At 48.5% G+C, this 115,343-nt stretch carries 113 protein-coding genes, 1 riboswitch and 1 other annotated feature (2 of these 115 only partly in view); of the genes, 23 read left to right on the forward strand and 90 right to left on the reverse strand.

Annotated features, from left to right (window positions below):
• Window positions 1-779, reverse strand: partial view of a TolB family protein gene (locus EJE48_RS02445; RefSeq protein WP_118579738.1) — the beginning only. 1,207 nt of this gene lie to the left of the window's left edge; 779 of the gene's 1,986 nt are visible here — the first part of the coding sequence; it begins with the start codon at window positions 777-779; its stop codon lies beyond the left edge, outside the window.
• Window positions 780-809: 30 nt separating this feature from the next.
• A complete protein-coding gene (locus tag EJE48_RS02450; RefSeq protein ID WP_118579741.1) occupies window positions 810-1,070 on the reverse strand; it encodes a hypothetical protein in 261 nt (86 codons plus the stop codon).
• A 236-nt stretch (window positions 1,071-1,306) separates the two neighbouring features.
• Here EJE48_RS02450 and EJE48_RS02455 point away from each other — a divergent pair, with 236 nt between their 5' ends.
• The gene (locus tag EJE48_RS02455; protein WP_160117298.1) at window positions 1,307-2,350 is read left to right on the forward strand and encodes a M23 family metallopeptidase; all 1,044 of its coding nucleotides are present in this window, start codon (window positions 1,307-1,309) and stop codon (window positions 2,348-2,350) included.
• Window positions 2,351-2,397: 47 nt separating this feature from the next.
• Here EJE48_RS02455 and EJE48_RS02460 read toward each other — a convergent pair whose 3' ends face one another.
• The 8 genes from EJE48_RS02460 to lon all read right to left on the reverse strand — a co-directional run bounded on the left by EJE48_RS02460 (window position 2,398) and on the right by lon (window position 12,258).
• Window positions 2,398-3,066 carry a SanA/YdcF family protein gene (locus tag EJE48_RS02460; RefSeq protein WP_016406559.1) on the reverse strand — a complete coding sequence of 223 codons (669 nt, stop codon included), beginning with the start codon at window positions 3,064-3,066 and terminating at the stop codon, window positions 2,398-2,400.
• On the reverse strand, window positions 3,063-3,785 hold the full coding sequence (locus tag EJE48_RS02465) for a DUF2161 domain-containing phosphodiesterase (RefSeq protein ID WP_016406560.1): 723 nt from the start codon (window positions 3,783-3,785) through the stop codon (window positions 3,063-3,065). The genes EJE48_RS02460 and EJE48_RS02465 overlap by 4 nt, the downstream gene beginning before the upstream one ends.
• Before the next feature lie 3 nt (window positions 3,786-3,788).
• Window positions 3,789-5,033, reverse strand: a complete 1,245-nt coding sequence (locus EJE48_RS02470; protein WP_016406561.1) for an aminopeptidase P family protein — start codon at window positions 5,031-5,033, stop codon at window positions 3,789-3,791.
• 84 nt (window positions 5,034-5,117) lie between these two features.
• Window positions 5,118-6,284, reverse strand: coding sequence for an alanyl-tRNA editing protein (locus tag EJE48_RS02475; RefSeq protein ID WP_016406562.1), 1,167 nt, complete (start codon window positions 6,282-6,284; stop codon window positions 5,118-5,120).
• Window positions 6,285-6,391: 107 nt separating this feature from the next.
• The gene (locus tag EJE48_RS02480) at window positions 6,392-7,789 is read right to left on the reverse strand and encodes an alanine/glycine:cation symporter family protein (protein ID WP_016406563.1); all 1,398 of its coding nucleotides are present in this window, start codon (window positions 7,787-7,789) and stop codon (window positions 6,392-6,394) included.
• Between the two features lie 751 nt (window positions 7,790-8,540).
• The gene (locus tag EJE48_RS02485) at window positions 8,541-9,140 is read right to left on the reverse strand and encodes a hypothetical protein (RefSeq protein ID WP_118579747.1); all 600 of its coding nucleotides are present in this window, start codon (window positions 9,138-9,140) and stop codon (window positions 8,541-8,543) included.
• 158 nt (window positions 9,141-9,298) lie between these two features.
• Complete coding sequence (gene yihA, locus EJE48_RS02490; RefSeq protein ID WP_118579750.1) at window positions 9,299-9,925, reverse strand: ribosome biogenesis GTP-binding protein YihA/YsxC; 627 nt, start codon at window positions 9,923-9,925, stop codon at window positions 9,299-9,301.
• Window positions 9,922-12,258 (reverse strand): endopeptidase La, encoded by a 2,337-nt coding sequence (gene lon, locus EJE48_RS02495; protein ID WP_118579753.1) that lies wholly within the window; start codon window positions 12,256-12,258, stop codon window positions 9,922-9,924. Before lon ends, yihA begins: the two co-directional genes overlap by 4 nt.
• A 297-nt stretch (window positions 12,259-12,555) precedes the next feature.
• Between lon and EJE48_RS02500 the strand changes: the two genes are divergently transcribed.
• Window positions 12,556-13,008, forward strand: coding sequence for a DUF2798 domain-containing protein (locus tag EJE48_RS02500; protein ID WP_118579756.1), 453 nt, complete (start codon window positions 12,556-12,558; stop codon window positions 13,006-13,008).
• A gap of 60 nt (window positions 13,009-13,068) precedes the next feature.
• On the opposite strand, the gene EJE48_RS02505 is transcribed toward EJE48_RS02500, so the two are convergent.
• Entirely contained in the window at window positions 13,069-14,718 is a 1,650-nt protein-coding gene (locus EJE48_RS02505) for a S16 family serine protease (protein ID WP_243107945.1), read from the reverse strand.
• A 135-nt stretch (window positions 14,719-14,853) separates the two neighbouring features.
• The gene (mgtE, locus tag EJE48_RS02510; protein WP_243107946.1) at window positions 14,854-16,218 is read right to left on the reverse strand and encodes a magnesium transporter; all 1,365 of its coding nucleotides are present in this window, start codon (window positions 16,216-16,218) and stop codon (window positions 14,854-14,856) included.
• A 426-nt stretch (window positions 16,219-16,644) separates the two neighbouring features.
• Between mgtE and mscL the strand changes: the two genes are divergently transcribed.
• A complete protein-coding gene (mscL, locus tag EJE48_RS02515; protein ID WP_207667367.1) occupies window positions 16,645-17,097 on the forward strand; it encodes a large conductance mechanosensitive channel protein MscL in 453 nt (150 codons plus the stop codon).
• A gap of 78 nt (window positions 17,098-17,175) precedes the next feature.
• Here mscL and EJE48_RS02520 read toward each other — a convergent pair whose 3' ends face one another.
• From EJE48_RS02520 to EJE48_RS02540, 5 genes are all read right to left on the reverse strand, one after another.
• Window positions 17,176-18,504 carry a DUF2812 domain-containing protein gene (locus EJE48_RS02520; RefSeq protein ID WP_160117299.1) on the reverse strand — a complete coding sequence of 443 codons (1,329 nt, stop codon included), beginning with the start codon at window positions 18,502-18,504 and terminating at the stop codon, window positions 17,176-17,178.
• A 118-nt stretch (window positions 18,505-18,622) separates the two neighbouring features.
• Window positions 18,623-19,099: a pyridoxamine 5'-phosphate oxidase family protein gene (locus EJE48_RS02525; RefSeq protein ID WP_124984270.1), complete on the reverse strand. Its 477-nt coding sequence runs from the start codon at window positions 19,097-19,099 to the stop codon at window positions 18,623-18,625.
• 59 nt (window positions 19,100-19,158) lie between these two features.
• Complete coding sequence (gene dnaB / locus EJE48_RS02530; protein ID WP_016406573.1) at window positions 19,159-20,508, reverse strand: replicative DNA helicase; 1,350 nt, start codon at window positions 20,506-20,508, stop codon at window positions 19,159-19,161.
• 24 nt (window positions 20,509-20,532) lie between these two features.
• On the reverse strand, window positions 20,533-20,979 hold the full coding sequence (gene rplI, locus EJE48_RS02535) for a 50S ribosomal protein L9 (protein WP_016406574.1): 447 nt from the start codon (window positions 20,977-20,979) through the stop codon (window positions 20,533-20,535).
• Entirely contained in the window at window positions 20,976-22,985 is a 2,010-nt protein-coding gene (locus tag EJE48_RS02540) for a DHH family phosphoesterase (protein ID WP_160117300.1), read from the reverse strand. Before EJE48_RS02540 ends, rplI begins: the two co-directional genes overlap by 4 nt.
• 266 nt (window positions 22,986-23,251) lie before the next feature.
• Between EJE48_RS02540 and EJE48_RS02545 the strand changes: the two genes are divergently transcribed.
• Both EJE48_RS02545 and EJE48_RS02550 read left to right on the forward strand, forming a co-directional pair.
• Window positions 23,252-24,490: an AI-2E family transporter gene (locus tag EJE48_RS02545; protein ID WP_124984272.1), complete on the forward strand. Its 1,239-nt coding sequence runs from the start codon at window positions 23,252-23,254 to the stop codon at window positions 24,488-24,490.
• 82 nt (window positions 24,491-24,572) lie between these two features.
• The gene (locus EJE48_RS02550) at window positions 24,573-25,469 is read left to right on the forward strand and encodes a CPBP family intramembrane glutamic endopeptidase (protein ID WP_124984273.1); all 897 of its coding nucleotides are present in this window, start codon (window positions 24,573-24,575) and stop codon (window positions 25,467-25,469) included.
• Between the two features lie 237 nt (window positions 25,470-25,706).
• On the opposite strand, the gene spoVT is transcribed toward EJE48_RS02550, so the two are convergent.
• The 7 genes from spoVT to EJE48_RS02585 form a co-directional block, all read right to left on the reverse strand.
• Window positions 25,707-26,252 carry a stage V sporulation protein T gene (gene spoVT, locus EJE48_RS02555; RefSeq protein ID WP_016407482.1) on the reverse strand — a complete coding sequence of 182 codons (546 nt, stop codon included), beginning with the start codon at window positions 26,250-26,252 and terminating at the stop codon, window positions 25,707-25,709.
• 133 nt (window positions 26,253-26,385) lie between these two features.
• Window positions 26,386-27,273: a DegV family protein gene (locus EJE48_RS02560; protein WP_124984274.1), complete on the reverse strand. Its 888-nt coding sequence runs from the start codon at window positions 27,271-27,273 to the stop codon at window positions 26,386-26,388.
• 129 nt (window positions 27,274-27,402) lie between these two features.
• On the reverse strand, window positions 27,403-28,392 hold the full coding sequence (locus tag EJE48_RS02565; protein WP_016407484.1) for an NAD(P)H-dependent glycerol-3-phosphate dehydrogenase: 990 nt from the start codon (window positions 28,390-28,392) through the stop codon (window positions 27,403-27,405).
• A gap of 51 nt (window positions 28,393-28,443) precedes the next feature.
• Window positions 28,444-29,043: a glycerol-3-phosphate 1-O-acyltransferase PlsY gene (plsY, locus tag EJE48_RS02570; RefSeq protein ID WP_016407485.1), complete on the reverse strand. Its 600-nt coding sequence runs from the start codon at window positions 29,041-29,043 to the stop codon at window positions 28,444-28,446.
• A 1-nt stretch (window position 29,044) separates the two neighbouring features.
• Window positions 29,045-30,370 carry a ribosome biogenesis GTPase Der gene (gene der, locus EJE48_RS02575; RefSeq protein ID WP_118579783.1) on the reverse strand — a complete coding sequence of 442 codons (1,326 nt, stop codon included), beginning with the start codon at window positions 30,368-30,370 and terminating at the stop codon, window positions 29,045-29,047.
• A gap of 136 nt (window positions 30,371-30,506) precedes the next feature.
• On the reverse strand, window positions 30,507-31,313 hold the full coding sequence (gene pgeF, locus EJE48_RS02580; RefSeq protein ID WP_016407487.1) for a peptidoglycan editing factor PgeF: 807 nt from the start codon (window positions 31,311-31,313) through the stop codon (window positions 30,507-30,509).
• 22 nt (window positions 31,314-31,335) lie between these two features.
• Window positions 31,336-32,475: a ribonuclease HII gene (locus tag EJE48_RS02585; RefSeq protein WP_147365471.1), complete on the reverse strand. Its 1,140-nt coding sequence runs from the start codon at window positions 32,473-32,475 to the stop codon at window positions 31,336-31,338.
• 158 nt (window positions 32,476-32,633) lie between these two features.
• On the opposite strand from EJE48_RS02585, the gene EJE48_RS02590 reads away from it, so the two are divergent.
• Window positions 32,634-33,419: a PhzF family phenazine biosynthesis protein gene (locus EJE48_RS02590; RefSeq protein ID WP_124984276.1), complete on the forward strand. Its 786-nt coding sequence runs from the start codon at window positions 32,634-32,636 to the stop codon at window positions 33,417-33,419.
• Window positions 33,420-33,849: 430 nt separating this feature from the next.
• On the opposite strand, the gene thiD is transcribed toward EJE48_RS02590, so the two are convergent.
• The 6 genes from thiD to EJE48_RS02620 all read right to left on the reverse strand — a co-directional run bounded on the left by thiD (window position 33,850) and on the right by EJE48_RS02620 (window position 38,896).
• On the reverse strand, window positions 33,850-34,647 hold the full coding sequence (thiD, locus tag EJE48_RS02595; RefSeq protein ID WP_124984277.1) for a bifunctional hydroxymethylpyrimidine kinase/phosphomethylpyrimidine kinase: 798 nt from the start codon (window positions 34,645-34,647) through the stop codon (window positions 33,850-33,852).
• 41 nt (window positions 34,648-34,688) lie between these two features.
• A complete protein-coding gene (thiE, locus tag EJE48_RS02600) occupies window positions 34,689-35,330 on the reverse strand; it encodes a thiamine phosphate synthase (protein ID WP_016407491.1) in 642 nt (213 codons plus the stop codon).
• Between the two features lie 17 nt (window positions 35,331-35,347).
• Window positions 35,348-36,169: a hydroxyethylthiazole kinase gene (thiM, locus tag EJE48_RS02605; protein WP_124984278.1), complete on the reverse strand. Its 822-nt coding sequence runs from the start codon at window positions 36,167-36,169 to the stop codon at window positions 35,348-35,350.
• 13 nt (window positions 36,170-36,182) lie between these two features.
• Window positions 36,183-36,692 (reverse strand): energy coupling factor transporter S component ThiW, encoded by a 510-nt coding sequence (gene thiW / locus EJE48_RS02610; protein WP_124984279.1) that lies wholly within the window; start codon window positions 36,690-36,692, stop codon window positions 36,183-36,185.
• 294 nt (window positions 36,693-36,986) lie between these two features.
• Window positions 36,987-37,093, reverse strand: a riboswitch (TPP riboswitch).
• Between the two features lie 78 nt (window positions 37,094-37,171).
• Window positions 37,172-37,933 (reverse strand): esterase family protein, encoded by a 762-nt coding sequence (locus EJE48_RS02615; protein WP_016407494.1) that lies wholly within the window; start codon window positions 37,931-37,933, stop codon window positions 37,172-37,174.
• An 18-nt stretch (window positions 37,934-37,951) separates the two neighbouring features.
• Window positions 37,952-38,896: a calcium/sodium antiporter gene (locus tag EJE48_RS02620; protein WP_016407495.1), complete on the reverse strand. Its 945-nt coding sequence runs from the start codon at window positions 38,894-38,896 to the stop codon at window positions 37,952-37,954.
• 268 nt (window positions 38,897-39,164) lie between these two features.
• Here EJE48_RS02620 and EJE48_RS02625 point away from each other — a divergent pair, with 268 nt between their 5' ends.
• The gene (locus EJE48_RS02625; protein ID WP_118579792.1) at window positions 39,165-40,061 is read left to right on the forward strand and encodes a hypothetical protein; all 897 of its coding nucleotides are present in this window, start codon (window positions 39,165-39,167) and stop codon (window positions 40,059-40,061) included.
• Between the two features lie 123 nt (window positions 40,062-40,184).
• Here EJE48_RS02625 and EJE48_RS02630 read toward each other — a convergent pair whose 3' ends face one another.
• The 15 genes from EJE48_RS02630 to EJE48_RS02700 all read right to left on the reverse strand — a co-directional run bounded on the left by EJE48_RS02630 (window position 40,185) and on the right by EJE48_RS02700 (window position 50,833).
• Entirely contained in the window at window positions 40,185-42,269 is a 2,085-nt protein-coding gene (locus EJE48_RS02630; protein ID WP_118579795.1) for a heavy metal translocating P-type ATPase, read from the reverse strand.
• 57 nt (window positions 42,270-42,326) lie between these two features.
• Entirely contained in the window at window positions 42,327-42,641 is a 315-nt protein-coding gene (locus tag EJE48_RS02635) for a DUF6110 family protein (RefSeq protein WP_016407498.1), read from the reverse strand.
• Between the two features lie 195 nt (window positions 42,642-42,836).
• On the reverse strand, window positions 42,837-43,310 hold the full coding sequence (locus EJE48_RS02640) for a Fur family transcriptional regulator (RefSeq protein ID WP_016407499.1): 474 nt from the start codon (window positions 43,308-43,310) through the stop codon (window positions 42,837-42,839).
• Between the two features lie 197 nt (window positions 43,311-43,507).
• On the reverse strand, window positions 43,508-43,942 hold the full coding sequence (locus EJE48_RS02645; RefSeq protein ID WP_016407500.1) for a heavy-metal-associated domain-containing protein: 435 nt from the start codon (window positions 43,940-43,942) through the stop codon (window positions 43,508-43,510).
• 258 nt (window positions 43,943-44,200) lie between these two features.
• Entirely contained in the window at window positions 44,201-44,566 is a 366-nt protein-coding gene (rplL, locus tag EJE48_RS02650; RefSeq protein WP_174707771.1) for a 50S ribosomal protein L7/L12, read from the reverse strand.
• A 119-nt stretch (window positions 44,567-44,685) separates the two neighbouring features.
• Complete coding sequence (gene rplJ, locus EJE48_RS02655) at window positions 44,686-45,180, reverse strand: 50S ribosomal protein L10 (RefSeq protein WP_016407502.1); 495 nt, start codon at window positions 45,178-45,180, stop codon at window positions 44,686-44,688.
• A 37-nt stretch (window positions 45,181-45,217) separates the two neighbouring features.
• Window positions 45,218-45,341 (reverse strand) — a sequence feature (ribosomal protein L10 leader region).
• A 57-nt stretch (window positions 45,342-45,398) separates the two neighbouring features.
• Complete coding sequence (gene rplA, locus EJE48_RS02660) at window positions 45,399-46,094, reverse strand: 50S ribosomal protein L1 (RefSeq protein WP_016407503.1); 696 nt, start codon at window positions 46,092-46,094, stop codon at window positions 45,399-45,401.
• Between the two features lie 82 nt (window positions 46,095-46,176).
• The gene (gene rplK / locus EJE48_RS02665) at window positions 46,177-46,602 is read right to left on the reverse strand and encodes a 50S ribosomal protein L11 (RefSeq protein ID WP_016407504.1); all 426 of its coding nucleotides are present in this window, start codon (window positions 46,600-46,602) and stop codon (window positions 46,177-46,179) included.
• A gap of 104 nt (window positions 46,603-46,706) precedes the next feature.
• Window positions 46,707-47,228, reverse strand: coding sequence for a transcription termination/antitermination protein NusG (gene nusG / locus EJE48_RS02670; RefSeq protein ID WP_118580461.1), 522 nt, complete (start codon window positions 47,226-47,228; stop codon window positions 46,707-46,709).
• Window positions 47,229-47,333: 105 nt separating this feature from the next.
• Window positions 47,334-47,603 carry a preprotein translocase subunit SecE gene (gene secE, locus EJE48_RS02675; protein WP_016407506.1) on the reverse strand — a complete coding sequence of 90 codons (270 nt, stop codon included), beginning with the start codon at window positions 47,601-47,603 and terminating at the stop codon, window positions 47,334-47,336.
• 40 nt (window positions 47,604-47,643) lie between these two features.
• Complete coding sequence (rpmG, locus tag EJE48_RS02680) at window positions 47,644-47,793, reverse strand: 50S ribosomal protein L33 (RefSeq protein WP_118579801.1); 150 nt, start codon at window positions 47,791-47,793, stop codon at window positions 47,644-47,646.
• 207 nt (window positions 47,794-48,000) lie between these two features.
• On the reverse strand, window positions 48,001-48,252 hold the full coding sequence (locus EJE48_RS02685; protein WP_016407507.1) for a TIGR03905 family TSCPD domain-containing protein: 252 nt from the start codon (window positions 48,250-48,252) through the stop codon (window positions 48,001-48,003).
• A 63-nt stretch (window positions 48,253-48,315) separates the two neighbouring features.
• Window positions 48,316-49,134 carry a metal ABC transporter permease gene (locus EJE48_RS02690; protein ID WP_118579804.1) on the reverse strand — a complete coding sequence of 273 codons (819 nt, stop codon included), beginning with the start codon at window positions 49,132-49,134 and terminating at the stop codon, window positions 48,316-48,318.
• The gene (locus EJE48_RS02695; protein WP_016407509.1) at window positions 49,134-49,883 is read right to left on the reverse strand and encodes a metal ABC transporter ATP-binding protein; all 750 of its coding nucleotides are present in this window, start codon (window positions 49,881-49,883) and stop codon (window positions 49,134-49,136) included. Before EJE48_RS02695 ends, EJE48_RS02690 begins: the two co-directional genes overlap by 1 nt.
• Complete coding sequence (locus EJE48_RS02700) at window positions 49,880-50,833, reverse strand: metal ABC transporter substrate-binding protein (RefSeq protein WP_160117301.1); 954 nt, start codon at window positions 50,831-50,833, stop codon at window positions 49,880-49,882. The genes EJE48_RS02695 and EJE48_RS02700 overlap by 4 nt, the downstream gene beginning before the upstream one ends.
• 153 nt (window positions 50,834-50,986) lie before the next feature.
• Here EJE48_RS02700 and EJE48_RS02705 point away from each other — a divergent pair, with 153 nt between their 5' ends.
• A complete protein-coding gene (locus EJE48_RS02705) occupies window positions 50,987-51,517 on the forward strand; it encodes a gamma carbonic anhydrase family protein (RefSeq protein WP_118579810.1) in 531 nt (176 codons plus the stop codon).
• Between the two features lie 145 nt (window positions 51,518-51,662).
• A complete protein-coding gene (locus EJE48_RS02710) occupies window positions 51,663-51,833 on the forward strand; it encodes a DUF362 domain-containing protein (protein ID WP_016407512.1) in 171 nt (56 codons plus the stop codon).
• A gap of 111 nt (window positions 51,834-51,944) precedes the next feature.
• On the opposite strand, the gene addA is transcribed toward EJE48_RS02710, so the two are convergent.
• From addA to EJE48_RS12235, 7 genes are all read right to left on the reverse strand, one after another.
• Complete coding sequence (gene addA / locus EJE48_RS02715) at window positions 51,945-55,598, reverse strand: helicase-exonuclease AddAB subunit AddA (protein ID WP_118579813.1); 3,654 nt, start codon at window positions 55,596-55,598, stop codon at window positions 51,945-51,947.
• A gap of 30 nt (window positions 55,599-55,628) precedes the next feature.
• On the reverse strand, window positions 55,629-56,201 hold the full coding sequence (locus tag EJE48_RS02720; RefSeq protein WP_118579816.1) for a hypothetical protein: 573 nt from the start codon (window positions 56,199-56,201) through the stop codon (window positions 55,629-55,631).
• 155 nt (window positions 56,202-56,356) lie between these two features.
• Entirely contained in the window at window positions 56,357-56,539 is a 183-nt protein-coding gene (locus EJE48_RS02725; RefSeq protein WP_118579819.1) for a chorion class high-cysteine HCB protein 13, read from the reverse strand.
• A 104-nt stretch (window positions 56,540-56,643) separates the two neighbouring features.
• Complete coding sequence (locus EJE48_RS02730) at window positions 56,644-56,919, reverse strand: hypothetical protein (protein WP_016407516.1); 276 nt, start codon at window positions 56,917-56,919, stop codon at window positions 56,644-56,646.
• Window positions 56,920-56,923: 4 nt separating this feature from the next.
• Window positions 56,924-57,388 carry a transcriptional regulator NrdR gene (nrdR, locus tag EJE48_RS02735; protein ID WP_118579822.1) on the reverse strand — a complete coding sequence of 155 codons (465 nt, stop codon included), beginning with the start codon at window positions 57,386-57,388 and terminating at the stop codon, window positions 56,924-56,926.
• Between the two features lie 86 nt (window positions 57,389-57,474).
• Window positions 57,475-57,744, reverse strand: coding sequence for a YlmC/YmxH family sporulation protein (locus EJE48_RS02740; RefSeq protein ID WP_016407518.1), 270 nt, complete (start codon window positions 57,742-57,744; stop codon window positions 57,475-57,477).
• Entirely contained in the window at window positions 57,741-57,878 is a 138-nt protein-coding gene (locus EJE48_RS12235) for a hypothetical protein (RefSeq protein WP_160117302.1), read from the reverse strand. The genes EJE48_RS02740 and EJE48_RS12235 overlap by 4 nt, the downstream gene beginning before the upstream one ends.
• A gap of 115 nt (window positions 57,879-57,993) precedes the next feature.
• Between EJE48_RS12235 and EJE48_RS02745 the strand changes: the two genes are divergently transcribed.
• Entirely contained in the window at window positions 57,994-60,339 is a 2,346-nt protein-coding gene (locus EJE48_RS02745; RefSeq protein WP_118579825.1) for an anaerobic ribonucleoside triphosphate reductase, read from the forward strand.
• Between the two features lie 7 nt (window positions 60,340-60,346).
• Window positions 60,347-60,856, forward strand: a complete 510-nt coding sequence (gene nrdG, locus EJE48_RS02750) for an anaerobic ribonucleoside-triphosphate reductase activating protein (protein ID WP_118579828.1) — start codon at window positions 60,347-60,349, stop codon at window positions 60,854-60,856.
• A gap of 34 nt (window positions 60,857-60,890) precedes the next feature.
• Here nrdG and EJE48_RS02755 read toward each other — a convergent pair whose 3' ends face one another.
• Complete coding sequence (locus EJE48_RS02755) at window positions 60,891-61,070, reverse strand: hypothetical protein (protein ID WP_118579831.1); 180 nt, start codon at window positions 61,068-61,070, stop codon at window positions 60,891-60,893.
• Between the two features lie 234 nt (window positions 61,071-61,304).
• Between EJE48_RS02755 and EJE48_RS02760 the strand changes: the two genes are divergently transcribed.
• Window positions 61,305-62,003: a response regulator transcription factor gene (locus tag EJE48_RS02760; protein WP_016407522.1), complete on the forward strand. Its 699-nt coding sequence runs from the start codon at window positions 61,305-61,307 to the stop codon at window positions 62,001-62,003.
• Window positions 62,000-63,676: a sensor histidine kinase gene (locus EJE48_RS02765; protein ID WP_124984282.1), complete on the forward strand. Its 1,677-nt coding sequence runs from the start codon at window positions 62,000-62,002 to the stop codon at window positions 63,674-63,676. The genes EJE48_RS02760 and EJE48_RS02765 overlap by 4 nt, the downstream gene beginning before the upstream one ends.
• Window positions 63,677-63,715: 39 nt before the next feature.
• Here EJE48_RS02765 and trmL read toward each other — a convergent pair whose 3' ends face one another.
• The gene (gene trmL, locus EJE48_RS02770) at window positions 63,716-64,204 is read right to left on the reverse strand and encodes a tRNA (uridine(34)/cytosine(34)/5-carboxymethylaminomethyluridine(34)-2'-O)-methyltransferase TrmL (RefSeq protein ID WP_118579837.1); all 489 of its coding nucleotides are present in this window, start codon (window positions 64,202-64,204) and stop codon (window positions 63,716-63,718) included.
• Window positions 64,205-64,386: 182 nt separating this feature from the next.
• On the opposite strand from trmL, the gene EJE48_RS02775 reads away from it, so the two are divergent.
• The 3 genes from EJE48_RS02775 to EJE48_RS02785 all read left to right on the forward strand — a co-directional run bounded on the left by EJE48_RS02775 (window position 64,387) and on the right by EJE48_RS02785 (window position 67,376).
• Window positions 64,387-64,800, forward strand: a complete 414-nt coding sequence (locus EJE48_RS02775; RefSeq protein ID WP_118579840.1) for a Fur family transcriptional regulator — start codon at window positions 64,387-64,389, stop codon at window positions 64,798-64,800.
• Between the two features lie 152 nt (window positions 64,801-64,952).
• The gene (locus EJE48_RS02780; RefSeq protein ID WP_118579843.1) at window positions 64,953-66,119 is read left to right on the forward strand and encodes a DUF2812 domain-containing protein; all 1,167 of its coding nucleotides are present in this window, start codon (window positions 64,953-64,955) and stop codon (window positions 66,117-66,119) included.
• Window positions 66,120-66,146: 27 nt separating this feature from the next.
• The gene (locus EJE48_RS02785) at window positions 66,147-67,376 is read left to right on the forward strand and encodes a DUF2812 domain-containing protein (RefSeq protein WP_118579846.1); all 1,230 of its coding nucleotides are present in this window, start codon (window positions 66,147-66,149) and stop codon (window positions 67,374-67,376) included.
• Between the two features lie 47 nt (window positions 67,377-67,423).
• Here EJE48_RS02785 and yycI read toward each other — a convergent pair whose 3' ends face one another.
• The 5 genes from yycI to yycF all read right to left on the reverse strand — a co-directional run bounded on the left by yycI (window position 67,424) and on the right by yycF (window position 72,950).
• Window positions 67,424-68,284 carry a two-component system regulatory protein YycI gene (gene yycI / locus EJE48_RS02790; RefSeq protein ID WP_016407528.1) on the reverse strand — a complete coding sequence of 287 codons (861 nt, stop codon included), beginning with the start codon at window positions 68,282-68,284 and terminating at the stop codon, window positions 67,424-67,426.
• A 51-nt stretch (window positions 68,285-68,335) separates the two neighbouring features.
• On the reverse strand, window positions 68,336-69,748 hold the full coding sequence (locus EJE48_RS02795; RefSeq protein ID WP_118579849.1) for a hypothetical protein: 1,413 nt from the start codon (window positions 69,746-69,748) through the stop codon (window positions 68,336-68,338).
• A 45-nt stretch (window positions 69,749-69,793) separates the two neighbouring features.
• On the reverse strand, window positions 69,794-70,222 hold the full coding sequence (locus EJE48_RS02800) for a hypothetical protein (protein ID WP_016407530.1): 429 nt from the start codon (window positions 70,220-70,222) through the stop codon (window positions 69,794-69,796).
• A 215-nt stretch (window positions 70,223-70,437) separates the two neighbouring features.
• Window positions 70,438-72,228 (reverse strand): ATP-binding protein, encoded by a 1,791-nt coding sequence (locus EJE48_RS02805; protein ID WP_118579852.1) that lies wholly within the window; start codon window positions 72,226-72,228, stop codon window positions 70,438-70,440.
• A gap of 26 nt (window positions 72,229-72,254) precedes the next feature.
• Window positions 72,255-72,950 carry a response regulator YycF gene (gene yycF, locus EJE48_RS02810; protein ID WP_118579855.1) on the reverse strand — a complete coding sequence of 232 codons (696 nt, stop codon included), beginning with the start codon at window positions 72,948-72,950 and terminating at the stop codon, window positions 72,255-72,257.
• Between the two features lie 185 nt (window positions 72,951-73,135).
• On the opposite strand from yycF, the gene EJE48_RS02815 reads away from it, so the two are divergent.
• On the forward strand, window positions 73,136-73,396 hold the full coding sequence (locus tag EJE48_RS02815; RefSeq protein WP_118579858.1) for a hypothetical protein: 261 nt from the start codon (window positions 73,136-73,138) through the stop codon (window positions 73,394-73,396).
• 59 nt (window positions 73,397-73,455) lie between these two features.
• Here EJE48_RS02815 and EJE48_RS02820 read toward each other — a convergent pair whose 3' ends face one another.
• The 4 genes from EJE48_RS02820 to ispE all read right to left on the reverse strand — a co-directional run bounded on the left by EJE48_RS02820 (window position 73,456) and on the right by ispE (window position 77,755).
• The gene (locus tag EJE48_RS02820; protein ID WP_016407534.1) at window positions 73,456-74,784 is read right to left on the reverse strand and encodes a glucose-6-phosphate isomerase; all 1,329 of its coding nucleotides are present in this window, start codon (window positions 74,782-74,784) and stop codon (window positions 73,456-73,458) included.
• 113 nt (window positions 74,785-74,897) lie between these two features.
• Window positions 74,898-76,004 carry a G5 domain-containing protein gene (locus tag EJE48_RS02825; RefSeq protein WP_118579861.1) on the reverse strand — a complete coding sequence of 369 codons (1,107 nt, stop codon included), beginning with the start codon at window positions 76,002-76,004 and terminating at the stop codon, window positions 74,898-74,900.
• A gap of 181 nt (window positions 76,005-76,185) precedes the next feature.
• Window positions 76,186-76,860 carry a GntR family transcriptional regulator gene (locus EJE48_RS02830; RefSeq protein WP_016407536.1) on the reverse strand — a complete coding sequence of 225 codons (675 nt, stop codon included), beginning with the start codon at window positions 76,858-76,860 and terminating at the stop codon, window positions 76,186-76,188.
• Window positions 76,826-77,755, reverse strand: coding sequence for a 4-(cytidine 5'-diphospho)-2-C-methyl-D-erythritol kinase (gene ispE, locus EJE48_RS02835; RefSeq protein WP_118579864.1), 930 nt, complete (start codon window positions 77,753-77,755; stop codon window positions 76,826-76,828). Before ispE ends, EJE48_RS02830 begins: the two co-directional genes overlap by 35 nt.
• Window positions 77,756-77,976: 221 nt before the next feature.
• Here ispE and ytvI point away from each other — a divergent pair, with 221 nt between their 5' ends.
• The gene (gene ytvI / locus EJE48_RS02840) at window positions 77,977-79,044 is read left to right on the forward strand and encodes a sporulation integral membrane protein YtvI (protein WP_118579866.1); all 1,068 of its coding nucleotides are present in this window, start codon (window positions 77,977-77,979) and stop codon (window positions 79,042-79,044) included.
• Between the two features lie 71 nt (window positions 79,045-79,115).
• Here ytvI and EJE48_RS02845 read toward each other — a convergent pair whose 3' ends face one another.
• The 3 genes from EJE48_RS02845 to cysK all read right to left on the reverse strand — a co-directional run bounded on the left by EJE48_RS02845 (window position 79,116) and on the right by cysK (window position 81,402).
• Window positions 79,116-79,769 (reverse strand): hypothetical protein, encoded by a 654-nt coding sequence (locus tag EJE48_RS02845; RefSeq protein ID WP_016407539.1) that lies wholly within the window; start codon window positions 79,767-79,769, stop codon window positions 79,116-79,118.
• 71 nt (window positions 79,770-79,840) lie between these two features.
• Window positions 79,841-80,476 (reverse strand): TraX family protein, encoded by a 636-nt coding sequence (locus EJE48_RS02850; RefSeq protein ID WP_118579869.1) that lies wholly within the window; start codon window positions 80,474-80,476, stop codon window positions 79,841-79,843.
• Window positions 80,476-81,402: a cysteine synthase A gene (gene cysK, locus EJE48_RS02855; RefSeq protein WP_118579872.1), complete on the reverse strand. Its 927-nt coding sequence runs from the start codon at window positions 81,400-81,402 to the stop codon at window positions 80,476-80,478. The genes EJE48_RS02850 and cysK overlap by 1 nt, the downstream gene beginning before the upstream one ends.
• Before the next feature lie 271 nt (window positions 81,403-81,673).
• On the opposite strand from cysK, the gene EJE48_RS02860 reads away from it, so the two are divergent.
• Complete coding sequence (locus EJE48_RS02860; RefSeq protein ID WP_118579875.1) at window positions 81,674-82,543, forward strand: methionyl aminopeptidase; 870 nt, start codon at window positions 81,674-81,676, stop codon at window positions 82,541-82,543.
• 66 nt (window positions 82,544-82,609) lie between these two features.
• Here EJE48_RS02860 and EJE48_RS02865 read toward each other — a convergent pair whose 3' ends face one another.
• From EJE48_RS02865 to EJE48_RS02920, 11 genes are all read right to left on the reverse strand, one after another.
• Window positions 82,610-83,437, reverse strand: coding sequence for an alpha/beta hydrolase family protein (locus EJE48_RS02865; protein WP_118579878.1), 828 nt, complete (start codon window positions 83,435-83,437; stop codon window positions 82,610-82,612).
• 369 nt (window positions 83,438-83,806) lie between these two features.
• On the reverse strand, window positions 83,807-84,805 hold the full coding sequence (locus EJE48_RS02870; RefSeq protein WP_118579881.1) for an aldo/keto reductase: 999 nt from the start codon (window positions 84,803-84,805) through the stop codon (window positions 83,807-83,809).
• Window positions 84,806-84,873: 68 nt separating this feature from the next.
• Entirely contained in the window at window positions 84,874-85,758 is an 885-nt protein-coding gene (locus EJE48_RS02875; RefSeq protein WP_160117303.1) for a LysR family transcriptional regulator, read from the reverse strand.
• A gap of 919 nt (window positions 85,759-86,677) precedes the next feature.
• On the reverse strand, window positions 86,678-88,399 hold the full coding sequence (locus EJE48_RS02880) for a ribonuclease J (RefSeq protein WP_408608181.1): 1,722 nt from the start codon (window positions 88,397-88,399) through the stop codon (window positions 86,678-86,680).
• A 415-nt stretch (window positions 88,400-88,814) separates the two neighbouring features.
• Entirely contained in the window at window positions 88,815-89,120 is a 306-nt protein-coding gene (locus EJE48_RS02885) for a DUF1292 domain-containing protein (RefSeq protein ID WP_016407547.1), read from the reverse strand.
• Between the two features lie 17 nt (window positions 89,121-89,137).
• Window positions 89,138-89,566, reverse strand: coding sequence for a Holliday junction resolvase RuvX (gene ruvX, locus EJE48_RS02890; RefSeq protein ID WP_118579887.1), 429 nt, complete (start codon window positions 89,564-89,566; stop codon window positions 89,138-89,140).
• Window positions 89,567-89,593: 27 nt separating this feature from the next.
• The gene (locus EJE48_RS02895) at window positions 89,594-89,854 is read right to left on the reverse strand and encodes an IreB family regulatory phosphoprotein (RefSeq protein WP_016407549.1); all 261 of its coding nucleotides are present in this window, start codon (window positions 89,852-89,854) and stop codon (window positions 89,594-89,596) included.
• Between the two features lie 163 nt (window positions 89,855-90,017).
• The gene (mtaB, locus tag EJE48_RS02900; protein ID WP_118579890.1) at window positions 90,018-91,316 is read right to left on the reverse strand and encodes a tRNA (N(6)-L-threonylcarbamoyladenosine(37)-C(2))-methylthiotransferase MtaB; all 1,299 of its coding nucleotides are present in this window, start codon (window positions 91,314-91,316) and stop codon (window positions 90,018-90,020) included.
• A 60-nt stretch (window positions 91,317-91,376) separates the two neighbouring features.
• Entirely contained in the window at window positions 91,377-91,928 is a 552-nt protein-coding gene (locus tag EJE48_RS02905) for a hypothetical protein (protein WP_124984283.1), read from the reverse strand.
• Between the two features lie 601 nt (window positions 91,929-92,529).
• On the reverse strand, window positions 92,530-92,991 hold the full coding sequence (locus tag EJE48_RS02915) for a hypothetical protein (RefSeq protein ID WP_016407552.1): 462 nt from the start codon (window positions 92,989-92,991) through the stop codon (window positions 92,530-92,532).
• A 160-nt stretch (window positions 92,992-93,151) separates the two neighbouring features.
• A complete protein-coding gene (locus tag EJE48_RS02920; RefSeq protein ID WP_118579899.1) occupies window positions 93,152-93,853 on the reverse strand; it encodes a 5'-methylthioadenosine/adenosylhomocysteine nucleosidase in 702 nt (233 codons plus the stop codon).
• 199 nt (window positions 93,854-94,052) lie between these two features.
• Between EJE48_RS02920 and EJE48_RS02925 the strand changes: the two genes are divergently transcribed.
• From EJE48_RS02925 to EJE48_RS02935, 3 genes are read left to right on the forward strand one after another with little or no spacing between them, the layout of a single operon-like run.
• Window positions 94,053-94,757, forward strand: coding sequence for a gamma-glutamyl-gamma-aminobutyrate hydrolase family protein (locus tag EJE48_RS02925; protein WP_016407554.1), 705 nt, complete (start codon window positions 94,053-94,055; stop codon window positions 94,755-94,757).
• Between the two features lie 5 nt (window positions 94,758-94,762).
• On the forward strand, window positions 94,763-95,677 hold the full coding sequence (locus EJE48_RS02930; protein ID WP_124984284.1) for a mechanosensitive ion channel family protein: 915 nt from the start codon (window positions 94,763-94,765) through the stop codon (window positions 95,675-95,677).
• A gap of 3 nt (window positions 95,678-95,680) precedes the next feature.
• On the forward strand, window positions 95,681-95,866 hold the full coding sequence (locus tag EJE48_RS02935) for a DUF951 domain-containing protein (RefSeq protein WP_016407556.1): 186 nt from the start codon (window positions 95,681-95,683) through the stop codon (window positions 95,864-95,866).
• A gap of 62 nt (window positions 95,867-95,928) precedes the next feature.
• Here the strand turns inward: EJE48_RS02935 and EJE48_RS02940 are convergent, their stop codons facing one another.
• The 4 genes from EJE48_RS02940 to EJE48_RS02955 form a co-directional block, all read right to left on the reverse strand.
• On the reverse strand, window positions 95,929-98,088 hold the full coding sequence (locus EJE48_RS02940) for a heavy metal translocating P-type ATPase (protein ID WP_124984285.1): 2,160 nt from the start codon (window positions 98,086-98,088) through the stop codon (window positions 95,929-95,931).
• Window positions 98,089-98,217: 129 nt separating this feature from the next.
• Entirely contained in the window at window positions 98,218-98,562 is a 345-nt protein-coding gene (locus EJE48_RS02945) for an ArsR/SmtB family transcription factor (RefSeq protein WP_016407558.1), read from the reverse strand.
• A gap of 127 nt (window positions 98,563-98,689) precedes the next feature.
• The gene (locus EJE48_RS02950) at window positions 98,690-99,595 is read right to left on the reverse strand and encodes a LysR family transcriptional regulator (RefSeq protein WP_016407559.1); all 906 of its coding nucleotides are present in this window, start codon (window positions 99,593-99,595) and stop codon (window positions 98,690-98,692) included.
• A gap of 91 nt (window positions 99,596-99,686) precedes the next feature.
• Window positions 99,687-102,317, reverse strand: coding sequence for a cation-translocating P-type ATPase (locus EJE48_RS02955; protein WP_124984286.1), 2,631 nt, complete (start codon window positions 102,315-102,317; stop codon window positions 99,687-99,689).
• 108 nt (window positions 102,318-102,425) lie between these two features.
• Here EJE48_RS02955 and EJE48_RS02960 point away from each other — a divergent pair, with 108 nt between their 5' ends.
• On the forward strand, window positions 102,426-103,013 hold the full coding sequence (locus EJE48_RS02960) for an MntP/YtaF family protein (protein ID WP_124984287.1): 588 nt from the start codon (window positions 102,426-102,428) through the stop codon (window positions 103,011-103,013).
• A gap of 43 nt (window positions 103,014-103,056) precedes the next feature.
• On the opposite strand, the gene EJE48_RS02965 is transcribed toward EJE48_RS02960, so the two are convergent.
• The 9 genes from EJE48_RS02965 to EJE48_RS03005 all read right to left on the reverse strand — a co-directional run.
• Window positions 103,057-104,544 carry a DUF1846 domain-containing protein gene (locus EJE48_RS02965; protein ID WP_124984288.1) on the reverse strand — a complete coding sequence of 496 codons (1,488 nt, stop codon included), beginning with the start codon at window positions 104,542-104,544 and terminating at the stop codon, window positions 103,057-103,059.
• A 274-nt stretch (window positions 104,545-104,818) separates the two neighbouring features.
• Window positions 104,819-106,009, reverse strand: coding sequence for a YkvI family membrane protein (locus EJE48_RS02970; protein WP_016407564.1), 1,191 nt, complete (start codon window positions 106,007-106,009; stop codon window positions 104,819-104,821).
• Window positions 106,010-106,777: 768 nt separating this feature from the next.
• On the reverse strand, window positions 106,778-107,488 hold the full coding sequence (locus EJE48_RS02975) for a ComF family protein (RefSeq protein WP_118579917.1): 711 nt from the start codon (window positions 107,486-107,488) through the stop codon (window positions 106,778-106,780).
• Complete coding sequence (gene recD2 / locus EJE48_RS02980; protein ID WP_118579920.1) at window positions 107,485-109,734, reverse strand: SF1B family DNA helicase RecD2; 2,250 nt, start codon at window positions 109,732-109,734, stop codon at window positions 107,485-107,487. Before recD2 ends, EJE48_RS02975 begins: the two co-directional genes overlap by 4 nt.
• Before the next feature lie 104 nt (window positions 109,735-109,838).
• Window positions 109,839-111,734, reverse strand: a complete 1,896-nt coding sequence (locus tag EJE48_RS02985) for a CotH kinase family protein (protein WP_160117304.1) — start codon at window positions 111,732-111,734, stop codon at window positions 109,839-109,841.
• Window positions 111,735-111,751: 17 nt separating this feature from the next.
• Entirely contained in the window at window positions 111,752-112,426 is a 675-nt protein-coding gene (locus EJE48_RS02990) for a DUF4956 domain-containing protein (RefSeq protein ID WP_243107948.1), read from the reverse strand.
• Between the two features lie 21 nt (window positions 112,427-112,447).
• Window positions 112,448-113,131 (reverse strand): polyphosphate polymerase domain-containing protein, encoded by a 684-nt coding sequence (locus EJE48_RS02995; RefSeq protein WP_160117305.1) that lies wholly within the window; start codon window positions 113,129-113,131, stop codon window positions 112,448-112,450.
• Window positions 113,132-113,308: 177 nt separating this feature from the next.
• On the reverse strand, window positions 113,309-114,130 hold the full coding sequence (locus EJE48_RS03000; protein ID WP_118579932.1) for an EFR1 family ferrodoxin: 822 nt from the start codon (window positions 114,128-114,130) through the stop codon (window positions 113,309-113,311).
• A gap of 497 nt (window positions 114,131-114,627) precedes the next feature.
• Window positions 114,628-115,343: the 3' portion of a peptidylprolyl isomerase gene (locus EJE48_RS03005; protein ID WP_016407571.1), read on the reverse strand. It continues 259 nt past the right edge of the window; only the last 716 of its 975 coding nucleotides appear in the window; the start codon falls outside the window, past its right edge — the gene reads right to left on this strand; it ends in the stop codon at window positions 114,628-114,630.

A 115,343-nucleotide genomic window follows, 5' to 3' on the forward strand; every position in this document is an offset into this window, starting at 1 on the left:
ACATCATTTTCCAGATTTATGCCCGTCTTTACGGTCTGCGCCTCCTTGCCGTCATAGACGCAAAGCGCGTAGGTCTCGCCGCTCTTTTTCAGATAAGCAACCACCTTGCCGTCCTTGCTTGCCATGTAATCGTAAACATCCGTATCAATCTGCGCCGCCTTTGCATCCGCATTTTTCGCATCCCTGCGATACAGCACAAATGCACCGTTTTCATCCACATCATCGGAGAAATACAGATAGCTGCCATCCTCTGTCACGCTTGCGCCCCAAGCAGTGTAGAAGTAATGATAGGTGCCGCCGTTGCTCAGTCCCTCCTGCACCTGATACGGTTCATTTTTCAAATCGTAGTAATACAGATTATCATCCTTGGTATACAGGATACCCGTATCAACAGCTTTTCCCATTGGGTTCATCCACGCATACGCCACAATCGCAATCAACGCAATCAAGCCAATCACAATCCCCAGTACGCCGCCCTTTTCCGCTTTCTGTGCCGCAGGGGCTTCCACAGGCTGTTCCTCCTGCTTCGGTTCTTCCGTTTCCTCTATCTCAGGCTCTTCTGCTGTTTCTTCTACAGAAGCTTCTGCCGTTACGGGTTCTTCCGCCGTTTCTACAGCTTCTTCCGCCGCAGGCGCATCCGTCACAGATGCTTCCTCCTGTGTCGGCTCCTCTTTTGTCTCTACTGCTTCTTTTGTCTCTACTGCTTCTTTTGTCTCTACTGCTTCTTTCGGCTCCAATTCCTCATTTTTTTCTAATTCATTCTTTTCCATCTCGTCCATTTTGGCGTTCCTCCTAACCATTGATTTTTGTCAGAAATATTTTCTTCGCACCACCAAAGCCACACGCCCGATGCCCTTGATGCGCTGTAGTGCCTTCCGCCTGTCCTTCTTGCGGAGGGTCTTTGTATTTGCCTGCACCGCCTGCTTTTCCGCCTTCTGCATTGCCCTTCCGGCTGCTTTCCTTCTGCCGCCCGGCAGAAATTTCCGAAATGCCAAAGCCTTTCTTCCAAGCGATACCGCGCGCAAACCGTTTTGGACTGCGCTGATGCCCATTTTTATTTTTGGCTCCATAAAAAAGCCCCTTCCTTTTTTCTCATTGGGACACACCTAACGTATTTCTACCTATTATAGCATACGCATTACATACCGTTTCAGTATACCACACTGTCAACACTTCGTCTACTCTCCGAAATGTTACCGAATTGTTACAAAATTTAAACTTTTAATGAAGTTTTAGTTTACAAACCCAACTTCTTCCATTATAATATCCTATGGATATCATGAAAAGAAAGGTGAGATATTTCCGAATGAATGAAAATCAGAATGAAATTCAGAACGAAAATCAAGAGCAATCGCAGGAACCCCATAAGCATTTCCTGACACTTCATATTTCTCATAAGGGTCAGCAGAAAACGCTCCACTTCCGCATCCGTCATGCTGTGGCGGTCTGCGCAGCGACGGTTTTTCTGGTCGGCGGTTCTGTCTGCGCCGTTGGTGCATATCAGAAAACAAAAACAGATCTGCATACCTCTAAGGAGCAGCTTCTGGAAACCGAACGGGAACGCCGTAAGCTGGAACAGCGTGCAGAGCTTCTGGAAACCGAAAATACCGAATATACCGAAAATATCGATGCTCTCCAGAATAAAACAACAGAGCTGGAGCAGAAAATGAACGAAATCGAATCCGTAAAAGAGGATTTGTATCATCAGATTACCAATCTGGATGAATCCGATTCCTCTGCTTCTCTGGATTTAACCGCTATGACATCTGCATTGGCACCCACAGAGAGAACAGAGGCGGCAGCTCCGACCTTTACTACCCTCGTCAGCACATCCTATAATAAGGCATCTGCTCTTTCCACCCATCTGGATAAGATGAGCCTTCTGATGGATGAAACAAGCATTTCCTTTTCTGCTGTTGCAGATACCGTAACCTATCTGGCAGCACTGAGCAATGCACCGAGCGGTTGGCCTGTTGACAGCCGTACCGTTTCCACAGAATTCAATCCCTCTGCCGATCCCTCCATCAGCGACGGCAGAAAACATTATGGCATGGATATCTCCACACAGAGCAGAATCATCCCCATTTATGCAACCGCATCGGGGACTGTTGTTACCGCACAGTATCATAGCGAATTCGGCAACTATGTTGTGATTGACCATGGCAACGGCTTCACCACCTTATACGCACACTGCACGGATTTGAACGTAGCTGTCGGCGATAAGGTAAAGAAAGGCGATACCATTGCAACCACAGGCAGTACAGGGATGTCCACAGGTGTCCACTGTCATTATGAAATTCAGCTGAACGGGGTATATCAGAACCCCAGAGATTATCTCGGCGAAGAATAAGAAAAATTTAAGGCTGTCTGATTTTTCAGACAGCCTTTTTTATTTGCTTAATCGTTTGTACTATCTCCGTTTCCACTGACGGGAATGGCATCCCCCAGCAGTCTGGGCTTTCGTTTCAGTGCCGCATTGCAGAAATCCTTCGCTCTTGCAAGCATTTCTCGTGCTTCGCGGTAGCTTTGCCCTCTGTAGCTCACATCTGCCGCCGCAACGCCATAGGCATCCAGGCCTAATTTCTCCGCAACATATAATGCCCGTGGCAGGTGGTATTTCTGGCTGACGATAATCACCTTTTCCGCGCAGAAAATCTCCTTTGCACGATAGACGCTGTCATAGGTGGAAAAGCCTGCATGGTCCATGAAAATATCTGCGGAAGGCACGCCGCTTTCCTTCGCAATCCGCTTCATGGTATTTACTTCATCATAGTCCTCTGTGCCATGATCACCACTCATCAGAAGCTTTTCCGCCGCGCCTGCCCGATAAAGCGCAATGCCTGTTTCCAGTCGGTCGGTCAGCATCAGGCTCGGTGTCCCATCAGGACGCACACCGCATCCCAGCACCAGAATACAATCCGCATCCTGCTTTGCCGCTTCCTCCGCTGAAAGAATACGCGCCGCCGTTTCGCTTTTCACATAGGCACTCAGCCAGACCACCGCCAGACAGCCGGCAACCCCCATGCAGATTAGAAAAAGAAGAATTCGCTTTGTCCATATTTTCATATCGTTTCCTCATTTCTTCCAAGCTGTTCCTGCCTGTAATATGCAGCCACCTTCGCATAATCCGCCCGTTTCAATTCGGTTTTTCCTTTTTCCGAAAGGGCATAAACGCCCTTTTCCACGCGCACAAACCATTTCTCATAATTGCGGCTGAGAAGCGCAGCCAGCTCTTCTAAGCCCCTTGCGCGCAGCTCCGCCAGAGAAATTTCCCCTTCTCGCTCCAGAATACACGCCAGACGGATGACCCTTTCCCGATAGGCAGTGATAATTTTTCGTCTTGTCATGCCGCCGATATTTGCATCTAGCTGTCTGCCTTCCAGCTCCGCCTGCAGCCGCTCCTTTTTTCGCTTATTCTTACGAATCATGCTGTCCGCAGGTGTCAGTACCACGTCCACCGTTTTCAACGGGCTGTCCAGCGCAACAGTCAGCAGTCCCAATTCCAGACGCTTCAGCAGACGCAGCATGTCCTGCCACGCCTTTTCTCTTGCGCCCTTCTTCGGACGAGGGATTGCCACAAAAACCTCATCCGTCAGGCTTTGCCTCTCCAAGCCCTGATAAACTAGCTTCAGCCCAAAGGCCCTTTTCAGTTCCACCACAACCAGTCTGCCGTTCTTCTCGGCAGCAATATCGCAGTGCTTCACCTCTGCCTGCACCTGATAGCCTTCTTCCTCCAGAAATGCGCGAATCGGCTCATATAAATCTGTTTCCTTAAACTCCGTCATTTCTTATTCCTTCGCCATAAAGGCTTCGATCTCGTCCACTGTTTTCAGCATAGCGGCAGTCATCACCTCATTGCCCTCCGCAGTCACCAGAACATCATCCTCAATCCGAATCCCGATTTCCCATTCCTCGATATACAGTCCGGGCTCTACCGTCAGCACCATGCCCGGCTCCAGTACACGGTCGCCGTATCTGCCGATATCATGCGTTTCCGCACCAAGGTAATGGCTCACGCCATGGTAATAATATTTCGCTACATCCTCTCTGGTTTCCACCAAGCCGATTTCCTTTAATGCCGTAAAATAATATTCCTTCAGCAATTCATTCAGACTACTGAACTGCACACCGGGACGAATGGCATCAATGACTCTCCGCTGTCCCTCCAGAACGATATTGTAGACCAGCTTCTGCCGCTCCGTAAATTTGCCGTTGACGGGGAAGGTGCGGGAAATATCCCCGTTATACCACTGCCACTGCGCACCTGCGTCAATCAGAATCAGCTCGCCATCGGCAACGGTCTGATTATTTTCCACATAATGCAGAATCGTCCCGCGCTTGCCGCCTGCCGCAATGGTGCGGAACGCCTTTTCTCTTGCGCCATTCACCATCAGCGTATAATCATACGCCGCTTCAATTTCATATTCCTTCTGATTGGGCTTTGCCGTCCGCATCATGGCTTCAATCCCCAGACGGGTAATATCCATGGCTTTCCGCATCCGCTCCAGCTCCCATTCTTCCTTAATCAGACGCATATCGCTGAACAGAGGATACAAATCCCCAATGACCATCTGCGGTGCATGGCAGTGTACCTTCTCCGCAAACCGCAAAGCAGGGGTACGTTCCCCGTGCCATTCTCTGTTTTCCATATCAAGCCAGATTTTCTTAATGCCGCTTCTGAATAAATATGTGGCGAAATCCTCCTCAAAGGCATCAATCCAACCGATATTTTCAATACCGCTTACCGCGGTCGCCTCCTCTGCCGTCATGTTTGCGCCGACCCATTTTGCCATAACGCCGTTATCTCTGGGGATATACAAGGTTTCCTCCACGCCCGTTCTGGTTTTCGCCAGAAAAAGGATGCAGTCCTCCCGTTCAATGCCCGTTACATAATAAAAATTGCGATCGGGAGAAAAGGGGTAATTCTCGTCCCCTCTTTTGATGGGTGCTTTCCCTGCAAACAGCACTGCCGCCGAAAACATTTCCATCCGTGCAAGCAGCTTTTCTCTGTTCTTTTTCCAGATTTCGTTCATTTTTTCTCACCGTTCCCTTCTATCCGAAATCGTCTCTTTTTTCCGAAAAATCCTTACAGCATCTGAGGGGTTTTTCTAAATTTTTTATTCCGCAATCAAAAATTCCTTGTCTGCAAAAAAATTCTTCAACGCTTTTTTCTCTGCTGCAACCCTGCCCTGCACCGCATCAGGCTTGCCGCCGCCCTTACAGCCGAAGGGCTCCTTCATTTCATCGGTATAGGCGCGTGCGTCCTTCTCCGCACTCAAGAGAACAAAGACATAGCCCTCGTCTGCCTTGGAAAATACCGCCGCACGCTTTGCGCCCTTCTGCAAAAGCAAATCCGCAAAATGCGTCAAATCCTTACTGTTCAAGCCCTCGCCGAAAAACAGGATATTTTCCGTTCCTTCGGGCACCTGTTCCGCCTTGAGCGTGAAGTATTTCCATTTTAACTGATTCAGATTCTGCAACAGCTCATCCCGCTCCGCCAGAACATTTTTCACTGCGCTGTCTGCCTTAACCGCAGGCACAGAAAGCAACCTGCCAACCTCTGCGGAAACGTCGTTTTTCTTACGGAACTCCTGCAATGCACGCTTGCCGCAAAGCAGTTCCAAGCGTGTGCCGCCCTTATAATTCTGCGCGCCGATAATCTTAATCTGCCCGATTTCGCCTGCCAGCTTTACATGTGTTCCACAGCAGGCGCAGCAGTCATACTCGCCCACATTCACAATGCGCACCTGTCCTTCCAGTTCCTTTTTGCTGCGATATTCCAGCTTCGCCAGCTCCTCCTTTGAAGGATAGCGAATCCCGACGGGCACATTTTTCCAGATGGCCTCGTTTGCTTTTTCCTCTAAATAAGGCAAATCCTCCGCAGGAATTTTGGTATTCAAATCAATCGTAATGCTTTCCTTTCCCATGTGAAAGCCGACATTGTCACAGCCATATCTGCCGCAGATGACACCGCTGAGAATATGTTCCCCCGAATGGTTCTGCATCAAATCAAAGCGATGCTCCCAATCAATCTCACCTTCCACCTCTGCACCGACAGGCAGCGGCTTATCTGTTGTATGAACAATGTCCTCACCTCTTTCATGCACATCCAATACACGCACACCTCCCAGAACACCGATATCCGCAGGCTGTCCGCCTCCCTCAGGATAGAAAAGCGTTCTGTTCAGTATGACTGTCCAATGCTTCTTTTCTTCTGTACAGTCCAGTACTCTTGCGGTGAATTTTGTTGCATAGGCATCTCTATAATATAATTTCTCGGTCATGGTTTTTCCTCCGTTTTTCTGAAATCCTACAGATAAAGTATAGCATATTTCAGACAAAAGAAAAAGCGGTGTGTCTGCTGACACACCGCCTATCGTCAAATATGAAATTATTTGTCAACGGAAGGAGCAACATCGTCCATCCATTTCATCAGACCGCCCATTTCAGCGTCCTTATCCCAAACATATTTCTTCGTTTCGGAAGCGATTACGCCGCTCAGACCGAGCAGTGCAATCAGGTTCGGGAATGCCATACATGCGTTCAATGTATCGGCTACGTTCCAAACAACTTCCAGAGTCGCGGAGCAGCCAACCAGTACAACGATTGTCCATGCAACACGGAAAGGCTTAATTGCCTCTACGCCTACCAGATATACCCATGCACGTTCGCCGTAGTAAGCCCAACCAAGGATGGTGGACCATGCGAATGTAATCAGACCGAATGTCAGAACTGCAGGCCCGATAACAGGGATTGCATTGAAAGCACCTGCTGTCATCTGTGCGCCCTTCAAACCTTCCATACCTACGGGGTCTTTAATGATGGAGGATACCAGAACCAGACCTGTCATCAAGCAAACTACGATTGTATCCCAAAATACGCCAGACATGGAAATCAGCGCCTGTCTGGAGGTATTTCTTGTTGCTGCACATGCGTCTACGATAGGAGCAGAACCCAGACCAGATTCATTTGTGAACAGACCACGAGATACACCGGCACGGATACACGCTACTACCGTTGCACCAACAAAGCCGCCGCCGACTGCCTGAGGATTGAATGCGCCATGAATAATTGCGGAGAATGCTGCCGGAATATATGCGCCATTGATGACACAAATAACCAGACAACCTAAGATATACAGACCAGCCATCAGGGGAATCAGCTTTTCACATACTTTGGAGATGGACTTAACGCCGCCCAGAATTACCAGACCTGTAGCAATCATTAAAATAATACCTGTGATAACCTTTGGAACACCAAATGTACCGCTTACGGATTCTGCGATAGAGTTGCCCTGTGTCATATTACCAATGCCGAAGCAGGCAATACCTGTAAGGATTGCAAAGAGAACGCCCAGCCACTTCTGACCCATACCTCTTTCCAGAGCGTACATGGGACCACCGATGAAGGAACCGTCTTTTGCTTTTACACGATATTTTACCGCCAGTGTTGCTTCACCGAATTTTGTTGCCATACCAAACAGACCTGTAAGCCACATCCAGAATACAGCACCGGGGCCGCCTGCGCCGATTGCAGTTGCAACACCTACGATATTACCGGTACCGATGGTAGCCGCAAGTGCTGTTGCCAGCGCACCGAAGCCCGATACGTCACCGCTTGCCTCCGAATCCGGTGTAACGGAAAGCTTAATCGCTGTAATGGTTTTTCTCTGAATGATTCTTGTTCTGAATGTCAGATAAACGTGTGTACCTACCAACAGGATCAGCATGACAGGCCCCCACACAAAGCCATTGATTTTTGTTACAAAAGCGTTAAAAGTTTCTAACATACCTACTTCCCTCCTCTTTTCTTTTAAAAAAGATGATCTTCCTTTTTTTGCATCAGCATCGAAATCAGAGTTGCGCGCGTTTCTGTTTTTCAAAAATACTCATACATCATTCCATTCGGAACACACCTATATGATACATAAAAAATGACTATAACGCAAGATATTTTTTGATAATTTTCAATTTTTTTCCATTTTTAACATAACTTTTTATATGTTATATCTATTAAAACTGTTGATTTTATCTGTTTTTTATGCACTTCGACATCAACAAAAAGACATCTGTCCGTTAAGAAAACGTGAATTTATTTCGTTCAGCGGATAAACAGAAATCCATTTAAACATTGAGAAATCAACATTTTCCGATGTTTTTATAAAAGCAACGACAAAATTCACATTTTACCGATATTGTTATATTGCACAAAAATTTTTTACGTTTTCTTAACACTGTATGCAAAAAACAGAGCACTCCTATTCCCGCTATATACGCCTCTCTTTCGACCCAAGCTCCAATAATCCAATCAGGCTCCGGAACGCCATGCAAAGTCATTGATGGCGCACTTATGAAACGTCTCCATTTCCTTTCCCTCCTTTTTTGAAAATATCGGAATGCTGTCCGAAGTGTTTCTGCTTCGGTATACTTGGAATTTATTCGTTTTCCGCGAGAAATATGCCATCTGCGCCCGTTCAGATTGTATTAAAAAACGGAAGAAACCCTTTTTTGAGGTTTCCTCCGCTTTTATAGGTGCTATGCTTACAGCTCTTTGTTTTCTTCTTCCACAATGGCTTCTGCGATTTCCTGCTCATCCGCTTCTTCTGCTTCCTCATCTGTATCTGTATCTTCGGTTTCCTCATCCTTCGGCTCACGCATCAGGCGCAGTGCCACAACCAGAATTACAACGGCAACCACAATCTGCGGAATCGTATGGCTAAGTGCCCATGCGAAATCGGGGATATAGAAAAACCGCTCCATCAAGTACATTGCCTGCTTCCACAGCTCGGAAAGGGCAATCAGGAGCAATACAAAGCCGAACACGCGGCGGTGCTTGGGACTGCATTTCCAGTCTCTGTCCAAATTTACATAATCCGCAAAAATAAATCTGTCTTCAACTGTCGCAAATTCCTCTTCCGTCATGCGCCGCAGGTTATGCGTGTGAAAAAAGCTGTAGCACCATACAATCGGGCAGATAAAGAAGATCAATTCCTCAAAGCCCAGCCATGCCGCTAAGGCAATCGTACCAAAAAACAACCCCATCAGGCTGACTCCCTGCCGATACAGCCCCATGTACATCTCCCCTGCCCCCGGGCAGCAGGAAAATACCAGTGTGAAAAAACGATTCTTTTGATTGGTCATAAAAAACGCCTCCTATTGCTTGTTCTTTCTTCATCTGCATCTATCATAGCAGAGAAGTTTTAGACTTTCTTTCAGCAATGTTTAAGGTTTCTTAAAGAATCGCAGAATATTTTCGCAATAAAAAAAGAATCGCAAGCGACTCTTTTTCTATAACCACCTTATTCTTCTGCTTCCGCTTCAAATTCCGCTGCCTTTTCGCCGCCGGGGAGGAATTTCTCAATCTCCGCCCAAAGCTCCTCCACGCCCGTTTTCTTCTCGCCGGAGAAGGGAATCAGCACATCCTGCGGCTGTAATTTCAGCGTTTTCCGAATCACCGCAAGCTGCTTTGGAATCTGGCTGCGGTTCAGCTTATCGGATTTTGTTGCCGCAATGATGATATCAAAGCCGAAATGCTTCAGCCAGTCATACATCATAATATCGTTTTTCCCCGGCTCGTGGCGAATATCAATCAGCAAGATAATCGCGCGTAGCTCCTCTCTGCGTGTCAGATACTCCTCCATCATCTGTCCCCATTTTGCCACCTCGGATTTCGGCACCTTCGCATAGCCATAGCCCGGCAGGTCAACCACATACATCATATCATTCACACCGTAAAAATTGATGGTGCGTGTTTTTCCGGGCTGAGAGCTGGTTCTTGCCAGTGCCTTTCTGCCCAGAATCGCATTGATGAGAGTAGATTTTCCAACATTGGATTTTCCAGCGAAGGCAATCTCAGGCTTGCCATCCATAGGATAATGCGAAAAATTCGTCCCGATATATTTCAAATCACATTGCTTTACCTTCATGCGTCTTTTTCTCCCTTCACCAATGCCGTCTGCAATACATCCTCCATGGTTTCCGCCAGAACGAACTGCATCCCGTCCTTGATTTCGTCCATAATTTCATCTAAGTCCTTTTCATTTTCCTTGGGCAAAATCACGGTTTTAATACCGACCTTTTTCGCCGCAAGCACCTTTTCCTGTAAACCGCCAATGGGCAGCACTCTGCCACGAATCGTAATTTCCCCTGTCATGGCAACATCATTGCGCACCCTTCTTCCCGTCAGTGCGGAAATGATTGCCGTTGCCATCGTTACGCCTGCGGAGGGCCCATCCTTGGGCGTTGCCCCCTCAGGAATGTGGATATGTATGTCCTTCTTCTTGTAAAAATCAGGCTCCAGCTGAAAGCGTTCATTCTGAGAGCGAATGTAGCTGACAGCCGCTTCCGCAGATTCCGTCATCACCTTTCCCAGATTGCCCGTCACGCGGAATTTGCCTTCCCCTGGCATGCAGTTTACCTCAACGGAAAGCGTTGTGCCGCCGACTCTTGTCCATGCCAGACCACGCACAATGCCGACCTGCGGCTCTTTGTAAATCGTATCCGGCATGAATTTTCTTGTGCCTAAAATATCCTCCAGATTTTTCTTCGTAACCGTCAAGGATTTTCTTTCGCCCGAAAGAATCATCTTCACCGCCTTACGGCAAACCTCGCCAATGGTGCGTTCCAGCTGACGCACGCCCGCTTCTCTGGTATAGCCGTCGATGATTTCCTCCATGGCATCCGCTTTTATTTTCAGCTGCTTTGCGGTCAGTCCATGGCGTTTTCTCTGCTTTTCAAGCAAATGCTCCTCTGCGATGTGCAGCTTTTCCTGCGCGGTATAGCTGGAAAGCTCTATTATCTCCATTCTGTCGCACAGAGGCCCCGGAATGGTATCCAGACTATTTGCCGTACACATAAACAATACCTTCGATAAATCATACGGCAGCTCTACAAAATGGTCACGGAAGGTGCTGTTCTGCTCGCCATCCAGAACCTCAAGCAATGCCGCCGCAGGGTCGCCATTATAGGAAACACCAAGCTTGTCCACCTCGTCCAGAAGCATCAGCGGATTGATGGTGCCTGCCTGCTTCATGGCATTGATGATGCGTCCGGGCATTGCGCCGATATAGGTCTTTCTGTGTCCGCGGATTTCCGCTTCATCCTTCACGCCGCCCAAGGACATCCGCACATAGTTACGGTTGAGTGCCTTCGCAACGGAACGCGCGATTGAGGTTTTCCCGACCCCGGGAGGACCGACCAGACAAAGGATGGTTGCATGCTCCTCCGGTGCATTTTTGCGGACAGCAAGGTATTCCAGAATACGCTCCTTCACCTTTTTCATACCGTAATGATCCTCATCCAGAATTTTTTCTGCTTCCGCTAAATCAAAGGATTCCTCTGTCGTTTCTGTCCATGGCAGGGAAAGCAGGGTTTCGATATAGGTTCTGGAAACATTCGATTCGGGAGAGGTTACGGGAATCTTGAGCATGCGGTCGATTTCCTTTTCAATCGTATCCCGAACATGCGCAGGGGGATTTTTTTCATCCAGCTGTGTGCGGTATTTCGCCGCATCTGCGCCAACGCCGTCCTTGTCACCCAATTCCTCCTGAATTACCTTCATTTCCTCGCGGAGATAATATTCCCTCTGGTTCTTGTCGATTCTCTGCTTTGTTTTGTTTTCGATTTCGCGCTTGATTTGCAAAACCTGACACTCGTGCTGCATGGTAGTAATCACCATTTCCAGACGTTCATAGGGATTCAGCCGCTCCAGAAATTCCTGCTTTCTGTTGTAGGCGAGCTCCATCCCTGCGGCAATGACATCCGCAAGCGCACCGGGTCTTTTCGCCGCTACCACATTGCCCATCAGATCCAGTGCGGCAGTATTATTCGCCAGCTTCAGATAATTATCATATTCCTCCACCGCAATTTTCATAATTGCCTGCTCCTGCTCGCTGGGCTCTTCCTCAAAATCCTGCGCAATGGTCGTAATTTCGGCATAATCGCAGTTTTTCACATGGATATTCAAAAGTCTGCCGCGGTTTTTCCCCTCCACCACAACATGTGTCAGATTGCCGGGCAGCTTCAGCACCTGCTTCACCTCTGCCAGAACGCCGATGTCATATAAATCATTTCTGGAAGGATCAGGAATAACAGGGTCTTTCTGCGTTACCAGAAAAATTTCCTTTCCGTTTTCTTCTGCCGCCTGCAGCGCATCCAGAGATTTCTGTCTGCCTGCCGGAAAGCTGATTGCCATTCCTGGGAAAATGCTCATGCCTCGCAGTGCAATCATCGGCACAAGAATCGCTTGTTTCTTCTCCATTCTTTTCACCTCGTATATCAAAATCCTTATAAAAAGCTTTATTTTTTGTATTCATTCGGCGAAAATCCCCAAAAAAATCAAGGCTTCGCCTTAACTAAATAGTATACAATAAATCTCTCCTGCGGTCAAATCCCAGCTTTCTGTCGAAAAATAAAATCCCTGATTTTTCTTGTATTACTCATAAAAATATGATATACTATCAAAGATACTAATAAGATATGGTAATAAATTGGAAACGCACACTCCCTCCGGATGATAACGAACAACACATAAAGTTATGATTCAGGAGGATTTTTTATGCCAAAAAACAAATTTCAAGACGCTGTTTTCACCGCCATCATGGCAGCCGTAATGGTATACGGTATGATTGTGTACAATGTTGCATGGAATACAGACGGTGTTTCCACCATGACATTTCTTGCCGCACTGCATGAAATGCCAATCATGTTCCCGATTGCCTTTGTGCTGGAATTTTTTATCGTCGGCAAACTTGCAACGGCTCTTGCCTTTCAGGTAATGCGCCCCGATGACAGACCACAGCTGATTACCTTTGCAATCTCTATCTGCATCTGCTGTATCATGTGCCCTGTGATGAGTCTGATTGCCACAGTGCTTTTCAACAAACCTGATTTCTGCACATGGGTACAGACATGGGCACGCAACTTCCCCATGGCTATCTGCTATCAGCTGTTTTACTGCGGTCCCCTCGTGCGATTGATTTTCCGTACCATTTTCAGAGAAACCGAATAATTCGTTTCAAAAAAGCTCCACGCAGAACCTTCTCCCGCGCGGAGCTTTTGCATTTCATTTTTACCCGATTTCCTTTTCCTGCAAAAAATCAATTCCTTCCGAAAGTGCCGCGCCCTCAGAAAGAAACGCCGCACTGAGCAGCTCCTGCACTGTTGCAACAGAAATGACCTCTATTCCCAAATTGTGATAGCTTTCCTTCCAATTCTGTTTCGGAATCAAGACCTTCGTTGCACCTGCCTCCTTTGCCGCCGCAAGCTTCTGCTCCACGCCGCCAACAGGAAGCACCTGTCCATGCAGACCGATTTCCCCCGTCAGCGCAAGGGTATGGGCTACAGGTATTTCCGTAAAAGCGGAATAAATTGCAAGAAACATTGCTACCCCTGCGGAGGGCCCATCCACAGGAACCCCTCCGGGGAAATTCAGATGCACATGGAAATCCTGCGCAGAAAAGCCGAACTGTTCCAGCAGTGTAAGCACATTCTCCGCCGCAGAACGGGCATTGCTCTTGCGTTTCGCCGTTCCCTGCCCGTTTTTCAGCTCTTCCTCCTCTACGATGCCCGTCACCGTTAAGCCATTGCCGCCCTTCCGCACCACCGCTTCTACGGAAAGCAGCGTCCCTCGGCCATTGCCCTGCACTCCCAAGCCATTTACCACACCAACCTGTGGCTGCTTCGCGATTTTCTGCCGATACAGCGGCTGATATCTGCCCGCCTCTGCCGCCCATTCCAGTTCCCTTGCCGTAATCTTCTTTTTTCCCTCCATCCACGCCAGTGAGGTCAGCGACTGCACAAGATTCACCGCATCTCTGCCACCGCCTGCATACGCCGCAATCCTGCCGCAAAGCCCCTCCTCATAGGAAACGCCCGCACGCCGCAGGCTGTTTTCTGCAATTTTTTCCACCGCGGTTCTGTCCAACGGCTCAAAAAAGATTTCCGTACACCGGGAACGCAATGCTTCGGGAATTTCCTGCGGACTGCGTGTGGTCGCTCCAATCAGCCGAAAATCCGCAGGCATCCCCTTCCGAAAAATCTGATGGATATAGGGCGGAATGCTTTTGTTGCTGCTGCTGTAATAGCTGCTCTGAAAGTGTGCCACCCTGTCCTCCAGTACCTTCAAAAGCTTATTCATCTGCACCGGATGCAGTTCCCCGATTTCATCAATAAACAGCACGCCGCCGTGCGCTTCGCAGACTGCCCCCGGGCGCGGTCTGGGAATCCCCGCATTGCCAAATGCCCCTGCGCCCTGATAAATCGGATCATGCACAGAGCCAAGCAAGGGGTCTGCAATGTTGCGTTCATCAAACTGCAATGTGGTTGCATCAATCTCCACAAACCTTGCACCTGCGCCGAAGGGGGAACCTTCCCTTTTCTTCGCTTCCTCCAGAATCAGCCTTGCTGCCGCCGTTTTCCCCACGCCGGGAGGGCCGTAAATCAGAATATGCTGCGGATTGGGGCCGCAGAGTGCTGCGCGCAATGCCTTGATGCCGTTTTCCTGCCCGATGATTTCTTCCAGCGTCCGCGGTCTGGTCTGCTCCGCTAATGGTTCTGTCAGCTTTGTTTCCTCCATTGCCATCAGCTTATCCATCTCTACAATATTATCCTCGCACCGCAAGCCCTCTCCTGCACCTTTTCTGCGGCTGCTCCTCCAAAAGTACCATGCGCCCAGCCCGAAAAACAAAAGCTGCGCCCCTGCCAAAAGATTCCATTCCAAGCTCCCATCTCCTTTTTCCATTCTTGGAAATAGTATCTCTCAATGAGGGAGAATTATCCGCATAAAAAACGGCATCACATAACAAGCTTGTGACACCGTTTTTTGTTTTTATCCTTTTTATCTTCTTTCTTCTCCTTACAGCACCAACACCGTTGCAATGCTGAAATAAACCACCAGTGCAATCGCATCCACAACCGTAGAAATCAAGGGGCCCGCCATCATCGCAGGGTCAAGCTTGACTGCCTTTGCCAGAATAGGCAGGATACAACCCAGTGTTTTCGCCAGAACAACCGCAACACCCATACTGAGGGAAACCGTCAGGTCAATATTAAACGGGGTCGAATGGTCGAAAAAGGTCATACGAATCATATTGACCATCGCCAGAATCAGACCACAGAGGATACCAACGCGCAGCTCCTTGAATACAACCTTAAACGTATCACGCATCTGAATATCACCCAGCGCCAGACCACGAATAACCATGGCAGAGGCCTGCGAACCGGCGTTACCGCCCGTACCGGTGATGATTGTCATAAAGCTAGAAAGCATAACAACCGAATCCAGAAGGCTTTGATACATCCCGATAACAAAGGCACTCAGCGTACCGGAAATCATCAGCACGCAAAGCCACGGAATACGATTCTTCACCAGTGCGAATACGCTCATTTTTAGGTATTCGTCATCCGAAGGCAGGACAGCATTCATCAGTTCCATATCTTCTGTGGTTTCCTGCTCGATAACGTCCACGATATCATCGACCGTGATGATGCCGACCAGTCTGCCCTCCGTATCCGTTACGGGCAGTGCCATCCAGTTATATTTCTTGAAGATATTTGCAACCTCCTCCTGGTCATCCAATGTGTGTACGGAAATAACGTCATCCTCCATCAGATCCCCAACCAGACTGTCATCCTCCGCACAAATCAGGGTTCTCAGAGGAATAACCCCCAACAGCTTTCGCTGTGCATCCGTCACATAGCAGGTATAGATGGTTTCCTTATCCATCCCAACGCGCTTGATTTCGCTCAGCGCCTTTGTAACAGTCATATTGGCACGCAGGCGCACAAATTCGATTGTCATCAGGCTGCCTGCGGAATTTTCGGGATAATTCAGAAAACGGTTGATTAGCTGTCTTGTGCCGGCATCGGTATTCCGCAGCACCTTTTTGACCAGATTGGCAGGGGCTTCCTCCAGAAAGTCCACCGTATCATCCAGAAACATTTCGTCCACGATATTGCGCACCTCTCGGTCGGTAATGGACTGCACAATATGCTCCTGTGTATCATTATCCATATAGGAGAACACCTCTGCCGCAACATCCTTCGAGAGCAGACGGAAGATAAAAAGCTGCTTTTCCGCCGTCAGTTCCTCAAAATATTCCGCAATATTGGCAGGCTGTTCCTCATTTAATTCCTGCTTTAGCTGCAAATACTGTCCACCGTCCATCAAGGCCGTATAATTATCAAACAGAATCTGCATTTCTTCATTCATGTCACTCATTTTTTCACCCCAAATTCAAATAAAAAGCACCGTATGCCTTTCAAAAAAAGTTTCTCCGCATACCGTGCATTCATTCAAAAAAGGGCATAAAAAACCACAGTCAACTCTGTTGTATCCAAAAAAGCTGACCGAAATACACGGTAAAATTTTTCTCAGATCGTCGATAGCCCTCAGGCTCTAAAGGAATGGTATCTTTACTATGACTGCCGTCCATTTCGTTCACCTCGCTTTGACTGTACGATTTTTCACTCACTATATCCAGTATATGCCTTGATAATTTTTGCGTCAACACTCTTTACAAAAATTTATCAAAAGTTTTTGAATTGTGTTGGATGAAATTGATTTTTTTGTTATACTATGGTTGAAAAAAAGCAAATTTTGCAAAAAATACAGGAAAAACCCCAAAAAAGCATAGGAGGAATTTTTATGGCTTTGAAGGAAACCATTCAGGAATTTAAGGAATTTGCCATAAAGGGCAATGTGGTAGATATGGCTGTCGGCGTAATCATCGGCGGCGCATTCGGCAAAATCGTTACTTCTTTTGTCAATGATTTGATTATGCCCATCATCGGCAAGCTAACAGGCGGCGCAGATTTCAGCCAACTTTATCTGCCTCTGGACGGCAATCATTATGCCACCCTTGCAGATGCACAAGCGGCAACCGCAACCATCGCATACGGCTCCTTTCTCACACAGGTGCTTGATTTTCTGATTGTGGCAATCGTCATCTTTGCGGCGCTGAAGGTGCTGGTGAAGCTGAAACGTCCTGCCGCTCCCGTGGAAGAAGCACCTACAACGAAGGTCTGTCCCTTCTGCAAATCCGAAATTGCGATTGAGGCAACCAGATGTCCTCACTGCACCTCTCAGCTGGAGGGTTGATTTCCAAAAAACAAAAGCGAAGTCCTCATTTTTACAAGGATTTCGCTTTTTTATTTTATCTTTTTCTGTTTTTTTGCTTCAGCCTTCCTGCGCGGCAAAGACCTTTTCTACCTCTGCCAGAAGCTGTTCGGGGTCAGTCTCCCGTCCTATATAATCCAGCTCCATCAACTTTTCGCCGTCGCTGCAAAGCACATGATAGGAAACCGATTCGCTCCACTCCGTGCGGCAGACATGCAGCCGGGAAAACGCAGGATATTCCGCGGAAATTTCCTCGGAGGCAGGAAACTCATGCCCCCTCTCCTGCCATCTTTCTTCGGTCAGCCTTTCATTCTCGATATTCTTATCATATTGCTTTTCGGCATCCCGTTCTCGGCGGAAGCAGGTATAGCGCGTATTCAGATGCCATTCTGCTCCTTCTGCGTTCCGCATATACTGCTTGGTTTGCAAATCCCGTTTTGTCCGCAGCTCAAAGCGATGCTCCACGCCATAGTTATAAAGTCCCCCCATCCGCTTTATCGTCTGATACATCATCCCATCAAACTGATTGGCACTCATGTGAAGTCCCTCCTGCGCAGGGTCAACGCTTTCGCCGCATCGGGTCAGGGGTTCATCTATCAGGCTTTCCAGACGCACCGCAGGCAGATTGGCGTATGTGCTTTTCTTCGGCAGGTCAAAGGTTTTATCGTTAAAGTTGCCGCCGTAATAGATTCCGCCGACAACAAGAGCAACGCCCATCAGAGCCAGAAACGCTTTTATCACGCGATCCTTTCGCCAGTTTGTATATTCATCGGGGATATCACCATCCTCGACCCGTTCCTTTTTCCGCCGCAGCTTGCGTATCTCCCAATAGCCGCCTGCAAAAGCAATCAGAGCAGTTGGTCCAAAGAATCTCAGTGCAATCAGAAGCGTATCTCCGCTCAGTGCCGCCCTTCCCATGCTGAAGACGCACACAGCCAAAATAACCAGAGCAATCAAAAGCCCAATCTTTGTTTCGCGGATACTCCCTTTCTCCTTCTCTATTTTTTTATCTAAATCCCGCAGCACCGCTTCCTGCGACACCTCCGGCTCATCCGCACTGCATTCCTTTGCAAAAACATAATCCAACTCATAATGGCAGACCTCCTGCCAGCCATCCTTCGCATATTCCGCCCGTTCCTCGTCCGTCGGCACATGCTCCAGCTCCTCGATACGGTAGCGCAGGTGCTGCGGCTCGTCCTCACGAAAGATGTATTTCAGATGTGTCATGTCCTCCAAAAGCAAGCCCTGCTCTGCCATCTCCTTCAGATAAAGCTCGCCCAATGTTCCTGCGGATCTCCATTTTTTAATGCGCCTATCATCCCTGCTCATGCATCTGTCCCCCCTTACGATTTCCGTCCCTTCCTTCTTTGTCGGAATCTTCTGTTTCATATATACCATACTTTTGTCCAACAAGGAAGTCCTTTCCCTGAATCGTAAGAAAATTGTAAGAAATGGCAGAAAAAAGAGAAAATTTTTCATTCTCCCTTTTTTCCCTGCTCCCTATTCCTTATTTTTCGTGTATGCGCTTACCCGTCATGTGTTCAATCGTAATCTCGTAAAGCTGCACCGCATGGATACCCTTTACGATTTCCGCTTCAGCCTCCTCTTTTGTGGGGTAATATTTCAGTGCCAGCTCTCGCACTCTATCCTCCGTCTGCCCCGCGTCTGCAACCAGCTTACATCTGCCGAACACAATCACGCTGTGCAGATAGGGTGCCCAATCCCCTTCTTCAAAGGCTTCGTTGCCATAAACGGTAAAGCAGACCTTATCGTCCCTTTTCAGCGCATCCACCTTATGCCCTGCCTTGCCGCCATGGATAAAAATTTTTCCCTGCGCGTCGTCATAATAATAATTGACAGGAATCGCAAAGGGGTAGCCCTCATCCCCATTCACCGCAAGAATTCCCCTTTTTTCTGTGGAAAGCAGTGCCTTCGTTTCCTGCGCGGAAAGCGCCTGCTTACTTCTTCTCATTGGTCTGAACATCTTCTTCTCCTCCTTTATATACTTAAAAAGCCCGAAGGAATCCCCTCGGGCGGCTTTGCTTAATATTTTTTCAGAAAATTGCCAAATTTCGTATACTGTCCCATCCATGTCAAATCGACCGTACCCGTCGGGCCGTTTCTCTGCTTCGCAATAATCAGCTCTGCCTGATTTTTCTTTTCCGTATCGGGGAAATAATATTCATCACGATAAAGAAAGGCAACTACGTCCGCATCCTGCTCAATCGCGCCGGACTCACGCAGGTCGGAAAGCATCGGGCGGTGATCCGCACGCTGTTCACAGGCACGGCTCAGCTGACTCAGCGCAATCACAGGCGCTTCCATCTCTCTTGCAATCGCCTTAAGGGAACGGGAAATTTCGGAGATTTCCTGCTGACGGGAATCGTTTCTGCTATTGCCGCTCATCAGCTGCAAATAGTCAATCACGATAAGCCCCAACCCTTTTTCCACCTTCAAACGGCGGCATTTGGAGCGCACCTCCATCGGGGTCACCCCGGGGGTATCGTCAATATAAATCGGGGCTTCAGAAAGGGGACCCATGGCGTTAATCAACTCCGCCCAGTCGTTTTCCTCCAATTCCCCGGTACGCAGCTTCTGTGCATCAATCATGGCCTCGGAACAGAGCATACGGTTGACCAGCTGCTCCCGGCTCATTTCCAGAGAGAACACCGCCGTCGGCACATTGGCACGAATCGCCGCATTCTGGATGATATTCAGCGCAAATGCCGTTTTCCCCATGGAAGGACGCGCCGCAAGCAGAATCAAATCTGATTTTTGCAGACCTGCCGTTTTGGCATCAAAATCCAGAAAGCCCGTCGGCACACCTGTCAGCTTGCCCTTGGAACGGTAGATATCCTCGATTTTTTCAATCGAGCTGACCGCGATATCTCTGATATGATGGAACTGCTCGGAATGGCGCTTCTGCATGATGTCAAAAATGCTTTTTTCCGCCGTATCCATAATGGCATTGACATCCTCTTTGCCCTCATAGCTCAGCTGAGAAATATCCCCGGCAGTGCGAATCAGACGGCGCAGAACGGATTTTTCCTCCACGATTGCCGCATAATGGCGCACATTGACGGAGCTGCCGACCGCAGAAGAAAGATTTGCCAGAAAAGGCAGACCGCCTATCTGCTCAAACTGCCCTTTTTCCTCCAGCTTATTCTTGACTGTAATCACATCAATGGGAGAGCCGGAACGATATAATTCCTCTGCCGCTTCAAAAACCATGCGATGGTCGGGGCGATAAAAATCCTCCCCACGCAGTACCTCAAGCGCAACAGATGCCGCTTCTCTGTCCAGAAACATGGAACACAGGACAGCCTGCTCCGCCGTTTCATCATGGGGCGGCACACCGCGCATATATTCTGTTTGCTTTTCCTGTTCTTCCATGTTTTCCGCCTCCTGTACGGGGACTTACGCTTCTACGATTTTCACCTTTACCTCTGCCGTTACCTTAGGATGCAGCTTAATGACTGCGGTTCTTTCGCCCAACATCTTGATGGGGTCACCGATAGAAACCTTCTTCTTATCAATATCCAGCTTGGTCTGCTTTACGATTTCCTCCGCAACCTCTTTATTCGTCACAGAGCCGAACAGCTTGCCGTTGCCGCCTGTTTTCACCTTGATGGTAACAACCTTATCCTCCAGCTCCTTTGCAGTTGCCTGCGCCTTTTCCAGCTCCTCCTGCTTACGCTTTGCCTCCGCCTTCTGCTTCAGCTCATAATCATTCAGATTGCTTTTTGTTGCTTCTACAGCCAGCTTTCTGGGCAGCAGGAAATTCTTTGCATAGCCCTCGCTGGCATTGATTAAGTCGCCCTTTTTGCCGACGCTTTTTACGTCCTGTAATAAAATCATCTTCATGTCGTTTCCTCCTTCAAATATTCATCAATGGCACTGCGTACCCTCTCCTTCGCTTCTTCCGCGCTGCAATCCTTAAGCTGCGCCCCGGAAACGGTGAAATGGCCGCCGCCGCCCAGTTTTTCCATAATTCTCTGCACATTCACATCCCCAAAGCTGCGTGCGCTGACATAAACCACATCATCCACCTTGCAGCAGACAAAGGATGCCTTAACCCCTGTTACATTCATTAAATCATCCGCCGCCTGCGCCGCCGTCAATGTGGAATTCTCCCGATTGGCAGGGCATACGGAAAGCGCCATGGAGCCAAGATACAGCTCCGCATCACGCACAGCGGTTGCTTTTGCCTTATAGGAATCAATATCATTCTGGAACAGCATACGCACACGGATACTGTCTGCCCCGTTGCGGCGCAGAAATCCTGCGGATTCAAAGGTAATCGCACCCGTTTTGACTGCGAAATTCTTGGTATCCACGGTAATGCCTGCCAGAAGCGCATCTGCCTCGATGGAGCGCAGCTTAATCCTCTTGCCGATATGCTGAATCATTTCCGTAATCAATTCAGACGTAGAGGATGCGTAGGGCTCATGATACAGCAGAACCGCCTGCTCAATGAAATCCTGCGCGCTCTTTCTATGGTGGTCAAACACAACGATTTTCTTTGCCGCCTCCAGAACGGAAGGACCTTCTACCATACTGGTGCGGTGCGTATCCACAACAATCACCAGTGTTTTATCATCCATTTCCTTCAGTGCATCTTTTTCCTTCATAAAAGCAGTCTGATAATATTCATCCTGCGCCATCTGCTCGGAAATACACTTAATCCCTGTGCTGACCTCATTCATCACAATGCGGCATTTTTTGCCCATAGCTCTTGCAATGGCACAAATCCCCATGCTGGAGCCAAGGCTGTCCAAATCCCCATTGCGGTGTCCCATAACCATAATAGACGAGGATGCGCCCATCAGCTCCCACAGAGCATCTGCCTTTACGCGCGCTCGGATACGCCCGTTTCTGCCAACCTCGCCTGCCTTTGCGCCGTAGAACAGGTATTTTTCGCCTTCCTTAATCAGCACCTGATCCCCGCCGCGTCCCAATGCAAGGTCAAGCGCCGCCTTCGCACTCTGCATGGCATCCTCCAGAGAGCCGCCGCCAATGCCGACCCCCATACTCATCGTTACAGGAATATGCTCGCCAACATTGATTTCGCGAATGGTATTCATAATATCAAATTTCTTTTCCTTTAATGTCTCCAAATCCCCCTTGGAAAGCAGGAGGATATATCTGTCCATCTGCAGCTTTCGCATCACGCCGTTGGCATCCGCGGCAAACTGTGTCAGCTTTCTGTCCACGATTGCGGAAAGCAGGGGCTGTCTGTCCTCCGCAAGGGAATCCATAACATCCTCATAATTATCCAGAAACAGCATCCCGATAACCGTTTCGTTGCGGTCAAGTCTTTCCTCCAGCTCATACTGCTTGGAAATATCCACCAGCGTCATATTCAACACATTGCCGACTGCGCCGTTTTCCTCGACCACCTCGCACTGGTTCAGCATGGCATCGTAATGCTTTTCCTCCACTACAACCACAGCATGCTTGCCAATCCCCGCCTTTTTCAGCTGTTCTACCACAGGCAGAATCAATTCCATATTCGGAAATTCCTTTGCGAATTTCTCATTATACATTAAAATGTGCCCCCGAATATCCAGCACCGCATAGGGAATGGGCATATTCTGGGGAAGCGGGAAGTTGTGCTGCAAAACTGTCGTATCCAGAAAGGCTACTCTGTCGTCTGCATTTTCTTCCTTCCGTGTGCCGTTATCCTTTAAAAGTGACCATGCGAAAAAGCCTGCCGCCGCGCCAATCAGCGCACCGAAGCCGACTCTGGCATCAATCAGAAAACAGATGCAAAGCAGCAGAATCACTGCCGCCACCCCGATGGGGTTGCTTTCCCTTCCTGTTTTTTCCTGATATTGCTCACTCTTAGCGTTTTCGCTCATATCGTCCATCATCAGACCTCCATAAACGCAAAAAATCTTACCTTTTGTTTTTCCTCGAAAACTCTCTTTGCTAATGAGATATTATAGCATAAAAGCAGGTGTGACTCAATAAAAAAATGCCCTGCGGCAGGCTCTGCCATGGCGAAGCAGAAAAAATTTCGTCGAAAAACCAAAAATTTCACATCATCCTTATAGCTTTTCGGGAAAATTCATAGTATCATAGGATAAGATACTCCGGAAAACGGGTATCCTATTTATTGATTCGAGGTGTCAGTATGAGACGGTTTGATAATTTCAGGCGCAGCAGAAACGAGCAGGATAAGCTGCTCGCAAAAATCTGTATCTATGCGTTTATTCTGCTTGCCGCATTGATCCTGTTTGAAAAGGTCATCGGCAATCTGCCAAATATCGGCAGCAGCATCACCAAGGCAACCAACTATCTGAATACGCTGACCGCACCCTTTCTGATGGGCTTCGCGATTGCTTATGTCATGAATCCTTTCCTGAATTTTTTTGAAAAAATCTTCAAAAAAAGCGGTGCCTTTTTTCAGAACCATGTGAAAATCACCCGTATTCTTTCTATTTTAATCAACTACGTCATCATCATCGGCGGTACGGTCTGGATTGTGATTTATCTTGTGCCTGAGGTACGAGATTCCATCATTACTTTCGCGACAAACGTCACAGCCTATTCCGATGCCATGAATGTGCGTATCCAGAATTTCTTCGACCGGATTGTGTATATCAACAGTGCGGATGTGAATAACGTCATCAACCGCCTGCTTGCCCCTGTGAAAGATATTTCGCAGAATGCGCCGGAGCTTCTGGAAACGATTGCCGTAAATGTATATGGCTTCGGGCGTATCACTATTCAGTTCATCATGGCAATCTTCATTGCCTTTTATATGCTGCTGGATAAGGAACGGTTCAGCCTGAAGGCAAAAAAAGGGATTTACACCTTCTTTCCCGAGGAAAAGGCAGATGTTATCCTGCGCTCCGCTATTCGCACGCATCATATCTTCCAGAACTTCATTGTCGGCAAGGCAGTTGATTCGCTGATTATCGGAATTCTGGCGTTTATCGGGCTGAATCTGATGAAGGCCCCCTATCCGCTGATTCTCAGCCTGATTATCGGCGTAACGAATATGATTCCGTATTTCGGGCCGTTTATCGGCGCAATCCCTGCCATCCTGATTACGCTGCTCATCGATCCCCCTCTGGCGATTGCAGTCGGCATCTTTGTTCTGATTTTGCAGCAGTTTGACGGGAACTACCTCGGGCCGAAAATTCTGGGCAATTCCGTTGACCTCAATCCCCTTTGGATTATTCTTGCAGTGTTGATTGGCGGTGCCTTCATGGGGCCTGTCGGGATGTTTGTGGGCGTGCCCGTTTTCGCGACTATCAAAACCTTTGCATCGGAATATGTCAACCGAAAATATACTGAAAAATATCCGACAGGTGACCCCCTGTCCATCCAAACGGATGCGCAGGAACAACCCGGAAAAATCAAATGAGATTGTACCATAAAAAAGGAATCTCAAGTCAGAAGCGGCTTGAGATTTTCTCTTTTTATCAGATTACGAACGGAGGTCTTTTATGACAGAAACAAGAAGAACCAGCTTTTTTGCGCTGCTATTTTTTATTTATTTCATTGGGGTATCCTTTCTGATGGCATATCTCCCTTTGGCATCCCGCCTTTCGGATAGTGCCTATATGCTCCTGTCGCAGCTTATCTGCTTTGTGCCGCCGCTGCTGGCATATTTTAAATGGTCGAAAAAAAATGTGAAGGAAACTCTGCGGCTAAACCCTTTGGGGTGGAAAAATCTACTGCTTCTGCTCTCCTTCGGCATTTCCATTCAACCACTGATGAGTCTGCTTTCCTATCTGACGGCACTCTTCTTCCCCAACCCTGTGGAGCAGTCCGTCGGCGGCATCCAGTCCTCCGGCTTTCTGGTTTCATTTGTGGCGGTTGCAGTTTTACCCGCGGTGTTTGAGGAATGCTTTTCGCGCGGCATCCTGCTCTCCGGATATCATTTTCTGGGGAAATATAAGGCACAGTTTGCCTGCGCACTGCTTTTCGGTCTGCTGCATCTGAATCCGCAGCAGTTTCCGTATGCGTTTATTGTCGGATTTATTTTCGCCTTTCTGGTGGAGCGGACAAATTCCATCTTTGCTTCCATCCTGCCGCACATGATCATCAACGGCACAACGATTTTCAGCATCTTTGCCACAAGCAGTGAAACCGTGACAACCGCGGCGGCAGAGCTTCCGCAGGGCAGTACGCTTGCTTCTCTGCTTGTTGTTTCCCTGCTTTCCCTCCCTTGGCTTGCCGTGCTGCTCTATCTGTTTCTGAAGGCAAACCCTCCCGGAGAAGAGCTTCTGCTGCTGGATGAAACCGGCAGCCCCTATCGGGAACGATTCCTTTCCCCTGCGATTATCACTATTTTCGCAATCTTTATTGTGTTCGGACTTTTGCCCTATGTCATGGCATGAAAAAAGGAGCCTTTGGCTCCTTTCAGACTGTAGACAAAGTAATTTTGAGGCAGCGGAAGGGTTTGGGAAACAAATCCGTTTCCCAAATGGAATCCGCAGTCGGAATTCACTTCCGACGAGGAAAACAGCGAGTTTCAAGGCTTTTAAGCTGATGGAACTCGTCTGTTTATTCCTCTGTCTTAGCAAGTCGAAATCCCGATTTCGACTTAGGGTGTCAAAACCCCCTGCCTTGACCTCTTACTGCTCCATCTGCTTCCCCAGAAAGCCTGCCGCCGTCTGCGCCAGCTTGCCTTCCACCTCGCCCATCTTCTGATCCTTGGAAAGGAAAATAATTGCGCCCATAGCGTCCCCCTCCGCAATAATGGGTACAATCAGCTGATGATTATACGCGCTTTCGGAATCATCCTCCAGAACAGGGACGAAGTTCGCATCATTTCTCTCCGCAATCAGCGAGGTGCGCTTGTTGATGCAATTTTCCATTTCGGAGCTGATATGCTTTTCAAAAAACTCCTTTTTCCCGCCGCCCGAAACGGCGATAATCTGATCCTTATCCACAATACAGGTGATATGCCCCACAGTCTGCGCTAAGGATTCCGCGTATTCCTTCGCGAATGTGCCCAATTCCCCGATGGGAGAATATTTTTTCAAAATAATTTCGCCCTCGCGATCGGTAAAAATCTCAAGGGGATCACCCTCGCGGATACGGAGCGTTCTTCTGATTTCTTTGGGTATAACCACACGCCCAAGGTCGTCTATTCTTCTGACAATGCCTGTTGCCTTCATTGTATCTTCCTCCTGCCAAATTTATTGTAAATGTAGTATTTGCAGGAAAAATTGAAATATGCGCTTCTCCCTCTCTGTGAAAATCTGGCAAGAAAAAAGTCTTGCATGTATCTACATCCAAGACTGTCTGTTTTTATGATTTTCTCTCCTCTCCCCAGAAGAACAGTGCCACTGTTCCCGGGCCGGTGTGACTGCCGATGGTCGTGCCGATGCTATTGATCAGCACCTTGCCATTGAGGTGTGGGAACCGGCTTTCAATCAGCTTCGCCACCGCCTCTGCATCCTTCTCGCAGGCAGAATGAGAAATATAGCACTTCTCATGATACTCCAGACCATCCTCCGCCAATTCCTCCATCTTTTTTTCAATGGCTTCAATGACCTTCTTCTTTGTCCGTACCTTCTGCATTGGAATCAGCTTTCCTTCATCATTCACATGCAGCAGCGGACAAATACTCAGCATTGTGCCGACAAAACCTGCCGTTTTCGTTACTCTGCCGCCCTTGATGTAAAACGTCAAATCTGTAGAGAAAAACCAATGCTGCACCTTGCGCTTGTTTTCCTCCGCCCATTGGCGCAGCTCGTCAATCCCCATACCTGCATCCCGTAAATCCGCAAGCTTATCCATCAGAAGCCCGTAGCCGGAGGATGCCGAAAGGGAATCCACAATATAGATTTTCCGTTCGGGGTATTTTTCCGCAAGAATATCCTTTGCGATATTCGCAGAATTCATCACACCCGTAATGCCGGAGGAAAGGCAAAGGTGCAGAATATCCTTTCCTTCCTTCAGAAAGGACTCAAAATATGCTTCAAATTCCGCCACATTGACCTGAAAGGTTTTTGTTTCCGCCCCCCTTGTCATTGCTTCATAAAACACATCAAAGGGCATAGACTGCCCCAGATCATCGGGGTATACCGTTCCATTCAGCTCATAATGAAAGCAAATATAATGGATATTTCTATTTTGAAAGTGTTCCAACGATAAATCCGCCGTGGAACAACAGCTGAGAACAAAGTTTTCCATGCGTACCTCCTTTTTCCGATTCTGCACAGGGCAAAATTATCACTCCCATAGTATAGAACCACAGTAGGAATTTGTAAACAAAATGCTATGTAAATTTCGTGTAAAGAAGTCAACAGAAGCCGCGGATGCTTATTCTGCCTTGTTGTCCCTTGTCATCAGCTCCAGAACGGCATCCTCCACATTTTTCCCCGCAAAGAGAACCGCATAAATGCTCTGTGTAATGGGCATGGAAACGTGATATTTTTCCGCAAGCTGACAAGCCGCCTGCACTGTATTCACACCTTCCACAACCATCTTCACCTCATCGAGTGTTTCCTGCAGGCTTTTGCCCTGCCCCAGAAGGATACCCGCTCTGCGGTTTCTGGAGTGCATACTCGTACAGGTTACAATCAGGTCGCCAATACCGGAAAGTCCCGCAAAGGTTTCCGCCTTACCACCCATTGCCATGCCAAGACGCTTCATTTCTGCCATGCCTCTTGTCATGAGCGCCGCCTTGGTGTTGTCCCCAAAGCCAAGCCCATCAGACATCCCTGCCGCCAGTGCCATAACATTTTTCAGTGCTGCGCCGATTTCCACGCCAATCAAATCCGTATTGGTATACAGACGGAAACGGGGGTTTGCAAATTCCTCCTGCACCAGCTTTGCCACTGCCTCGTTTTCGCAGGCAATCAGACAAGCGGTCGGCACCTTTCGCGCAACCTCCTCTGCATGGCTCGGTCCGGAAAGCACACAGACCTCACATTGGGGCGCTTCTCTTTTGATGACATCCGAAAGCAGGAACAGTGTTTCCGGCTCCAGGCCCTTTGCCACATTCACCAGAATCTGCCATGTTTTCAGATAGGGTGCAAAATCTCGCACGGTTTGTGCAACGGCTCTGGAAGGAACCGCCAGAATCACGATATCCGCGCCGTCCACAGCCTCCTTGCGGTCGGTGGTTGCCTGAATGGAATCGGGAATCACCACGCCGGGGAGATATTTCTTATTTGTTCTTTCTTTCAACAGCTCATCCACTGCGTCCTGTCTTCTGGACCAGATGAAAACCTCATGTCCGTTTTCCGCCAGCATCACTGCAAGGGCTGTCCCCCAGCTGCCGGAACCAATGACCGTTACCTTTTTCATAAGCTGTGACCTCCAGTCTTATTTCTTCAAATCACAATTTCCAAAACGCATTTATTTTTTAGAACCGAATTTATTTTCCGTACCGTTTAAAAGCTTTTTGATATTCCCTCTGTGCCGCCAGAATGCCATCGCACTGACAAAAATCGTCAGATAGAGCATTTCACGAGGGAAGCCCAAAAGATAGGCACTGATGGGCAGCGTCAGCGCAAACAGCAGCGAGCCAACGGAAACATATCTTGTTGCGAATGCCATGCCAAAGCCAATCAGTGCATTGGGAATGGCTAAGCGGATATCCATACTGAACGCCATTGCCGCTGTCATACCAATCATAACGGCAATCCCTTTTCCGCCCTTAAACTTCAGGTAAAAGGGGTAATTGTGCCCCAGAACCGCCCCGACAGAGCCATATACCCCTGCCAGGTTGCTCCCAAAAATCGCACGACAGATGACAAAAGCAATCACGGATTTCATAATATCCCCGATGAATACCAGCGCGCCTGCCTTTTTCCCCAGCACACGCAGAGCATTTGTAGTACCAAGGTTGCCGCTGCCATGCTGACGCAAATCCACCTGCCATATTCTACCGACCACATAGGCTGTTTCGATACAGCCGATGCAATAGCCGATACATAAACAAATCAAACGAAACATATCAATCCTTTTCCCCTTTTTCTCTTACAATGAAATGAATCGGTGTGCCGACAAAGCCAAATGCTTCTCTTAGCTGATTTTCGATATAACGGCGGTAAGAGAAATGGAACAGCCCACGCTCGTTTACAAAAATAACAAAGGTAGGGGGTTTTACGGATACCTGTGTCATATAATACAATCTCAGCTGGCGGCCCTTATCCGCAGGGGGCTGCTGCATTGCGGTTGCCTCGATCAGCACCTCATTCAAAACACCTGTGCTGATACGCAGGGCATGGTTCTGATATACCGTCTGAATCAATTCCAGCATACGGTTAATTCTTTGCCCTGTCATGGCAGAAATAAACACCTTCGGCGCATATTCCATATATTTCAATTCCATGGAAATATCCTTGAGATATTTATTCATGGTCTTTTCGTCCTTTTCAACGGAATCCCATTTATTGACGGCAATGATTGCCGCCTTCCCTCTTTCGTGGGCAATGCCTGCAATCTTGGTATCCTGATCTGTAACGCCTTCGTTGGCATCAATCAGAAGAATCGCAACATCACAGCGCTCCACTGCCGCAACCGCGCGGATGATGCTGAAGCGTTCGATTTCCTCCTTGATTTTGCTCTTGCGGCGCATCCCTGCCGTATCAATGAAGATATACTTCTGTCCGTCAATTTCAATCGGCGTATCGACTGCATCTCTCGTTGTGCCTGCAATATTGCTGACAATCAATCTGTCCTCGCCGAGAATCTTGTTAATCAGGGAGGACTTCCCCACATTGGGCTTCCCGATGATAGCAACCTTGATGGCATCGTCCTCCTCCTCATAGATGTCCTTTTCAGGGAAATTCGCAATAATCTGGTCGAGCATATCGCCCAAGCCCAATGCCTGCCCTGCGGAAACGGGCAAGGGATCGCCGATGCCCAATTCGTAAAATTCATAAATCGCCAGCGTATCACGCTTTACGCTGTCCACCTTATTCACCGCCAGGACAACAGGCTTTTTCGTGCGGCGCAGCAGATTTGCAACCTTCACATCATCCTCTGTTACACCTGTTTTTACGTCTGTGACAAACAAAATTACATCCGCGGTTTCAATCGCAATCTGCGCCTGCTGTACAATCTGCTTCTGAATCACTTCTTCGGAGCCGATTTCCATACCGCCGGTGTCAATTAAAGTAAATTTGCGGTCAAGCCATTCCACATCGGCATAGATACGGTCACGGGTCACCCCGGGGGTATCCTGCACGATGGAGATACGCTCGCCTGCAAGTCTGTTAAACAGGGTGGATTTGCCGACATTGGGACGACCCACCACTGCTACGATTGGTCTGCTCATATACTACCTCCTGCTTTGCAGTTTTTTTCATTTTTCTGATAAATGGGCAAGAATACCCAATTTTCCATTCTGTTTAGTATACCACAAAAAGAAGGGAAGTACCACGATTTTTTGTACTTCCCTTCTTATGCTCTCCTTAAATCAGCTCTATTACTCCCGCCATCACGCCTCTTTTTTCGCCCATGCCTCTATGGGAATAAAAACGCTTCTGGTCGCATTTGGTGCAAAGACCCGAAATTTCGATATCCTGCACCCCCATCTCTGCCAACAGGCGGCGGTTACATTCCCATAAATCCATTTTATATTTTCCCTCTGCCGCAGGGTCTTTTTCCACAATCTCCTCCGTCCAGGGGATGTTTTTGCGGAACAGCGCAAGCACAGGTTCATCCATCTGGAAGCAGCATTTCCCGATGGAAGGACCGATTGCCGCCGTCACATCCGCAGGGTCTGTTCCAAAGGTGCGCATCATCTCCTGTAAAATTTTTTCCGCCATGCGGTTGCCTGTGCCAACCCAGCCGCAGTGCGCCACGCCGATGGCATGGTTCTTTTTATCCAAAAGGAACACAGGCACACAGTCTGCCCCGAAAATCACCAAGGGAATATGCTTCTCGTTGGTAATCAGCCCATCCACATCCGTATAGCCGCGCTCCGTCCAGACACCCTTGCCTGCATCTGCCGCCGTCACTCTGCGGACATTTGTGGTGTGTGTCTGCTGAGAGGTTACATAATTTTCCGCCGTAAAGCCGACCGCCTCCGCCAGAATTTTATAATTCTGCAAAACAGGCTCCCGTTTCTCGCCGCGCGCAAAGCCCATGTTCATGCTTGCCCAGTAATCTGTGCTGACACCGCCGTGCCGCGTCGTAAAGCAGTGCTTCACCAATCCTGTCTGCTCCAGATTATCAAATGTAATATATTCCAAGTCATTCTTTCTGTTAATCTTCATCTTTCTCCCTCGTTTTCTTCTATCATTCAGAAAGCCGAAACGCATCCTCCGTATAGCGGAAATAAGTTTTCCCCTCGCTGTTCAGCACCTCTGCCACATCAAAGCGGAAATCATATCCCATTTCCATCAGACACTCCTGCGCAATATATGCCTTTGCCGCACGAATGATGTTCTGCTGCTTGCGGCTGTCCACCGCTTCGGCAGGTGTTCCCATGGTTTCATTTTTTCTGTATTTCACTTCCGTAAACACGATTGTGTTCTCTTTCTTCGCAATAATATCAATCTCGCCCCGGAGCGCATGAAAATTCCGCTCCAGAATCTCATAGCCCATTTTCTGCATCTGCTTCGCCGCAAGCGTTTCTCCTCTGCCGCCCTTATCGGTTGTGGTGTCCCCCTCCTGCGGGCGGAGATTTTTCACAAAGCTTCTGCGGTGAATCGGGGTCAGCCCCAGCCTTTGAATTGCCGCAATATGCTCCGCAGAGCCATAGCCCTTATTCGCCGCAAAGCCATAGCCGGGGTAAACTGCATCGTATGTTTCCATCAAGCGGTCACGATAAACCTTGGCAACAATGCTTGCCGCCCCGATGGACATACTCTTTGCGTCCCCCTTAATAATGCCCCTCTGCGGCGTGGAAATGCGCGGAATCGTTACCGCATCCGCAAGGATATACTCCGCATGAGGGCTTAGCTGTGAAAGCGCCTCGCGCATGGCTTCATAGGTTGCCTGTAGGATATTGATTTCGTCAATCCGCTCATTGGAAACAATCCCGATACCGTAGGCAACGGCTTTTTCCAGAATCACATCATATAATTCCTCTCGTTTTTTTGCGGAAAGCTTCTTGGAATCATTCACGCCTTCAATTTTACATTCCTGCGGCAGAATTACCGCCGCCGCAACCACAGGCCCCGCCAAAGGCCCTCTGCCAACCTCGTCAATCCCTGCAACAAGCGCATAGCCTGCCGCCCAACAGCCCCGTTCATAGGTCAGAATTTCCTCTAAGCGTGCCTGCTCCTGCAAATGCCTTTCGTATTTTTTCCGAAAAGAGGTCAACACATTCTGCACACCCTTGCGGCTGTCCCCTTCCCATTGCTTTAGCTGCGCAGGCAGGGCATCTATCGAACAACGGCTCAAAATCTCTTTTATCTCATTGATTGACTGCATATTCTCCCTCTTTTCTTTTTTCATCCCTCGTATCATACACTATTTTCTCCGTTCTTGCAACGAAAGCGTATGCCATACAATTTTTGAATTGTGTGATATTCTCTCCTGTGCTATGCTGAGTACAGAAAAAATATATTCACCTAAGGAGGTCTTGTATTATGAAATGTTATCACGTTGACGCATTTGCAGAAAAGGTGTTCGAGGGCAACCCTGCCGCAGTCTGTGTACTGGACAAATACCCCTCCGATGCACTGATGCAGAAAATCGCAGGCGAAAACAACCTGTCCGAAACCGCCTTTGCCGTAAAGGAGGGCGCAGGCTATCACCTCAGATGGTTTACCCCCGGCGGTGAAATTGACCTTTGCGGTCATGCCACTTTGGGCACTGCCTATGTGCTGTTCCGTTTCTTTGAAAAGGACGCATCCTCCATTACCTTTCAAACAATGAGCGGCGCACTGACCGTTCTGAAAAAGGGCAACCTGCTGGAAATGGATTTCCCTGCATATGAACTGAAGCAAATCCCCGTTACACCCGCCATGGAGGATGCCTTCGGTGTGGCAATCACAGAGGCATGGCTGGGGCGTGACCTGCTCTGTGTGACAGAAAATGCAGAGGCAATCCCCACACTCACCCCCAACCAAGCAAAGCTGATGGAACTGGATGGTCTGCTGCAACATATCACCGCAAAGGGCAAGGAATATGATTCCGTATCCCGCACCTTTGCGCCAAAGCTTGCAGTCGCCGAGGACCCCGTTTGCGGCAGCGGTCATTGCCATATTGTTCCGCTTTGGGCAAAAAAGCTGGGGAAGGAAAGGCTGGTGGCGCGGCAGGCATCCCAACGTGGCGGCACGCTGTACTGCGAAATGCAAGGGGATAGACTGAGCCTTGCAGGCACAGCTGTTCTGTATTCCATCGCAGATTTGTATGTAGAAGAAGAACATTAAGTTAAACAAAAAGGGCAGACATTCGATAGATTCAAATATCCGCCCTTTTTATACTTCTGTGGTCCTATGCTACTGTTGATAAAATCGGGAGTATTTTCATTCAAGTAAGCACTTTTCCTTCCCGATTTTTTACTCGCCTCATTCTCCTATCAACCGAAGTTTAATGTCTGAACAAGCCGATAAGCCATCTTGTGCGTCCTCCTATATGAAACAAACGAAATCCCAAAAGCCGTAAGGGTGAAACTTTTTTAGGAAACAAGATTCTTCTTATTTTTTCAGCCCTCATCATGAGTCCTCCTCCGTATCGCAGTTATCTTCCTTTGTCATCGTCCATCTTCTTGCCCTTCGGACAAGAAGCGTCCCTCTCTTTCCGCTCGGTCAATTCAAGTTTGTCTAAGCGGTACCATTCACATTTCGCTGCGCTTCATGTTCACTTCGTATATTCTTCCTTCAAATCAAACGCATGATTCATCGGGCCGCTGCCTGCGCCCAAATCCAGCATTGCCGCCAACGCACCGGAGATATATTCCTTCGCACGCTCCACTGCGGTTTCCAAATCATTTCCCTTTGCCAGATTTGCCGCAATCGCGCTGGAAAGCGTACAGCCTGTGCCATGGGTATTGGGGTTATCAATGCGCTTTCCGCGGAACCAATGTGCTCCCTTTTCATCATAAAGCAGGTCATTCGCATCATTCATGCTGTGTCCGCCCTTGCAAAGCACCGCACAATGGTATGCCTTACTGATGATTTCCGCCGCCGTCACCATATCCGCAGGGCTTGTAATTTTCATATCGGCAAGCACCTCCGCTTCAGGAATGTTCGGCGTAACAACCGTCGCAAGGGGCAGAAGCTTTTCCTTCAGCGCAGAAACCGCATCCTCGCTAATCAGCTTTGCACCGCTGGTCGCAACCATCACCGGGTCAACCACGATATTTTCCGCATGATATGCCGTCAGCTTTTCCGCAATCACGGAAATCAGGTTTACAGAAGAAACCATCCCGATTTTCACCGCATCGGGGCGGATATCCGTAAATACGCTGTCAATCTGCATCCCCAGAAATTCCGGTGTCACCTCAAAAATCCCCTGTACGCCGGTGGTATTCTGCGCCGTCAATGCCGTAATCGCGCTCATGGCAAATACACCGTTCATCGTCATGGTTTTCAAATCCGCCTGAATCCCTGCGCCGCCGCTGGTATCGCTGCCTGCAATGCTCAATGCTGTTTTCATGCTGTCTTCCTCCAAACTTTTTTCTTGCTCTCGCAAATTTTTTACGCCTGCACCATTTCCGCGGAAAGGGCCTTCAATGTCTTACATTCTTCCTCGATATTTTCTGCGCCGAAAATCGCGGAAACCAGAGCCACACCGTCCACGCCGGTACCCTTCAGCTCCAGAATATTCTTCTTATTGATGCCGCCAATGGCAACCACAGGGATATCCACCGCCGCTGTGATTTCCTGCGCCGCTTCGCGAGAAACCTCCTCCGCATCCAGCTTTGTCCCCGTATGGAACATTGCGCCAACGCCCAGATAATCTGCACCTGCCTTCTGCGCCGCCAATGCCTGCTCCACATTTTTTGTGGAAACGCCGATGATCATATCCTCACCGACCAGCGCACGCACATTGCCGGCCTCCATGTCGCTCTGCCCTACATGAATCCCGTCTGCCTTGCATTTGATGGCAATTTCCACGTTATCATTCACGATAAAGGGCACGCCGTATTTCGCACACAGCGCTTTCATTTCAATGGCTTCCTTCAGAAAATTTTCCTCATCCAGTTCCTTTTCTCTCAGCTGTACGCAGGTCGCGCCGCCCTTCAGTGCATCCTCTACCTGCTCCATTAACGTCTGCTTGCCTGTCCACATACGGTCTGTTACGGCATACAGCAGCATGGTTTCCTTTTCACATTTCATTGCTTTTCCTCCCGTTCTCAAAGGATTTCATATTTCGCACATTTTTCCAGTTCTTCGCCGGTCAGATTGCAGATGGCATCAATAATATAATTGCGGTAGCTGGAATTACCGTCCTGCTCTGTCAGCCTTGCATGTGCCTTTTCGCCGCAAATGCCCATGGCGCAGACTGCCGCCGCCGTCGCCTCCAAGGGAGCTTCGGGGTTTGCCGTCACATAAGCCGCCGTCATCGCAGAAAGCTGACAGCCTGTTCCTGTAATGCTGCTCATCATGGGATGTCCGTTGTAAATGCAGAATGCCCTTTCGCTGTCCGCAACAATATCAATCGCGCCCGTAATGGCAATCACCGCACCCGTTTCCTGCGCGAATTTCTTTGCAAATGCAACCGTCTGCGGCAGATTTTCCTTCGTCACCTTGTCCGCGATATCCGCATCTACGCCCTTTGCGCCGCCTGTCCCCAGAGCCAGTGTCTTGATTTCGGAGATATTCCCACGCAGAACCGTAAAATGGATATCCTCCAGCAGTGCCTTGGCGGTATTTGTCCGCAGCTTGGATGCACCTGCCCCAACAGGGTCTAATACAACAGGGTGTCCCAGTTTGTTTGCCTTTTTGCCTGCTAAATGCATCGCAGGAATGGTGCGCTGATTCAGCGTCCCGATATTGATATTCAAGCCGCCGCAGATTGCTGTAATCTCCTCCGCCTCCTCGGCATCGTCCGCCATGATAGGAGAACCGCCGCACGCAAGCAGAATATTCGCACAATCGTTTACGGTTACATAGTTTGTAATATTATGAATGAGCGGGCATTTTTCCCGCACATGATCCAGCATTTCCTTTAACATTCTCCTTACCTCCTTATCTGACTGCCGCCGTTTTCAGAATCCCTGTTTTCCGCAATGCCCCCAGCAGAATACCGGACAAAATCGCACCGCCTGCCGTGGAAATCAGAAACGGAATGACATAGGCATAAAACGCAATCTGCCCCGCCTGCATCCCCATAAACAGAATCGCAACGGGATATGCACACAGACCGCCCAAAACCGCTGTGCCAAACACCTCTGCAATCAAGGTCAGAGGGATACTTTTTGTTTTCCAGAAGGCAAGCCCGCAAAGCAACGCCCCAAACATACTGCCGGGGAACGCCATCAAACTGCCGATACCCAGAAGATTTCGGATTAAGCTTGCGCAAAATGCAACACCCACGCCGTAAAACGGCCCTAGAAGCACCGCACACAGAATATTTACCATGTGCTGCACCGGCACACATTTGCTCCCGAATACAGGGATATAGAAAAAGCTGCCAACCACTGCCACCGCGCATAAAATACCTGCATAACATAATTTTCTTGTTCCGAATTGCTTCATTTTGATAGACTCCTTTCTCAACAAGGAAGAACAGACAGCGTTCTTCCTGAAATACATAGACTTCCCCCTTGAAAAGGGCTTTCAGAAAAATCGGTCGAAACTCACTGGCTTCCTCTCACGCCGGAACACGGCTTCCCATCGCTGCTGTTCTTTCTGCAGGATATAGGGCGCTCCCCCTCTATCCTCCCGATGCTCCATCGGGTCAGCTTCCTTGCTTCGGAATCCGTCAGAAAGTTTTTATACTATTTTGCAATCAAAAAGGGAAACCTCTCCTTTGGAAGTTTCCCAACGCTTTTACGTCTTTTTCAAGCGTCCCTACGTTGGCATTATCCAAATCAGGTTATGGGTCGAAGGCTTTTCCTTCCTCTCAGCCTGCAAGACAAGCTCCCCTTTGTGTTCACTTGTAAATTTAATTATATACCTCTCTTCCAAAAATGGCAAGACCTTCAAATGGTAAGACCCTCACTCTGCCAATCCTTCTAGCCCTCCAGAAGCTTCCCCACGAAATACGGAAACTGCTTCTCCCACCAGGGCCAATCGTGGTTCACATCCTCGCCCCAGAAATCAATCCATGCCGGCACAGCAAGCCGTTCAAACTGCTCCTTCAGAATCCATGCGTCCTTTTTCGCTTCATCCTCCCATGCGCCCTGTCCGCAGCAAATAATAATCCTTCCGCGGCGGAACTGCTCCACCAACGGATGATCCTGCGGCATCTGCGGCAAGTAATCCACAGGCGAATTATAATAAATATCCACATCATCATAATTCGGGAAGAAATATCCTGCATGGAACAGACCGCTCAACGAAAGGCATCCGCCGAAAAGGTCAGGTCTTCTCAGATAGAGATTCACGCAATGATAGCCGCCCATGCTCATCCCTGCAAGCATCACTCTGCCTTCATAGGAAACGCCGTCCGTTTCGCTGTGAATCTGATGCAGGCACGGCAGAAATTCCTCACAGAGATAACGAAACCACTGCTCATGCCAGAGAATTCTGCCATGCTGGTCACCCCATGCCGCGCTCCACGTTTCCTCATCCACACAGCCTACACAGAACAGCTGCAGCTGTCCGTTTTCCAGCCTGTCCGCAACGGTATTCACCATGCCTCTATCCTCAAAATCGTAGAAATTCCCATCCTGACACGGAAAAACAATCATCGGCAGCCCTGCATGCCCATATACCTTAAACTCCATGTCTCTCTGCAAATGCTGTGAATATTCTTTGTAATATCGAACGTGCATAAAATCCCTTCTTTCTCCTTACGCCAGCAGAAGGTACGCAAAATAGCCGCCATAGCAGGCAAGCATCAGCAGTCCGTGCCGGCGTTTCAAAACCCTTCCGCGGTAAACACATACCAGAAGAAGCACCGCTGCCGCAACCGCCACAATGCTGTCCACCCGGAATGTAGGCTGATACACAACCGGCACAATCACCGCCGTAATCCCGACCACAAACATGATATTAAACAGGTTGCTGCCAACAATATTACCGACTGCAATATCCGAATTGCCCCTTCTTGCCGCCGCCACGCTTGTCACCAGCTCCGGCAGAGAAGTGCCGAAGGCAACGATTGTCAGTCCGATAAAACGCTCACTTATGCCGAAAATACGCGCAATGGCAGATGCCGCCTCCACAGCCACATGACTCCCGAAAATAATTGCTGCCACACCAACCACAACAAGCAGAATCAGCCTGCCGAAGGATACCTGCTTCGCGTATGCGTCCATCTCCTCATTCTCCACAACGCCTCTTTTTGCCAGCCGCAGAAGATACAGCATATACACCACCATGCATGCCAGAAGGATGACACCCTCTGCTCTGCTGATGATATTGTTCTGCAGCCCCATAACTGCCAATAAAATCGTCACACCAATCACCATCGGAATTTCATAATGAATCGTTGTTTTCTGCACCGCAATCTGACACACCACCGCCGTCAAGCCCAGAATCACCAGAATATTCATGATATTGCTGCCTACTACATTCCCTATCGTAATTTCCGCACTGCCGCGCAGTGCCGCCGAAATACTGACCGCCGCCTCAGGCATGCTCGTCCCCATGGCTACAATCGTCAGCCCGATGACAATCTGCGGAATTCCGAATTTATTTGCAATGCCTGCGGAGCCCTCTACGAACCAATCCGCTCCCTTTACCAACAGCACAAAGCCAACCACCAAAGCCACAAGGGCAAATACTATCTGCATCACGCACGCTCTCCTCTTTTTTCTGACGTAAAATATATTGTCTCATTATACCCCTATGATACAGAAAAATCTACTGTCCTCCCTGATTTTCGAGCAAAAAAATCTCCCTCACGCATTGCCATTTTTTCGGAAAGCAATTTTCATAAGCTGACGCAGCAAAATGTTCTGCAGAAAGTTTACAGATAGCTGTAGAAACTGTATGATAAAGATATCTGATAAAACGAGCAAAACAAAAAACAAACCGTATAGAAAAGGGGATGCTCATAGAATGACAGATAAGGATATCTATTTGTGGAGAACCACCGTAAAAACAGGCAGTCAGGATGGGAAGGCATTTGAATTCTGCCTGCAAAACAATATTCTGGGCGTAGGCTGGTGCTTACGCAATACAGATGGCATCCCCTATATCCCGACTTCTATCGAAGAATGTGAGAAAAAAGGGCGCATGCAGTATGATTCCTGTCGCGGCTTTGTTGTATCCATTCACGCCTTAAAGGAAATGGCTGTGGATGATCTGATTTGGACACGCCATAATGGCGTTTACTATTTATGTCGTGTACTGAGCACATGGAAATATAGCTGTGATGCCGCACATATCTATGAGGATGTCATCAACTATGTGGATGTTGAATTCCATGAAATCGGCACTGTTGAGATGGTGCCCGGAAGGGTTGTAAACAGCTTTCGGGCAAGCGCAGCATTGCAACGAATAAAGGGGGATGTTCCGTTGAAATACTCGGAGCACCTGTATAATACGATTACCGGAACACAATTCTATCCTGACTGCGCTGTGAAAAAAGAAGAAATTCTGGATTTCCTACAGCCGGAGGATGTGGAGGAGGTCGTCAGCTTGTATTTACAGTTAGAAAAAGGCTATCTCCTCTACTCCAGTACAAATAAGCTGGGTACGCAGACCTATGAATTTGTTGCCGTAGCAAGAGACGGCAGCCACAAGGCATATCCGCAGGTCAAGACAGGAAAAACGCCTCTTGACGGCAATCATTATAAGGAATTAACAGCCAACGGAGATAAGGTTTTCCTGTTTACCGTTGAGGGAGAATATAAAAACACAGCCGGAATGGATATCATTGACCGAAAAGCGCTGATTGACTTTATATATGGGCATAAACGCATTATGCCCGGCAGAATCAGGCAGTGGCTGTAATAGTTTGCCCCATAACTCATAAAAGACCGGCATTGCAGGCGAAAACAGCTTTGCAGTACCGGTCTTTTATCATATTATTTTTATTTTAGGAAGTCCTCGGAAATTTCCGAAGGAGATATTTTTTTATTCTGCATCATCCAGCAGATTCCGCATATCCTGCAAGCTGATAACCAACGTAGAAATATTATGCAGCAATGCAGATGTTGCAGGCATAAATACGCCGGCTACGCCAAACGCGATTAGCCCTGCATTGATGCCGACGATTGCACGATAATTTCTGTGAATTCTCTTCATCAGCAGGTTACTGAGCCGTTTCAGCTTTACCAGCTCATGCAAATCGTCCGCCGCAATCGTGATATCTGCGATTTCGCGGGCAATCTCTGCACCATCGCTGATAGCAATGCCGACATTTGCCGCAGACAACGCAGGAGAATCGTTAATGCCGTCGCCAATCATAATAACCTTGTTGCCCTTTTCTGTTTCCTTGCGTACAAATTCCGCCTTATCCTCCGGCAGAACCTCGGAAAAGTATTCCTCAATGCCGACCTTTTTTGCGATTGCTGCCGCGGTGTGCTCGTTATCCCCCGTCATCATTACGATTCTTTTCAGACCAAGCGCCCTCAGATTGCTGATAACCTCTGCCGCCTCTGCACGCAGGGGGTCTTCAATGCAGATAACCGCCGCCAGCCTGCCGTCAATTGCCAGATACAGGTGAGAATACTCCTTCGGCAGTGCATCGAATTTTTCCTGCTCCGCAGGGTCAATCGTGCATGCCTCATCTTCAAATACAAAATGGTAGCTGCCAATCACAACCTTCTGCCCTTCTACGGAAGATGCAATGCCGTGTGCAACGATATATTCCACCTTGGAATGGGTTTCTTCGTGCTCCAGACCTTTTTCTGCCGCCGCAGAAACAACCGCCTTTGCCATAGAATGAGGGAAATGCTCCTCCAGACAGGCCGCCAGACACAGCAGCTCGTCTTCCTCCTTGTCGCAGAAGGTGTAAACCCTGCGAACCGCAGGCTTTGCCTTTGTCAGTGTGCCTGTTTTATCGAATACGATGGTATTTGCTTCCGCAACTGCTTCCAGATATTTGCCGCCCTTTACGGTGATATGATAAGAACCGGCTTCGCGGATTGCAGAAAGCACGGAGATAGGCATGGAAAGCTTCAATGCGCAGGAGAAATCAACCATCAGTACAGCCAGTGCCTTCGTCACATTTCTTGTCAGCGCATAAATCAATCCTGTCCCCAGAAGGGTATACGGAACCAGTCTGTCCGCCAGATGCTCTGCTCTGCTTTCCACTGTGGATTTCAGCTTTTCGGAATCCTCAATCATGGTTACGATTTTTTCAAACCGTGTGGAGCCGCTCATTTCTCTGACCTGTAAAACGATTTCGCCTTCCTCCACAACCGTACCTGCGTATACGTATGTACCGACTTCCTTTCTGACGGGCAGGGATTCACCCGTCATGGATGCCTGATTGACCATTGCTTCGCCCTGACGAATAACCCCGTCGAAGGGAATGACATTGCCCATGCGAACAACAACGCTGTCACCAAGCGCAACCTCCTTCGCAGAAACCAGAATTTCCTGTCCGTCCTGCAACAGCCATACCTTGCTGACATTTAGAGACATGCTCCTTGCCAGATCGTCAACGGACTTCTTATGTGTCCATTCCTCCAATGTTTCGCCGATCCCTAACAAATACATAACAGATGCTGCTGTGTTCATTTCGCCGCGGAATACGGAAACGCCGATAGCAACCGCATCCAGTACGCTGACCTCAATTTTGCGCTGCAGCAGGCAATGCGCCCCTTGATACAGATATTTTACGGATTTCACAGCCGTAATTGCCGCGCGAACGGGATAAGGCAGGAACAGCTTTTTCCCGAAATGTATCAATGTCTGTCCAACCAGCCTGCTCTGATATTCCGCATTCATCTCTCTGGAAGAATGTCCGGAAATTGCCGTAGGCAGCTCCACCCTGTCATAGCAGAACTGCTTCAATGCAGTAATGATGTCTGCACGCTCCGCAGTGTATGTAACAACGGCATCACAGGTCTTTTCATATACCTTAGCGTGTGCCACGCCGGGCAGCCCCTCCAGATAGTATTGCAGGGTATCCGCCTCAGCAAAGGTCATTCTGTTCTGCATCATGTGCACACGAAGTCTGCCCTCTATTTCATGCTTAATTTGAAATCTCATGTTTACACCTCCAAAGAAAAACGGAGCCATAGGCCCCGTTATCAGAACTCTCGTTCCTTATGCTTCTGTTGCTTCTGTTGTTTCTTCAGCTTCTTCTGCTTCCTCTACGGAGTTCTCCTTTTCGTAGCGTTTCTCGTTGATCTGCTTTGCTTCAGCCAAAATATCCTCTGCGTTTTCCTGTACAACATTTGTTGTTTTCATCACGCAATCCTTTGCACGCAGCACTGCAGCAGTACCCTGTGTGTAAACCTTCTTCGCATCCTTGCTGCCCAGAACCTTCAGCCCTGCTGTACCGAACAGCACACCACCTGCAAAAACAGCAACCTTATCCAACTTAATATTTTTTACACAATCCAGACATTTTTTAAGCATATTAAAAACCTCCTTTAAATTTTATCATTTTCTCTTGTAACCGGTGAGCATGGTCATGAAGAAACAAAACACGCAAAGCCATGCCCATGTTTTATGATTTTTCATACAAAACCTCCTCATCTGTTGTTTTCTGTCTAATAATAGCACTTTTTTGTAAAATTAGCCAAGCATAACATCCTTTATTGATATTTTTTTTCAAATTGCATCTGTTTTGTAGACATTTTTTACAGAAAGCACCCTTTCGTCTTTCAGGTAACCACAGTCTCGCAGACCCGTCTGCAACACCCTGTTCCACTCTGCCGCATCCAAATGCAGCTTTCCACCATCCTCCAGCATCACAGTTATGACTCTGCCCTCCGCAGGCTCTGTCATTTCCGAAAATTTATAGAGATTTCTGCGGTTGATGGCACCGATTTCCTCCAGCATATTCAGCGTGCGGTATACCGTTGCCGTGCCGATTTTCTTGTTGATTTTCGAGGTTTTATATAAGATTTCCTTGCAGCTGCCGCAATCATTTTCCAGAATAATATCAATCACCGCAATACGCTGCTTTGTGATGCGGTAGCCGCCTTCCTTCAGCTTTCGTAAAATCATCTCTCTCTGCATGTGAATACGAAAATTTTCAAAATCTATTGGCGCTTCCTTTTCGATTTTTGTAAACTGTCTCACCCCTGCGCCTCCAATCCTTTTTATATCTGATAAAAACTGATTTTGTGATTAGTATAGACTAACATTAGTTAGTTGTCAATAACTGCATGGTATATCCGTTCGAAAAATCCCGTTTTTATAAATTAAAAATGTGACAGAAAAAGCTCCCCATCACATTTTTATATTTTTTCCTATATTTATGTAGAAAAAGAAATGCCCTATTTATTCTTGTTTCTGTCTCTTACGCCCACCAATGTATACCCCGTTGGGCGCAAAATCATTTTAAACTGATCATCGGTATATTCCTTTTTCATCCGCACAAAAGCGGAATTTCTTTTCAAATCTGCCACGGCCCAAATGTCTCCCTGCTCATTCAGTGCATTTTCCACATACCGCACGCAGTTTTCGCAGGTCATCCCCTTGATATCCAGAACGGCAGTATAGGGGTAATCCTCCGGATTCTTGTCCGCTACCTCAACCCTTCTGCCCTCTCCGCTGTCCGCAGAGCCACAGCAGCCGTATTTCATACTCATTTTATATTTTTTCACCGTAAAAATCGCAATCACAATAATCACAACTGCCACGATACTGTTAAGCAGCATAAAAATCCCTCTCTTTCTCTCCTGCTTTTCCACATACAAAAAGATGGACAAAATATCCATCCTTCGTATGTAAAAAGATTTTTTTGATGTATTTTCCGATTGGCTCGATCGGATGAGTGATAATTTTTACTGTTAGCTTTGACTAACTTATGGATTTATTGTAGCACTGTTTTTCCTACCTGTCAACTGGTTTTTTCATTCCTTTTTGATTTATTTCTATCAATAATTTATTTCTACACAATAGCTGCACAAAAAAACATCCGCAGGAAAATTCCTGCGGATGTTAAGGATTCTTAGGATTTCAGAAGATTACTTCAGTGTTACTTTAGCGCCAACTTCTTCCAGTTTAGCCTTGATTGCTTCTGCATCTTCTTTGGAAGCCTGTTCTTTCAGAACCTTGGGAGCGTTGTCTACAGCTTCCTTAGCTTCTTTCAGACCCAGACCTGTTACTTCACGAACAACCTTGATTACTTTAATCTTTTCGGAACCAACTTCTGTCAGTTCAACGTCAAATTCTGTCTTTTCAGCTGCTGCATCGCCTGCTGCGGGGCCAGCTACTACTGCTACGCCTGCTGCTGCGGATACGCCGAATTCTTCTTCTGCTGCTTTTACCAGATCATTCAGTTCCAGTACTGTCAGTTCTTTTACTGCTGCGATGATTTCTTCGATTGTCAGTTTTGCCATTGTAAAGCACCTCCGATAATATTTATGGTTTATTTTTTCAAGTTTTCTTTGTTTTGCAAATCGCTGTGCCTATGCACATCTTCTTTGCTTATGCGGTTTTCTTTCTAAGATTATTCCGCTGCTGCGTCTTTCTTTGCGATCTGATCGATAACGCGTGCGAAAGAGGACAGGGGGGATTTGAAGCTGCCCAGCAGTTTGGAGAGCAGAACCTCTCTGGAAGGGATATCTGCAATCTTCTTCATGCCTTCTGCGTCATAAACAACGCCTTCAACCACACCTGCTTTGAATTCCAGCTCTTTTACATCCTTTGCTACCTTGTTCAGGATGCTTGCGCCTGCTGTTGCATCTTCATAAGAGAATGCGAATGCGCTGGGACCTGCCAGATATTCATCCAGGCCTTCAAATTCTGTGCCCTGGATTGCAAAATGCATCATTGTATTTTTGTAAACTTTATAATCAACACCTGCATCTCTGAGCTGTTTTCTCAGTGCTGTGTCCTGTTCTACAGTCAAGCCTCTTGCATCAACCATAACTACGGATGCTGCCTTTTCCAGCTTTTCTTTGATTTCGTTTACAACTACCTGTTTCTGTTCAACTTTTGCCATTGTTTCCTTACACCTCCTCGGAATCCTACTTTTGTTTCCTGTCATTGAAAAAGCCTCTTTGCACATAGACAAAGAGGCTGAAACGCTCATAGCAATTTTTCCTCGGCAGGATTTACGCGGCAAACCGCACCTGCTGTCTACGGCAATGATTCAGTTTTTTCATTCAACTTGTTCATTTTACCCTATAAACAAGCGCCTGTCAAGGAATTTTCCAAAGATTATTCGGAAATTTTTGCAGGGTTTACTTTTACGCCGGGGCCCATTGTGGTTGTCAGTACAACGCTCTTCATGTACTGACCCTTTGCAGCCTGGGGTTTTGCTTTTATAATTGCACTCATCAGAGTCTGGAAGTTTTCTGCCAGTTTTTCGGAACCGAAAGATACCTTGCCTACAGGCACATGAATGATGTTTGTCTTATCCAGACGGTATTCGATCTTACCTGCTTTGATGTCATTGATTGCTTTTGTAACATCCATGGTTACTGTGCCTGCCTTGGGGTTGGGCATCAGGCCTTTAGGACCCAGCACACGACCCAGACGGCCAACAACGCCCATCATATCGGGAGTTGCTACTGCAACGTCGAAACCGAACCAGTTTTCATTCTGAATCTTAGGAATCAGATCCTCTGCGCCTACGAAATCCGCACCTGCTGCAAGTGCTTCTTCAGCCTTTGCACCCTTTGCGAATACCAATACACGAACTGTTTTACCTGTACCGTGAGGAAGAACTACGGCACCACGAACCTGCTGATCAGCATGTCTGCTGTCAACACCCAAACGAATATGTGCTTCTACTGTAGCGTCAAATTTTGTAGTAGATGTTTTCTGTACCAGATCGATTGCATCTGCTGCATCATACAGCATTGTGCTATCTACGAGCTTAGCTGCCTCGCTATATTTTTTACCTCTTTTCACTTTCGTGACCTCCTTATGTGGTAGTATCGGGAGAATTCCCTCCCACTCTATACGCCGTAATTTATCTGTTTAAAAATTCGGCTTATTCTTCAACAACGATACCCATGCTTCTAGCTGTGCCACAGATCATGCTGTAAGCTGCTTCAACGTTAGCTGCGTTCAGGTCGGGCATTTTCATTTCAGCGATTTCCATTACTTTTGCCTTGGGCAGTTTTGCAACCTTTGTTTTGTTAGGTGTGCCGGAAGCTGCTTCAATGCCGGCTGCCTTTTTCAGCAGAACTGCTGCGGGGGGTGTTTTTGTAACGAAAGAATAGCTTCTGTCCTGATATACTGTAATAACTACAGGGATGATCAGACCAGCCTGAGATGCTGTTTTTTCATTGAATTCCTTGCAGAAGCCCATGATGTTCACACCATGCTGACCCAGTGCGGGACCAACAGGAGGAGCGGGTGTTGCCTTCGCTGCGGGGATCTGTAATTTAATATAACCTGTTACTTTCTTTGCCATGATGGCACCTCCTATAAATGTGGTAATTAGCGGGGATTTTCCCTCCCACTTGGCAGAATTTTCTGCCGTTTAACAAACAATTAACTAAAAAATGTGTAAGCTTTTTACAGCTTATCAATCTGAGCGAAATCAAGCTCTACCGGTGTCTCTCTGCCAAAGATGGAAAGACTTACGACCAATGTCTTCTTATTGGCATTGATCTCCTGGATCTGGCCAACAGATTCCGCAAAAGGACCTGTAGCAACGCGAACAGTGTCGCCAACTTCTACATCCAGATTTTCCACCTCGCCGCCGATGCCCATTGCACGCACTTCCGCGTCTGTCAGGGGCACGGGTTTGGAGCCCGGACCAACGAAGCTTGTTACGCCTCTTGTGTTACGAACGACATACCATGTCTCGTCATTCATGATCATATTCAGCAGTACATAACCGGGGAAAACTTTACGCTGTACGGTTTTCTTACGGCCATCCTTCATCTCAACAACGTCCTGCAGGGGTACGCTGACCTCGAAAATCTGATCCTGCATCCCTCTGTTTTCCACTGTCTTTTCGATGTTGGCCTTAACCTTGTTTTCGTAGCCGCTGTAGGTATGCACAACATACCATCTTGCCTCATCGGAAATCATTCTGGTTTCTTCTGCTGCAAGGCTTTCTTCTTCGACTTTTGTTTCCTCTGCTTTATTGATTTCTTCAGACATTCTAAACCATCCTTTTTCTATTTGTTTTCCTTATTAACCTAAAAGACCGATGATTGCACTGTAGCCGGCTGTAAACACCGTGTCCATGCAGAAAATAATAACGCCAATGATAAAGGATGTGACAATAACAGTTGCTGTTTTCTTCACAACTTCAATGCGTGTAGGCCACACGATCTTTTTGAACTCTGCTTTGTAATCCGCAAAAGTATCTTTGTCATTGTCTTTCTTTTTTGCTTTTGCCTGAGGAGCTGGCTTTGTTTGCTTCACTTCGTTCGTTTGGTTTGTGATGTTTTTTTCTTCCAATACGTTCACTCCTTAACTACGGAATGTCTCCACACCTCAATTATTTTGTTTCTTTGTGCAGTGTGTGAGATTTGCAGAATTTACAATACTTTTTGATTTCCATTCTGTCAGGCATAACTTTTTTGTCCTTTGTTGTGCTGTAGTTTCTCTGTTTGCACTCTGTGCAAGCCAAGGTAATTCTTGTTCTCAAGGTTTTCACCTCCGTCTCTGATGATGTGTTGTTTGCTTAAAATTCTGTCTGCCGAAAATTTTCTCAGCACACAAAAAAAAGACCTGCGTCTTCTCATAAAGAATAGCACAAGGTCCTCCTCTTGTCAACCGAAAATCCGGAAAAGCCCGTTATTTTCAGGCTTTTTACTGTTTTTTCCGGTCTGATTTATCGTTTTTCGGGAATTTTTTACTGATTTTTCATAAAATCCTCCAGTGCCAGCGCCAGCTGGTCGGGGCAGCTTGTGGTTCTTCTGCCGCAGGTAATGCCCTTCAGCTTCTTTGCCACCTCCTCAGGCTTCTGTCCCTCTACAAGTGCCGCAATGCCCTTGTGGTTGCCATCACAGCCGCCTAAAAATGCAACGTTTTTCACTACGCCGTCCTCCACATCAAATTCAATGCGAACCGCGCAGGTGCCCTTTGTGTTATATTTTACATGCATCCCTTTCTTCCTCCTTCTCTCTTATCCAAAAGAAAATACCACATTTCCCGCCTGATTTCAACTTTATTTTCGGCTTTTCCCAATCAGATAGGTAAGAAAGAACAGTACCGCCGCAGTCAGCACCATCGTTGCCCCCGCAGAGGTGCCGCAGGAATAGGAAACCCATAAGCCCACAACGGAAGAAAGCAAGCCAAACACAGTCGCAGTCCAATGATAGCTTCCGGCAGAGGAAGTAATATTTCTTGCTGCCGCCGCCGGCAGAATCAGAAGCGAGTTAATCATCAGTATCCCCACCCAGCGGATGGAAACCATAACCGCAACCGCAACCATTATCACAAATATATTTTCCACCAGCATCACGCGCACACCGCGGCTTGCCGCCAGAGAGCGGTTCACACTCAGCAGCAGCAGCTGATTATACAGCAATGCCCACAGCACATACGCCGCAACAAGCACAATCCCTATCGTCCATAAATCCTTCCGCCCGACCGTCAGAATATCCCCAATCAAATAGGAGGAATATTTTGCGAAGCCGCCTCTGGCGGAAAGAATCACAATCCCCAACGCCATTGCCGCTGAGGAAAATACACTGATGACCGTATCCGAGGAAACCATATTTGCGGATTTCACCTTTGTAATCACCAGACCAAGGAAAATCCCGAAGGCAAGCATCGCAAGCAGAGGCTCCTGCATCCCCAGCAAAACCCCAAGCCCTATGCCCGTAAAGGCACTATGCCCCAGTGCATCCGAGAAAAACGCCATTTTGTTGTTAACCGCCATCGTCCCAAGCAGAGCAAACAGCGGCGCAATCAAGACCGCCGCCAGAAAGGCGTGCCTCATAAAGTCATATTGAAGCATCGGAAATATCGTCAAAAGCTGCATCACTTCGCCACCTCCTCAAAGGAAAACCCAAACGCCTCCCGAAATGCGTCTGTTGCAAAAACCTTGTTCGCATCGCCCTGTGCCACAACGGTTTTATCCAGCAGCACCACACGGTCGGCATATTTGCGAATCAATCCCAAGTCATGCGAAACCAGAAGGATTGCCATGTGCTGCTTATCCCTCAGCTCTGTCACTCTTTTGTAAAACAGGTCAAGCCCTGCCATATCCACACCGGAAACAGGCTCGTCCAAAACCAGTAAATCAGGAACCGGATCGGTTGCCAGTGCCAGAAGCACCCGCTGCAGTTCACCGCCGCTCAGTGCCCCCAGTCTGCGCTCCGCCAAATACCCACATTCCATGTCCTCCAGAATCTCTCGGATATGCGCCTGCATTTTTTTCTGCTTGCCAAACCAGACAGGACTGCCGCCCTTCGCCGCTGCAATAAAATCCGAAACGGAAATGGGCATACTCTTGTCAAAATCCAAATGCTGCGGCACATAGCCAATCCGCGGCATCGGCAGCACAACACCATGGTGGTCTGTAAAGGAAATGCTCCCTTTATAGTGCCGTTCTCCCAAAAGGGTACGCAGCAGCGTGGTTTTCCCTGCGCCGTTTTTCCCGATTAGGGCTGTCAGCTCACCACAGTGAAACGTCAGATTGATGTTGTCAAGCAATATATCCTCGCCGCTCGTCACGCTGATATTTTTCATTTCAATGCTGCAAAGTCCGCAGCTGTTATGGTTGCTCATGTCGCCGCCTCCTTCCAATGCTGTGCAACAGCCTGTATATTTCTTCTCATTCGCTCAGTATAAGAGGGGTTTCCTTCTGCCGCCGTTGTCAGTGGGTCTAAGAGCGTAATCGTTTCGCCCGTTTCCTGCGCCAGTGTTTCGGCATAAATCCTGCCGTCATCTGCCGCCGTCAGAAAGAATTGTATCTTATGTTCCCTCGCCTCGTCCGCCGCTTCGGTCAGCTCCTTCGCAGAAGGCACTTGATATTCGTCCACAAAAATACCGCTTGCAATTTCCATCCCAAACAGCTCCGCAAAGTATGCAAAGCCCTCATGGAATACCTCTGCTTCCGTGCCTTCCGGCAAATTCAGCTGCGCCGCCTCCTGCAAAAGCGCATCCGTTTCCGCCTTGAACCTCGCCGCATTTTCCGCAAAAACAGCCGCGTCCGCCTGATCCATCTCGCTTAATGCCGCCGCAATGTTTTCTGCCTGCTGCGCCGCCCTTGCAGGGGAAAGCCAAATGTGGGAATTGCCCTCATGTTCATGCTCCTGCTCGTGTTCATGCGCTTCCGCTTCTTCCTCCTCATCATGGTGATGATGTTCTTCTTCCTCTAACAAAGCAATCCCCTCGGAGGTATCTACCACCGTCAGTTCGGGATATCGTTCCAGCGCCTGCTCCAGAAAGCTTTCCATGCCGCCGCCGTTGATGATGAATATATCCGCCGTTTCCAACAGCTTCATATCCGAAATGGATAATTCATAATCATGCAGACAGCCCGTCTGCGGCTGTGCCATGTTTTCCAATCTGATTCCCTCTGCTCCCTGCACAATCTCCTGCGCCAGCAAATAAACAGGGTAAAAGCTAGTCACGACCGTCAATTTATCTGTTTCTTCGGTTTTATTTTTTTCCGTGCCGCATGCCGTAAAAAGCAAGGCTGACAGCAAAAACAGCACAATTCCCTTTTTTTTCATATTCTCTCCGCCATTTCGCCTGAATTTCTTATTGCAAATCATTTGCAATTAGATATGATAGCATTGTATACAATCATCTTTCTCTTGTCAAGCGTCCGCTTTCCCGATATGATGAGAATAGCATTTAATTTTTCTTTTGAAAGGAGCTCACCCATGATTCGTAAATATAAAAACCTGATTCCCAAAGTCCCCGCAAGCTGTTTCATTTTCCCTACCGCAGAAATCATCGGCAGTGTGGAGCTGGGCGAGGATGTCATTGTCTATCCCGGTACGGTTGTGCGTGCAGGCTATGGAAAAATCACCATTGGCAACAAAACAAATTTACAGGAAAACGTCACCTTCCATGTAGAAACGGGTTACGATATCCATATCGGCGCAGGTGTCACCATCGGGCATAACGCCATTATCCATGGCTGCACCATTCATGATAACGTCCTCGTCGGCATGGGCGCAATCATTCAAGAGGGCGCAGTCATCGAGGAGAACTGCTTCATCGGCGCAGGCGCAATCGTCAAACGCGGTATGCGCATCCCCAAGGGGCACATGGCGTATGGCATCCCCTGTCGCATCGTCCGCCCCATCACGCAGGCGGAATATGATGAAATCCGCATTTCCACGCAGGAATATCAGGAATATAAGGCAGAATACGAAAGACAGGAGCAGGAAAATGACAGCCTTCTGTAAGAAGAAACCCTCCTTTTCTTTTTCAAAAAACCCATGACTTTCTGCCTTTTAATAGCTTTTTCTCATAAAAACATGAAATACACCTTGCAAATTACATTGTTCTGCGATAAAATAGGCATGTAAAAAGATGAAGGAGGTGTTTCCAATGGCTCATAAAATCGGTCCCGAATGCATCGGTTGTGGCGCTTGCGCAGGCGGCTGCCCTACAGGTTGCATCCATGAAGACGGCGGTGTTTACGTTATCAACGCTGCTGAATGCATCGACTGCGGTACTTGTGCAGGCAACTGTCCCACAGGCGCAATCAAAGCTGAATAATTTTTACTTAAAGCGAAAAAGTGAGCCGTCAGGCTCACTTTTTTTGTCTTTTTTTGTCTGAATAAGTCAAAAATCTGTTTTTGTCTTAATTGAGTATGCTTCCTTTTCCTCTTATGTCAAAAGAATTGCCTTCCCCATCGCAAAGGAATAAAGATAGGTCTCCCGAATGGAAATCCCCATTGCTCTCTCCAGCGCCGTCCGGTACAACTCCAGCTGGATGCGGTATCGCGCCTTCAGATCTTCTTCATCGTAAATGCGGTCACTCTTATAGTCAATCAGAATCCCGACATCTTTTTCCGTAAAGTAGCAGTCAATAATCCCGTTTACCAGAATTTCGTCCGTCACCTCTCGATATTCCTCCCCGAAGAATACTTCCTTCGGCTGCATCAGCACAGAAAACGGGCGTTCCTTCTCTATCCTCTCAGCCCCACGCAGCCGTTCCGCCAGTTCGGACTCGAAAAATTGCAGAAGCTCCCTTCTCCGAAGATATTTTCCTTCTTCCTCCGTCAGTCTGCCTCTCTGCACCAGCTCCGCCGTCAAGCTGTCAATTTCCTCCCTCGTATATTTCTTCCGAAAATCCGCTTCTTCCATAAAGGTGTGCATCGCCGTACCCATCTCGGCACTGCTCAGCTTCCGCTTTTCCGCAAAATCGGGCAGTCTGATTTCCTGATGTGCAGGCATAATGATTTCGCCTGTCATTTCCTCCTGATATTTCCGCTTGATTTCCGAAATGGAAAGCTTCGCAGGCAGCCTTGTTTCCTTCCCATGGGGATATTGCCAGCTTAAAATGCGGAAAACCGCCTGCCGCTCCTCCGTCATTTCCGCAGGGCTTTCCCATGCCGCAAAAAAATCCCGCTGTTCCTCGGCAGTCTTCTGCTCCTGCGCCGTTTCCTGCAAGGCCTCGTCCTTTGTCATGCAGGAAAGCCTCCATGCCGATTCCTCCGCAGAAAAAACACACTGCTTCGGCAATCCGTCCTCCCATTCTGCCGTAAGCCGCTCTCTCGCAGGGTGCCGCAGATAGGCAGGCATCACCCAGTCCAGATAGCTTTTCGCGCGCCGCAGACGGGATGCAGGCAGAATCTCCGTATCGCAGTCCGCCGTACTGCCCCATTTCAGAAACGCCTTTTCAAAATCCTTCATCGTTCCCGTCAGAATCAGCTTTTCCTTTGCACGCGTCAGCGCCACATAAAGCACGCGCAGCTCCTCTGCAAGGTTTTCCTCTCTGATTGCCTCTGCCAGCGCACGCTTTGCCAGTGTGCGGTAGGAAACCCGTTTTTCGATATCCGTATAATCCATACCGCAGCCCCATTTCTGGTGCAGCAGCACCGCACTGCGGATATCCAGCTCATTAAAGCTTTTCCCCATATCCGCCACAAAAACCACAGGAAATTCCAGACCCTTGCTCTTGTGAATCGTCATCACCTGCATCCGATCCTCGCCCTCGGTCGGCAGCTTTGCGGAAGATGTTTCCGCCTCCGCCGTTTTCATATCCTCCACATAGCGGATGAAATAAAACAGTCCCCTATGGCTGCCCTTCTCGTATTGCTCCGCCTTTTCCAGCAAAAGCCGCAGATTCGCCTGCCTGAGCGTACCCCCTGCCGTCACACTCAGATAATCATAATACCCCGTTTCCCGGTACAGCAGCCGCAGCAGCTCATGCAGAGAAAAATTCCGCACCTCGTTCCGCCAATGTGTTAAATCTGCAAGAAAAGCAGAAATCCGCGCGCGCAGTGCCGCATCCTCGCCCTCCTGCAAATAACGCCACAGGCAGTCATAATACAATCCCTTGCCGCCCTGCAACCGAATCTGCATCAACGCATCCGCAGAAAAATCATAAATGGGCGAGTGTAAAATCGAAAGCAGGGGAATATCCTGTCTGGGGTTATCCAACAGCCGCAGCAAATGCAGCATGGTTTCTACCTCCGGCACCTCAAAATAGCCCTCCGCCGTTTCCGCATAATAGGGCATCCCTGCCTTGCCGAATACATCATCCAGCACACTGCTCCAATTCTTCATGGAGCGCAGCAGAATCGCAATATCCCCATACCGCAGGGGGCGATATGCGCCTGTTTTCTTATCCACAACCTGATAGCTGCTTTCCATCAGAGCGCGAATCCTTGCGGCAATCGCGGTCGCCTCCACCTGCCGTCTGTCCAGCTCTTTCAGTTCCTCCGAAAGCTCGGAATCCTCTGCCTCCGCTGTCGCAATCAGAAGAATCTCATTCTCGCCGCCGTGCGGCTCTGCGCAGTCGGGGAACGTCATTCCTGCATATAATGCCGCCGCATCATCGTATGCAATGTCCCCGAATTCCTTCTGCATGATCTGGCGAAAAATAAAATTCACGCCATCCAATATATTTTTACGGCTGCGGAAGTTCTTGGAAAGCACGATTTTCCGTTCCTTCCGTCCCTCCTCCGCAGGATACCGCTGATATTTCTCATTGAATAATTCGGGCATCGCCTGACGGAAGCGATAAATGCTCTGCTTCACATCGCCCACCATAAACCGATTATTCTCGCCGATGCTTTCGCCCGAAACTGCCGCCAGAATCGTTTCCTGCACTAAGTTACTGTCCTGATATTCGTCAATCATGATTTCATCATACCGCTGCCGCAGCTCTGCCGCCGCTTCTGTCGGCGTACCATCCTCGTTCACCAGAATCTCCAGTGCAAAATGCTCATAATCATGGAAATCTATCATATTCTTTTCCCGCTTTGCCGCCGCAAAGGCATCCAGAAACAGCTTCGTCAGCCGCGCAAGCCCCTGCGCAACGGGATACATCCGCCGCACCAGGTCTGCCTGCATTTCGGGGCTATAAGCAAAAATCGTCTCCTGCAATTTTTTAATTGTATCCTTCGCTTCGTTTCGCAATGCCTTAATGCGCTCCGCCGTTTCCTTTTCCTCGCCGCGGTAGGCAGGCAGGCGCGCAAAATCAATCGCAAGATACGCCAGCCGCCAGTCGGCATACTTTTTCTGCAATGCCGCCGCAAAATTCTCCACCATCGCGACCTCGTTCGTCAAAAGCTTATGATAGCCGCCAAATTCGCCCTCATCTGCCATCTGCCATGCCTTTTTCAGCTGATAGCGCGCATAGTCCAGAGCAGTCTCCACGCTCTGCCGAATCAGCAAAAACCAGCCGCAGGCATCTACCGTTTCCCCCTCCGCAAGGAAAAGGCTCTCCGCCAGCTGCTCTAACTGCCGTTTCGGGTTCGGGCTGCCCTCCGCAAAGGTATACAGCTGCAAAACCAAATCCTGCAAGGGCGTATCCTTCGTGGAGGAGGAAAAGGTTTCCAACAAATCAAAAAACCACTGGCTGTCCTCTGCCGCATAAAGCGTCTCGAATAGTTCCTCCAGCACCTCCTTCTGCAGCAGCTTGATTTCCGCAGGGTCGGCAGTGCGCACCTTCGGGTCAAGCTCCAACAAATGATAATATTCCCGAATCACCTGCAAGCAGAAGGCATGGATAGTCTTGATATCTGCCCTTGGCAAAAACGCCATCTGGTTTTGCAAATGGATATCTTCGGGCGTTTCCTCCAGCTGCTTCGCAATCGCCACGCCAATCCTCTGCCGCATTTCGGATGCCGCCGCATTCGTAAACGTCACCACAAGCAGTCTGTCTATTTCCTGCCCCTCCCGCAAAAGCTTCGTAATAATGCGCTCCACGAGAACCGCCGTTTTGCCGCTGCCTGCCGCCGCCGCAATCAGCAAATCACTGCCCCTCGCATCAATCGCCTGTTTCTGCTCTTTTGTCCATCTGTTTGCCATCGCCGTTCCTCCCCACACTGCCCCCTCGGCTTACTGCGCCCGTTTCAAGCGGATGTGAAAGGGAACATAGCCCGTAAAGGAGCTCATAAAACTACTATAGGAATTATACCAGAAATTCCCGATGAATGCGAAGGAAAAACCACTCAGGGCTCTGTCACCGAATAAATACCGCGCCGTTGTTTTATGAAATAGCTCCTGAAAGCCGCTCTGATACAGCTCCGCACAGCAGTGTAGGAGCTCTGTCAGCTTCCTCTCCTGTCCACTCAGCGAAAAAACCGCTGTTAACCCTGTCCACATGCGTGTCCAGTCCAGTCCACTTTTCCTACGGCGGACCGTGCGAATCGTATGATAAATTGCTGCCAGCTTAAAAAAACGGTCAAGCGTTTTTTCATCCATTCGCCCCAGATTTTCCCGAAAATAGTTATACGCAAGCGGCGTTTCCAGAAAAACCTCATACGCATCTGCCGCCGTGCTTTCCACGCACTGCGCGAAAAATGCCCGCAAAAACGCATCCTCCAGCGCATACGCCCGCGCCGAAAGCCGCTCCCGTTCCGCCTCAATCCAAAGCGCCAGCTGCTCTTCCTTCTTTCTTTTTTTCCACATAAAAAATCACCTCCCCTTTATTGTAAAAGGAAAGGTGTGGCAGCTCCTGTTTTTTCTCCGCAAAATCAGACAGGCTCCCGCAAAATACGGGAGCCGCAGAATATTAGGTCGAAAACAGGGTTTCGACTTGTTGAAACAGCCTTTCTGTCGGGTTATCAGCACCCGCAGGCATTGCCGATGCTGTTGCTCTTGTTGTTGCCGCAGCAGCACAGCAAAATCAGAATCCACAGCCAGGAGCTGCTGTCGCCCCAGCTGCCGCAGCCATCATTATTGCCGCAGCAGCACAACAGAAGCAAGATCCAGATGATGTTTTCGTTCCCACAACCAAATCCACACATAATAAAATACCTCCTTAAGATAAAAGCATTCTTGTTACACTCCTATCCTATGAGGTATTTTGGAATTTCTTGCCTGTCTTGCTTTCGTTTTCCTGCGAAAAAAATTACTTCGGCAGAATCAAATCATTGATGCTGATGTCCACCGTAAAGCCGCCCATTTCATCCGCAATGCTGACCAGCCTGATGCTTTCTTCATCCACAAAATGCAGTACATGTGTCATTTTATTTATTTCCCCCAGAGAAACCAGATCTGCTTCCTCCGCAATGCCGTAGAAAAATGCCTGCATTCCGTTTCTGCGATAAAGCTCCATGATGGATAATGCAGCATCATAGCCTGCCTCTGTGCAGGTGAAAAGCGCCTTTGTCTGCACCTCTGCCATAAAATCATCCCTTCTTCTTTTCCACAAGCAGCTTTTCCAGCTCGTCAATAAAGGTATTGATATCCTTGAACTGACGATAAACCGATGCAAAGCGCACATACGCCACCTCGTCTACCTCTTTCAGACGATCCATCACCATATTGCCAATCTGCTTGCTTTCTACCTCTCTCTCACCCAGACCCATCAGCGTATTTTCAATATCATCCGCCAGCTCCTGAATTTGCTGTGCCGTAACGGGACGCTTGTTGCAGGATTTCATTACACCGTTGATAATCTTGGTTTTGTCGAAAATTTCTCTTGTACCATCATTTTTAATCACCGTAATCGGAATCATATCAATCCGCTCATATGTAGTGAAACGCTTGCCGCAGCTTTCGCAAAGGCGGCGGCGACGAATGACTGAGTTATCCTCCTGTCCGCGGGAATCGATTACCTTTGTATCATTATAATTGCAAAAAGGGCATTTCAAAGCCATTTCCTCCTTTAAATAGCATATAAACAGCATAAAAATCTATTCTTCAGTATAAAGGAGATTCTGCCGCAGGTCAACACCCGTCAGTCCCCATCTGTTCTTAGGATTTCCTCTCCATCCACCTCCACAAGAATGATATCGTCACCGATGCGGCGAATACACCGCCAAGGCACGAAAAATGCCCGTTCCTTTCCGAAGAAATTCCACTTACTGCCACATTCCGGAATGATCAATGTGCAGATTTTTCCGGAAATCGCATCCATCTCCAAATCGCAGACGCACCCCAACCGCCTTCCGTCGCAGATATTGATGACTTCCTTCTCCTGTAAGCAGGAAAACCGTTCCCATTTCATTTTTCTCTCCCCCATTTTTGGTAATCTTTTTTAATTTTATGCGAAAAAAGTCCGTCCGAAGGCTCACTTTCGGCAATCTGTTTAAATTCATATTTTTCACACTGTTCCTCTTGACGAGTTTCTTTGAATGCCATACAATATATATGCTTACCGTTTTAAACAAGACCTACATCTTGTGGTTTATTTGAGATAAAAATTCATTTGGATGGAAATAGAAAAAACAGGGAAAATCGGAAAGAGGGAATGATTATGATTACAACCATCACCAAAAGAGACGGGCGCACTGTGCATTTTGATATCAACAAAATCGCCAGTGCCATCGAAAAAGCCTTTGCAGCAACCATCGGCAAAAAGGATTACGCAATCTGCCTTGCACTTGCACAGGAGGTTTCCGATATTTTTGAAGAAAAACAAATTGACTCCCCTACGGTAGAGCAGATTCAGGATACCGTAGAGCGCGTACTGATTAACCACGGGCATGTACGCACCGCAAAGGCGTATATCCTCTATCGTGCAGAACGTACCAGAGTCAGAAACATGAACGACAGACTGATGAAAACCTTCGAGGACATCACCTACAAGGATGCAACCGACAGCGATATCAAGCGCGAAAACGCAAATATCGACGGCAACACCGCCATGGGCTCTATGCTGAAATACGGCTCCGAGGGCGCAAAGCATTTCTATGAAAGCTATGTGCTGAACCCCGCCCATTCCGAGGCGCACAGAAACGGGGATATTCATATTCATGATTTGGACTTCTATACACTGACAACCACCTGCTGCCAGATTGATTTAATCAAGCTGTTCCATGATGGCTTTTCCACAGGGCATGGTGTACTGAGAGAGCCAAACGATATCGCAAGCTATGCTTCTCTGGCTTGTATTGCTATCCAGTCCAACCAGAATGACCAGCACGGCGGTCAGTCTATCGCAAACTTTGATTATGGTCTGGCTCCCGGCGTTGCAAAAACCTACAAAAAACGCTATCGTTCCAACCTGACCTCCTTAATTGAGGTGATGGACTGCGCCGCGCATGCGAAAAAAACAAAGGAAATCTTCCAAACACTGACCGCAGAAAACCTGATTCCTACACTGGATGGCTCTCAGGCATATACCGACAGGGAAAGGGCACTGCTCATCGAGGCAGGCGTACCCGAAGAAATTCTGGACAAGATTCAGTCCTTCTCCGCGAAAAAAGCAACCGAGGAAACCGATAAGGCAACCTATCAGGCAATGGAGGCACTGCTGCATAACCTCAACACCATGCACAGCCGTGCAGGCGCGCAGACTCCCTTCTCCTCCATCAACTACGGCATGGATACCTCCACAGAAGGGCGCATGGTTATGAAAAATATGCTTCTGGTGACAGAGGCAGGGCTAGGCAACGGCGAAACCGCTATCTTCCCCATCCAGATTTTCCGTGTGAAGGATGGCGTAAACTTCAACCCCGGCGAACCCAACTATGACCTGTTCAAGCTTTCCTGCCGCGTGAGTGCAAAGCGTCTGTTCCCGAATTTCTCCTTTCAGGATGCGCCCTTTAACCTGCAGTATTATAAGGAAGGCCACCCCGAAACGGAAATCGCATACATGGGCTGCCGTACCCGCGTTATCGGCAATGTGAACGATCCCGAACGGGAAATCACCTACGGCAGAGGGAATTTAAGCTTCACCTCCATCAACCTGCCCCGTATCGCAATTCTGGCAAACAAAAACATCGACTGGTTCTTCTCCGAACTGGACAGAAAGATTGACTTGGTCGTAGAACAGCTGCTGGAGCGCTTTGAAATTCAGGCAAAGAAAAAGGTACACAACTACCCCTTCCTGATGGGCGAGGGTGTCTGGATTGACAGTGAAAAGCTGAATTATGATGACGAGGTAAGAGAGGTGCTCAAGCACGGCACACTTTCCGTTGGGTTTATCGGTCTGGCAGAGGCGCTGAAGGCACTGCTTGGCGTACACCACGGCGAAAGCGAAATCGCACAGAACCTTGGTCTGGATATCATCGGGCACATGAGAAAACGCATGGATGACCTGTCCGCAGAAACACATCTGAACTTTAGCCTGCTGGCAACGCCTGCAGAAGGGCTGTCCGGCCGTTTTGTCCGCATGGACAGAGAACGCTTCGGCTCCATCGAGGGTGTCACAGACAGAGAATATTACACAAACAGCTTCCATATTCCTGTATATTACCCCATCAGCGCGTATAAGAAGATTCAGCTGGAAGCACCTTATCACGAGCTGACAAATGCAGGACATATCACCTATATCGAACTGGACGGCGACCCCAGCACAAATCTGGATGCCTTTGAAAAGGTCATCCGCTACATGAAGGCGCAGGGCATCGGCTACGGCTCCATCAACCATCCCGTTGACCGCGACCCCGTCTGCGGCTATAACGGCATCATCGGGGACACCTGCCCGAAATGCGGCAGAAGCGAAACCGACGGAGAATACGGCTTCCAGCGCATCCGCAGAATCACAGGCTATCTGGTAGGTACGCTTGACCGCTTCAACAACGCAAAGCGTGCAGAGGTACGCGACAGAGTGAAACATTCTATTGTAACGGAAGTAAAATTAGAAGCAAAGGATTGATAGAGGCATGAGAATCAGTCTGAGCGGCGTAACCGGGGATTCCATTGTGGATGGCCCCGGGCTGCGCCTGACCATATTTACGCAGGGCTGCCTGCACCATTGCCCCGGCTGCCACAACCCACAGACGCACGACCCCGAAGGCGGCTCCTGGGCGGATACAGAGGATATCCTTGCGGCGGCGGCAGAAAATCCCCTACTGGACGGGATTACCCTTTCGGGCGGCGACCCCTTTTTACAGCCTGTCCCCTGCCTTGCCTTGGCGGAGGGTGCGCATAAAATCGGCTTGAATGTATGGACATATACGGGCTATACATGGGAGGCACTCTTGGAGGAAAACGATGCCGAAAAGCTGGCACTTTTAAAGGAAACGGATGTGCTTGTAGACGGGCCTTTTCTTCTGGCAGAACGCTCCTTGGAGCTGCGGTTCTGCGGCAGCCGCAACCAGCGGTTGATTGATGTAAAAAAATCCCTTGCAGAGGACAAGGTGGTTCTCTGGGAGGAACCGAGCTATTTTTAAGATAAAAAATAAGGGAGTCTGCCGACTCCCATTTTTATTTTGATGTAAAATATTTTATTGCGATAATCACTGCCGATATCACGAGATACGGGATGACTCTGCTCATATCTATTTCTTCAATCGAAGGATCAACTTTTTCCAGAAATTTCTGCACCAGAAAAATCATGCCATAAAGCACAAATACAAAAATCGGAATTGCAATCGAATATTCCATAATGTGCCCCCCCTTTTCTTTTCAGCATAGCAGAAAACCCGAGGTCTGACAACAATCCCCGAAAATATTTAAGAAAATCTTACGATTTCTACTTCTTCTCCCCAAAAGGCGCGAAATATGTTACACTTTCCTTAAAGAATCCGCAAGGATTAAGGAAAACTTAAATATTTCCCTGCGATTTTCTTAAAATCGTTTCGGTAAGATAGAATCACAGCATGACGGAGGTGCAGCACCATGTATAACATTTTGATTTGCGATGACGAAAAGGATATCGTATCCGCTTTGTCGATTTATTTATCCACGGAAAACTACAACATTTTCACCGCCTACACCGGACAGGAGGCTCTGGATATCGTTGCCAAGCATGACATTCATCTGATTCTGATGGATATCATGATGCCCCAGATGGACGGGATTGCCGCAACGGTGAAGCTGAGAGAAACCTCGAACATCCCCATTATTCTGCTGACCGCAAAGAGTGAGGACAGCGACAAGATTCTGGGGCTGAATATCGGGGCGGATGATTACATCACAAAGCCCTTCAACCCGATTGAGGTGCTGGCAAGGGTGCGTTCGCAGCTGCGCCGCTATACCTCTCTGGGCGGCATGGCGAAGAAGGCTTCTCATCTGACAAACGGCGGCATTGAAATGGATGATGAATCGAAAATCGTCACGGTGGACGGCGAGGTTGTCAGCTTAACGCCAAGCGAATACAACATTCTCAAGCTGCTGATGGAAAACCCCGGCAGAGTTTTTTCCTCCACGCAAATCTATGAACGCATCTGGAATGAGGATGCCTGCGGCTCCGGCAGCGTGGTTGCTGTGCATATCCGTCATCTGCGCGAAAAAATTGAGATTGACCCCTCGAACCCCCGTTATCTCAAGGTAGTCTGGGGTCTGGGGTACAAAATCGAGAAGGAGGCGAAACAATGACAAAGCTTTCCTATACCCTCGGCATGAAGGTGGTTGCCTGCTTTATTGCAGTGCTTTCGGGCATCACCGCCTTTTTCGACGGTATCGGTATCTTTCTGGCAAACGGCTATGACTTTTACAGCAGCAGCCTTGCAGAGCTGAAGCTAGCCCATCCTTATCTTGATACAGGGATGCTGACGAAGCTTTACGGGATGCGCGGCTCACTTCTGCCGATTCTGGTGATCAGCTTGCTTCTGTTTGCCATTTCGGTGATTTATCTTCTGTGCGCGGCAGGGCATCGGCCGGATACGGATGAAATCGTTCCAAATTTGCAGGATAAAATCCCTTTGGATCTGTATTTTGCCATCGTCTGCCCGATTTCGCTGGCAATTCTGTTCCTTATTCTGGAGGGCCGCAATCCCCTTGCCGATACGGGGGCGCTTTCCTTTGTAGTAATTGGTTCAATCATTCTCGCCATTCTGGGACTGGCGACGCTTCTGACCTGCGTGACCCGTCTGAAGCTGGGAAGATATTTTTATCAGCACACGATTGCCTATCAGGTCATTCGCTTCTGCTGGAAGATGCTTGCGGCTGTTTTTTCAACCGTCTGCGATGCCATCAAATCCATTTCCGCTACATGGAAGATTGCAGTGGCATGGCTTGTGATTTCCGCATTTTATACCATGGGCGGCTTTGGGGCGATTGTACTCAGCTTTGCACTGCTGCTGGTATTCTGCTCCATGGCATCACAGATGCAGGAGCTGAAAAACGGCGGCGAGGAGTTGGCAAAGGGCAACCTGAACTACAAAATCAACACACAGCGGATGTTCCCCCTCTTTCGCGCGCATGGGAAAAACCTGAACAGCATTTCCAAGGGCTTTTCCATCGCATTAGAGCAGAAAATGAAAAGCGAGCATCTGAAAACGGAGCTCATCACAAATGTTTCCCATGATATCAAAACACCGCTGACCTCTATCATCAACTATGTGGATTTGCTGAAAAAGGAAAATCTGGATGGACAGGCGGCGGAATATATTGAGGTTCTGGACAGACAATCCCGCAGGCTGAAAAAGCTGACCGAGGACTTGGTTGAGGCCTCCAAGGCTTCGACAGGCAACCTCAAGGTACAGCTTGCCCCGACGGATATGGGCGAGCTGGCGGCGCAGGCAGTTGCAGAATATGAGGAAAAGCTGGAAAACGCCCATCTGGAGGCGGTCATCAACGGCGGAGATACCCCTCTGTTTGCCATGGTGGACGGCAACCTGACGTGGCGCGTGCTGAGCAACCTTCTGAGCAACGCCTGCAAATATTCGCAGCCGCACACGAGAGTGTATATCGACATCAAAAAAGAGAAGGATACCGTGATTCTTTCCATGAAGAATATCAGCAGAGATGCGCTCAATATTCCTGCGGAGGAATTGATGGAGCGGTTTGTGCGCGGAGACAGTTCCCGTCACACAGAGGGAAGCGGCTTGGGGCTGAATATCGCACAATCTCTTGTCGGCTTGCAGAAAGGAACCTTCTCTCTGGAAATCGAAGGCGATTTGTTCAAGGCATTTGTCACCTTCCCTGCAACCGAACCCCCTGCGCCCCCCGCAGAGGAAATGCCGGAGGAGGAAATGCCAACGGATGCAATGCCGATGGAGGATATGCCGATAGAAGAAATGCAAGAAGAAACAGAAAAAGGCGAATAAAAAAAAGCGACTCGAAAAAAATTTCGGGTCGTTTTTTTCTTACCATTTATGGTGGTGCAGCTGCCCTTCCATCAGCATGCCGGGGAAGCCCTGCTGCCGCATGGCTTCATAAATAATAATGGCAACGGAATTGGAAAGATTCAGGCTTCTTGCCGCTTCGAGCATAGGGATGCGGATGGTATTTGCTTCATGTGCCATAAGGATTTCTTCGGGGATGCCGGCGCTTTCCTTCCCGAACATGATATAATCATTTTCGCCGTAGGTCACATCGGTATAGATATGGCGCGCCTTTGTGGATGCCATCCAGATTTTCGCATTGGGGTTCTTTTCGCAGAAGTCCTCGAAATTTTCATAATAGCGGATATCCAGAAGCTTCCAGTAATCCAGACCTGCACGCTTGAGATATTTATCCTCAACGGAAAAGCCCAGAGGCTTAATCAGATGCAGGACGGAATTTGTCACTGCGCAGGTACGCGCGATATTGCCTGCGTTCTGGGGAATTTCCGGCTCCAACAAAACAATGTGCATAAAAAATCATTCCTTTCTTCTGCAAATTAGCATAGCATACCCGTTTGCAAAAAACAACTCCCCCTTTCCGGAGGAAATTTGCAGAACTCCTTGTATTTTGGTATATTTTCTATTGACATAAATAAGAACCCGTATTATTATTAAATAACAATAGTTATCATTTATAAAAGGGGTGTATTTGTATGAAGGAAACTGCGCAGCTTTTGCGAGAAAAAGGGCTGAAGGTCACCCCACAGCGTATTGCCGTTTATAATATGCTTTTGGGTACCACCGCGCATCCGAATGCGGAAATGATTTATAAAACACTGGAATCGACCAACCCCACCATGAGCCTTGCTACGGTCTATAAAACGCTTGATTTTTTCAAGCAGCTTGGTCTGGTGCAGGAATTGAACGTGGGCGAGTCAAGCTCCCGCTATGATGCTGTGGTGCGGTGTCATCCGCATACGGTTTGCCGTATCTGCGGCAGAGTGGATGATTTGCACATAGACGCATTGACAGAGGTTGCAAGAAAGCTTGTGCCGGATTTGGATTTTGATGTGGAATGTGAACAGCTCATTCTTTATGGCATCTGCAAGGAGTGCCAAGAAAAATAACCGCCGAAAAGAGTATCTTTCGCTGAGAGGATACTCTTTTTTCTTTGCAATTCTTAAGACTTTCTTACAATATTCGTGTCTTGTTGACATCCATTTTTCGCCTTTGCTATACTGGAAAAAAGGACATTTTTCGGTAAAAAGGGGGCGCACTCATGAAATATAAACGAAAGCTGACACCTGCGACAACCTTCGATTTTGCGGCAATGGAAACATGGCTGTCTGACATGGCGGAGGACGGATGGATTCCCGTTGACTTTCGGGGCGAAAAGGTAAAATTTCAGCAGGCAGAACCGCAAAAAAGAAGCTACCGCATTGCCATTCCGCGCTATTTCGATACCCAACCTACCGCAAAGCAGCTGGAGGAATATCATCAGCTTGGTTGGGAATTTATCTGTACCTACCGCTCCAAGGGCTATCTTCTGGCGAATATCACGGAGCATCCCCAAGAGCCTTACACAGACCCTGCCGTACAGAAGAAAAACATTGAGGAGCTTTATCAAGAGGAACGCTATCTTTATCTTGCAGGCATGGTTCTCGGCACTCTGTTTTTCGTCGGCTTAGGGCTACTTACATGGCATTATTTAGGTCGAAATATCATAGACCCGAATTGGGTTTTGGAGTTTTATGGACCAATCCTCTTCCTCCTTCTCGCTGTTTTCAATTTCTATGAGCTGCGTCTGCTCAAAAGGCTGAAAACAAGCTTGGAGCAAGGACTTCCCATCTCGCATGAGAAGGATTACACCAAAAAGCTGCAGCTCAAAAGAATCAGCAATCTCATTTACGCGATTCTGGGTATCACACTTCTCCTGCCCCCCCTCTCGGACATCTATTCTGCTTTTAGACCGGACGAAACACAGGAGAAGGCTGCCGTTTCGGTTTCTCCTCTGCCTTATGTGCCGATGGAAGAAATCACAAAAAGTGCCTCCGATACCGAAATCAGCCTCTATTCCGAGCCAACACTCTTTGCACCCCTGCTTTTCCAAACGTTCGAGATGGGCGATTCCAACTCAATGGATACCATGCTCTTAGAGGTGCGCCCCTCCTTCCTGACGGAGCAGGCGTTTCTGACCTTAGGGGCAAACGGCACATTTCCCGATGCCTTCCTTCCCTCAACGGCAGAGCAGGCATTGGTGCTTTCCTCTGATTCCTTTGACGAGGGATATTTTTATCAGGAAACAAGCGAGATGCAACGCCAGATGCTGACGCTTCGCAAGGGCAACCGCCTTCTGATTGTGCGCTACCGCGGCGAGAACAGATTGGTCGATTCTCTGAGTGCCTTTCTGCCCCTGCTGGAGCAGGACTACACCATACAGGAATAACCGAAAACATCAAGAGGAGGACATTCCATGACGAAATGCAAAAGAAAGCTGCTCCCCGCAGAGCCATACGAAATTGATGCACTGGAAAGTTGGTTTTCCGACCTTTCCGCAGAGGGACTGCATGTGCAGAAGGCAAATGCCCTCTTTGCGACCTTCATAGAGGGCGAGAAAAAGCGTCTGCTTTTCCGCATGGAGCCGAAGCAGGATGCTATTTTCCCTGCTTTGGACGAAAGCCAGGCAGAGGAACGGAATGCACAGCATAGGGAAAAGGGTTGGAGCTTTGTCTGTGGGTTGAACCGTTTTTATGTCTATGCCGCAGAGGAAGGCACAGCGGATTACTTTGCCACACCGGAGGAGGAAGGTGCATATTATCCCGACAATTTGAAGGGAAACAAATTCTTCAACAGCATCTATGCAGAACTACTGGTTATTGTTGTGCTGATTGCGGCTTATATTTTCGTTCTGCACAGACAGACCACCTATGACTGGGTAGAGGGTTTCGCCAACCCCTTCTGTAATCCTCTTATTTTAGTTTTTGCCATATTTGCCGGACAGCGCAACCGCGGTGCCATCAAGCTGCAAAGCTCTCTTGCGGCAGGCGAGCCGCACCATCAGCCGACCGATTGGCAGGCACCCCACCTGCGGCGGAAGCATCGGCTGTATCAGGTCTGGATGCTCGGGATAATTGCATTCATCTTCCTGCCGTTTCTGCCCAATGTATTCTCTTTTTCCGACCGACCGATTGCAGAGGTAAAGCAGCCCCTGCCGATGATTTCTCTGGCGGAACTGGAAAACGATCCTGATTTTTACGCTGTGGACAGCTATTATCAGCGGGACGGCAATGCCAAGGAGGACTGGTGGGAGCGGGAAGCAAATCTGGTCAACTCCTATCCGACCTTCGGCTCTCCTGTTGACCTTGCCTATAATCAAGCAGGGCGGATTTCGGACAAAACAGATGCTACAGGCAGACCGTATGAATCGGTGCTTTGGGTGGAATATCGCAGGCTTGCGCCCTTCCTTTCCCCGAAGGAATATATTAAAGAATATCTGGGTCGTGCTTATGAAACCTATGAAACTACGGCTTTGGAGGATACACCGTTTGATTACGCCCTTCTGGCAAAGGGTAAAAATCATACAAGGCTATATCTGGTTTCGGGGCAGACGCTTCTGGAACTGGACTATTACTATGGCGATGCAGATTTGACAAAGCATTATGACCTGTATGAAAAGGCACTGAAGGAAATGCAGAAAAAATAAGATAAGGCAGTGAACGTCCCGTTTGGGTTGGTTCACTGCCTTTCGTTTTACTGATTTAAAATCTGACAGGTATACGCATTGATGAGATACGGCTTTTCCTCATCCATCAGATAAATGCGGTAGCATGGCTCCAGATTGATCGAGGCAACGCCATCCGCCGCAGTATTGCTTTCCATCCGTGCATAGCCAAGCTCCATGCGGTCAATGGTTGCTTCCTCCGCATGCTCGCCCTTTTTCCATTCGCGCATGAAGGCAAGCAGGGCTTCATCCGCATAGCTTAAATCCTGCTTTTCGCCCGTATAGCCGCGCACAGGGTAATAATTGAAGGTGATTTTCTGAATTCCATCGGCGGTGACGAAAAAGGAGAAATAATTCGCAAAAACCTTCTCCCGTTTATACTGCCCGAAGAAATTCACCCGAAAGCCCTCGCTCTCCTCCGCAATAATAGCATCGCCATAGCTGCCGAAGAAATGCTCCGTATTATCAATGAATTTCTGCGCTTCTCTGAGGGCTTCCGTCTTGGTCATCTCGCCCTTGCCGCTTTTCACGGCTTTCGTTTCCCAGACACCGCGCGCACCGCTCATGGTCAGGCTGCTCTGTTTCCCCTGATAGACCGTTTCGCCGCCCTTTGTAGAAGCGGTTGTGCGCGCACTGCCGAAAAACAGCCGCTCCAGCGTTTCCTTATTATAGGAGGGCAGCTCCACCGCCAGACGGGACATGGGCGGATGCTCCGTCAGAAGGTCGGTATACATGGTGATGCCGTTTCGCGAAAGCACCTCAAAGATGGAACGCTCCTGTGCCGCCGTCATGGTGTTTTCCCGATTTTGTTTATAATTCAGCCCTGCCAGAAGTACATTCAGCAGTACCAGCAAAACAATCACAAACTTTTTTGCATTGCTCCATTCCATGCCCTTCCTCCTTTCTTCTGCATAGTTTTTTCTGCATATTTCCTTTATCGCTTATTCTCCTGCCGTTACGCCCGTTAAATCCTTTTCCTGCTCCGTATCCACCACGAAGGTATACTCATAGAGGGTAACGAACCATTTCAGGCGGATATCACCCGTCAAATCCACATGATAGCCCAATGCAATATTCTTAACATCGGTGATATCCTTATCCTCGACAACGGACTTATAGGTCTTATTTGCATCATCCAGTGCATCGATGAACTGGACGTTAATCTTCTGATTTTTCTCTGCGGCTTCGCTGAAATTGACCGCATAGCGACGGTATTCCTTGACCGCCTGATTTCGCAGCGTTACCTTAATGGCATGAGATGCACCGATACGATCCTTCACATTCTGCGAAAGATTCACCGGCAGGTTATCCACTGCATAATCAAAATAATACACAACCTCATTATTGATGGTACGCTCGATATCCGCCAGATAAATATCCGTTTGCAGGGAATCATCATTTTTCAGGAAATTACAGCAAATCTGATAACCCTCAAGCAGGCCTGTTCTGTCATTGCCGGCGTAGTTTTCATAGCTGTAATACTCCAGAATCCGCACATCCGGATAGTATTTGACAACCGTTTCGCTGTCACTGAAAGTATAGGTCCCGTCCTCGTCACGCTCGCTCCAGTCCACAGAGAAATTGCGGAAGAAATTTTTCACCGTATTTTCCAATGCGGCACGGCTCGGCTCGCCATCCTTTTCAAAGGCAAACTCCTGCTCCAGAGCAGCATATTCATAGGGCAGATATGCCCACTGGGGCAAAAACATATTGCGCCACAGCACCGATGCACTGGTGCGCTGCCCTGTGGAGATATAGCGCATATCGCCGTCATCCGCCATCAGAGAATCATAGAGCGCGACAGACGCGCCGCCGCCCTCGCAATGAAACGCGACACATTCATTCGTATCGGAATTGACGAAATAGGCGTAGCTTTCCTCGCCGCTCCTTCTGGCAGGCACAATCGTGATATAATCGAACTGCTCCAGCTTCTGGTCTGTTTTCAGATCCTTATAATTTTCCAGATATTCCTCCGAAGCAATCATAAAATCATACTGCATGACAATGCAGCGCGCCGCCAAAATTTTTTTCCAATCAGCGGTTGTTTTCTGAGGGAATGCGCCACTTTGGGACAGAATCTCCCCCAGAGCCTTATTCGCCGTTTCCAGAAGCGTACTATTCCCCACATTATCTGGATAATAGACCGAAAAGGTACCTTCGCCCTCCCCAACCGCATAACGGGTAGCAAGAAGGACATCCCCATCCGCCTCCTCCTTGCCGAAGCTCAGCTGCTTCGCCAGGGCATAAAAAAAGTTATGGCCGCTTGTTCCTTCCAGCCATAACTCTCCTGTCTGATAAATCGCAGTTATGACCAAAGCAACAATGATAAAATTTGTAATCCTGTATACTTTCATTTGATCTCACCGCTTTTTCTATTCAATTTATTTTCATCTGATTTTTTATTTTTTCGCACCCATGCCGGGCAGCGCAATCATCCGTTGCAGCTGACTTTTTACCTGTTGGGGCACCTGCTTGATGACCGTTGTGGTCTTAGCTTCTCCCTCTGCTGCAAAGGAAATATAGTTATTCCCTCTGCTCAGGGGCAGGGTTTCGCTGAACAGCCCCATAGAGCCGACAGTTACGGTTTCTCTGTGGGTTTCGACCATATTGCCGAAACGATCCATTTTGGATACCGTAAAAGTAATATCCGTGCCGGGCTTCGCTTCCCCATAGAGGATTCGGCTACTGTCAAAGGTACATTCCACCTCATCGCCGCCGATTTGCAGCCCACTTGTAATATTCACCGAGGAAGCAAATACACTGACAGGAGAAAAAGAAAACACTGCCGCCAAAGCCAGACCAATGAGTTTTTTTCTATATGCTTTCATTCCTGTCACCTCCTCTGCAATCTCGTCATATTCGGAAAAGCCTTTCCATTCTATTGTATGGAAATTTCTGCTTTCTGTCTACTATGATTATATCGCACGAAGATTACAATTATGTTACAACGCCCTTACAGTTCTATAACAATCTGCTCAGACAAGCGCGCCGCGGTTAAGCCATTTGTCTGAGGTGCTGTTTTCTCCTGTATTTCGGCGTAATATTATGCCTTCTGTTCCTCCCTTTCATATTCCAGAATCGGGCGTTCCTTCGGGAACCACATAATCATCGTTGTTCCCTTGCCATATTCGCTTTCTGCCGTCAGCTTACCGCCGTGGCTTTCCATAATTTCCTTCGCAATGGCAAGCCCCAGACCTGTGCCGCCCATGGCACGGCTGCGCGCCTTATCCACACGATAAAAGCGCTCAAAAATACGGGGTAAATCCTCTCTTGTGATGCCCATGCCCGTATCCTTCACATGAATCTTATAGAACTGCTCCTCCTCCGTAATGAAGATGCGGATGCTCGCCTGCTCTAAGCTGTACTTGATGGCATTGGTCACAATATTATTCACCACCTGCCCCACGCGGTCTCTGTCACCGAAAACAACAACCTCATGCTCATACGGCTCAAAGGTCAGCGTCTGATGCTTGGCTTCCGCATGGATTTTGTTCTGGCGGACAGTCATGCTGAGAAATTCATTCATTTCGATTTTCGTAATATCCAAACGCACCTGCTTATTATCAAAACGCGTCAGCTGCAGCAAATCACGCACCAGAAATGCCATACGGTCTGCCTCGCTGTTAATGATGCCAAGGAACTCCTGCGCAATCTCCGCATCCTCCATAGCACCGTCCAGAAGGGTTTCCGTATAGCTTTTTACGGTTGTCAGCGGTGTTCGCAGCTCATGCGACACATTCGCCACAAATTCCTTTCGCATATCGTCCAGCTTTTTCTGCTCTGTGATATCCTGCAAAACAACAACCACACCTTCGACCTCGCCCCTTTTATCGTAATAAGGAGAGAAATTCGCATTGATAAACTGCTTGCCGACAGGGAAAATCACCTTCTTAGAGGGCTCATTTCCCATATCCAGATAGACAGAGGAGCTGATATCATACGCACGGATAAATTCCGTAAAATTCATTTCTATTTTTTCCAGACCAAGCATCCCCTCTGCCGCCGCATTGGCAAGCATCAGCTCGCCGTCCTTACTGAAGGAAATCACGCCGTCACTCATATTATGCAGGAGAATTTCCAGACGATTTTTCTCTCTTGAAATTTCCGACATATTCTTGGAAAGCTCCGCCGCCATGTTGTTAAAGCTGCTGGTCAGCTGGCCGATTTCATCATTGCTGCGCACCGTTAGGCTCTGATCCATATTCCCTTCTGCCAGATTTTTCGCGCCCGTTGTCAGCGCAAGAATCGGGCCCGTCAGTGTCTGTGCAAAAACATAGCCCATCACTGCCGCCAGAAACAGCGCAATCATAACCGCCGCAACAATCGTCTGCGTGGTTTTATCCAGACTGGTCTGCATATCGCTTGCGTCCAATCTGGTATAGATGATATAGGAGGGGGTTGTCCCGCTCGTCTGCACAGGTGTGGCATAGCTCATCCATTCACGCAGAAGCCCGAAGGAATCGGTGCTTTTTTTCTGTGTGGAAAAGGAGGTCATGCCGTTCATTGCCGCAATAATCGCCTGATCCGTATAAACCGGATAGGGTGCCTCCGTTACAGTGGTGGAGGCAATCGTCTCCCCATCCGTATTGAGAATATTGCCCTGTATGCCGACGGCATTTGATACGGTTTTTAAGAGCTTCTCCTGAAATTCCTCATCCTTGCCGCCCTCAATCACCTGTTCATTGATTCTCTCCGCATAGGTTGCCAGCTCCTGTCTGGATTTATCAATCTCGATATTTCGCAGGCTGAGCAGGATATAGGTGCCGCTGACAATCATCACAATCAGCACCAGCCCCAGATACATGATAATTAACTTCCATTTAATACTTCGCATTCGCAAAAGCTAATCCCTCGCTTTTCTCAGCAGTCAAAATAATACCCTACGCCTCTTTTTGTGAGGATATAAACCGGCTTGCCGGGGTCATCCTCGATTTTTTCACGCAAACGGCGAATGGTGACATCCACTGTCCGCACATCGCCGAAATATTCATAGCCCCAGACCTTCTCCAGAAGCGTTTCTCTGGAAAAAACCTGCCCCTTCTGCGCGGAAAGGTATTTCAGAAGCTCAAATTCTCTGACGGTCAGATCAATAATCCGCCCATCCTTCCGCACCTCATACCGATCGGGGTTGATATCCAGCTTGCCAAAATTCCCCTTACCGGCAGGTGCCTGTTCGGGAGTCTCCTCGCGCACAACGGATTTTCTGAGGTTCGCCTTCACCCTTGCCATCAGCTCTCTGACACCAAAGGGCTTGGTCACATAATCATCCGCTCCCAGCTCCAGCCCCAGCACCTTATCCAGCTCCTCGGCTCTTGCCGTCAGCATGATAATCGGGGTATTTTTCTTTTCTCTGATTTTTTTGCAGACTTCGTAGCCATCCATCTTCGGCATCATAATATCCAGCAGAATCAGATCCGGATTTTCCTCCATGGCTTTCTGTACGCCTTCCTCCCCATCTGCCGCCGTGATGACGGTATAGCCCTCCTTTTTCAGGTTAAACGCAATGATATCGACGATGTTTTTCTCATCATCGACAATCAGAATTTTTCTGTCCATAGTGTCCTCTCCCCCTCGGAAAGTCTTATTCTTCATTCTATTCTTCTTCGATTATACTAGAAAGTGCCGCAAAAGTAAACAAAACCGCTTGGCATCCAATATTTGACGAAGCTTTTGCTTGCCAAGTTTCACCAAAAATGCTATTTTGTAAGAAAAAAGCGAAAAAAAATCAAGGAGGGTGTTTCATGGGTATCCTAGACGCAAAAAATAAGGTTATCGCAGGCGACTATATCGGCGGCAAAATTATGCATTCCGGCGGCAAGGTGGTTTTATCCATCAACCTCGGCAATATGATTATTCTCAATAAAAAAATGGTTGCCGCCCACAAAATCGAAAGCGAGGTCAAGGGCAATCATAAAATTTCCGTTTCCTTCGCGGACGGAAGGAAAAGTCTGCTCGAATTGGATGATGCACTTTGCACCGCTTTATTGGCACAGCTGTTTTAACCATTTTCGGCAATCAAAAAGAACTTCTCATTTTTATTTTGAGAAGTTCTTTTTTTGTCTTAAAGTCTTGCTTCCAGTTCGGCTTTTCTGTCCTCGTAGCCCGGTTTTCCCAGAAGCGCAAACATATTTTTCTTATACGCCTCAACCCCCGGCTGGTCAAAGGGATTTACATCCAGAAGATAGCCGCTGATGCCGACTGCCTTTTCAAAGAAATAAACCAACGCCCCAAAATGATAAGCGTCCATCTTATCCAGCTCAATCACCAGATTGGGTACGCCGCCGTCCATGTGGGCGAGCATTGTGCCTGCAAATGCCTTGCTGTTGACGAAATGAATTTCCTTTTCCGCAAGGAAATTCAGCCCATCCTCATCCTGTGCATCAAATGGCACCACTGCGGCAGATTTCGGCGTTTTCACCCAAAGCACCGTTTCAAAGAAGCACCTGAGGCCATCCTGAATATACTGCCCGATGGAGTGCAAATCCGTTGAGAAATTCGCCGCCACAGGGAAAATGCCCTTATGCTCCTTCCCCTCGCTTTCGGCGAAAAGCTGCTTGAACCATTCCCCGAAGGAGGTCAGATGCGGCTCATAATTTGCCAGAATTTCAACCGTTTTGCCCTGCTGATAGAACAAATGGCGCAGTGCGGCATACTGATAGCAGTCATTTTCCTTTAAATCGGGGTTACTGTATTTTTCTCTTGCATCCGCCGCACCCTGCATCACAGCATCAAGCTCCACACCGGCAGCTGCCATCGGTAAAAGCCCGACAGGGGTCAGTACGGAAAAGCGTCCGCCGACATCATCGGGGATGACAAAGGTTTCGTAGCCCTCTCTGTCGCACATGCCCTTCAGCGCGCCCTTTGCGCGGTCGGTTGTGGCAAAAATACGTTTTGCGGCTTCTGCCTTTCCGTATTTTTTCTCCAGAAGCTGCTTGAAAATGCGGAAGGCAATCGCAGGCTCCGTAGTCGTGCCGGATTTGGAAATGACGTTGACGGAAAAGTCCCTGTCTCCCAGAATTGCCAGAACATCATTCAGATAGGCAGAGCTGATGTTGTTCCCTACGAAATAAATATCGGGGGTGTCTTTTTTTCGTTCATTATAAAACGGGGTCTTGATGAAATCGAGCGCCGTTCTCGCCCCCAGATAGGAGCCGCCGATACCAATGACAATCAGCACCTCGCTGTTTGCCTGTATGCGTGCCGCCGCCTTTTTGATGCGGTCAAATTCTTCCTTATCGTAATTTACGGGCAAATCCACCCAGCCTAAAAAATCATTGCCCTTGCCTGTTTTTTCATGAAGCGCATAATGACAACGCTCCACCTCCTTTTGCAGTGCAAAAACCTCGTCCTTTTTGATAAAATCTCCTTTCAGAGAAAAAGAAATACCCATAGGAATCCCCCTCCTTTTTTTCATATGTACTGTTTCGATATCAATATATTACCACAAAAAAGCCGTTCCGCAGCAGAAATCTGCGGAACGACCCTCTTTTTTTCGCTATTTTTTTATTGTGTTCCCTTGACGATGATTTCGGGCACAGCCTCCTGGATAATTTCCTTATCCACTTCCTTTTCCTCCGTCACCTCACCGTTGATACGCGTAATGCGGATGGTGCTTTTCTTCTGCCCTGCCTTGCCCTGCTGGATGACCTTCTGATAACTCGAAGGCTTGGTATCATCATACTGGGTTTGGTAGGTCTTTGGCTCCACTGCCGTCAGCACCTGTGTTTCCACTGTTTTTACGGAAATCTTCGGCTTCTGTACCGGCACATTGATAACCTGCCCTACACGAATCCCGCCGGTAAGATTTGCGCCTTCATTCAGCTGATTCAGCTTTTCCACCGTTGTTTTAAATTCATTTGCAATCAGATACGGCGCATCGCCGGACTGAACGGTATAACTCTGGGTTGCCTCTGTAGTGGATTCCAATACCTTCACGGCATCCTCCTGCTCCAGAATCTGCGTGGAATCCACAAATTCCTTCACAACCTCAACATCCTCCTGCCAGCTGATTTCCGCATCCTCCGCAACGCCCTCCTTGGGCATAAGGTCGGTCTGCACCTGCTTGAGCACAGCATTCGCCGCTTTTTCATTTGCAAGGATGGCAACCTTTTCACTATCCACTGTAATAATCGCCGCTTCCACCTTATACGTTACCTTGCTGCGCATTTTCGGCAGCAAATGCTCCATCGTGCAGACATCCTTTTTCTCCTTGAAGCCGATATGGATGCCCTCTACCTTGATTTTCTCATTAATCTGCACCTTCGAGCCGACAATACCCTCCAGCTGACTTTCCAGTGTGGCAGTCAGCTCCTTCGCCGTTACCTTTCTGGTTTCCAGAATCCCGACCTGCTCATCCGCGATATAAACCGCAGAGCCGTTTTTGCGCACAAAGAGAAACACGATGAATAAAATCACTATAATCCCAATCAGATAAAGTGCATTGCGGTTCAGCTTTTTGCCGTCCTTTTTGCCGCGCTTTTTTTCTGTGGGCTTATTGCGGTTCGTTCTGCCTGTTTTTTTGCCCTTTATATTTTTTCTGTCCCGTTTGGCAGGTGTTCCGCTGCCATAGGGCACACGCTCCTCCCGTTTCGGGAACAATGTATCCGCCATGGGTTTTCCCCCTTATTTCTTCAAATTCTGACAACTGATGCTTTTATTTTATGATATCCACAGGAAGATTGCAAGCAAAAGGCAAAATTTCCGTTTTTCTGTAACGAAACTGTAAGATAAGCCCTTCCGCAGAAACTCGTTTGCATCAAAAAAAGCCTCCGCAGGGGAGGCTTATATTGTCTTATTTATTTTTGATAAAACGCAGAATGGATTCTGTCTGGTATTTGATATGTCCCTGTGCCACTGCTGCGCCTTCCTCGCTGTCATGATTTTCCAGCGCACGCAGAATACTTCTGTGGTGTGCCACGATGGTGGACATGGAATTATCGTTCTTCGCCTGTGCCATTCTGTAACGATACAGCTGGATTCTCAGGTTTCGGAACATCTGAATCAGCTTATCGTTTTCTGTTGCCTGAAAGATCACATCATGGAAATCTTCGTCAATATCCACAAAACGCTCTACATCATTTTCCGCAACCGCGCGTTCAAAATCCACTTCCATATTTTTCAGCTGCTGCAAACATTCCTTTGTCATCTTCTTACAAGCCAGAGAGGTTGCAAGCCCTTCCAGCGCGCTTCTGATTTCCAGAATATTTACGATATCCTTTTCTGTCATATCCAGCACCTGCGCGCCCTTTCTGGGCACCAACTCTACCAGATTTTCCAGTTCCAGCATACGCAGTGCCTCTCTGACAGGAGTACGGCTTACGCCAAGCTTTTCCGCCAGCTGATTTTCCATCAGTCTTTCTCCGGGAACCAGCTTGCCTGTCAGAATCGCATCCCTCAGTGTGTTAAATACGACATCTCGCAACGGTAAATACTCATTTGTATTGATGTTGAATTTTGTTTCGGTCATTATTATGTTCTCCTCTCAGCTCTCTTCGTACCCGATAGGTTCTTGTTGCCAAGCAATCCTTCAGGGCAAACTCCCGTTTCACCAGAGCCGCCGCCTTTCTTGCCTTTGCTCTGTCCGTAAACAGGGCAAACACCGTTGGACCGCTGCCGCTCATGAGGGCACCCTCCGCCCCTAATTCCATCAAACGTGCTTTTATTTTTGCGATTCTTGGATGCAGCTCAATGGTCACGGTTTCCAGAACATTGGAAAGCAGCTTTCCCATCTTTGCCACATCTTTCTCTTCCATGGCTTTGAGCATTGCCTTTGTATCGGGGTGCTGCTCGATTTCCTGCCAGCGCAGCTGCTTATAAACAGAAGCTGTGGAAACGCTGACGGGCAGCTTTGCTAATACCACATAGCAATCCGGACAAGGATGTGCGACATTTGTCATCACCTCGCCGACTCCCTCACACAAAACTGTGCCGCGACGGATGCAGTAAGGGATATCCGAACCCAATCTGCCCGCCACTTCCTCCAGCTGTGCTTCGGAAAGCCCCAGACCAAACAGGCGGTTCATGCCCACCAGAACAGCCGCACAATCCGTACTGCCGCCGGCAAGCCCTGCCGCAACGGGGATTCGTTTATCAATCTCAATAAACACACCCTCCTTTATGCCGAAGGTCTCCCGCATCAGGTTTGCCGCCTTCCACGCCAGATTGCGCGCATCCGTCGGCAGCCATGGCAGGTTGGTTTTCAGCTTGATTACGGGCTTTTCCAGCTTCTTCATATAGATACCGTCATACAGTGCTACCGTCTGCATGATGGTTTCCAGAAGATGATAGCCGTCCTCCCTTTTGCCTGTCACATCCAGGGTTAAATTGATTTTTGCTCTTGCCTTCAGTCGTATTTCTCTCACGGTGTAGCCTCCCGTTTTTTCTATACTGTATACATTTTTATTATGGATATTGTACACTACATAAAACAAACACGCAACCATCAACTTACACAAAAAAAGAATTTTTTGTCGAAAAAGTTAACATTCTTTTAAAAAACGGTAAAGATGAAATTCCTATTCTTTTTTTGTGCTATAATAATGAAGAAAAGAAAAATTTTTCCTTCCCTGAAGGGGGTATCTTTATGTGGACATTTTACGAAAAAAATAAACAAGCCATTCATGATATTGTCCTGCTGCTTGCGGCGGTGCTTGGCTGCTGTCTGTTCTTTCGCTATCTTTTTCGGATTTTCCTGCCATTCCTCATCGGGTGGCTGTTGAGCCTGCTGTTTAACCCTCTGGCAGACCGCCTGCAGAAATTTCATATTCCCCGCGGCATCAGTGCCATCATCGGGATTCTGCTGCTGTTTGCCCTGTTGGGACTGCTCGGCTTCTGGAGCGGCACAGGGCTGATTGCCAAGCTGAAGGAGCTTTCCGAAAATCTGCCGCACTATATCAGCCTGTTTGAAACGGGGCTTGCACATTTCTGGACACGGTTTGATACCCTTGCGCAGAGGCTGCCAAAGACATTACAGGTCTTTTTCTCCAGCCTGCAAACGGATTCCTCCGGCTTTCTGCTCTCCCTTGTTCCCAAGGGCAGCGCAACAGGCAAGCTTGGCGGTGTTTCCGGCTTTTTCATTGCGTTTTTTGTATCACTGATTTCCGCTTATTTCTTCACAAAGGACAGAGACCTGCTGCGCCGGCAGTATGAAATTCATATTGCGCCGCTGTTCGGGCTTTCCGTCTATACCACAAAGCAGGAATTAAAGGCTTCTGTCCTGGGCTATCTCAAAACGCAGCTGATTCTGATGGGCTTTGTTTTTATCGTCACTCTCATCGGGATGCTGGTGCTGCATTCGCCTCATCCGCTGCTGCTGAGTATTCTGATTGCTATTATCGATGCCCTGCCCTTCTTCGGCAGCGGGTTCATCCTCTGGCCGGGCGCAATCTATTTCTTTACCAGAGGAAATACCTTCCTTTCCGTCGGCTATCTGGCACTTTATGGCATCATCCAAATAACGCGGCAAATCCTACAGCCGAAAATTCTTGGCACGCAGATTGGGCTGCATCCCCTGCTGACACTGTTCTCCATGTATTTCGGCTTTAAGTGCATCGGGGTATTCGGGCTGATTTTAGGGCCTATCGTTGCGGTTGTGCTGAAAGCACTTTTCCACGCAAGGAAGCAGAACAGAGAGCTACAGAAGCCTTTATAATTTTATCAGCATACAAAAAAGGATAAATCTCAGAACGGGATTTATCCTTTTTCTTTTTTGTTTTTTGATTTTTATTCGATTTCTGTTGTCTGTAACATGATATTGATGGCATCCAGCACTTCCTGCTTCTGTGCATCCTCATAATAGGTGCCGCCGTAAATTACCAGATTGCCATCCAGAATTCCATACACAACAATGGAATGGGAATCGGGGATAGCAAGAATCGTTTCTCTGCCGCCCGCCTGCTCCAAGGACTCCTCTGTCCAAAGCTCATTTTCAATCATCTGATCAATAACCTCATCGTTGAAGGTGAAGGAATTTTCCATATAGATGACAGGATTGCCGTCAAAGCTGCGCAGCTCACATTTCTCAACCGTCAGAGAAGCATTCTTTTCCAGCTGCTCCAGCACCTGATTCATCAGATCCTCGTCAAGGGCTTTCTTTCTCTCCCCTGCAATCTGTACGTTGATGGCAACCGGCTTCTCTGTCCCAACGGTATCCCTTGCATATAACACCAGACTGTTTACAACCTCGCCCTCCGTTGTCCAAACATCCGCATCATACTGATATTTTGCCGTGCCGTTTTCCACCGTTGCCAGCTCCATCTTGCTGATATCCAGCGGCTCCATTGCAGGATATTCCGCCGCCTGATTGTCGGAAGTACCGCAGCCTGCCAATGCAAGAAGCATCAGCCCTGCCGCCAGAATTCGTTTCATTTTTTTCATAAATCGTTCTCCTTTGTCTTTTGGGTAAATGGGTTAAGTAAAATTATACCACAGTTTCGGCAAAAAATGTACTATGAGATTCCTGCCTTGATGCCCCAAAGCACCAGTAGATGCAGGGGATAAAACACATAAAAGAAATAACGCGGCAGTTTTTTTGAAAACGCCGCCACACGCCATTTCCCATCCAAAAAGCCAAAGGAAAAGAGAGACAATAGCTGAATCCATGCCCTTGTTTTCAAGCCATACAGAATATTCAGCAGCAGCTGTCCGTAAAAGCAGCGACTTTCCCGTTCTGCATAAAGCCCGAAGCAGAAAATCGTCCAGACACCATACCAGCCATAGCTCATGTCAGCAAAATAAGAGCCGATAAGCAGTACCGCCGCAACCGTCTTTTTCCCCTGACGAAAGAAATACAGCGCCGCCGCACCCCATGCCAGCATGAATAAGGGATTGCCCTGTGTGATGCCGAACAGAAGCATATAAATCGGCTGAGAAAGGACTGCTGTCAGAAGAATTCGCCCGAAATACCGCCAAAAGCAATGCGTATAGCGCACCCCCTCGGCAATGCCGAAGGCAAACAACGGAAACGAAAGCCGCCCGATGGCACGAAAGCCAATGGCACTCGGAAAAAAAACCATGCCGATGTGGTCAATCAGCATGGTCAGTGCCGCAATAAACTGTATGAATTGCCGCTGTTCCCTTCCCATTATTCCTGGAACATAGGAGTGGAGAGATATCTGTCGCCCGTATCCGGCAGGAATACCACAATGTTTTTGCCTGCATTTTCGGGGCGCTTTGCAATCTCCTTCGCCGCATGTACCGCCGCACCTGCGGAAATACCGGACAGCAGACCTTCCTCTCTCGCAAGGCTTCTGCCTGCCGCATACGCATCTTCATTCGTTACAGTAACAATTTCATCATAAATATCTGTATTCAGAACATCGGGTACGAAGTTTGCGCCGATCCCCTGAATCCCATGAGGGCCTGCAACACCCTTGGACAGCAGGGGGGAGGCTGCCGGCTCTACTGCAACAATCTGCACCGCAGGGTTCTTTTCCTTCAGATATTTGCCTACGCCTGTGATTGTGCCGCCTGTGCCGATGCCCGCAACGAAAATATCCACCTTACCATCGGTATCTGCCCAGATTTCGGGGCCTGTGGTTTCATAATGCGCCGCCGGATTGGAGGGGTTCACAAACTGCCCTGCAATGAAGGAATTGGGGATTTCCTTTGCCAGCTCCTCCGCCTTTTCCACTGCACCCTTCATGCCCTGCTTGCCCTCTGTCAGCACCAGCTCCGCACCAAAGGCTGTCATCAGCAGTCTGCGTTCCATGCTCATGCTGTCAGGCATAACGATGATTGCACGATAGCCTCTTGCCGCCGCCATCAGTGCCAGACCAATGCCTGTGTTGCCGCTTGTGGGCTCAATGATGGTTGCGCCCTCCTTCAGGATGCCTGCCTTTTCCGCATCCTCCACCATGCGCTTTGCGATACGATCCTTCGCACTGCCGCCGGGGTTCAGCGCTTCTACCTTTGCCAGCAGAGTTGCGCCCGTTCCCTTTTCAATCTTTGTCAGCTCCAGTAAGGGTGTGTTGCCAATCAGTTCTTCTACACTTTTATAAATCTTAGCCATAGTTGTTATCCTCCGTTCAAAAAATCTGTTTTCCGTATTTCATTAGTGTAACATAAATTTTCAAACCTGACAGCAACAACAGCCAAAAATTGTACTTTTTAAAAGCATAACATCACTCCCTATTTCATATCAATTAACTATGATTTAAGAGAATACACCTGTTTTTTCTATTTGTCAATCGTTTTTTCTCATTTTCTTCTATTGTACCATCTTCTTTTTTGTGCTACCATTGTTTTGGTAAACAGTCTATACAAGAAAAAGGAGAAATACTATGAAAATCGGTAGAAATGACCCCTGCTGGTGCGGCAGCGGCAAAAAATACAAATCCTGCCACGCGGCTTTTGATGATAAGCTGGCAGCGTATCAATTAAAGCATATTCCCGTTCCCAATCATAAGCTGATTAAAACCCCCGAACAGCTAGAAGGCATCCGCAAGGCAGGCAAGCTGAATACAGCAATTCTGGATATGGTTGCGGAAAATATCAAGGCAGGCATGTCCACAGACGATATCAATACACTGGTGCATAACTACACCGTAGAGCATGGCGGTATCCCTGCGCCTCTGGGCTATCAGGGCTTCCCCAAGAGCGTCTGCACCTCTGTGAACGATGCTATTTGTCATGGTATCCCCGATCCCAATCAAATCCTGCAGGATGGCGATATCATCAATGTTGACGTTACCACCATTCTGGATGGCTATTATGCCGACGCTTCCCGTATGTTCCTGATTGGTAATGTCTGCGACGAGGCGAGAAAGCTGGTTGAGGTAACAAAGGAATCCGTTGATTTAGCCCTGAAGGAAGTAAAGCCTTGGGGCAGACTGGGCGATATCGGCGCAGTGATCAGCGAGTATGTCCATCAGCATGGCTATACTGTTCTGCGTGATATCGGCGGTCATGGGGTCGGCAATGATTTCCATGAGGACCCGTATGTCTGCCATATCGGCAAGAGAGGAACAGGGATGCTTCTTGTGCCCGGCATGGTCTTTACAATTGAACCCATGGTAAACGAAGGCAAAGAGGATTTCTTCGTAGATGAAGAAAACGAATGGACGGTTTATACCGAGGACGGCTCTCTTTCCGCCCAGTGGGAATATACCGTTGCCGTAACCGAGGACGGCGTAGAAATTATCACACACTAAAATTTTCTTATGAAACAACGAACCCCCTCCGCACGCTACATACGGAGGGGATTTATTTTATCAGCATTATTCTGTTTTCTGCGCCTGTTCTGCCAGAAATTTTGCTGTTTTCTCAATCATCTGCAATCTGGTGTCACTGAAGGAATGGTCGGTGTCCAATGCTTCATAAACCACATTTCCACCCATTTTCTTCAGCTCCTCTACCCAAGGCAGGCAATGCGCCGCAGGCGGACAGCACTCATCCTGCACCGCACCTAAGCAATAAACCGGACGTTTCCCAAAGCGTTTCAGCAATGCCCCAATGCGATAGCTTGCCTGATTGGCGAAAACCTCCTCATATAATGCCGCAGGAGAGGTTCCGTTCAGCCAAATCGGACCGCCCTCAAAAATATCCATCAACAGCCGCTTCGGCTCCGTATCATCCGCAAAGCCCATCACGCCGCCCAAATCGCAGGGAGCAAGCAGAACCGCCGCTTTCAGCTCCGGATGCGCCGCCAGAAGCTGTGCCGTTACAAAGCCGCCAACGCTATGCCCTGCCACAAACAGCCTCTCTTTATCAAAGCCGTAGGTCGTATTCGTTTCGATAAATTCCAGAAGGGTATCTGCATCCTCCAGATTATGCGCATAGGCATACGCTCCATCACTGCCCCAGCTGCCGCTGTAATGATACAGCACTACATGAAAACCAATGCGCCGCAGTGCCTGCGCTAAATCAAAATTCTTTTCAATACCCGGAAAGCCATGACTCAGCAAAACCGTCGGATGCAGCCCTGCGCCGCCTGCGCGGTAAATTGTCACCAGAAGCCTGCCACGCTTTCCCTGCAAAACCTCCGCCTGTAAATCAGGAGGATTTTTCTCCCATGAGCCTTCCTTCGTCAAATATTTCAAATCCATCGCATGCGCCTCCTTCGGTTTTTCTTTCGTATATTTTTTATATCATAGCATTTTTGTAGAAAATTGCAAGAATAAAATTTCTGCCGAAAAATCAATATAACCACCGGTAAACCGGTGGTTATAGACTGTAGACAAAGTAATTTTGAGGCAGCGGAAGGGCTTGGGAAACAAATCCGTTTCCCAAATGGAATCCGCAGTCGGAATTCACTTCCGGCGAGGAAAACAGCGAGTTTCGAGGCTTTTAAGCTGATGGAACTCGTCTGTTTATTCTTCTGTCTTAGCAAGTCGAAATCCTGATTTCGACTTAGGGTGTCGACTTTGTCGACACCCTAAACCACCGGTAAACCGGTGGTTATGCTTTTTCAAAACCTATTTATCCAGAACCGCAACCTGAATTGCCTTTACAGCCTCCTCCATGCGCTTGATATCCTCCGCCTTCAGCCTGATATCCAAACACTTCGCCGTATCCTCTACGCTCAATGCACGGCGCATGCCGACCAGAAGGCTCATTCTGTCATACTGAGACAGCGCCCAAGCCTCCACCAATGCCGCATAGCTGCAATGATATTCCTCGCACATCGGTGCCCAGAGTGCAAATGCACGGCGCAGTCCTTCCTTCTTTTCGGGTGCCACCCACGGCAGTCTGGAACGGATGTCCGTTTTCGCAAATTCCTTATCCAGAAACGCAGGAGAGGTCAGAAAGCCCTCCTCCAATACGCCGTAGGTCTGGAATACAGTATTGTTTTTTCTGCACATCTCAAAATATTCTCTGCCATGGAAGGGAGAAAGAATACTGAAAAATTCCTGCACAACGGATACCTTACCGCCGACCCTCCGATATGCCGCCAAATCCGCAGGCTGGCTGTTGGAAAGCCCATAGGTACGGATTTTCCCTTCTCTGACCAGATCCTCCAGCGCGCCGACCGTTTCCTCTACAGGAAAGCTGCCGCAGACATAATGCACAATCACGGAATCCAGATAATCCGTCTGCATTCTGCGCAGAGAATCCTCTACGTCCTTTTTCACCGCCGCCGCACGGGTGTCATTGTTGACGGTATACCCATCGCGTTCATAATGGAAATTACCGCCCTCATTTCTCCAGTTCAGAGAGCATTTGCTTTGCAGGATAAAGTCCTGTCTTCTGCCCTTCAACGCCCTGCCGAGCAGCTCCTCGCTTGCCCCTGTGCCGTAAACCGGCGCGGTATCAATATAGTTTATGCCATATTCCCGACAGCTGTCCAGCAGATTTCTGGTATCCTCTACCGTAGAATCTCTGTCCGTCCAGACACTGCCGCCGCCAAGTCCCCATGTGCCTAATGCAATCACGGAAACATCAATATCCGTATTGCCAAGCTTCTGATATCTCATTATTATCCCTCCATTTGCTTTGAAAACTGCTTACAGTATACCATATAAGTATCGAAATGGGTACCGCATCACAGCATACACCGCCGCAGATGGTCAATCACAATCCGCATCGGCTCGGAAACCCATTTTTCCCGATGGTGCAGCAGCTGTGTCCAGATTTCGATTTCCATTTCAGGCACATTCAGATAGCACAGTGCCCCCTTTTCGATATACGGCTTCGTGATATAATCAGGCAAAAGCGCAAGCCCTGCATTCTGCTCCACCAAGGACGCAATCAGCCCTGCATTCCCGCTGACAAAAACAGGCTGAATCTCCAAGGAATGTGCCGCAAGTTTCTCATCCAGCATCCGGCGGTAGCTCATACCCTTTTCGGTCAGCAGAAACGGCTGCTTCACCAATTCTGTCAAAGCAATGGCATCCCCTGCCGCCAAGGCATTGCCTGCCGCACAAACAAAATGCACCCCAATCCGACTTTCCTGCTGTATCACATAATTCGTATCGTAAATATGGTTATCCAGCGTATACACAATATCCGCTTCATTCTGGTTTAAAAGGCGAAACATCTCCTGCGTGCCGGCGGAAATGCACTCCAGCGTAATATCGGGATATTTGCGGTGCAGCTCCGGAAAAATGCGCCGAATCACCTCACTGCTCAGGGAATCCGCAATCGCCAGACGCACACGCCCATGCACCTTCGTTTCCGCTTTCGTTTCCTCCTGAAAGCTTTCCAAAAGCTCATTGATTTTGTAAGCAGAGCGCAGCAGACGAATCCCGTGCTCCGTCAGTGTAACCGTGCGGTTGATTCTCTCGAATAAGGGCACACCCAATTCATTTTCCAGCTGGCGAATCTGAAAGGAAACCGTTGATTGGGAATAGCCTAGCTTATCCCCCGCCTTCGTGAAGCTGCGCAGCTCCGCTACATGTATGAAAGTAACCAGATTTTTGATATCCATAACTGCTCCTTTTTCCCATCCTTCAACATTCTTTCTCTTCACTCTATCCGAAATGCCGCAAAAAATCAAGATAGAATCTTTCTTGATTTTTTCTTCTTTTTCCATCAGCCGTATTGCTTTTCTCTGCCTGCTGCGGTATAGTAGAATGAAGAAGGATAAACTTAAGCAGCGTTTCGGGCGTAGGCCGGTGGGCTTTGCATATCGGCACTTAATCGTCCTTCTTGAACGGATACCGCTTGGCGGAACGGCTCGGGGAATTGTACCCCGGTGCCAAGGGAAACCTTGCGGAAATAGGATTGGGAATAAGGATTGACGCAGAATATGCCTTCCTGCCCTTCGGGCATAGCCGAAGTATTTGCGGTATCTCGGAAATACGCTATTCTGCAGGCTGAGTCAACGGAATGATTCCTAGAAGATGGAGGACGCTTCGGCGAAGAATCCCGCTAGGCTTCCGTTGCAAGCAAAAAAAGAGCCTGATTTCACTGTGCACATGAAATCGGCTCTTTTTCTTTTTTACTGCCCTATAAAAAAGAATGCCGAAAATCAAAAAGGATATTGCATTTTTGATTTCTTTGTAGCATAATAAAAACAAGAGGAACAACCGCCCACAAGGTGGGTTGACCTATTGACAAAGGGACATAGAAAGCCACCCTGCAACCGGTCAAAGTATTAGGGTGGTTTTTCTATGTCTAAAATAAAAGACTATCTGAGATTCAAAAATATGAATGTCAGCAATGCAAGAAGGAATGTCCCAAAAGACATTAAGTCTTTAAAGTCAAACTTCATCAGCACCACCCCCATTCTATGTAGAATGAAGGTCAAGCCACCCTGTACACGATTGTTCCATAACAGCATTGTAGCACACCAACACACACCGCACAAGCGAACAAAGAAAAAGAGCCTTTCGGCTCTTTTTCTTTTATACTTCCATAATAATCGGCAGAATCATCGGACTTCTCTTTGTCTTCTGCCAAATATAATTTTTCAGCGTATCCTTAATGACACCCTTGATATAATTCCAGCTTGTAACATTCTTTTCCTCGCATTTCAGCAGCGCATCCAACACGCAGGCGCGCGCCTCATCCATCAGATTTTCTGCCTCGCGGACATATACAAACCCTCTGGAAATAATATCGGGGCCGGAAACAATCGTCCCCATTTCTCGGTCCATGGAAACCACAACCACCATCAGTCCATCCTGTGACAAATGCTTTCTGTCACGCAGAACGATATTGCCGACATCGCCAACGCCCAAGCCGTCTACCATAATCTGTCCCACAGGCACAGTTCCGGTAACCTTCGCCTCATTTTTGTTGACCTCCAGCACCTCACCCAGCTTCATCACGAAGATGTCATTTTTATCCATCCCCATGGAAATCGCCAAATTCTTGTGACAGGAAAGGTGCATGAATTCCCCATGCACAGGCATGAAGAACTTCGGCTTTGTCAGCGCCAGCATCAGCTTCAGCTCCTCCTGACGGGCGTGACCGGAAACGTGGATATCCTCAATATCTCCATAAACCACGTTTGCGCCCTTTTTCAGCAGCTCATTCACCACACGGGAAATGCTTTTTTCATTCCCCGGAATGGCAGATGCACTGATGATAATTTTATCATCAGGCTTTACGTTAATCTGCTTATGCTCGCCGGATGCGATACGGGACAGGGCGGACATTGTCTCCCCTTGGCTGCCTGTCGTAATGATAACCAGCTGATCATCCCGATAATTTCTTGTTTCGTTAATATCAATCAGCGTTCTGGGCGGAATCCAGAGATAATCCAGCTCGGATGCCGTTTTCACCGCATTGACCATACTGCGACCGATAATGGCAACCTTTCTGCCGTACATATACGCCGCATTGATAACCTGCTGAATACGATGAATGTTTGAGGAGAAGGTCGCAACCATGATACGGTTCTTCGGTGTTTCCTCGAAAATCTTCTCGAACACCTTCCCCACGTTCTTTTCAGACATCGTGAAGCCCTTTCTCTCGGCATTGGTGCTGTCGCTCATCAGCAGGAGAACTCCCTCCTTGCCCAGTGCGGCAAACCGCTGTAAATCAATCACATCCCCGTCAATGGGAGTATAGTCCACCTTAAAGTCGCCCGTATGCACCACAACGCCCACAGGTGTATGGATTGCCAGTGCGACCGCGTCTGCGATAGAGTGGTTCGTATGGATAAATTCCACAACCATCTGTCCCAGCTTTACCTTTTCGCCGGGTACAACCGTATGTCTTGTTGTGGAATCCAGCATTTTATGCTCTCTCAGCTTATTTTCCAGAAGCCCCAGTGTCAGCAGTGTCCCGAATACGGGTACGTTAATCTGCTTGAGAATATAGGGCAATGCGCCGATATGATCCTCGTGTCCGTGTGTTAATACAATCCCTTTGATTTTGTCGATGTTTTTTGTCAAATAAGTCACGTCAGGGATAACCAAATCGATCCCCAGCATATCATCCTCAGGGAATGCCAGACCGCAGTCGATGATGATAATATCATCGCCATATTCCAGAACCGTCATATTTTTACCGATTTCATCCAGACCGCCCAGCGCGATCACCTTCAGGTTCATCTTGGGCTTTGCCTTTGCGCGGCTCTTTGTGCGCTGCTTCGGCTTTGCCGCCGGTTTCGCCGTCATCTTCGCAGCCGGCTCCTTTTTCGCCTTCGGCTCTGTCTTTGCCCTGCTGTCCGCCTTTGTCTTTGCTGTTCTCGTTTTGGTTTCCTTCGTGGAATCCTTTCCGTTTGTCTCCTTTGCGGATTTTTTCTCTGCCAAAAAACACACCTCCTTTTTTGTTTTCTCTGTCATTTTCTTTATAGTATGGCGTAAAAAAGTTCTCTTTAAACGGCAGAATCAGCGCCCCTTTTCCAAAAAAGGGCAAACAGAAAAAGAGCAGTCGATACTCAACGATTGCAAAAACATTTCCGCTCCGTTTTTCCAATCCGATGAGTGCTGCTGTTTTTCCTTCCGTATTCTGCTGTTTCTTTTTCCGCTCATTTTTGTATAAAAAGGGACTTTTGCAGACCGCAAAAAATCACCCTAATACATTCGTCAATCAGTCATCCGTTTCTACGGTATAATCCTCTGCCTTCTGGGCAAACAAATCTGCCACGCGGTCAAATTCCGCGTCATCCTCCACCAATTCATACGTCACATCATCCGTATTGATGGAAACCTCCTTCAAAATGATGGCATCTGTTTCATCATCATCCATCAATTCTGTTTCCACTACCAAAAGGTAGCGTTCGCCGCCGCAGGCAACATTATCAATGATGGAAAACTCCACTGCATCACCGTTTTCATCTGTCATAGTAACCACTTCAAATTCCAGATCATTGATTTCGTCATAAATATCCGCCATAAAATTCTCCTCTATTCTTATCCTTTCGCCTTGCTGTCAAGATAGCCCTGCAAAATATGCACCGCCGCCATCTTGTCAATGACGCTTTTTCTCTGATTATGGTTCAGCCCAACCTCGCGCAGAGAACGCTCCGCCGCAATGGTGCTGAATCTTTCGTCCCAGAGCAGAACCTCTGCCTTGGGGAATCTTCTTTTCACGCGTTCGCAGAAATCCTTTGTTTTGACACATCTGTCCCCTTCGGAGCCGTCCAGATTTTTCGGATAGCCCAGAACGATTGTCTCTGCCTGATATTGTTCCACCAGCTCTGCCAGTCTACGCATACATTTCTTAAATTCCATGGAACTTTCCCTTCGGATAATCTCCACGCCCTGTGCCGTCCAGCCAAAAGGGTCGCTGACCGCAACACCAATGGTTTTGTCACCAAAATCCAACCCTAAAATACGCAATTCGGTTCCTCTTTCTTTTTCCGACGATTACTCGTTACGGTCTAAATAATCCTTTACCAGCTCCTCCAGAAGCTCATCCCGTTCCAGCTTACGAATCAGCACACGGGCATTCTGATAGCTTGTAATATAAGTCGGGTCACCGGAAAGGATATAGCCTACAATCTGGTTGACAGGATTATAGCCCTTTTCCCGCAAGGCATTGCTCACTGCCATCAGGATTCGCTTTGCTTCGTTTTCGGGTTCTTTTTCCAATCTGCCGAAATACTGTGTTTCATGTAAATTTGCCATATTTTTCACTCTCCATTCTGCGGCAGTGCCGCCCCCCTTATATCCCAAATATATTTACAGGAAAATTTCCTGTTATCTGTAAAATCAGCTATCTTTATGATACATGAAAAAAAACCTGTTTGCAACCATATTCTCTTTACATAATTATTACAAATTCCTTTTCTTATACCTCTGCATCCCCGAAAAGCATTTCGCCCTCCGCCCTTGTGATGTGGGTTTTGCAAATGCGGTTTGTCAAATCGACTTCGCTTCTGCCATGCACCTTCATATAGTTCGTGGTATGCCCTTCATAAATCCCATCGCCGACGGCTCTTTCATACAGCACCTCCGCATCCGTCCCAACGGCATCCACCAGAAATTCCGCCGCCATTTTGTCGCTCAGCTGAATGAGCGTATGGCTTCTTTCGGCTTTTACCGCATTGAGCAGCTGATCCTTCCTTGCCGCCGCAGGTGTGCCGCGCTTGGGCGAATAAGGAAATACATGAATCTTCGCAAAGCCGATTTCCTCCGCAAAGGCATAGCTTTCCCTGAAATCCTCCTCGGTTTCTCCAGGGAAGCCGACAATGATATCCGTTGTCAGCGCAACCTTCGGCAGATATTTCCTGAGCGTCGCTGCCGCCTGTCTGTATTTCTCCGTATCATATTTCCGGTTCATTTCCTTCAGGGTTTTATCGCAGCCGCTCTGCAGGGAAAGATGGAAATGGTCGCAGACCTTTGGCAGTGCCGCCATGGTCTGTGCAAATTCCTCCGTCACCACATTCGGCTCAATGGAGCTGAAGCGAATCCGCTCAATTCCTTCCACCTCATGCACCTGCTTGAGAATATCCAGCAGAGAGGTATCCCTTCTGTCCTTGCCGTAGCTTGCCACATGGATGCCCGTCAGCACAACCTCTTTAAAGCCGTTCTCCGCCAAACGCTTTACCTCAGCCACAACCTCCTGCGGCTCTCTGCTGCGGATAGGGCCTCTCGCATAAGGAATGATGCAGTAGGAGCAATACTGGCTGCACCCATCCTGAATTTTCAGATAGGCTCTTGTTCTGTTTGCCAGCTTTTGAATGGAAAGCGGCTCAAATACACGCTCCTTCATAATATCGGAAACGTGGTTTTCCACGCCGTTTGCCCTGTCATACTGCTCCACCATTTCCACAATCTGCGCTCTGTCCTTCGTTCCGATGACCAGGTTCACGCCTGCAATCTCCATCAGCTCCTTGGGCGCAGTCTGCGCATAGCAGCCGACAACCGCCACAATGGCATTTTCATTCTGCCGCTTTACCTTACGAATCAGCTGACGGGATTTCTTGTCCCCGAAATTCGTTACCGTACAGGTATTGATGACATACACATCCGCTTCTTCATCAATCCCCACAATTTCATAGCCCTTTTCTGCGAACAGCTCCGCAATGGCTTCGCTTTCATACTGATTTACCTTGCAGCCCAATGCAAAACTTGCTGCTTTCTTCATATTAAAACGCTCCTTCGCGGCAGAAAAATTTCCTTTTGCTCTGCCGCTCTCTATTATTCATCAATTTATTCTGAAAAACAACGGTAATATCTTCATTGCTACCGTTACATCCTTTCCGGAAAGCCAGACCAGATGCTCTCTGAGCATTTCCCAGCGTTCCTTTTTGGGCGTAACCTGCGCGCAGATGGTCTCCATGGCATCCAAATGCACCATGATATCCTCCCGCTCCACAAGGGAAAGCCCCTGCATCATGCCGATTTCCAGCCGCACCGTTGTAAAATCCGCATTAAAATTCAGCTCCTCCCGCTCCTTGGCAATGGAATATTCGATTAAGCCTTCGTTGCTGTATCCATTTTCCCGAAACAGCTTCATCCGCTCCAGCAATGTCCGCACGTTCTCCCGATAATTCTCCGCCATATCCGCGACATCCTCATACGGCTGAATGACCTTCAGCCTCTTCGTGAAGCCTTCGATTCTTTCGGCATAATGCTCCAGAAGCAGGCGGAACAGCTCCTCCAAGGCATCGCTGTCATAGGAGGATGCCTCCCAAACACGTTCCACGCGGTCAATATCCTCGTCAATCATGGTTCGTATATCCTTTTCCTCCGGCATATCCTCCACCGCCCCTTCTGCATTTAAATTATCTTTTAGTATAGCATAAAAACAAGGGCTCTGGCAAGAAGCCCGCCCCGTTAAAACCGTTTTTTCGCAAAAATCGCAAAAACTCTGCAAAAGAACGCCCGATTCCGATTGATTTTTCCCTTCCTTTATGCTATCATAGCAGTAAGAAAGGATTACCGCTTGTGGAAGGGCGGTCAGTCCGTAATAGTTGTGAATGACCGTCTAACTTCTGTTAGGCTGTCACTTTTTATTTATTTCCTGTTTCACGCAGGGCGATAAGAGCTATGAAAAAGGATTACCGCTTGTGGAAGGGCGGTCAGTCCGTAATAATGTGGTTGACCGTCTAACTTCTGTTAGGCGGTCTTTTTCTTATCATTTCTTATGCAAAAAGCATAAGGTGATAATTCCAATGATTACTAAGCTATATTGAAACAATTCAGCGTATGTAACCATAAACATCACCCCCTTTACAGGAAGTGACTGAACCGCCGAGCGATAATCCTCGCTTATACCATACCACATTTTTCTTTTTTCGACAAGCAACAAAAAAGCCGCATCCCCTATAGGTAATACGGCTCTCTTATTTTTCCGCTTATTTTTCTTCTTCGTCATCCTCAATGATTACAACCATGCCGCCCAGTCTTCTGTTCAGCTCTTTTCTTGTAATCTTAATGATATTGGGTGTCACGCCGTCCGGCTGTTCCTCGATAAAGTATGCTTCCTCCTTATCGCAGTCGTTTTCATCCAACCAGCCGCTGAAATAGGACAGAATGGAACGCATAATTTCCACGCTGTGCCCCCAATAATCCAAATCCAGGAAAACCAGTCTGTTCTTCTCGCCGTTTTTGGAGAATTTACGGCTCTTGTAAACCATTGTAAACAAACGTCTTTCCTCTCCCTTATAGGTAAAATATACAGCCATTTCATTGCTTTCACCAAAACGATTCTCGTAACGGTTTACCTTTGCCTCGGGGTCAAAAAATTTCAAAATAAACTGATAAATCTGCTCCAGTTCAATCTCTTTTGTAATGTACCCATGCGTTTTTGCCGTCATTTGAAAGGCCTCCTTTTTTCCTACTTTCATCATTTCCGCATCAATATTTTGCGTACAAATTGTTTTTGATTCTGATTGCATTATACAGGAAGAAAATCCCCTTTACAAGAGCAATACCTTCCATGGAAAGCCAAATTTTCCGCCTCTTTTTTAGGCAGTTTTACGCCAGCTTTTCCAGTATTTTTTCCACCAGCTCACTGCTGCGCTTTGCCGCCAGAAGCACAAACTGCTCATAGGACATATTCGCCTGTTCATCCGCGCTGTCGCTGATGGCACGAATGATAACAAAGGGAATTCGGTTCAGCCAGCAGGCATGGGCAATCGCCGCACCCTCCATTTCCGCACAATCCCCCTGCACATACCTTTTGATATGCTCCTTGCCTTCCTTTGTGCCGATGAATTTATCCCCACTGGCAACTCTGCCGAGAATCACATGATAGTTTTCCGCCGTTTCCGCCGCAGCCTCCTGCGCCAGCTTCACCAGCATCTCATCCGCCTTGAAATAGCTTTCCGCCAAACGGGGAATAGTCCCAATAGGGTCGCCCAGCGCAGAAACATCCATGTCATGCTGTACCGCATCCGTGGAAATGAGGATATCCCCAATGCCCAGTTCGGGGTGAATTGCCCCCGCACAGCCCGTATTGATGATATAATCCACACCGAAATGGTCAATCAGCACCTGTGTGCAGACAGCCGCATTCACCTTGCCGATGCCGCTGATGACCAGCACAATGCTGTTGCCGCAATATTTCCCCACATGGAAATCCAGCCCGATGATATTTTTTGTCGTCACAATCTCGATTTTCTCTTTTAAATATGTGATTTCCTCCGACATTGCACCAATGATGCCAATGGTTTTCATTTCGTTGTCATCTCCGTTTCTGTTGTCTCGCGGATATCTGTCCGCATACTTCAGCCGTTTGGTTTTTATCTCGCATACGAATTATACCACAAACTGTATACACTCTGCAAGTCGAAGCCGATTTTACCATCCTTCCGTTGCAAAAAAAGAGCATCTTCTGTATACTGAGGAGAGAAAAAGAAAGTAAGAGGTGTAACCAATGAACACAAAACCGATTATCGGCATTGCGCCGAATTATTCTTACGAAAAAAAGGAATATACCCTCAGTGAGGATTATGTCCTTGCCATCGAAAAGGCAGGCGGCTGTCCCATCGTGCTCCTGCCCCATCAGGCATTGCCCCCCTTTCTGGACGGACTTCTGCTGACCGGCGGCGGTGATATCGATCCGCTCCTGTTCGGAGAAGAGCCCCTTTGCCAGAGCGGCGAGATTAACCCCCTCCGTGATGCCTGTGAAATGCGCATCTGCGAGGCTGCACTGGAAAAGGATTTGCCCATGCTCGGCATCTGCCGCGGCATGCAGGTCATGAATATCGTCAAGGGCGGCGGCATCTATCAGGATATCGGCGTACAGGCAGGCACAACCCTCAAGCATATCCAGCAGGCACCCCGTTCCTATGGCACACACAGCATTTTTGTCGAGGACAACACCCTTTTAACCGACCTCTGGGAAAATAAACGCACCGTTGTCAATTCCCTGCATCATCAGTCCTGCTCCACGCTTGGGGAGGGCTTTATTGTCTCTGCCCGCAGTGCGGATGGTCTGATTGAAGCCATTGAGCATAAGGATAACCGCTTCGCCGTCGGCGTGCAGTGGCATCCCGAGGCAATGAAAACAGAGGAAATGGGGCTGCTGTTCTCTGCCTTCTTGAAGGCGGCGGCAGAATATCAACAGGCAAGGAGGTAAGAAGCATGGATGTTATCAATGATCTAACCTCGTCTCTTTCCTCTGATTTAAACAGCACGGAGCTTGCGAAGGATTTAGGGCTTGGCTTCCTTGCCAAATCCACAGCCATCAACGGTGCCGTCAATCTGGGCATCAAGCTTCTGGAAATTCTGTTCACGCTCTTTCTTTGCTGGCTTATGATTCGCATTTCCAGTAAACTGGTCAATAAATTCCTGCGGACACAGGTACAGCGCGAAAAGCTTTCCATGTCCGAAAGAAAAGCAAAAACTCTCAGCACCGTCACAGGCAGCATCCTGAAATATGTGATTTATTTCATCGGGCTGATGTCTATTTTAAAGCAGCTGGGTGTTTCCTCAGAATCCCTCGTTGTCATTGCCTCCGCAGGCTCGGTTGCCATCGGCTTGGGCGCGCAGAGTATCGCAGGGGATATGATGGAGGGCTTCTTCATCCTCTTTGAGGACCATTACGCCGTCGGGGATATCGTCACCATTCAGGGCATTACGGGTACGGTCGAAAGCGTCACCCTGCGTTCCACAAAGCTGCGCGATTTCGGCGGCGCTGTGCATATCATCCCGAATGGCTCTATCGGTACGGTCACCAATAACTGCCGTGAATTTATCAACGCCGTTGTCACCGTCGGCATTGCCTATGGCGAAAGCATCGACCGCGCCATTGCCGTTCTGCAGGATGAGATGCAGAAAACCGCAGATATGGAGGCTGTACTGGAACCCCCCACCGTTGCAGGTGTCATCGGTCTGGATGATTCCGCCGTTACCATTAAAATTGTTGCAAAATGCAAGATAAAAATGAATTATGCTGTGGAGGCGGAGCTGCGCCGCCGCATCAAAAACCGCTTTGATGCAGAAGGTATCGAAATCCCCTTCCCTCAGCAGGTTGTCCATTTGATGAAGGAGGCGTAACGTATGGATTTTTCTGTCGGAGATATTGTGCAGATGAAAAAAAGTCACCCCTGCGGCTCTGCCCAGTGGGAAATCCTCAGAACCGGCATTGATTTTCGCATCAAATGCTGCGGCTGCGGACACATGGTCATGCTGCCCAGAGCAAAATTCGAGAAAAATGTAAAAAAAATCATCCCAAAAGAGCAATAAAAACAGGGTATCTCAATCTTGAGATACCCTGTTTTTTTCTGTCGAACCCTCTCAGCTTCGGCTTAAGCCTTCTTCCGCATTGCATTCAGAATTGCCAGTACGCAAACGCCGACATCCGCAAATACCGCCATCCACATCGTCGCAATGCCGGGAATGGAAAGCAGCAGCACCAGAATCTTAAAGCCCAGCGCAAAGGTCACGTTCTGGTTTACAATCCTTCTTGTGTTTCTTGCAACCTTCATGCCGACTGCCAGCTTGCCGATATCATCATCCATCAGCACAACATCCGCCGCCTCGATTGCCGCATCGGAGCCAATCGCCCCCATGGCAATCCCCAAATCAGCCGCCGCCAGTACGGGTGCATCATTGATGCCATCCCCCACAAACGCCGTCTTGTCGCCTTCTGCGTCCTTCTGCTTTTCCATCCATTCCACTTTGTTTTCGGGCAGCAGCTCGCTGTGGAATTCATCCAGCCGCAGCTCCTCTGCCACAGCCGCCGCCGTTTCCCTTCTGTCGCCCGTCAGCATTACCATCTTCTGAATCCCCTGCTTGCGCAACGCCGCAAGGGAATCGGCAATGTTTTCCTTCAGCGTATCCGCAACCAGAATGTACCCTAAGAATTTGCCGCCCTTTGCAACATAAACCACCGTACCGATGCCGTTTGCCTTTTCATACGCAATTTTTTCATGCTCCATCAGACGGCTGTTCCCCAGCAGAACCGTTTCGCCGTCCAGCTCGTAGGAAATCCCGTAGCCGCCCAGCTCCTGATAGCTCTGTGCCGCAGGAAGCTCGCCTTTGTATGCCTGTACGATTGCCTGCGCAATGGGGTGATTGCTCATTGCCTCCCCGATTGCCGCCGGCTTCAGCACATCGCCCTTCACCTCTGTTACAGAGAATCTGCCCTTTGTCAGTGTCCCTGTCTTATCAAAAACAACCGTTTTCAGTCGGCTCAGCGTATCCAAATCGCCGCCGCCCTTTACCAGAATCCCACACTTGGATGCCGCGCCAATCCCCGCAAAATACGTCAGCGGCACAGACAATACCAATGCACAGGGACAGGAAACAACTAAGAATACCAATGCTCTGCCAAACCACAAGGAGAATTTCCCAAGCCCTGCCAACGGCGGCAGAACCGCAACCAGAACCGCCAGCAGAACCACAATGGGTGTATAAACTCTTGCAAAGCGTGTGATGAATTTCTCCGTCTTGGATTTCTTTGCAGATGCGTTTTCCACCATTTCCAGAATCTTCATCACCGTAGATTCGCCAAAGCCCTTTTCTACGCGAACCTTCAGACTGCCGTCCATATTGATGCAGCCGCTGAGCACCTGATCTCCTGCCCCCACAGAACGAGGCAGGGATTCGCCTGTCAGTGCCGCAGTATCCAGCATAGCATGTCCTTCCGTGATTACCCCGTCCAAAGGGATTCTTTCCCCTGCCTTTACCAGAATCATATCTCCCACATGCACCAGAGAAGGATCTACCTTCCTTTCCTCGTCATCCACGATTAAATGTGCAAAATCGGGACGGATATCCAGCAGTGCCGTAATGGATTTTCTGGAGCGTGCCACCGCATATTCCTGGAATGCCTCGCCCACCTGATAGAACAGCATAACGAAAACAGCCTCTGCCATTTCCCCCAGATACAACGCGCCAATCGTAGAGAAGGACATCAGGAAGTTTTCATCAAAAACCTTCCCCTGTCCGATATGCTTCGCCGCACGCAACAGAACATCATACCCGAAAATCAGATATGCGCAGATATAAAGAATCGTGCGGATCGTTCCCCCATGCAGGAAAACAGCCGCAAGGAAGAACGCAAGCCCTATGCCAAAGCGCAGAAAAAATTTTCTGCCGAACACATTCTCATCCCCATGCGCATGGTCATGTCCACAGCCACAGCCACACCCACAGCCGCAGTCATCATCGTCATCCTCCTCACAGCCGCAGCCGCAATGCTCATGATGCGCATGATGATGCTCTGCCTTCTGCCCCTGCAAAAAGGCAACCTCTACCTCCGGCTCAAATTTATGCACCACCCGTTCCACCGTTTCCTGCATTTCCTCTGCCGAAGCATTTGGCGCAAGCTTTACTGTCATTTCCTGCCGCAGCAGATTGATGGAAACCTCCTGCGTTTCAGAAAGCTTAGAAAGCGTATCCTCAATCTTTCCCGCACAGTTCGCGCAGGTCAACCCTTTTAATGCTACCTTCATTTCAGACATAGTCACACCTCTTTTTTCGCTGTTTGCTTTTCATTTGTTCGTTTGAATAACTGTTCATATAACATCTGAAAATTTAGGCTGTAATTTTCAGATATCCTTGCACCTATATCATTACAGCCTATTCCTTTTTTATTCGTGATATCCACGCTTATGCCGCAGATGCGTCATCCCCTGCTCCAGAACCATCCGAATATGCTCATCGTCCAGAGAATAGAACACGGTTTTGCCCTCCTTGCGGTATTTTACAAGATCATTCTGCCGCAGTACGCGCAGCTGATGCGACACAGCGGATTGGCTCATTTCCAGTACGTCTGCCAAATCCCCCACATTTCGCTCCCCCTCCAGCAGGGTCTGCAAAATACGGATACGGGTCGCATCCCCAAAAATCTTGAAAAATTCTGCCAGCTCCTGAATAAACTCCTGCTGCAGTTCCTTTTCCATATCAAATTCTTCCTGCATCGGTGTCTCCTTCATGGCTCGCTCCTTTTCTTATATGAATATCTGCTCATATATTAACGCATTATTTTTGCTTTGTCAACGCTGCTATTGATAATTTTTTCATCAATAACACACCGAAATCCCGATTTCGATTTAATTTCATTTAATTCTTTTCCTTCGGAAACTCAATCAGGTCGATAAATCCCTTTAACGCATGCGGCATTGCCACATTTTTCAGCCGCACCATCCCAATGCTCCGCTTCGGTACGGGCGGTTCCACGGGAATCTCAAACAGGTGCTTGTTCTGCAGCTCCCTCTGCGTAAACTCCTCGATCACATACGTCAGTCCAAGGTTGATTTCCGCAAAGCTTACCAGTAAATCACTGCTCCCCAGCTCCAGAATCGGGTTCAGCACTACGCCGTTTTCCTCTGCATAGCGGTCAATATAGCGGCGCGAATTGCTCAAATCCTCCAATAAAAGCAGGGGATATTTCGGCAAATCCTTCAACTCCATGCCCATCTCCGCAAGCATCCGATACCGCTCGCCCCCCACCAGAACATCATGAATTTCAATGCAGGGCGTTACCTCTAAATCCTCATCCTCCGCAATCGGCAAATTGATAAAGCAGACATCCACACTGCCGTTTCTCAGCAGCCTGAGCGATTCGTAGGTTGTCTTATTCGTCACCTTAATATTGATATCGGGATACAGCTTATGATACTTTTCCAGATAAGGCAGCAGGAAATTGGCAATGACCGTATCACTCGCGCCAATCTTGAGCTCCCCCATCTCCATGTGTACCATCTGATAATATTTTTCCTCCGCCGCCTGAATCAGTCCCAACGCCTGCTCCAGATAGGTATATAACAGCTTGCCCTCCGCGGTGGGATAAACCCCCTTCGCCGTACGCACCAGAAGCGGACTGCCCATGCGGTCCTCCAGCTGACGAATGGACATGCTTACCGCAGGCTGTGAAATAAAGAGCTCTCTTGCCGCAGCAGACATATTGCCCGTGCGGACAACTGCACAAAAAATACGATATAAATCTAACGAAACATCAACTTTCATGAGGGGAACCTCCCTTTTCTTTGGTTTCTTCTATTATACAGAATTCAAAGAGCCAACGCAAGCGCGATAAGTAAAAATGATAACAATTTTTTCATTTTTTTCTCCGCCGCCTGTCGCACAGCTTTTCTAATTCTACAATCGGCAAGGGTGCCAATGCCAACGCCGCAACCACAAGCCATTCCTTCCCATTCAGCGGACATACCTTGAAAATCTCCGCCAGCGGCAGCACCATAATCACCCCAATCTGCATCAGACACCCGATAAAAAACGCCAGCAGCAGCATCGGGTTCCCCAAGGGCGAAATCCGAAACAGCGAATGCTCCGACCGCATATTAAAGGCGTGTATCAGCTGCGAAAGCGAAAGCACCGCAAACGCCATCGTCCGCCCTGTAATATATGCCCCTTCCTCGTCAAAATAAATGTGCCCGATCCCAAAGGCAAGCAGTGCCAGCATCCCAATCATCGCCCCCTCTAAGGCAATGCTGCTCACCATGCCGTCCGAAAAGAGGGAATTTCCCCTCCGCGGCGGCTGCTCCATGCTGTCCGCGTCCGCAGGGTCAACCCCCAGTGCAATCGCAGGCAGGGAATCCGTCACAAGGTTCACCCATAACAGCTGAATCGGCAAAAGCGGCGTTGCCCAGCCAAAGCACATCGCCACGAAAATCGTCATAATCTCGCCAATGTTGCTCGAAAGCAGAAAATGGACCGCCTTGCGGATGTTTTCATAAATGCCGCGTCCCTCGCGCACCGCCTCCACGATTGTCGCAAAGTTATCATCCATCAGAATCATATCTGCCGCACCCTTGGCAACCTCTGTGCCGTTTTTCCCCATCGCACAGCCGATATCCGCCGCCTTAAGCGCAGGCGCATCATTCACGCCGTCCCCCGTCATGGCAACCACGCGCCCCTCCTTCTGAAACGCCTTCACAATCCGCACCTTATGTGCCGGCGAAACGCGCGCAAAAACCGTACAATCCTCCGCCGCCCGCTCCAGCGCCTCGTCCGACATCTGTTCCAGCTCCTGCCCCGTCAGCACGGTATCCCCTGCACGGTAAATCCCAAGCTCTGCGGCAATCGCCTGTGCTGTCAGCGCATGATCTCCCGTAATCATCACAGGACGAATCCCTGCCCTTTGACAAATCTCCACTGCCGCCTGCGCCTCCGGTCTCGGCGGGTCCATCATCCCTGCCATCCCTGCAAATACCAGATCCCTTTCCAGCTCCTCCGCCGTAAAAAAGAGCGGCTCCTCGTCCCATTCCCGAAACGCCACCGCCACCACGCGCAGGGCATTTGCCGCCATCTCGCCGTTTTTCAGCCTTGCCTCGCTTTTTCTTCTGCCATCAAATACAGCCTGTCTGCCGCCATCCAGGCAGTATGCGCATTTCTCAAAAAGAATATCGGGTGCCCCCTTCGTCACAGAAATCCATTTCCCCCCACTGGGATGCACCGTTGTCATCAGCTTTCGCTCCGAGGAAAACGGTACCTCGCCGATTCTGGGCATTTCCTTCCAAAGCCCCTTGAGCGATACCCCGCCTTCCTCTGCCGCCTCCGCAAGTGCCTTTTCCGTCGGCTCCCCAATGATTTTTGTCCCCTGCCGCTTCACATCATTGCAAAGCGTAAACAGCGTCAGAATGAATCTTCGCTTTTCCTCGTCCTGCTCCAACCCCTTCCCGATTGCCGCAAGCCGTGTCACCTTCATGCGGTTTTGCGTCAGCGTCCCCGTCTTATCCGAGCAGATGACCTCTGCACTCCCCAAGGTTTCCACCGCAGGCAGTCTGCGGATAATCGTATTTTTCCTTGCCATCCGCTGCATCCCAATCGCAAGCACAATCGTCACAATCGCAGGCAGTCCTTCGGGAATTGCCGCCACCGCAAGGCTCACAGAGGTCATAAACATCGGAAACGGCGGCTGCCTTCGCAAAAGTCCCATCCCGAAGATAATGCCACAGATAATCAGTGCCCCCATGCCCAGCAGTCTTCCTGTCTCTCCCAGCTTTTTCTGCAAGGGCGTTTCGCGCTCCTCCTGCTCCGCCAAAAGGGCTGCAATCTTCCCGATTTCGGTCGCCATACCCGTTGCCGTCACCGCCACCGTGCCTCTCCCCGCCAGAACGTAGCTTCCTGCAAGCACCATGTTTTTGCGGTCACTCGGCAGCGTTTTCTCCGCCAGAACGCCCTCCTCCTTCTCAATCGCAAGTGCTTCCCCCGTAATCGCGCTTTCCTCCGTTTTCAGCCCTTGGTTTTCCAAAATCCGCCCGTCCGCGCAAATATAATCCCCTGCCGCAAGCAAAAGAATATCCCCCTGCACTACCTCCTCCGCAGGAATTTCCTTCTCCTCGCCGCCCCGCAGCACGCTTGCCTTTGGCGCAGAAAGTGCCTTCAATGCCTCCAATGCCTTTTCCGCTCTGCTCTCCTGCAAAACACCCAGAAACGCATTCAGTACCACAATCGCCAGAATGATTGCCGCATCCAGAAAATCCTTTTCTCCGTTCCAATAGGAAATCGCAACCGAAGCCACTGCCGCTCCAATCAGCAGCAGTATCATAAAATCATTAAACTGCGCCAGAAACCGCCGCCGGAAGCCCTTTTTGCCCTCTCCCTGCTCCGTTCTGTTCCTTCCGTCCGTTTCCAGCCGCTTTTTTGCCTCGTTCTCGCTTAATCCTGTCCGTTCCTCCGTCCGCAATTTTTTCAGCACCTCTGTCGGTGTCATGCTCCACCATTCCATATCCTCACGCTCCGTCTTTTGTTTTTCTGCTTGTCTTTTTTCCCAGTCTATGCGGACAAGCGCAAAAAAAGACCATCCGCATAGGATGGTTAGCAGGAGGTGTTATCCATGCTTTTTTCTCTCTTGCTGGCGTTTTCCCTCAGTCTGGATGCGCTGGGCATCGGTCTTTCCTATGGTCTGCGCAGCATCCGTTTTCGCCCGTCCGCTCTTCTTCTGCTCACGATAGAAGCCTTTCTCATGATGGAGCTGTTTCTTTTTGCAGGGCGGCGGCTTGCGGCAGTTTTCCCCGCGCATCTGGCGGCGCGGTTTTCTCCCATGCTCCTTCTTTTCTTCGGTGTGTGGCTTTGTCTGCAAGGCATGGGGCAAGGAAAGCGGAAGGAGACTTCGCCCCTGCATTCCCCCTCCCTCTGCGATAAAAACGCCTCCTCCCTCATCGAGCCGCGGGAAGCCCTTCTCCTTGGGCTTCTGCTTTCTGTGGATTCCTTTGCCATCGGGCTGAGTGCTGCCGCAGGAGGGATAAATGTAACACTCCTGCCCCTCTTTTCTGCCCTCTTTCAGACATTTTTCCTCGCGTTGGGCGAAAAATGCGGCACAAGGCTCAGCCTCTCCCCTGCCCCGAAAGAAAGCCTCTGGTCGCTCCTGTCCGGCGGCATTTTAATCCTTCTTGCCGTCATACAGCTTTTGGGCAAAAAATAAGCGTACCTCGTAAAGAAGTACGCTTTCTGTCAAAGTCCTGTATTTAATTTCTATGGAAGAGCTTCTTTGTTTCGTATCTTGCCTCACAGGTCAGGTTGATGCCCAGCTTCTTGAATACATTTTCATCCACAGAGGATAGGATTACCGTCGAATGTACCTCGCAGCATTTCAGCTTTTCCAGCTGCTTGAGTGCCAATGCCGCCTTTGGCTCATTCACCGCACAAATACTCAGCGCAATCAGTACCTCATCCGTATGCAGGCGCGGATTTCTGTTGCCCAGATGTCCAACCTTCAGCTTCTGAATCGGTTCGATAATTTCAGGTGCAATGAGCTTCACTTCCTTTGCAATTCCTGCCAGCTTTTTCAGTGCATTCAAAAGCATTGCGGAGGATGCCCCCAGAAGTGCGCTTGTTTTGCCCGTCACGATTGTCCCGTCCGGCAGCTCGATTGCCACAGCAGGCTCGCCCGTTTCTTCCGCTCTCTTGTTTGCCGCTGTCGCAACCGTTCTGTCGGCAATGCTTGTGCCCGCCTGCTTCATCAGAAGCTCCAGCTTATAAATCACATCATCCGCCAGCAGTCCCTTTCTGTGGTCGCAAAGTGCCTTGTAATATCTTCTGACGATTTCCGTTCTTGCCGCCTGACAAACCGCCTCATCGTCAAAAATACAGTTCCCGACCATGTTTACGCCCATATCCGTAGGGGATTTATAGGGGGATTCCCCGTAAATCTGCTCAAACATTGCGTTCAGCACAGGGAATACCTCTACATCACGGTTGTAGTTGATGGTCGTTTCTCCATACGCCTCCAGATGGAAGGGGTCAATCATATTCACGTCATTCAAATCCGCCGTTGCCGCCTCGTATGCCAAATTAACCGGGTGGCGCAGGGGAATATTCCAAATGGGGAAGGTTTCAAATTTCGCATAGCCCGCCTTCACGCCGCGCTTGTTTTCATGGTAAAGCTGAGAAAGGCAGGTTGCCATCTTGCCGCTGCCGGGGCCGGGTGCGGTGATCACCACCAGAGAACGCTCTGTCTCAATATAATCATTCTTCCCGAAGCCGTCCTCGCTCACAATATGGGGAATATTGGCAGGGTAGCCCTCGATGGGGTAGTGCTTGTATACCCGAATTCCAAGGCCCTCCAGCTTCTTTTCATACGCAACCGCGCTTGCCTGTCCGCCAAACTGCGTCAGCACAACGCTGCCTACATACAGCCCATAGCCACGGAACGCATCAATCAGCCGCAGCACATCCGCATCATAGGTAATGCCAAGGTCTCCTCTGACCTTGTTCTTCTCAATATCACCTGCACTGATAACAAGCACAATTTCCGCCTCGTCCTTCAGCTGCACCAGCATATTGATTTTGCTGTCCGGTTTAAAGCCGGGCAGAACACGCGATGCATGGTAATCATCAAACAGTTTTCCGCCGAATTCCAGATAGAGCTTTCCGCCGAACTGGCTGATACGCTCTTTGATTCGCTTTGATTGCATTTGCAGATATTTTTCATTATCAAATCCTAAACGTAACATAATTAACTCTCCCCGATATTTCCTTCGTCAACATCTATAACACAGAAAATTATAACCCTTTTTCATGCTATTTACAAACAAAACTTAGCAAAAAATAACTTCCGTCCATCAAAATATAAAATACCTGTTATAAGCAGCCACCATTCTATACCTTTATTTCGACCCTTAAAAGAAAAGAGATACCCTAAGGTATCTCCTCTCTTTTGGATGTATTTTGTTTGGATGTATATATGGATGTAAATTCTTACCTGTGTTAAAAAATTCCTTCGGAGTATCAGACTGCATGCTTCTGTGTTGCGGAAACTGCATGCTTCTTCTGTTCTTCCTTTTCTGCCTTGCGCAGCTTGAAGATTTTGTATACGCCGACTGTAATCAGAGGCAGTACATAGATTGCAAGGAAAGCGTAGGACAATGCGTTGTAAACCGTTGCGATCAGGTCGATGATGCCAACCTTGGACAGAACCATAGAACCAACCAGAACGATGATAGTCAGGATTGCCTGCTGTTTGCCTGTCATAGGAGGCTTATGCGCTTCCTTCAAGCCATTGTTTACACGCTCCAGAGCCGCATGGATGATGCCTGTAGAGGTTTCGATCAGTGTCCAGCCCATTACAATACCAAAGATTGCGATAACAACAGGGCCTGCGGTTCCCTGCATCATTGCCAGCCAGGGTACGCTTGCACCGAGAACATCAGGATTCGGATAGAAGCACATAACCGCAAAGTATGTCAGGAACCAGGGAATCGTAGCCAGCACGCCGCCGATAATACCGGAAACAACGGATTCTACCCTTCTGGTCTGTCTTTCGATTGTAAAGAAGGTTGCAGGCATTACAACCAGATTGTATGCGCAGTAAAGAACGCCGCTCCAAAGAGCCTTGCCTGCGGATACAGAGCCTCCGATAAAGCTTGTGTCATGGTTTGCAAATACAGTAGAAATGTTCTTGCCAAATGTACCGATAACCAGTACGGAGAAGATGATGTAGCCTGCATACAGGGCAACCGTACCCAGTGTTTCAAAGCGTTCAATCAATCTGGAGCCGTAGAAGTTCAAAATCGCAACAACCACTGTAATGGCAACAACGCCGACCCAGTAGTTCAATCCCAGCGTTTGTTCTACGATATTACCGGTTGCAGATGCCATAACAGCAATGATAACAACCATAAACAGCAGATAAACGATATCGAACACAATCCACAAAGGGCCGCCGATGGTCTTCATAAATGTTTTGAAATCGTATGCCTTTGTCAGTCGAATCAGCTCATAGGTCAGTGCCGCGATGACCGCAAATCCTAAGAATGTCCCCAGGCCGGACAGCCAGCCCAGTGCGCCGTATTTCGCACCGTATTCTACGATTTCACGACCGGTTGCATAACCGCCGCCGATCATTACGGACTGAAGGATAATGCCGGGCAAAACAAATTTCCCGAAGCTGCCTTCAAAAAAGCCTTTTTTCTTTTCCATAAAATTCCCCTCTTTTCTTTTGTGTAAAGCCAACTCATTGTAAAAATAAATGCTGAAAAATAATGAGTTTCTTTTGTACCTTTGCCATCCCTTAAAAGCTACTCGGAACAGCTTTTTCATCTGTATAATTGCGAAAGCTCTTTTTGTACTTTTTCTCATACAAAATTGAACTTTTGTAAAAATTTACTCGTTTTTGGCAAGAAAGTCAATAGGCGCATTTGTATTTTTTTCTTCCAAAAAAACGTTTCACCTGTAAAAAAACGTCATTTTTCGGCGCTTCGCCCCCTCAGTTGTTTGACAACGTCGTCATTTTCTGCATAGAAACACCTGCTATTTTTCCTTCCCTTCTCAAAATCCAAAATTTTTCCGTTTAAATGCGTCATTTTCAATAAAACTGCACTCATTTTTTTCGCATTTTTTACACTTCGCACAAAAAAATATGTATGGATTCCTGCATATAACGTATAATTATGCAATTTAACCCTTATGTATACAGTTTTTCTGCATACAATGTGGCGTATCCCTCTGTGTTTTTCCACAAAAAAAGATACGACAGTCATCATTCCATCGTATCCCTTTGATAATTTTCACTGATACCTCATCACTGAAGTATTTATGGATAGCGGAAGGGTTCGGGAAACAAATCCGTTTCCCGAATATCATCCGCAGGCGGAATTCACTTCCGCCGAGGAAAACAGTAGGTTTCAAGGCTTTTGCCGCGGAACCTATCTGTTTATTCCTCTGCTATAACAAGTTGAAAACCTGTTTTCAACTTAATTTTCCTGCCGCCGAAAGGCAGCAAACAAATACCTTCTGCGCCCCTGCGCGGTATAATTCCTTCGCACATTCGTTGCAGGTTGTTCCCGTTGTGAAAATATCATCCACCAAAAGCACCTGCTTCCCTATCAGATCCTCCGTCACCGCAAAGGCATTTTTCAGGTTCTGCCGCCGCTGCTTAGAGGAATCCAGCGTACTCTGCGCCGCCGTTTCCCGCTTTCGCACCAAAATATCCCTCCGAAACGGAAGCCCTGTCCGCGCCGAAAGCTGTTCGCAGAGGATGTGGGTCTGGTTGAAGCCGCGCTTCTTTTCCTTCTTCGGGTGCAGGGGAACGGAAAGCACAAAATCCGTCTTTGCCAAGATTGCTTCATGGTATTTTTCCATGTAATCCGCCAACAGCTGCCCTAAGCCATCGCCAATTTTCTTTCCGCCGTCATATTTGAACAAATGAATTGCCCTTCGTACCGTTTCGTACGGAAAAGCGGCGCAGGCGCTTTCAAATGCAAACTCCTTCAGGCAGAAATCACAGAATCCTGCCGTTTCCGTCACGCCGCCGCAATGCGGACAAATCCCCTTCGGCACATATGGCAGCTGCTCCGCGCAGTCGTGGCAGAGAATCCCCCTTCTCTCCTCCATATCAAGCACCTCTGTGCAGACCGCGCACCGCGGCGGAAAAATCAATTCCAGAAGCCACTCCTTCATACGATATCACCCCCATGCATAAAATCGTACAAATTCCGAATCCGCTGTGCCAATCCCGTATATCTGCCAATCTCTCTGTCGTTACAAATCATAGCGGAAATCGTCTCCCGCAGTCCTACCAGAACCACAAGCTGTTTTGCGCGTGTCACCGCCGTATAAAGCAGGTTGCGCGTCATCAGCATCGGCGGGCCGCTGTAAACAGGCAGAATCACCACAGGATATTCGCTCCCCTGTGATTTATGAATCGTAATGGCATACGCCAACTCCAATTCCTCCAGCTGGCTGAAATCATAATCGACCACCTTGCCATCATCAAACGCCACCCTTAGCTGCTCCGCATGGCTGTCAATCGAAAGAATGATGCCTGCATCTCCATTATACACACCCAGACCCTCGTCCTCACGCTTGCCAAGGCTGTTGAACATCCGCCAGACGATGTTGTAATTATTCTTGATCTGCATCACCTTATCTCCCTCGCGGAAGGTAATCTGGCGAAACTGCACCTCTCGCTTATCGGGCGCGGCAGGGTTCAGCGTCTGCTGTAAAACTTGATTTAGATTCTGCACGCCAAGCGTCCCCTTACGCATCGGGGTTAGAATTTGCATATCCTGCAAGCCGTCGCACCCCGTAAAGCGCGGCAGACGCTTCGTCACAAGCTCCCGAATCGTTCCGGCAACCTCGTCCGCGTATGCCCTTCGCATGAAGAAAAAGTCTGTCCCCTCCTCATTCAGCACAGGCTCCTCCCCTTGGTTAATGCGGTGTGCATTCATGATGATTGCGCTTTCCTGCGCCTGTCGGAACACATGCTGTAGACGCACCACCTTCAGCCGTTCGCTGCGGATCATGTCCTTCAGCACATTGCCTGCCCCAACGGAGGGCAGCTGGTCAACATCCCCCACAAAAATAATGCGTGAGCCGCTTTCCACCGCACGCAGAAGCGCCTGCATCAGCACGATATCCACCATCGAGCTTTCGTCAATGATGATTACATCTGCCTCAATCGGGTCCTCCTCGTTTTTGTCAAAGGTCTGCCTGCGGCTGTCCTCGCCGATAAAGCTGATGCCCAGAAGGCGGTGAATCGTCTGCGCCTCCATGCCCGTTGCCTCTGTCATGCGCTTCGCCGCGCGCCCTGTCGGTGCCGCAAGCACCACATCCATATCCTCTTTTTTCAGAATCCGCAAAATAGTGTTGATGGTTGTGGTTTTCCCCGTTCCCGGGCCGCCTGTGATGATAAGCACGCCGCAGCTTAATGCCTCTGCCACCGCCGCACGCTGCTCCTCCGCCAGCACCACGCCCGTTTCCTTTTCCACCCTCGCAATCTCCGTTGCAACATATTCCATATTCGGCGCATCATAGTCTGCGGAAAGCTCCAGCAGCCGCTTCGCAACAGACATTTCGGCATAAAAATAATAATTCAGATACACGCAATCCTCGCCGTTCAGCTTTTCCTGCAAAAGCTGGCTGTTTACCTGCAAATCCCGAATGGCATTTTCAATCGCAAGCGGATGCAGCTGCAATAAATCCACCGCCTGTGCAATCAGCCTTTCCTTCGGCAGATAGCAGTCGCCGTTTGCCGCCGCTGTATTCAGCACATATTTCACCGCCGCCTTCACACGGTTGGGGTCATCCGCCGCAATGCCTGCCCCCGCCGCCATCTTATCTGCCATCTTAAACCCGATTCCCAGCACCTCGTCTGCCAGACGATAGGGGTTATTCTTCACGATTTCAAAGGTGCGTGCCTTGTATTTCTTATAAATCTTCATGGCGTATGCAGGCGAAATATCGTATCCCTGCAAAAACATCATCGCTCTGCGCAGCTCATGCTGTTCGCAGAAGACCTCGGAAATCTTCTGCGCCTTATCGTAGCTGATGCCCTTGATTTCCGTCAGAAGATCAGGCTTTTCCTCAATCACATAAAACGTTGCCTCACCGAAGCGCTCCACAATTCGCTTTGCCGTTTTCGCCCCAATCCCCTTAATCATTCCGGAGGAAAGATATTTCTCCATCCCTGCCGTGGTGGTCGGCATGGATTTTTCGTAATACTGCACCTGCACCTGCCTGCCGTAAAGGGGGTGCATGGCCCAGCTTCCGTGAATTTCCAGTGCTTCTCCGCTGTGAATCTGCGGCACAACGCCCACGCAGGTCACCTCATCATCCTCTGTTGTCAGCGAAAAAACCGTATAGCCGTTATCCTTATTCCGGTAAATGATATCCTCCACCTCGCCGGTAATTTTCAAATCCTCCATGCTTTTCCCTCCTTTCCGTTTTTTCGTCTGCTAAGAGTATATCATAACAAATAAAAAAAGGGAACAACCGTTCCCAATTTTTATACAAAATCTCTGCAAAAAGCTTATTCTGTTTTATTTTCTTTTGGCGGCTTCAGGTCTTTTTTCCGCTTGAACAAAATCAGAACCACCACACCGACTACAAACACGCCGCCGCAGACGGCAATCGTCGGCAGGCAATCCGAAAGGCGCACGCTTTTATTATCCTGTCCGGGCATACCGGGAGGATTCTTTTCGCCGCCGCCGAAATCGGGTGGACTGCCCTGCTGTCCGTTTTGCTGTCCACTCTGCTGTCCAGTCTGCTGTCCACTCCGCTCATTTTCGTCCATCTGTCCACCCTGCTGTCCACCGTTTTGGTCAGGGGGTGCCGGGCGGTCATTCTGCTGTGCATTTTGCTGTGCATCCGCTGTCTGCTCCGTTCGGCTTGGCATATCGGGCTTTTCGCCATTAAAATCAGACTGTTTCCCGCCACCAAAGCCGCCGCCCTGCATGCTGCTTGTGTTGAAGGTTGGCTCACCGCCGTTTAGCTGATTTTCAATGCTTTCCGCCATATTCACCGCATAGTAAGCCAGAGAATATTGGTCGGTCGGGTCGGTGGAGCAGGCCTGCTCGAATTCCTCATAGGTGCAGAAGGCAGTCGGGTCATTCTGCACATAGGGCGCAATCAGGTCATGTATTTTCGTTACCAGCTCAGTCATGTATTCCTGCGTGAAATATTTCTCCGCAATCTCCTTCAGATAGCCCTCGTACATGGAACGATAGGTTTCATTTTCCAGAAGGGTTGTCACCAAGGGCTTCTCGTCGCTGCCCATGGAGGGCATGCCCTGCGGCTGCTTGCCGCCGCTTGGCTGACCGCCGCCCTGCATATCGGCGTTATCGGGTGGCTGTGGCTGATTATTTGCATCCGCCTGCGCTTCGGTGCTTTCTGCGGCATTGGTTACGGCATCATTATCCTGCGTATCCTTCCTCTTATCTCCGCCGCCGAAACCGCCCATGCTCTGGCTGGTCGGCTCATAGATATCCACCTCGCCGCCGCCAAAGCCGCCGAAGGCAAGGTTCATATCCCAAGGGATAACGGTGAAATAGCCGTCCTCCTCATAGAGATAATAGTTATGCGTGGTATTGCCGAGGTAGCTGTCAAAGTTCGCCAGTGCCACATTCGCCGCAATATATTTCAGCGCCGATTCCACATCCAGCAAATCCTCCAGATTCTCGCCATCCTCAAGCGCCTTCATCAAAGCGATGATTTCCTTGCCGTCAGAGGTATCCTCGTTTGTTTTCAGGTTCAGTCCTGTGTAGGAGGAAATATCATCCCCGTCATAAACCAGATCCGCACCTGTGCCATCCTGTCCTTCGGGCTTATAAAGGTCGCCCGTTGCATCATCAAAATGGGTCTCAAGGAAGGTTTCATCTATTGCCTCCACTGCCAGATACAGCCCCCATTCCTCACCGTTGACGGTAATGTTGCTGTAGCCGCATTGGGGGACATCCAATCCAAGCTCGCCCATGATTTTATAGGAAATATATTCGCGCATGCTGCTGTTGTCGGAATAGTTGTTATTCAGACAAAGCTTTTTCAAGCCGTAATAATTGCTGTTATCGTCATAATAATCAAAATCTATTTTAAAGCTGTAGCGGTCGGAATCAGAGCTTGCCACGGAGGTCAGGCTGTTGTTGCCCTTCGTGCGGATTGCCACATTTCCGACCGTTTCGCCGTTAATCGTAATATTCGCTTTATGGTATTCCTCCTCCAACGGGTTTTCCAGCATATCCTGCCAGTCCGCCTCGTCAATTTCAATGTTGATTTCATTTACCGTATCATCCTGAAAGATATGCTCCGCGTAGGTATATTGGCTGTCCGCCGAATCTGCCCTGCCGACGGCGCAATACGCCGCCACACAGAACACAACCACCAGCAGCCCCGAAAGCAGAACTGCTTTATATTTTTTTAATACATGCAAAGGAGTTCCTCCTTCCATTATGCCGCATAATTCCCGTCATAGCTTACCATGACTGCGGATTCTACGCCCTGCATGCCGCTGATTCTATTGACAAATGCACTGTCGTTATCCTTGGGGCGGATTTCATAAATCACTTCTGTGCCTGCCTCGCCGGTAACGGTTTTGGATTTCAGCTGCATTTTCTTCACCTCGCTCCTGATATAGCCTTCTATCTTCTGTTCCAGTTCCCCATCCATCAGGCGCACGATAATCAGATAAGGGTTATCCTTCTGCTGATGATTTGCAAAAACAAGCAGGAAGATGCCCAGAATGGGACAGCCCAGCAGTGCCAGAGGCAGCAGGCTTGCGCCGCAGAGAATACCCTCCGCGATTGCCCAGAAAAGGAACACCAAATCCATCGGATCTTTCACCGCAGTACGGAAACGCACGATAGACAGCGCGCCAACCATACCCAGAGACAATACCACATTGCTTGTGACACCACAGATGACCAGTGTGGTTACCATCAGAATCGCCACAAGGGAAACATTAAAGCTGCGGCTATACAGCACACCGCTGTAGGTTTTCTGATATACATAGAAGATAAACAGCCCGATTACGAACGCTGCCCCAAGGCAAAGCGCCGTATCCAGAAGGGAAAAGCTACTGAAGCTATCCAGAAAGCTGCTCTTAAAAACGTCATTAAATGTCATTGAAATTCTCATCCTTTCTTATTATCCGTTTAAGCTGCAGGCGGCAAATTTGGAAAACGCCTGCTCTCTGTTTTTCGTTGTCAAAATCGTTCTGCTTACCACATCCGGCAGAAAATCGTCATATTTTACCTCCATAATGCACCTGCCGTCCCGCAGCACAGGAACCGTCGGCGCATCCTTTCGGAAAAATGCCCTGATGTCCTTGCAGGAGCAAATATCTCTGTCGAAGGTAATGCGCACATTGCCGGGCGCGTAGGTAAACGGCTCTCGGCAATAATCCACAATCACCGACGGGCGGAATAGCTCCAGCTTCATTTTCAGAAACAGTTCACGCACCAGAGGGCGTTCGTCCTCCTCCATCCATGCGGTGTTGCCGTCAATGATTTTCTGCACCTCCTCCGCCGTTAAGCGGCATTGGTATTTATGCCCAACGGCATAGCGTTTGCTTTTCTTCTCCAAACGGATAAACGCTGTATCAAAATCATAATAACGAATCCGAAATTTATCACGGACAGCCGTCCCCGAAAGCTTTTCCTTCAGCACCTTTTCATACAGATTATCAAAATAAAGCGAGCGAATCAGATATTCCCTGCCACCCTTGAGATTTTTATCCCTCTGCATAAAGGAGGACAGCCTTCTTGCGGTTACGATGCTCTCGCCCTCTGTTACGGTATACTTCAATTCCTTTCTCCATTTTTCTTCCATAAAAATGCACCTCTCTCTCATTCGTGTTTTAGTATACGGGATAGAAATTAGGGGGTACTTAGCCTTTTGTTAAAGCCATGTGAAAGAAGGATTAGAAAACCATTAGGGCAATAAAAAAAGAGCCTGCCTTTTTAAAAAGCAGACTCTGTCCTCCCAAGTCAAAATCCTGATTTTGACTTAAATAAACCATTCCGGCTCTGCGCGTCTTTCATAAAGCTCTTCCAGCTCCTCCTTATGGTAGATATAGCCGGGATCATCAAAATATCTTGCCCCCACGGGACATTTCTTTACGCAGGCACAGCATTTGATGCAGATGCCGATATATTCTCTGATATTTTCTCTGCTGATGGAACCCATGGGGCAAACCTCCGCACAATGCCCACAGCCGACACAGGCATCACTTACCTTCGGCTTTACCTTGCGAATATCGATATGCGCGCCATGTCTGTCCTGCGGCTTGAAATAGGGACGAATGGGGTCGCACCCCTTCACAGACGCAGGAGCCGTATATTCCCAGCCGCTTGTCAGCTTTTCCGCGATTTTTGCGCCAAATTCCTGCATGCTTGCCAAATCCTTTGCATCGGGTCTGCCTGCCGCAAGGGTTTTGGAAAAGGAATGCTCGCTCACAAAAGCACCGCCTGCAACCGTCCGAAAGCCATCCTGCTCCAAAATATTTCTCAGCTCAATCAGCGCATCATCATAATTGCGGTTGCCGAAGGAAACCACGGGCACCGCATACGCACCGTTGCCCTTTACCTTCTCCGTCAGATAGGGAAGCAATACATTCGGCACACGCCCTGCAATGACAGGTGTGCCGCAGACAACCAAATCCCCTTCGCCGAAAACCGCATCCTTTTCTCTGCCCTGCGGCAGGGTAAAATCATAAATTTCCAAGGGCAAGTTCAATTTCTCGGCTACAACCTGCGCCGTTGTTTTCACTGCCTTTTCCGTTCCGCCTGTCGGGCTGAAATACATCGCCCATACTTTTTTCAACTCCATCTCTCATTTTCCTCCTTCACCCGAAAAACAAAATATCTCTTTTGTTCATCATACCTTAGAAATGCCCTTTTTTCAACTATATTACAGCTTTCTCCTGCCATATCCTCACTGCTATGCAAAAAAATACAGATTTGATTGCATTTTTTATTCCTCTGTGCTATGATGACAGTAAGAAAGGATTACCGCTTTTGGAAGGGCGGTCAGTCCGATATAGTTGGGTTTGACCGTCTAACTTCTGTTAGGCGGTCGTTTTCTTATCAGTTCTTATGCAAAAAGCATAAGGTGATAATTCCGATGATTACTAAGCTATATTGAAACAAATCAGCATATGTAACCATAGACATCACCCCCTTTGCAGAGAGTGACTGAACCGCCAAGCGATAATCCTCTGTTTTCAGCATAGCATAGTTTCCTTTTTTCGACAACAGTTTTACATCCTCTGTACAAAAAAAGATGCCCTGCTCTCGCAAGACATCCTTTCTCGTTTTTTATGATTTTCAGTGGAATTTTTCCAGAGTATCCCAGACACTCTTAACCTTCTCCACCTTCTGCGCCTTCACCATTTCATCGATGCGCGCTTCGGCATATTCCGTCTGAATCTTATCCTTATAGCCGGTTTCTGCCTTTTCCTTCACTTCTTCCTCGGTCGGAACGGTTTTCTCCAGCGTTTTAATGATGAAATATTTACTCTCGTCCATCTTGATGGGGCCGACCACCTTGCCAACCTCAGGTGCTTCTGTCAGCCCGAAATTGGAAAGCATATAGCTTTGATACATGGTAGTTTCGCCGCTTTCCTCTCCGCTCTGCGCCTTAGGGTCAACGTCGTATTCCTTGAACAAGGATGCAAAATCCTCGCCATCCTTGGCGCGCTTCGCGACCTCATTTGCCGTTTCCTCATCATCGACCAGAATGGTTGCTACCTTCAGTTCCGTATAGTCGGAGCGAATCTGATCCTTTTGCTCTGCGTAGTAATCTGCCATATCCGTTTCATCCACCGCACATTCCGATGCAATGGAATCATACACCAAGGAATACAAATAAGAGGCCTCCATCAAAGGCACAAGCTTTTCCTCATCTACCTCCATCTTCTTCAGCGCATCCGCATCCACTGTGGAGAGGAACTGCTTTGCCGCCGCTGCCGCTTCCTCCTTCTGGTCATCCGTCAGCGCAATATCATGCGCCGCAGCATATTCCTCCGCCGCAAGCACACTCT

It is taken from the genome of Anaerotignum faecicola (genome assembly GCF_003865035.1).
Lineage (GTDB): Bacteria > Bacillota > Clostridia > Lachnospirales > Anaerotignaceae > Anaerotignum_A > Anaerotignum_A faecicola.

Coding starts and splice junctions, on each gene's coding strand:
- EJE48_RS02450 (WP_118579741.1), bottom strand. CDS start 1,070: ATGGAGCCAAAAATAAAAATGGGCATCAGCGCAGTCCAAAACGGTTTG.
- EJE48_RS02455 (WP_160117298.1), top strand. CDS start 1,307: ATGAATGAAAATCAGAATGAAATTCAGAACGAAAATCAAGAGCAATCG.
- EJE48_RS02460 (WP_016406559.1), bottom strand. CDS start 3,066: ATGAAAATATGGACAAAGCGAATTCTTCTTTTTCTAATCTGCATGGGG.
- EJE48_RS02465 (WP_016406560.1), bottom strand. CDS start 3,785: ATGACGGAGTTTAAGGAAACAGATTTATATGAGCCGATTCGCGCATTT.
- EJE48_RS02470 (WP_016406561.1), bottom strand. CDS start 5,033: ATGAACGAAATCTGGAAAAAGAACAGAGAAAAGCTGCTTGCACGGATG.
- EJE48_RS02475 (WP_016406562.1), bottom strand. CDS start 6,284: ATGACCGAGAAATTATATTATAGAGATGCCTATGCAACAAAATTCACC.
- EJE48_RS02480 (WP_016406563.1), bottom strand. CDS start 7,789: ATGTTAGAAACTTTTAACGCTTTTGTAACAAAAATCAATGGCTTTGTG.
- EJE48_RS02485 (WP_118579747.1), bottom strand. CDS start 9,140: ATGACCAATCAAAAGAATCGTTTTTTCACACTGGTATTTTCCTGCTGC.
- yihA (WP_118579750.1), bottom strand. CDS start 9,925: ATGAAGGTAAAGCAATGTGATTTGAAATATATCGGGACGAATTTTTCG.
- lon (WP_118579753.1), bottom strand. CDS start 12,258: ATGGAGAAGAAACAAGCGATTCTTGTGCCGATGATTGCACTGCGAGGC.
- EJE48_RS02500 (WP_118579756.1), top strand. CDS start 12,556: ATGCCAAAAAACAAATTTCAAGACGCTGTTTTCACCGCCATCATGGCA.
- mgtE (WP_243107946.1), bottom strand. CDS start 16,218: ATGAGTGACATGAATGAAGAAATGCAGATTCTGTTTGATAATTATACG.
- mscL (WP_207667367.1), top strand. CDS start 16,645: ATGGCTTTGAAGGAAACCATTCAGGAATTTAAGGAATTTGCCATAAAG.
- EJE48_RS02520 (WP_160117299.1), bottom strand. CDS start 18,504: ATGAAACAGAAGATTCCGACAAAGAAGGAAGGGACGGAAATCGTAAGG.
- EJE48_RS02525 (WP_124984270.1), bottom strand. CDS start 19,099: ATGTTCAGACCAATGAGAAGAAGTAAGCAGGCGCTTTCCGCGCAGGAA.
- dnaB (WP_016406573.1), bottom strand. CDS start 20,508: ATGGAAGAACAGGAAAAGCAAACAGAATATATGCGCGGTGTGCCGCCC.
- rplI (WP_016406574.1), bottom strand. CDS start 20,979: ATGAAGATGATTTTATTACAGGACGTAAAAAGCGTCGGCAAAAAGGGC.
- EJE48_RS02540 (WP_160117300.1), bottom strand. CDS start 22,985: ATGGACGATATGAGCGAAAACGCTAAGAGTGAGCAATATCAGGAAAAA.
- EJE48_RS02545 (WP_124984272.1), top strand. CDS start 23,252: ATGAGACGGTTTGATAATTTCAGGCGCAGCAGAAACGAGCAGGATAAG.
- EJE48_RS02550 (WP_124984273.1), top strand. CDS start 24,573: ATGACAGAAACAAGAAGAACCAGCTTTTTTGCGCTGCTATTTTTTATT.
- spoVT (WP_016407482.1), bottom strand. CDS start 26,252: ATGAAGGCAACAGGCATTGTCAGAAGAATAGACGACCTTGGGCGTGTG.
- EJE48_RS02560 (WP_124984274.1), bottom strand. CDS start 27,273: ATGGAAAACTTTGTTCTCAGCTGTTGTTCCACGGCGGATTTATCGTTG.
- EJE48_RS02565 (WP_016407484.1), bottom strand. CDS start 28,392: ATGAAAAAGGTAACGGTCATTGGTTCCGGCAGCTGGGGGACAGCCCTT.
- plsY (WP_016407485.1), bottom strand. CDS start 29,043: ATGTTTCGTTTGATTTGTTTATGTATCGGCTATTGCATCGGCTGTATC.
- der (WP_118579783.1), bottom strand. CDS start 30,370: ATGAGCAGACCAATCGTAGCAGTGGTGGGTCGTCCCAATGTCGGCAAA.
- pgeF (WP_016407487.1), bottom strand. CDS start 31,313: ATGAAGATTAACAGAAAGAATGACTTGGAATATATTACATTTGATAAT.
- EJE48_RS02585 (WP_147365471.1), bottom strand. CDS start 32,475: ATGCAGTCAATCAATGAGATAAAAGAGATTTTGAGCCGTTGTTCGATA.
- EJE48_RS02590 (WP_124984276.1), top strand. CDS start 32,634: ATGAAATGTTATCACGTTGACGCATTTGCAGAAAAGGTGTTCGAGGGC.
- thiD (WP_124984277.1), bottom strand. CDS start 34,647: ATGAAAACAGCATTGAGCATTGCAGGCAGCGATACCAGCGGCGGCGCA.
- thiE (WP_016407491.1), bottom strand. CDS start 35,330: ATGAAATGTGAAAAGGAAACCATGCTGCTGTATGCCGTAACAGACCGT.
- thiM (WP_124984278.1), bottom strand. CDS start 36,169: ATGTTAAAGGAAATGCTGGATCATGTGCGGGAAAAATGCCCGCTCATT.
- thiW (WP_124984279.1), bottom strand. CDS start 36,692: ATGAAGCAATTCGGAACAAGAAAATTATGTTATGCAGGTATTTTATGC.
- EJE48_RS02615 (WP_016407494.1), bottom strand. CDS start 37,933: ATGCACGTTCGATATTACAAAGAATATTCACAGCATTTGCAGAGAGAC.
- EJE48_RS02620 (WP_016407495.1), bottom strand. CDS start 38,896: ATGCAGATAGTATTTGCCCTTGTGGCTTTGGTGGTTGGCTTTGTGCTG.
- EJE48_RS02625 (WP_118579792.1), top strand. CDS start 39,165: ATGACAGATAAGGATATCTATTTGTGGAGAACCACCGTAAAAACAGGC.
- EJE48_RS02630 (WP_118579795.1), bottom strand. CDS start 42,269: ATGAGATTTCAAATTAAGCATGAAATAGAGGGCAGACTTCGTGTGCAC.
- EJE48_RS02635 (WP_016407498.1), bottom strand. CDS start 42,641: ATGCTTAAAAAATGTCTGGATTGTGTAAAAAATATTAAGTTGGATAAG.
- rplJ (WP_016407502.1), bottom strand. CDS start 45,180: ATGGCAAAAGTTGAACAGAAACAGGTAGTTGTAAACGAAATCAAAGAA.
- rplK (WP_016407504.1), bottom strand. CDS start 46,602: ATGGCAAAGAAAGTAACAGGTTATATTAAATTACAGATCCCCGCAGCG.
- nusG (WP_118580461.1), bottom strand. CDS start 47,228: ATGATTTCCGATGAGGCAAGATGGTATGTTGTGCATACCTACAGCGGC.
- EJE48_RS02685 (WP_016407507.1), bottom strand. CDS start 48,252: ATGCATGTAAAATATAACACAAAGGGCACCTGCGCGGTTCGCATTGAA.
- EJE48_RS02690 (WP_118579804.1), bottom strand. CDS start 49,134: ATGCAGCTTTTGACGATATTTCCGATGCTTCAATATGACTTTATGAGG.
- EJE48_RS02695 (WP_016407509.1), bottom strand. CDS start 49,883: ATGAGCAACCATAACAGCTGCGGACTTTGCAGCATTGAAATGAAAAAT.
- EJE48_RS02700 (WP_160117301.1), bottom strand. CDS start 50,833: ATGAAAAAAAAGGGAATTGTGCTGTTTTTGCTGTCAGCCTTGCTTTTT.
- EJE48_RS02705 (WP_118579810.1), top strand. CDS start 50,987: ATGATTCGTAAATATAAAAACCTGATTCCCAAAGTCCCCGCAAGCTGT.
- EJE48_RS02710 (WP_016407512.1), top strand. CDS start 51,663: ATGGCTCATAAAATCGGTCCCGAATGCATCGGTTGTGGCGCTTGCGCA.
- addA (WP_118579813.1), bottom strand. CDS start 55,598: ATGGCAAACAGATGGACAAAAGAGCAGAAACAGGCGATTGATGCGAGG.
- EJE48_RS02720 (WP_118579816.1), bottom strand. CDS start 56,201: ATGTGGAAAAAAAGAAAGAAGGAAGAGCAGCTGGCGCTTTGGATTGAG.
- EJE48_RS02725 (WP_118579819.1), bottom strand. CDS start 56,539: ATGTGTGGATTTGGTTGTGGGAACGAAAACATCATCTGGATCTTGCTT.
- EJE48_RS02730 (WP_016407516.1), bottom strand. CDS start 56,919: ATGGCAGAGGTGCAGACAAAGGCGCTTTTCACCTGCACAGAGGCAGGC.
- EJE48_RS02740 (WP_016407518.1), bottom strand. CDS start 57,744: ATGAAATGGGAACGGTTTTCCTGCTTACAGGAGAAGGAAGTCATCAAT.
- EJE48_RS12235 (WP_160117302.1), bottom strand. CDS start 57,878: ATGGCATTCAAAGAAACTCGTCAAGAGGAACAGTGTGAAAAATATGAA.
- EJE48_RS02745 (WP_118579825.1), top strand. CDS start 57,994: ATGATTACAACCATCACCAAAAGAGACGGGCGCACTGTGCATTTTGAT.
- nrdG (WP_118579828.1), top strand. CDS start 60,347: ATGAGAATCAGTCTGAGCGGCGTAACCGGGGATTCCATTGTGGATGGC.
- EJE48_RS02755 (WP_118579831.1), bottom strand. CDS start 61,070: ATGGAATATTCGATTGCAATTCCGATTTTTGTATTTGTGCTTTATGGC.
- EJE48_RS02760 (WP_016407522.1), top strand. CDS start 61,305: ATGTATAACATTTTGATTTGCGATGACGAAAAGGATATCGTATCCGCT.
- EJE48_RS02765 (WP_124984282.1), top strand. CDS start 62,000: ATGACAAAGCTTTCCTATACCCTCGGCATGAAGGTGGTTGCCTGCTTT.
- trmL (WP_118579837.1), bottom strand. CDS start 64,204: ATGCACATTGTTTTGTTGGAGCCGGAAATTCCCCAGAACGCAGGCAAT.
- EJE48_RS02775 (WP_118579840.1), top strand. CDS start 64,387: ATGAAGGAAACTGCGCAGCTTTTGCGAGAAAAAGGGCTGAAGGTCACC.
- EJE48_RS02780 (WP_118579843.1), top strand. CDS start 64,953: ATGAAATATAAACGAAAGCTGACACCTGCGACAACCTTCGATTTTGCG.
- EJE48_RS02785 (WP_118579846.1), top strand. CDS start 66,147: ATGACGAAATGCAAAAGAAAGCTGCTCCCCGCAGAGCCATACGAAATT.
- yycI (WP_016407528.1), bottom strand. CDS start 68,284: ATGGAATGGAGCAATGCAAAAAAGTTTGTGATTGTTTTGCTGGTACTG.
- EJE48_RS02795 (WP_118579849.1), bottom strand. CDS start 69,748: ATGAAAGTATACAGGATTACAAATTTTATCATTGTTGCTTTGGTCATA.
- EJE48_RS02800 (WP_016407530.1), bottom strand. CDS start 70,222: ATGAAAGCATATAGAAAAAAACTCATTGGTCTGGCTTTGGCGGCAGTG.
- EJE48_RS02805 (WP_118579852.1), bottom strand. CDS start 72,228: ATGCGAAGTATTAAATGGAAGTTAATTATCATGTATCTGGGGCTGGTG.
- yycF (WP_118579855.1), bottom strand. CDS start 72,950: ATGGACAGAAAAATTCTGATTGTCGATGATGAGAAAAACATCGTCGAT.
- EJE48_RS02815 (WP_118579858.1), top strand. CDS start 73,136: ATGGGTATCCTAGACGCAAAAAATAAGGTTATCGCAGGCGACTATATC.
- EJE48_RS02820 (WP_016407534.1), bottom strand. CDS start 74,784: ATGGGTATTTCTTTTTCTCTGAAAGGAGATTTTATCAAAAAGGACGAG.
- EJE48_RS02825 (WP_118579861.1), bottom strand. CDS start 76,004: ATGGCGGATACATTGTTCCCGAAACGGGAGGAGCGTGTGCCCTATGGC.
- EJE48_RS02830 (WP_016407536.1), bottom strand. CDS start 76,860: ATGACCGAAACAAAATTCAACATCAATACAAATGAGTATTTACCGTTG.
- ytvI (WP_118579866.1), top strand. CDS start 77,977: ATGTGGACATTTTACGAAAAAAATAAACAAGCCATTCATGATATTGTC.
- EJE48_RS02845 (WP_016407539.1), bottom strand. CDS start 79,769: ATGAAAAAAATGAAACGAATTCTGGCGGCAGGGCTGATGCTTCTTGCA.
- EJE48_RS02850 (WP_118579869.1), bottom strand. CDS start 80,476: ATGGGAAGGGAACAGCGGCAATTCATACAGTTTATTGCGGCACTGACC.
- cysK (WP_118579872.1), bottom strand. CDS start 81,402: ATGGCTAAGATTTATAAAAGTGTAGAAGAACTGATTGGCAACACACCC.
- EJE48_RS02860 (WP_118579875.1), top strand. CDS start 81,674: ATGAAAATCGGTAGAAATGACCCCTGCTGGTGCGGCAGCGGCAAAAAA.
- EJE48_RS02865 (WP_118579878.1), bottom strand. CDS start 83,437: ATGGATTTGAAATATTTGACGAAGGAAGGCTCATGGGAGAAAAATCCT.
- EJE48_RS02870 (WP_118579881.1), bottom strand. CDS start 84,805: ATGAGATATCAGAAGCTTGGCAATACGGATATTGATGTTTCCGTGATT.
- EJE48_RS02875 (WP_160117303.1), bottom strand. CDS start 85,758: ATGGATATCAAAAATCTGGTTACTTTCATACATGTAGCGGAGCTGCGC.
- EJE48_RS02880 (WP_408608181.1), bottom strand. CDS start 88,399: ATGACGGCGAAACCGGCGGCAAAGCCGAAGCAGCGCACAAAGAGCCGC.
- EJE48_RS02885 (WP_016407547.1), bottom strand. CDS start 89,120: ATGGCGGATATTTATGACGAAATCAATGATCTGGAATTTGAAGTGGTT.
- EJE48_RS02895 (WP_016407549.1), bottom strand. CDS start 89,854: ATGGCAAATTTACATGAAACACAGTATTTCGGCAGATTGGAAAAAGAA.
- mtaB (WP_118579890.1), bottom strand. CDS start 91,316: ATGAAGAAAGCAGCAAGTTTTGCATTGGGCTGCAAGGTAAATCAGTAT.
- EJE48_RS02905 (WP_124984283.1), bottom strand. CDS start 91,928: ATGCCGGAGGAAAAGGATATACGAACCATGATTGACGAGGATATTGAC.
- EJE48_RS02915 (WP_016407552.1), bottom strand. CDS start 92,991: ATGACGGCAAAAACGCATGGGTACATTACAAAAGAGATTGAACTGGAG.
- EJE48_RS02920 (WP_118579899.1), bottom strand. CDS start 93,853: ATGAAAACCATTGGCATCATTGGTGCAATGTCGGAGGAAATCACATAT.
- EJE48_RS02925 (WP_016407554.1), top strand. CDS start 94,053: ATGAACACAAAACCGATTATCGGCATTGCGCCGAATTATTCTTACGAA.
- EJE48_RS02930 (WP_124984284.1), top strand. CDS start 94,763: ATGGATGTTATCAATGATCTAACCTCGTCTCTTTCCTCTGATTTAAAC.
- EJE48_RS02935 (WP_016407556.1), top strand. CDS start 95,681: ATGGATTTTTCTGTCGGAGATATTGTGCAGATGAAAAAAAGTCACCCC.
- EJE48_RS02940 (WP_124984285.1), bottom strand. CDS start 98,088: ATGTCTGAAATGAAGGTAGCATTAAAAGGGTTGACCTGCGCGAACTGT.
- EJE48_RS02945 (WP_016407558.1), bottom strand. CDS start 98,562: ATGAAGGAGACACCGATGCAGGAAGAATTTGATATGGAAAAGGAACTG.
- EJE48_RS02950 (WP_016407559.1), bottom strand. CDS start 99,595: ATGAAAGTTGATGTTTCGTTAGATTTATATCGTATTTTTTGTGCAGTT.
- EJE48_RS02955 (WP_124984286.1), bottom strand. CDS start 102,317: ATGGAATGGTGGAGCATGACACCGACAGAGGTGCTGAAAAAATTGCGG.
- EJE48_RS02960 (WP_124984287.1), top strand. CDS start 102,426: ATGCTTTTTTCTCTCTTGCTGGCGTTTTCCCTCAGTCTGGATGCGCTG.
- EJE48_RS02965 (WP_124984288.1), bottom strand. CDS start 104,544: ATGTTACGTTTAGGATTTGATAATGAAAAATATCTGCAAATGCAATCA.
- EJE48_RS02970 (WP_016407564.1), bottom strand. CDS start 106,009: ATGGAAAAGAAAAAAGGCTTTTTTGAAGGCAGCTTCGGGAAATTTGTT.
- EJE48_RS02975 (WP_118579917.1), bottom strand. CDS start 107,488: ATGAAGGAGTGGCTTCTGGAATTGATTTTTCCGCCGCGGTGCGCGGTC.
- recD2 (WP_118579920.1), bottom strand. CDS start 109,734: ATGGAGGATTTGAAAATTACCGGCGAGGTGGAGGATATCATTTACCGG.
- EJE48_RS02990 (WP_243107948.1), bottom strand. CDS start 112,426: ATGACATTTAATGACGTTTTTAAGAGCAGCTTTCTGGATAGCTTCAGT.
- EJE48_RS02995 (WP_160117305.1), bottom strand. CDS start 113,131: ATGGAAGAAAAATGGAGAAAGGAATTGAAGTATACCGTAACAGAGGGC.
- EJE48_RS03000 (WP_118579932.1), bottom strand. CDS start 114,130: ATGGAGTTGAAAAAAGTATGGGCGATGTATTTCAGCCCGACAGGCGGA.